The sequence below is a fragment of the Citrobacter sp. KTE151 genome (assembly GCF_000398845.1).
In the GTDB taxonomy this organism is placed as follows: domain Bacteria; phylum Pseudomonadota; class Gammaproteobacteria; order Enterobacterales; family Enterobacteriaceae; genus Citrobacter; species Citrobacter braakii.
Genome location: NZ_KB976059.1, coordinates 287,458 through 402,800, shown reverse-complemented (window position 1 = coordinate 402,800; position 115,343 = coordinate 287,458). Strand labels below are relative to the sequence as shown.

The following is a 115,343-nucleotide window of genomic DNA, read 5'->3' as shown; positions in this document are numbered from 1 at the left end:
GGTCATATGATGGGAGATCAGGCACTGATCCGCGTCTCTGCCGCGATTCGTGACTCCGTGCGCTCCCGGGACGTGGTGGCGCGCTTTGGTGGGGAAGAGTTTATGGTTTTGCTGACCGCGGTCGATCCCCAGCAGGCCCAGGCTGCCGCCGAACGTATTCGCCAGAAGGTGTACGACCTTAAAATTCCTCACATGTTTAACGAGAGCGTGGCAACCAACGTAACCGTGAGTATTGGTATTGCGCCTCTGGTCGAGCAGGATATTGATGCCGCTGTTGCCCGAGCGGATAAAGCCCTTTATGAGGCCAAGAGCCTTGGGCGCAACAGTACGCTGGTCAGCGATGACCTGCGGGTAAACTGCCCTTCTGCCTGAGCTATCTGTGCGGTGTCTCCCGGGATGGCGACAAAGATCTTGCCATCGCTCAATGTCAATTATAGGATTAGCAATCATTATCATTAAGATTAACATCCTTATATCGACATGGCTTATCGTTCCGCACCGATCGTTGAAGATATCATCTGGCGTGGCCCTCTGCCTGCAAAGATGCCCTCGCTGGCTGCTGCCGTACGCGCAACGATAGCCAACACCCGTGAGCACCTGCTGGACTTCATTCGTCTTGACGAAACGCCCGTGCCAGGTGCGATGACGCTACATGAATGGACGCAATCAACGACGCTAAGTTCATTGCTGGCTGTCTATTCGGACCATATTTATCGCAATCAGCCCACGCTGCCACGCGAAAATAAGCCGTTGATTTCTCTCTGGGCGCAGTGGTATATCGGCCTGATGATGCCTCCGCTCATGGTGGCCCTGCTGACGCAAAAAGAGGCCATCGACGTCTCTCCTGAACACATGCACGTAGAATTCCACGAAACAGGCCGTGCTGCCTGCTTCTGGATCGACGTGCATCAGGATCACCAGGTCACGGCCCAGTCTCCTCAGCAACGCATGGAAACGCTGATTCTCTCGGCGCTGACGCCGGTTATGCAGGCGCTGGAAGCGACAGGCGAGATCAATGCGAAGCTTATCTGGAGCAACACCGGATATTTAATTCACTGGTATTTAACGGAAATGAAGCCGTTATTAGGTGAAGAACTGCTGACCACACTGCGCCAAACCTGTTTTTTTGAGAAGCAACTCTCCTGCGGTCAGGATAATCCCCTGTGGCGTACCGTTGTTCCGCGCGAGGGACTGTTAGTACGCAGAACCTGCTGCCAGCGCTATCGCCTGCCCGATGTCCAGCAATGCGGTGACTGCACGCTGAAGTAAGCGAGGAGCCGTAGCCCCTCGCCCGTCAGTTATGCAACCTGCTGATTTTCCTCTTCTATACGCTGTGCTTCTTCTTTTTCCTGCGCTAATAGCTGTTTTTCGTAAACCTTAAAGAATGGGAAGTAGATGACGGCAGACACCAGTGCCAGCAGGACAACCAGAATGGCCGCACGATAATCCCAGCCTAACGCCCATGCCGCGCCAACCGGGGCCGGGGCCGTCCAGGGAACCACTGAAATCACCCGCCCAATTAAATCCAGCTTCATCGCCGCCCAGGCCAGCACTGCGTTCACCATCGGGGCCAGCAGGAAGGGAATAAAGAACACTGGGTTCATGACAATCGGCGTACCAAAAATCACCGGTTCGTTAATATTAAAAATGCTCGGGACAACGCTCAAACGCCCGATCGATCGTAGATGGGCCGAACGGCTACGCAGATAGCAAATCACCAGCCCCATCGTCGCGCCGGAACCTCCAACCACAATAAAGAACGTCCAGAACGCTTCCATAAAGATATGCGGTAAAGGCGCGCCCTGCGCCAGCGCCGACTGGTTCATCCCGAGATTGGTGAGCCAGAACATTTGCAGCATTCCCGACACAATTGCCGCGCCATGAATACCCGCAAACCACAGCAGATGGCCGATCAGCACCGCCAGCAGTATCGCTGGCAGAGAATCCGCTGCAGACACCAGTGGTTTAAAGATGGCCATGATGGCCTGCGGGATCAGCATGTCAAACTGCGACTGAATCACCAGACTCAGCGGGTACAGGGTCAGTACCACCACCAGCACAGGGATCAGCAGATCGAAGGAGTTTTTGATCATCGGCGGCACCTGATCGGGTAAACGAATGCCGATGTTGTGCGCCTTCAGGAAGCGCATCATTTCAACGCAGTAAATAGCCACCAGGATGGCAGTGAAAATCCCCGTACCGCCCAGGCTATCAACCGGCATAGTGCCTTTGGTTTTCGGTGCAGCAATCAGCAAAAAAGCCATGATCGATAGCATCGCGCACATGAAGGGATCTAGCTGATGCGACTTCACATAGTGCTTGCCCAGGTTATAAGCGATAGCCGCACATATGTAGACTGACATGATCCCCATCGTCATATCAAACGGTGTGAGGATTTGGCCTTCAAACTGTTTCGCCATATCCAGCCACGCACGTGCAAACCCCCAAGTGGTATCCGGAGAAAAAGGTGGATAGGCGAAAACCAGCAGAAACGAGCCTACGATCATAAAGGGCATCGCCGAAATAAACCCATCACGGATAGCCATCACATGACGTTGTGAAGAGATGCGCCCGGCAACAGGGCTGACGTAATTTTCAACGAAGCGGAAAATCACATTAAACACAGCATGATTAGTAGACATAGCCGTTCTCCCGTTGTGCAAAACCCTGCAACCGTGCTGGTATCAACACCACCACGTAAAGCCCATTACTACTTTTCGCAACCGTGCCGGGAGGAACGCCAGCGCTACTGCATTTTGAGTTCAGTTTCATAGATGGCTCTTATTATGTAATACAGAGGAAGTGACAACTTCAGTATTAATCGCCATTTGAGCATTCTGCAACCGGTTACTGTAACCGGTTTCTTTGATTGTGAAGACGATCGAAAAACTGCCAATGTTGCCATGTTGTTACATTAAAATATTTACAGCGAGCTTGCCCCTATGACAAATTACGCCATGCGGTTTTCTGCTGGATGGAGCTGCCTGTAGGCGATTTGGAGAGAAGAATGAGTTTGCAATCTGTACGCCAATTTTTAGCGCAATATGCACCAGATATTGAGATTATCGAATTAGATCAGAGCACAGCTACCGTCGATCTGGCAGCGAAAGCCCATAACGTCGAACCTGGCCAGATCGCGAAAACGCTTTCGCTGAAGGTCAAGAACGACATTATTCTGGTCGTCGCCAAAGGTGATGCCCGACTGGATAACAAAAAGCTAAAGAGCACTTTCGGTGCCAAAGCCCGTATGTTGAGTAGCGATGAAGTTGTGAATGCGACGGGCCATCCCGTTGGCGGCGTTTGCCCTTTCGGACTGGAAACGCCGATTTCGGTGTACTGCGATGTTTCGTTGAAGCATTACGCTGAAGTGCTTCCCGCCGCAGGCGCCATCCACAGCGCCGTTCGTATCACGCCAGAAAGGATGGCTGAGCTGACTTCCGCCACCTGGGTGGATGTGTGTCAGGGATGATTCACGTTCCGTGCCGATAACGAAACCCGGCACGAAACGATCTAACATTACCCGTTAAGAAGCCGCCTGTAGAAAAGGTGCAGGTTCACCTGCACGCAGGTACAGCAGGATATCTGCAGCATCCAGCAGTCCGGCATCTGAGCTCACGCCCAGCTTGGACATCACATTAAATTTATGTGCCCGAATGGTTTTAATATTCCTCTCTAACTGAGCAGCGATCTGCGGCATTGAATAGCCATTCGACATAAAGCGCAGTATTTCTCGTTCTGTTGGACTGAGCATACGGCTTTGATTGATATACCAATGGTTTTTAAAACCTTCGGTTCCCCGGTTGGGACCGTTCAATACTGTAAATAACGCGTCCTGTAGTACCGTTAATGAAGAAGATTTGCTCACAACGCCATCTAACGGCAAAGGTGACAAAGAGCCGATTAATCGTGCTTCAGCGTCATCATCAGCAATCACCACCCGGCGAATACGCGGAAAATTTACCGCCAGTTCCGTCAGATAAGCTAACCCGGCCCTGCGATCGGTTCTGATTGCCGAGAGGGAGAAAATAACCGCCGAAAACGACGTTTTTAACATCGCCTGACTAAATGCAGGCTGGCTCGAAAAGATATGAAGTTCGTATTGGTTATCCGGCATGGTATTAAACAGGCTCTTAATACCGACGCTACTCATCGCGCACTTCTCTACCAGCGCAACGTTTCTTTTGATGCTTCGGCTTTCCATTCCGTGGTTTCTCCATAAACTGAAGGTAAATTCAATTCTCGCGATCCTTGAGAACTGTTTATCCAGGCGTACATTTCTGCATTGCTATGTATCGACAAGCGGCGCATAGCACTGTTCTTTTGGGCGCTGATTGTTTTATTGCTTTTCTTCAGCAATGTCGCAATCTGATTAATTCCCCAACCTTTTCCCAGGAGTCTCAGCACTTTCCTCTCCGAGAGGGTAAGTACAATTGAGCGGGCGCTATGGTCTGCTAATTCTGGCATCACGGGCGGAGAGAGCAGCGACTTGCTAATTCTCTCGGCACGGCTATTTCCTGCGTGAATAACATTCACCAAACTTTCAATCGTCTCGGCATCAGATAACAGCGAACTGACAGGACACATCAGCAATTCAATGGCTAGCGGATAAAAAACACGAGAAACGAGAAATACCCAGTGAATATCGCGGTATTGAGATAATAAAGAATAATACTGTTCGCAGACTGAACGTGGATGATTACAGTCTCCGGATAAATCAGCAATCACCAAATCAGCACAACGCAGCTGCAGCAACGTCAATTCTTCGACGGAGCGACAATAGGTAAGTTCATAATCAGCGAACTGCCCCTGCATTACACCTTTAAGTCCGGTTTGTACGATCGGTAATTTACTAATAATAATTGCGTTTTTGCAGCGTCCTGGCAACATATCTTCTCCACATTCACCAGTCCGTATTCGCACTTATTAAAAATCCCCTGATAAATTAAAAATATTAATTAACAGGAAACCCTAAACAATAGACGAGGTGAATTGTTTATCCTTGGCTTTTATTTATAAACAAAGTTATACCGCTACAATCCCAGTAGCATCAAACTATTGAACCATCATGCCAATAATTACTCATGAATACACTCTTTGTACAATTAAAAGAACTACAATAGATCGTTAGCGTTGCTTACGTATTTTCCATCCTGATAAATAACACTACATTTTCATAAGCGCTGTCTTTATTGATAAGCAAGTGAGGTGTGCAAACGCATCAGACGTAAGATCTGCATCTTTTTTCGACGCAAAGATTGATCTTAGCCAGAGCCAACAGGATCATGCTTCATGATAAAAAGAAGACATCCGCCACGCAAAGAGATCCTTTTCAGTCAGAGCGAGTCATGCAAACAGAGCAGTCGTCACAGCGAACGGTTACACGGTTATGTATTCAATGCGGTCTTTTTTTACTTCAGCATGGGGCAGAAAGTGCGCTGGTTGACGAGCTATCCACCCGCCTCGGGCTGGCGCTTGGCATGGATAGCGTAGAAAGCGCTATCTCCTCTCACGCCATCGTCCTGACCACCATTAAAGACGGGCAGTGCCTGACTTCAACGCGAAAAAATCAGGATCGCGGAATTAACATGCACGTCGTGACGGAGGTGCAGCACATCGTTATTCTGGCGGAACACAAACTGCTGGATGTTAAAGGCGTTGAGAAACGCTTTAGCCAGATTAAGCCGCTGCGCTATCCAAGATGGTTGGTCGCCTTTATGGTCGGCTTGTCCTGCGCCTGCTTTTGTAAACTCAATAATGGCGGATGGGATGGCGCGGTGATCACCTTTTTCGCCAGTATGGTGGCAATGTATATTCGCCAGATTCTGGCGTCCCGGCATTTGCACCCGCAAATCAACTTCTGCATTACTGCGTTTGTGGCAACCTCGATTTCTGGTCTGCTGCTAACGTTGCCGACGTTTAACCACACTCCAACCATCGCCATGGCCGCCAGCGTGCTGCTGTTGGTTCCGGGTTTTCCGTTGATCAACTCCGTCGCGGATATGTTTAAGGGACACATTAATACTGGGCTCGCTCGCTGGGCTATTGCCAGTCTGCTGACGCTGGCGACCTGCATTGGCGTAGTCATGTCGATGACCTTATGGGGGCTGCGCGGATGGGCGTGATCGATTTCATTTTGGCGCTAATGCAGGACATGATCCTGTCGGCGATTCCGGCGCTTGGTTTTGCCATGGTATTTAACGTACCACATCGGGCGCTCCCCTGGTGCGCGTTACTCGGCGCTCTCGGCCATGGTTCACGAATGGTGATGATGAGCGCAGGGTTTAATATCGAATGGTCAACCTTTATGGCGTCGCTACTGGTGGGCTGCATTGGGATCCAGTGGTCACGCTGGTATCTGGCGCATCCGAAAGTCTTCACCGTTGCGGCAGTAATCCCCATGTTCCCTGGGATCTCTGCCTATACCGCCATGATCTCAGCGGTAAAAATCGGCCATTTTGGTTACAGCGAAGCGCTGATGATCACGCTGTTGACCAATTTCCTGAAAGCCTCATCGATTGTCGGAGCGCTCTCCATCGGGCTATCCGTACCGGGATTATGGCTGTATCGCAAACGCCCGCGCGTTTAGCGGCACGCTTTGTTAGCTCCTCGCAGAGAGGGGAATCGCCCCCTCTTCTGCTGCTCTCCTTCTTCTCTGTGTTACTATAAAAGCAGTCCCCTTCTCGGTTGTTGTTCAGTATTGAGAAACATTATGCCCAGCAAAATTTTGACACCGGACGTCACTAGCATTGACGCCTTACTACACGATCACCATACGGTGCTGGCCAGGTCTGCGGGCGGCGCCGTAGCCGTATTCGCCAATAACGCGCCAGCATTTTACGCGGTGACGCCTGCACGACTGGCCGAGTTGTTGGCGCTTGAAGAGAAGCTGTCACGCCCGGGAAGCGATGTGACGCTGGATGCACAATTTTATGAAGAGCCGCAAACCGCTCCTGTTGTCGTGCCAATGGGGAAATTTGCGATGTACGCTGACTGGCAGCCCGATGCCGACTTTCAGCGCCAGGCCGCCCTGTGGGGCGTGGCGTTAAGAGAACCGGTCACCGCCGAGGAACTGGCCTCATTTGTCGCCTACTGGCAGGCCGAAGGCAAAGTCTTTCACCATATTCAGTGGCAGCAAAAACTGGCACGCAGCATCCAGATTGGCCGGGCCAGCAATGGCGGAATGCCGAAGCGCGATGTGAACAGTGTCAGCGAGCCTGACAACCATATTCCACCGGGTTTTAGAGGATAACGATGAAAAACGTTGGCGACCTGATGAAACGTCTGCAAAAAATGATGCCGGCTAATGTCGAGCCAGCCTTTAAAACGGGCGAGGAGCTGCTGGCATGGCAAAAAGAGCAAGGTGAAATTCGCGCCGCAGCGCTGGCCCGTGAAAACCGGGCCATGAAAATGCAGCGCACATTCAACCGTTCCGGTATTCGTCCACTGCATCAGAACTGTTCGTTCGATAACTATCGGGTGGAATGCGAAGGTCAGATGAACGCCCTGAGCAAAGCTCGCCAGTACGTTGAAGAGTTTGACGGCAACATCGCCAGCTTTATTTTCTCTGGCAAGCCCGGCACCGGCAAAAACCATCTGGCCGCCGCTATCTGCAACGAACTGCTGCTGCGCGGCAAGTCGGTGCTGATTATCACCGTTGCGGACATTATGTCAGCCATGAAAGATACCTTCAGCAACCGTGAAACCAGCGAAGAACAGCTACTCAACGATCTCAGCAATGTCGATTTGCTGGTGATCGACGAAATCGGCGTGCAGACCGAATCCCGCTATGAAAAAGTGATCATCAACCAGATCGTCGATCGCCGCTCGTCTTCAAAACGCCCGACCGGTATGTTGACCAACAGCAATATGGATGAAATGAACAAACTACTGGGCGAGCGGGTAATGGACCGTATGCGCCTTGGCAACAGCCTGTGGGTGATTTTTAACTGGGAAAGCTACCGTTGTCGGGTAACCGGTAAAGAGTATTAACGTATTAGGACCACTCCTAAGACTGCCGGCGCTATACTGCGCTGAAAAGGCATAACACGAGTTGCATATAATGATGAAAACAACCAAACGTCTGCTGTGCTGTGCGCTTGCCGCCAGCACGCTCATCTCGACCAGCGTTTTCGCCGCCTCCTGGCAGGATTCGCTCTCCAGCGCGGCCAGCGAACTGAGCAAACAAAGCTCCGGCTCGCAGGGCGGCTCGTCGCTCTCTTCCCTGACCAGTCTACTGAATGGCAGCAATCAGTCGCTGACCTCCAGCAGCATGAATAACGCCGCTGGGATCCTGGAATATTGCGCAAAACAGAAACTGGCCTCGGTCACCGACACGCAGAACGTCAAAAACCAGGTGCTGGATAAACTGGGCCTCAGCGCTCCGGAGCAGAAACAAGACACCAACTATATGGACGGCATTCAGGGTCTACTCAACGCCAAAGATGGTCAACAACTGGACCTGAACACAATTGGCAACAGCTCGCTGGCGAAGCAGGTAAAAACCAAGGCCTGCGATCTGGTGTTAAAACAGGGAATGAACTTCATTTCCTGACGTACGACATGCCGCGTATACCCTGCGCGGCATCAACCTGCGCCCCATAAAATTCACACGTCAAATAATCAGTAAATCCCCCGCAAAAAACACGCATATCTAAACCAATTCTGAATAACAACGTAATTTAATGTCACTACAATTGCAGCAATGCAACATCGCTATTACATTGTGCTTTCCCAAAATCATTAGCCTGCCTGGCGTTTGCCCGGTTTACTGAGGATCGATCGTTGTCAGAACTCATCTCCATCACTCTGTTTCTCGCTTCAGTGCTGATTTACGCCTGGAAAGCGGGTCGCAATACCTGGTGGTTTGCTGCCACGTTAACGGTGCTGGGGATTTTTATTGTCTTGAATATCACGCTGTATGCCAGTGACTATTTCACCGGCGACGGTATCAATGACGCGGTTCTGTACACGCTGACCAACAGCCTGACCGGCGCGGGAATTGGAAAATATATCTTACCTGGCGTCGGGATTGCGCTGGCGCTGACGACCGTTTTTGTCGCTCTCGGCTGGATTCTGCGCCGCCGTCGCCATCATCCGCATCATGTGGGTTACAGCCTGCTGGCCCTGCTGCTGGCGCTGGCCTCCGTAGATGCCAGCCCGGCGTTTCACCAGATAACCGAACTGGTAAAGTCGCAGTCGCGCGATGGCGATCCGGATTTCCCAACCTATTATAAAGAGCCGTCAAAAACGATTCCCAACCCGAAGCTGAACCTGGTTTATATCTATGGCGAAAGCCTCGAGCGCACCTATTTTAACAACGACGCGTTCCCGGATCTGACCCCGGAACTCGGTGCGTTGAAAAACGAAGGTCTGGATTTCAGCAATACCATGCAACTGCCGGGTACCGATTACACCATCGCTGGCATGGTCGCCTCCCAGTGCGGTATTCCGCTGTTTGCGCCGTTTGAAGGCAACGCCTCGGCGTCGGTCTCCAGCTTCTTCCCCAACAATATCTGTCTGGGCGATATCCTGAAAAACTCCGGCTATCAAAACTACTTTGTGCAGGGAGCCAACCTGCGCTTTGCCGGCAAAGACGTGTTCCTGAAATCTCACGGTTTTGATCATCTCTACGGTGCGGAAGAGTTAAAAAGCGTGGTTGCGGACCCAGCCTATCGCAACGACTGGGGCTTCTACGACGATACCGTGCTGGATGAAGCATGGAAAAAATTCGAAGAGCTTTCACGTTCGGGCCAGCGCTTTTCACTGTTTACGCTGACTGTGGATACCCATCATCCAGATGGATTTATCTCACGTAGCTGCAACCGTAAACGTTATGACATCGACGGGAAGGCCAACCAATCCTTCAGCGCGGTCAGCTGCAGCCAGGAAAACATTGCCGAATTTATCAATAAGATCAAAGCCTCACCGTGGTTCAAAGATACCGTTATCGTGGTTTCTTCCGATCATCTGGCGATGAACAACACCGCATGGAAGTATCTGAACAAGCAGGATCGCAACAACCTGTTCTTCGTGCTGCGCGGCGACCAGCCACAGCAGGACACGCTGGCGGTGAAGCGTAACACGATGGATAACGGGGCAACGGTACTGGATATTCTCGGTGGCGATAACTTTATCGGTCTTGGCCGCAGCAGTTTGTCGAGCGAATCCGTGTCTGAAGTGTTCCTGAACATCAAAGAAAAAATGCTGGCGTGGAAGCCCGATATCATCCGCCTGTGGAATTTCCCGAAAGAGATGAAAGAGTTCACCGTCGACCAGAACAAAAACATGATCTCTTTCTCCGGCAGCCATTTCCGCCTGCCGTTGTTGCTGCGCGTATCGGACAAACGCGTCGAGCCGCTGCCGGAAAGCGAATACTCGGCCCCGCTGCGCTTCCAACTGGCAGATTTCGCGCCGCGAGATAACTTTGTCTGGGTTGATCGCTGCTACAAAATGGCGCAGCTATGGGCCCCGGAGCTGGCGCTCTCCACCGACTGGTGCGTATCGCAAGGCCAGTTAGGCGGACAGCAAATCGTGCAGCACGTCGACAAAGCCAAATGGAAAAGTAAAACCGTGTTTAAAGACACGGTGATCGACATGGAGCGCTACAAAGGTAACGTTGATACGCTGAAAATTGTCGATAACGACATTCGCTACAAAGCCGACAGCTTCGTCTTCAACGTGGCGGGCGCGCCGGAAGAGGTTAAACAGTTTAGCGGCATTTCACGCCCCGAATCCTGGGGACGCTGGTCCAATGCGCAGCTCAGCAAAGAGGTGACCATCGAGTACAAGGCCCCGCTGCCGAAGAAATTCGATCTGGTCATTACAGCGAAAGCCTTCGGCGACAACGCCAATCGCCCTATTCCCGTGCGCGTTGGCCACGAGGAACAGACGCTGGTGTTAGGCCATGATGTCACCACCACTACCTTGCATTTTGATAACCCGGCGGATGCCGATACGCTGGTGATTGTCCCACCCGATCCGGTCGCCACTAACGAGGGCAATATTCTCGGCCACTCGCCGCGTAAGCTGGGGATCGGGATGGTTGAAATCAAAGTGGTCGCTCAGGGCTCGTAACATGAAATGGCTGCTGGCGCTTCGCTTATCAGCCTTACAGCCAGCCGCATTTATTGTCTGAAAAAAAACAGCGCCCAACACCACACCGGGCGCTGCATGGCAACTTTATTCCAGACTTTTCACTGCCTGGCGCATACCCTGCACCAGAATCATTTCCAGGTTTGCCGTCACCTGCCCGGCAAGCCCGGGCAGCAACGTCAAATCTTTACCCCAGTGCGCCGCATCGCCGAGCACAGTATCCACCAGTTCACGCAGCGTTAAATCTTTGCCAACTCGCGGCCACAGACTGGCATACAGGCTAACCCACTGCTCATCATCCTGTATCGGATAGCGTTCTCCCTCCCGCTCTGCGCGATAAAACGCCAGCAGCGCCGCGAGGGCGAACGTTAACCGCACGGGCCAGCGCCCATTTTGCTGGCCCGCCAGCAGTTGCGGCAAAATTCGGGTACGGAATTTGGTCATCCCGTTAAGCGCAATGGAAAGCAACTGGTGACGGATGTAGGGGTTTTGAAAACGCCCGCTCACCGCGTCGGCAAATTCACGCAGTTCATCCGCCGGGAGATCCAATACCGGTATAATTTCCTCGCTAATCGCCCGCTCGACAAAATGGCGGACATCGGCATCCTGCATCGCTTCGCCGACGGTCTCCAGGCCACACAGCCAGGCCACCGGCACCAACGCCGTATGCGCGCCATTGAGAATGGCGACCTTACGCTCTTTGTACGGTTTGATATCGCTCACTACCCGAATGTTCAGCGGGCACTGCGCCAGCTTCAGCTCCTCGGCCAGCCACTGCGGCCCCTGAATCACAAACAGGTAAAAATGCTCCGCGGTATCGAGAAACGCATCGTGATAGCCAAGCGTAGCTTCCAGCGCGGCGGCTTCTTCTCGCGGGTAGCCGGTGACAATGCGGTCGACCAGCGTGGAACAGAAGGTGTTTGCCGTCGCCACCCAGTCGGTAAACGCCGGGGGAAGCTGCCACTCCTGCGCATACTGCAGTACCAGCGTTTTGAGCGCCTCGCCGTTATAGTCGATAAGCTCGCACGGGATAATGACCCACCCCTTATCCACTGCTCCCTCAAAATGATTAAAACGCTCCAGCAGCAGACGTGTCAGTTTAGCCGGAAAGCTTACCGGCGGCGCATCATCGACCCGGTCTGCCGCGTGATAGCTAATTCCGGCTTCGGTGGTATTCGAAAACACAAAGCGAATATCCGCATTGTGGGCCAGCGCCAGATACGCCGCGAAGTCCTGATACGGATTGATTTCGTTATTCACCGAACGGATCAGCCGCGCCTCGCTCACCGCTTCGCCCTGCGCGTTTAGCCCGCGAATAAGCGTGGTATACAGCCCGTCCTGGGTATTCAGCGACGGTGGAAAATCGCTATTGATCGGGCGAACGATGGTCACGCCAGCGTTCAAAAAGGTTTGCTCGTTGAGGATATCCAGTTGCCAGTCGACAAACGCCCGCAGGAAATTCCCTTCACCAAACTGGATCACGCGCGTTGGGTAACTGGCTCCCGGAAAATCACGTCGATTCAATGTCTTCATCGCATTTCCCCTCTCAGAACGTGATCACGCCTTTAATCAGCTCACGGTTGTTAATCACATCCCGTTCGTAGATTTCTGCCAGTGTGGCAAACGCGTAACGGTGCGTGAGCATCATGTCGGCGGTCAGTTTGCCTTCCGACATCAGGCGGCCCACTTTGGCAAAATCTTCCGGTGTGGCGTTGCGACTGCCCATCATGGTGGTCTCTTTCTTGTGGAACTCCGGATCGGAGAACTGCAAATCGCCTTTGAATAACCCAACGAAAACAATGCTGCCGCCATGGCGAATCAAATTCACCGTGTTGTTCATCGCATGCTGATTGCCCGTGGCATCAATGACCTTTTGCGCCAGCGAACCGCCAAACTGGTCACGCAGTTGCGCATCAAAATCTTCAGCAGACGGATCGATAACCGGGAGCCCCAACCGGGAAACCACATGCTCCCGGCGAGCCGGACTGGTATCGGCGACCACCACCTGTGCGCCATCGGCTTTGGCAATCGCCGCCGCGCCCAGACCAATCGGACCGGCACCGACCACCAGCACCTGCTCACCCGGAGCCACCGCCGCCCGGCGTACCGCATGCGCGCTAATGGCATAAGGCTCAATCAGCGCCGCCGCCTGCGGATCAATTCCCTGCGCATCCAACAGGTTGGTGACCGGTACGGACAGGTATTCGCTGAAGCCGCCATCCTGATGCACGCCAATCACCGAAATCTTCTCGCAGCAGTTAGTGCGCCCGCTCAGACAGGCCGGACACTGCTGGCAGGCCACGTAAGGAATAACCGCCACCTGCTGACCATTTTTCAAATTCTGTATATTTTTGCCCAGCCCAACAATTTCCCCACATATTTCATGACCCAGCACACGTGGATAGCTGAAAAATGGCTGATTGCCGCCCCAGGCATGAATATCGGTACCGCAAATCCCGACTGATTTAATTTTTATTAATGCTTCACCCTCACCCGGAATAGGTATTTCACACTCTTTCCAGACTAATTTTTTAGGTTCCTGGCAAATCAACGTATTCATCGTAGACATGATTCTGCTCTCCTGTTTTTTTGTTGCCTCAGATATCAACGAAAATAAAAAAGCCGGAGAAAGCAGAAACACAATCTGTGAATCCCAGCGCATAAAAATGTTTTAAATCGGGTTTTAATACGCAAAAAGGAGAAGCCATGAGCCGTTCACAGAACTTACGCCACAATGTGATTAACCAGATAATCGATGATATGGCGCGTGGTCATATCCCTTCCCCCCTCCCGTCGCAAAGCGCGCTGGCGGAGATGTACAACATCAGCCGCACCACCGTGCGCCATATGCTGAGCCACTTAGGCGAGTGCGGCGTGCTGACCCAGGTCGGCAGCCACTATGTCATCGTACGTAAACCCGACCATGACGACGGTTTTGCCTGTACCACCGCCTCCATGACTGAGCAAAACCGGATTTTTGAGCAGGCTTTTTTCACCATGATCAACCAGCGTCAGCTACGCGCAGGCGAGAGTTTCTCCGAACTACAGCTTGCCAGAGCTGCAGGGGTCAGCCCGGTGGTGGTGAGAGAATATCTTTTAAAATTCGAACGTTACAATCTGATCAAAAACGAAAAACGCGGCCATTGGAGCATGAAGCAGTTCGATCAGGCCTATGCGGAACAGCTGTTTGAACTCAGAGAGATGCTGGAAACCCATTCCCTGCAGCATTTTCTCAATCTGCCCGACGATGACCCGCGCTGGCTGCAGGCTAAAACACTGCTGGAGCGCCACCGGGTCCTGCGCGACAGCATCGGCAGCAGCTTTCGTATGTTCTCGCAGTTAGACCGTGAGTTTCATGCTTTACTCCTCTCCGCAGCAGATAATATATTTTTTAATCAATCACTTGAAATCATCTCCGTGATTTTCCACTTTCATTATCAGTGGGATGAAAGCGACCTCAAGCAGCGCAATATCATTGCCATTGATGAGCATATGACCATCCTCAGCGCACTGATTTGCCGCAGCGACCTGGATGCCACCCTGGCGCTCTGTAACCATTTGAATTCAGCCAAACAATCGATGATTCGCTCCATCAACCAAAGCCATAGCGCCGCTCATTAAGTACCGATAAAAAACAGCAAACCATTACCGGGAGCACGATTTTATAAAAATAAAAACGCCGGAAAAATACCGCTTGCCTATGCTCACGCTAAGTCGACTGCATTAAAAACTTTTGTGAGCGGTGATGAGCAAATTGATTCATCACTGGTATTTTTTCAATACTGCACAGCCCGGCTGTGTGAAAATAAATTATTGAGGTTCAGGAGTCCGGCGTGGAAAAAAATAATATTACCCTCGACCCGAGTTCTTCGTTTGGCGCGTCGTCATCTGCGGATATTAACGTTCCGCCTGAGGGCATGGTGCAACGCAGTAGCCGAATAAAACGTATTCAGACCACAGCAATGATTTTATTATTTTTTGCTGCGGTGATTAATTATCTCGACCGCAGTTCACTGTCGGTCGCCAACTTAACGATTCGTGAAGAACTGGGGCTGAGCGCCACGCAAATCGGCGTACTGCTGTCAGTGTTTTCTCTCGCTTACGGTATTGCACAGCTGCCCTGCGGCCCGCTGCTGGATCGCAAAGGTCCGCGCATTATGCTGGGGCTGGGGATGTTCTTCTGGTCGCTGTTTCAGGCGATGTCTGGCATGGTTCACAGCTTCACTCAGTTTGTTCTCGTGCGTATCGGGATGGGGATCGGCGAAGCGCCCATGAACCCGTGCGGCGTAAAGGTCATCAACGACTGGTTTAACATCAAAGAGCGCGGTCGCCCAATGGGGTTATTCAACGCCGCTTCCACCATCGGTGTTGCCATTAGCCCGCCGATTCTGGCTGCCATGATGCTGGTGATGGGCTGGCGTTGGATGTTTATTACCATCGGCGTGCTGGGTATTTTCCTCGCCATCGGCTGGTACATGTTGTATCGCAACCGCGAGCAGATTGCGCTGAGCGCTACTGAACAAGCGTATCTGAACGCCGGTAGCGTCAATGCCCGCCGCGATCCGCTGAGCTTTGCCGAATGGCGCAGCCTGTTCCGCAACCGCACTATGTGGGGCATGATGCTGGGCTTTAGCGGCATCAACTACACCGCATGGTTATATCTGGCATGGCTGCCAGGCTACCTGCAAACCTCCTACAACCTGGATTTAAAAAGCACCGGATTAATGGCGGCGATCCCATTCCTGTTTGGCGCAGCCGGCATGTTAATTAACGGTTTTGTTACCGACTGGCTGGTGAAAGGCGGTATGGCACCGATTAAGAGCCGTAAGATTTGTATTATCGCCGGGATGTTCTGTTCTGCGGCCTTCACTTTCATCGTGCCGCAGGCCACAACGTCGATGGCCGCCGTCTTACTGATCGGTATGGCGCTGTTCTGTATCCACTTCGCCGGCACCTCGTGCTGGGGCCTGATCCACGTAGCCGTCGCCTCACGCATGACCGCCTCCGTGGGCAGTATCCAGAACTTTGCCAGCTTTATCTGCGCGTCGTTTGCACCAATCGTCACCGGATTTATTGTTGATACCACCAACTCTTTCCGTCTGGCGCTGATCATTTGTGGCTGCGTCACCATGGTGGGAGCCCTCGCCTACATCTTCCTGGTGCGCCAACCCATCAGCGATCCGCGTAAAGATTAATCCTCATGATGCCCGATAACACCGCGCTTATCGGGCATGTTATGCTCGACAAATGAACATCACCTTACGCTCCACCACTCTGGCAGAAACTGCCGCTCTTCCCGCCATCGAACGATCTGCGGGGCAACGTTTTTTACTCATCCCCGAACTGGCGTGGATTGCTGACGACCAGACTATATCGGCTGACCAGCATCGGGCATTTGTCGCCGCTGGCATGAGCTGGCTGGCGCAGGTCGACGAGCATCCGGTCGGTTTTTTAGTTGCCGAAACGCTGGGGTCATCGCTGTATATTGCTGAACTTTCACTGCATCTGGAGTGGCAGGGAAAAGGTATTGGTCGCAGATTGATTGGCTATGTTGCCGAACAGGCGCGCGAGAAAGGTTATACATCGCTCACGCTGACCACCTTTCGCGATGTGCCGTGGAATGCGCCATTGTACGCACGATTGGGGTTTGAAATGCTGGCTGACGAGACGCTTCCTGCACTGCTGCGCCAGAAAAGAGAAGACGAAGCGGCGCACGGGCAGACGTACGAACTACGCTGCGCCATGCGCCTGATGCTGCGTTAATTGCCCGCGGGCGGCTACGCCTTATCGGGCATTACCAACTTAGAACGTTTCCCAGTTATCCCCAGCATCCGTTACCGCAGCTTTACGCGGCTGGACCGTTGAAACTGGTTTAGCGGCAGCAACGTCACGCGCGCGCTGTTGGTCATGCTGAATACGGAACACGGCAACGGCCTGGGTCAGACGGCTGGCCTGCTCTTCCAGCGCCGCAGCGGCGGCGGCGGATTCTTCCACCAGCGAGGCGTTCTGCTGCGTCACACGATCCATCTCAGCAACGGCCAGACCGACCTGGTCGATACCGCGGCTCTGTTCATCAGAAGCAGAGGCGATTTCACCCATGATATCGGTCACGCGGGTTACCGCATTGACGATCTCATCCATGGTTTCACCAGCACTTTCTACCAGCGTTGAACCCACATCCACACGGCTGACCGAATCTTCAATCAGGCTCTTGATCTCGCGCGCGGCCTGCGCACTACGCTGGGCCAGGTTACGAACTTCACCCGCAACCACCGCAAAACCACGGCCCTGCTCGCCCGCACGCGCAGCTTCTACCGCGGCGTTGAGTGCCAGAATGTTGGTCTGGAAGGCTATGCCGTCGATGACGCTGATAATGTCGGCGATTTTCTGCGAACTGGAAGCGATGTCGCGCATGGTTTGCACCACGTTATCCACCACTTTGCCGCCTTTCTGCGCGGTTTCAGAAGCGCTCAGGGCCAGATGGCTGGCCTGACGCGCGTTTTCGGCGTTCTGCTTCACGGTCGCCGTCAGCTGTTCCATGCTGGCTGCGGTTTCTTCCAGAGATGCAGCCTGCTGCTCGGTACGCGAGGAGAGATCGTTGTTGCCCATCGCAATCTCGCTGGCCCCGCTATAAATCGCGTTGGCACCGTTACGCACATCACCCACGGTGTTCATCAGCTCACCCTGCATATGACGCAGACTTTCCGCCAGTTGGCCAATCTCGTTGGAGCCTTCCACCTCAATACGCTTCACCAGGTCGCCGCTGGCGATATGACGAATGCTGTCGATCAGACGGTTCATTGGGGAGATAAGAGTCAGTTTGATGCCGAACCAGACCGCAATAATTGCCGCCAGTACGGTAATCAGTACACAGACCAGTACCCACATAGCCTGACTGTAAGAGCTGTTGTTATCTGCTACCGCAATGTCATACAGGTGATCGTTCTGCTGCATGTAGTTGATGTATGTCTTCTCAAAACCATCCTGATAGCTCTGCGTGGGTTGATCAAAGAAAGCATTGATCTTCCCGTCACCCAGTAACTGGATCAGCTCCGCCAGCGCGCCGTGATAGATGTCATAGGTGCGGTTGATCTCCTGGAACGCGGCTTCACTTTGACGCGGATCGCGCGGGAGCGATTCGTAAATCGCCCAGTTTTTTTCCGTCAATTTCAGCGCCGTGCTGGCTACCTGCATCAGCTCAGCAACGGTCGCACCGCTGCCGATATTGCTCTGATCCATCATGTAGCGAATACCCGCCCGGTTCAGGGTATTACGCGTTTGCAGCAGCTCAACCCAGGTGGCGTTAAGCGCAGACTGCTGCTGGCGAATGGTTTGCAGAACGGTAAAGTTCTCTTTGTCATTCTTAAGTGAGTTAAAAAACAAGCCGCCGGAGGCGAGCTGTAAAAGGCCAAATAGCGCCAATACCAGCAGTAAGCTGGTAACAATCTTCATTCGTTTTAACATGTTTTCTCTTTCCGCTAGACAGATACTCTGGTTTTCGGCCTGGAAAGAGAAAACTTTATGGTGTCAGCAATTGCCACAGAATTATCGTTTTCACATTAAATCCCGTTCCCTATGACAAATTACGCAAAAAATTTGTCGTTCTGTTGCGCCTTAGGTGTAGGATTCCCGTTTTTTAAGAAAAGGATGCTTCTATGTTGAATCGCGATTTTGATCACCTATCCACTCTCGCACACCACTTTTTTGAACGTGAAGATGTTCGTCAAAAGCTCAATATCATCGATCAGTACAACATCTCCGGTTGGGAAGTGTGGATGCAAATAGAATTTGCCAATCTGTTGGCTTCGACGGGTCATGAATGGTGGCGTGAACAGACCCTCGCTTGCGATCTGCGGAAAAATCCACAGCGTTTGTCTGTGCGTGCAGATTTCTTATTGCGGAAAAAAGGATGGACGCAGGACAGCTACATTGCGCTTGAGCTCAAGCAGAACCAGGATCCGACAAGCTGCGTCAGAAATATGATTGCGGATTTGGTTAAAAGCGCAAAAATCAAACGTTCGGAATTAGAGCTGCGTAGCTTCTGGACGCTAGGGGTAACACCCCGCATAGACAAAGAGCGCCTCGATGAACTGATTGACTATTATCTGGATGAAAAATATTACCTGACTAAATCACGTAAGAAACATGTGTTGCTTAAAGACATCGAACAAACGCCTTACTGTTATATCGTGATCTAAGTATCTCAGTGAGATGCTTCGTCAGTTGGAAAACACGGCATGTAGATGGGCGAACGCTATAATGCCGTGATCTCAATCACATAAATTCCCCCACTCACCCCCATTGCTTACCGCTCACTGACACTTGGGACCGCTTAAGCTGACATACAACCGCTCACTTATTTACCTTACTTTACGCGCGTATTTCTCTGGCAAGATCCCCCCAACATAGCAGTCAATTTACCTCCTCAAACACAAGATCAAACCCACGCGGCTTCGGCCAATTATTAATTAGATACCAGGTTTTACTATGGATACGAAAAAGATATTCAAGCACATACCCTGGGTGATTCTCGGAATCATCGGTGCATTCTGCCTCTCGGTAGTGGCATTACGTCGGGGTGAGCACATCAGTGCCCTGTGGATCGTGGTCGCCTCAGTTTCTGTTTATCTGGTGGCCTATCGTTACTACAGTCTGTACATCGCCCAAAAGGTGATGAAACTTGACCCGACGCGTGCCACGCCGGCGGTCATCAACAATGACGGTCTGAACTACGTTCCAACCAACCGTAACGTCTTGTTTGGCCACCACTTTGCCGCTATCGCAGGTGCGGGTCCGCTGGTTGGGCCGGTACTGGCCGCGCAGATGGGCTACCTGCCCGGTACGCTGTGGCTGCTGGCGGGTGTCGTGCTGGCCGGTGCGGTGCAGGACTTCATGGTGCTGTTTATCTCTTCACGCCGTAACGGCGCATCGCTGGGTGAGATGATCAAAGAAGAGATGGGCCCGATCCCGGGAACCATTGCGCTGTTCGGCTGCTTCTTAATCATGATCATCATCCTTGCGGTACTGGCGCTGATCGTGGTGAAAGCGCTGGCTGAAAGCCCGTGGGGTGTGTTCACCGTCTGCTCAACCGTACCTATCGCGCTATTCATGGGGATCTACATGCGATTCCTGCGACCGGGTCGTGTGGGCGAAGTGTCGGTGATTGGTATTGTGCTTCTGGTTGCGTCTATCTACTTCGGCGGCGTGATTGCTCACGACCCGTACTGGGGCCCGGCGCTGACCTTTAAAGACACCACCATTACCTTTACCCTGATCGGCTACGCGTTTATCTCTGCGCTGCTGCCAGTATGGCTGATCCTCGCGCCGCGCGACTATCTGGCTACCTTCCTGAAAATCGGCGTTATCGTCGGTCTGGCGGTGGGGATTGTTATCCTCAACCCGGAACTGAAAATGCCGGCGATGACTCAGTACGTTGATGGTACTGGCCCGCTGTGGAAAGGCGCTCTGTTCCCGTTCCTGTTCATCACCATCGCGTGTGGTGCGGTCTCTGGCTTCCACGCGCTGATCGCTTCTGGTACCACACCGAAGCTGCTGGCCTGTGAAACCGACGCGCGCTTTATCGGTTACGGCGCCATGCTGATGGAATCCTTCGTGGCGATTATGGCGCTGGTTGCTGCATCTATCATCGAACCGGGTCTGTACTTCGCAATGAACACCCCGCCTGCGGGCCTTGGCATCACCATGCCGAACCTGCATGAAATGAGCGGCGAGAACGCCCCGCTGATTATGGCGCAGTTGAAAGACGTAACCGCACATGCGGCGGCGACCGTCAGCTCCTGGGGCTTCGTCATTTCGCCTGAGCAGATCCTACAGACCGCGAAAGACATCGGTGAACCGTCCGTTCTGAACCGCGCAGGTGGCGCGCCGACGCTGGCCGTTGGTATCGCTCACGTGTTCCACAAAGTGCTGCCGATGGCTGATATGGGCTTCTGGTACCACTTCGGTATTCTGTTTGAAGCACTGTTCATCCTGACCGCACTGGATGCCGGTACCCGTTCTGGCCGCTTTATGCTGCAGGATTTACTGGGGAACTTCGTTCCGTTCCTGAAAAAAACCGACTCTCTGGTTGCGGGCATCATCGGTACTGCGGGCTGCGTAGGCCTGTGGGGTTACCTGCTGTATCAAGGTGTTGTTGACCCGCTGGGCGGCGTTAAGAGCCTGTGGCCGCTGTTCGGTATCTCTAACCAGATGCTGGCTGCCGTGGCACTGGTTCTGGGCACCGTGGTACTGGTTAAAATGCAGCGCACCAAATACATCTGGGTTACTGTTGTTCCGGCAGTATGGCTGCTTATCTGCACCACCTGGGCGCTGGGTCTGAAACTGTTCAGCACCAACCCGCAGATGGAAGGCTTCTTCTTCATGGCGAATCAGTACAAAGAGAAGATTGCTAACGGCGGCGAACTGACCGCTCAGCAGATTGCCAACATGAACCACATCGTTGTCAACAACTACACCAACGCAGGCCTGAGTATTCTGTTCCTGGTGGTGGTGTACAGCATCATTTTCTACGGGTTCCGTACCTGGCAGAAAGCCCGCGCCATCAACGGTCGCTCTGATAAAGAGACGCCGTATGTACCGGTGCCGGAAGGCGGCGTGAAGACCTCTTCACATCACTAACCGTATTCAGCCCCGCTTCGGCGGGGCTTTTCGCTTATCAGGATTGTTTATGTTTGGTACTTTAGGTCAGGCAAAAAAATACCTCGGTCAGGCGGCAAAGATGCTGATTGGCATTCCGGACTACGACAACTACGTCGAGCACATGAAGACCAACCATCCCGATAAGCCGTACATGACCTACGAAGAATTCTTCCGCGAGCGCCAGGAAGCCCGCTACGGTAGCGGCGGAAGCAGTTGCTGTTAGAAGGAGAAATGAATGACCCCGATTGCAGTTACCCTACTCACCGGTTTTCTTGGCGCGGGTAAAACCACCCTGCTGCGCCATATTCTCAACGAGCAGCACGGCTATAAGATTGCCGTTATCGAAAACGAATTCGGCGAAGTCTCGGTGGACGATCAGCTGATTGGCGACCGCGCCACGCAGATCAAAACCCTGACCAACGGCTGCATTTGCTGTACACGCTCCAGTGAGCTGGAAGACGCACTGTTAGATCTGCTCGACAACCTCGACAAAGGCGCCATCCATTTCGACCGTTTGGTGATCGAGTGCACCGGCATGGCCGACCCCGGCCCGATTATCCAGACCTTTTTCTCCCATGAAGTGATTTGCGAACGCTACCTGTTGGACGGTGTGATTGCGCTGGTTGACGCGGTACATGCCGACGAGCAGATGAACCAGTTCACCATCGCCCAGTCGCAGGTAGGCTACGCTGACCGCATCCTGCTGACCAAAACCGACGTGGCGGGTGAAAGCGAGAAACTGCGCGAGCGCCTGGCGCGCATCAACGCCCGCGCCCCGGTGTATACCGTCACGCATGGTGATATCGACCTCTCCCTGCTGTTCGATACCAACGGTTTCATGCTCGAGGAGAACGTGGTCAGCGCCAAACCACGCTTCCACTTTATCGCCGACAAGCAAAATGATATCTCCTCGATCGTCGTCGAGCTGGATTACCCGGTAAACATCAGTGACGTGTCGCGGGTAATGGAAAACCTGCTGCTGGAATCCGCCGAGAAGCTGCTGCGCTACAAAGGCATGCTGTGGATTGACGGCGAGCCGAACCGCCTGCTGTTCCAGGGCGTTCAGCGTCTGTACAGCGCCGACTGGGATCGCCCGTGGGACGACGAACAACCCCACAGCCTGCTGGTGTTTATCGGCATTAATCTTCCGGAAGACGAGATCAGAGCCGCGTTTGCGGGATTGAAGAAGTAACCCTCATTCTGGATTGCCCGATGGCGCACAGCTTTCGGGCCTACAATTCCCCACCATGTCTCAAAACCTACGCCCACAGGCCGGACGAGATCCTCAGCGCGTTCCAGCCTTATTACCAGACGGCGGAACTGACCGACGTCAGCGATCCGCAGCAGGTGTTCGATTTGTTTGAAAAACTGCGGGCCACGCAGATTTTCCAGTGGAATGAAGTGGAGCAATTCTGCATAGCATTCTTCAGCAAAAATAAATCCAACGCGGCAATCAGCAATATTTGCAAACCGGCGGTCGAACGCTGGAAAAAGCGTTACGCCCTGGCAATCGATGCTTACCTGATGGCAAAAGAGATGTTTGAGCGCACCAAAAAAACAAGCGATACGGTATTAATTACCAATGCGGAAAATAGCTTTAACGCCTGCAAGCAGGAAAAAGATCGTCTGGAGATTTTCAAGAAAGATCTTGGCAGTTTTGTTCGCTTCTACGAGTTTATGTCGCAGATCGTCGAGTACGATGACAAAGATCTGGAGAAACTAAGCCTGTTTGCCCGCCATCTGCGCCCGCTGTTGCATGAGCAACATCTGGAAGAGGACGAGATTGATCTCAGTAACGTGGAGATGAGCCACTATCGCTTATCAAAGATCCGCGAACAACATCTGAAACTACAAGAAGATGATGCGAAATATACACTTGATCCCAGTAACGACGTGGGTACGGCAAAACCAAAAGACAAGAAAGAGGAATTTCTGTCGCATATTTTATCGCGAATGAATGAACTGTTTATCACCGACCATCTGACGGATAAAGATATGCTCAGCAGCGCAATGACCGTGTTTAATAAAATCACTGAGAATGAAACGGTGATGAAACAAATCAGGAATAACAGTCCCGAGCAGGCAATATTAGGCGGTTTTTTCAAGGCGGTAGACGACGCGGTGATGGACAGTGACGAAGCGCGACAAGAATTTATGCTGCAGTATTTATCGAACCCGCAGTGCGCTAAGGGCTTTGCCCGCCTGATGTTTGATATGGCGACGGGGCATTTCGCGTTGCCTGCTTAAGGTTTTGATCATTGCCGGATGGCTTATCCGGCCTGATTTATATTTCTTATCAATAGTGACTTATGCGAGTCGTTATCCGGATTACACGCATGTTCCGGCAATTATTATGAAAGGCCAGTGGCTGGAGGCAGCCGGTTTCGCCAGTGGCTGGAGGCAGCCGGTTTCGCCACCGGCTGCAAATTCGATGTCAGAGTGATGCCCGGCTGCATTGTGCTGACGGCCAAGCTGCCGGAAGAACCGGCGTTACTGCAGTCGCTGCGTCGGGTGTGCAAGCTGTCCGCGCGTAAGCAACAGCAAGTGCAGGAGTTTATCGACGTGATTTCGGCGAAGCCTGTCAGGCAGAAATAACCGCCCGGATGCCAGACGGCGCTCATGAGTATAAGCGCCGTGTATTGATTGCATTACAGCTCTGGGTAACATCATTTTATCCGGAGCCGTTTACTCAAGACCCTAAGCGATAATCCCAATCATCATAGTGGACTATATTCCCATCATGATAGTGCCAGGTAATCTTCTTGTAACGGAGCTGAGCAAGTTCAAGATGGGTCTGTTTTTCGTAATAAGGATCTTTAACATCGTGCATCAGTGAAAAAAGCGTAACGACTTTCACATTTTCCAGGGTTATCGTAAAATAGACCTCTTCCTGACCAGCATAATTTATTCGATAGAGGTCAATAACCGCTTTCCTTAATGTTTCTCCGGTACTTAATGATTTGTACAAAAGCACACTAGAAGCATCAATTTCCTTTTCAATTAAAAATGGACGATGTTGGCGTTTATTCAACACCCTCCCATTATGCAAATCAGAGTTGTAGCTCACATTATGATACAGACCTAAAATCTCGATCTGATTTTCACGGTCTTTTACCATTACACTACCTTTGATAATATTACCAGCATCATCGATTAATGACATATACCCGGGGATAGCCATTTATAAATCCTTGTTAAATGGAATAGAATTCTCAACATTATTGATCATAACCGCAATACACCGCTTCCCTTCTGTCGTTTTGACCTTATACATTTCCCTGATGGAATTAACAAATAGCTTATTCATTTCTTCTTCTGACTCAGGGTAAGAGGTAAATGCGCATATCTTCTCAATATTCAGCAATGGTCTGTTATCGTTGAGGATAGCCAGAACACCGACTGGGTTATGTGGAATGGCTTCAGAGACCGCCCCCTGTAAATCTTCCGCCGTACTGGCATCAACTCCGGATTCAAGAGCACTTGCTACCGTTAACCAGTCATTATTACCTTTGCTAATTTCAGGAATAATATGGTTCCACCATTCTGATTCACTGCCATCATAAAGTTCGTGTACAACGGTATTTGCTCCTTTTTCATTTATCATCTGCAGAAGCTGTGCTGCAGTATGCACTGCAGCACAGGGAGCACCCGAAAGAATAAATAGAAAGGAGATAAAAATAAATTTCATTATCTTACCACCAAAATTGTGTCACCCGAATCGTAAATGGTTTGGCGCTTATCTTGTCCATTCATAATGATACATCCTGCAGATGCCGTTCCCGGTGGCTGCCCTTTTTTATCACCATGAATTTCGAAATGATCTCTGCCAAAAGTATTTGTCCCTGCAATAGGTTCGAGGATAATAGCGGCGGGACTTTTATGATTATTCCATCCAGCAATAAAATAAACGCCTCGTGGAATGGGGCCCTTGTTACGTATGTGTTCACAGTTCGGTTTATCCTTTGATTCACCAGCACCACTGTAGCAATAAGCAATTAATTTACCGTTATGGCTTAGTATACCTGTCGATACTTTATATTCCCATGTCATATGATTTACATCCTTTAAAATATAATAATTATGCTTATCATATTTAATTGTAAAATTAAATATGTTCATAAAGTCACAATTATTAAAATTCAAAATATTTATAATTCATACATCTTTATTTATCGAACAAATAAATCGTATTCTGAATAATTAGATAACGGGGAAGCAGCAGGCAATCTGAAAACACCCGGTGTACCAGAAATACCATCGTTAGCGTTGCCACCAGCGCGACGTAACCGGATACGCGTGAGGAAACGGGCGTTACCACGCGCATCACCGTGGAGTCCGGCGTCAGCGGGATCCAGATATCGGCAACAATAAACCAGGCGAATATTACCAGGAAAGCGGCAATACTCACCCTTACCCAACGGGCAAATTTTTGTTCTGGGGTCCTCATAGTTTTTAGTGTTGATTGTCTTCTTCGCGGATTGTCCGCAAATTGCAGGCGAGTTGATTTAAGGTCGCGCTGAAGGAGGCAAGCTCCGCTTCAGGAATGGTGCAGGTGACGCGATGTTGATATGTCTCAATCACCCGATTAAGTTCTTCAAGCCTTGAGCGGCCTTGCGCGGTCAGCGTTAGCAGACGGATGCGTTTGTCATAAGGCGATGTGGAACGCAGCAGATAGCCCTGCTTTTCCAACTGCGAAAGGGTGCGCATCAGCGGCGGCAGTTCAATGCCCTGTATTTGTGCCAGTTCACTGACCGAGACGTTGTCTCCCAGTTGATACAGTTGCATCAGTACCGTCCAGCTTGACTGCGTCAGGCCAGTATCGGTGATGGCAGCATCAATAATGGCCCGCCACTGGCGCACCACCATTGCTATGCGCATCCCCATCGGACGGCGGGCAAACAGTTCATCTTCCGTCATCTTACTTTCCCCTCATCGCTGAGAAGAAAATAATACTTATCAGGGTAACTATCAAGAAACAGGCTATCCAGAAGCATGAATTGATAAATAATGTGAATACAAAAGAGGCCGGGGTGATAACCCTCCAGCCTCTGTCGATGGAAGAAAATCACTCTATCTGATCGCGTCGCAGCCCGACGTCCCGCAGCCGCTCATTACTCATCTGTTGCAATACGCGCCGCGTTTGCGCCCGTAACATCCACGCCTTATATGCCCGCCAGATCAGAACAAACCCAATAAATGGCTGCTTTGCTTTATTCTCATGAAATTCCATACCTTGCCTCCCCGCCTTGTCTGAGGCTTTATCTTCACGGATTTGGCCCTAAGCAATACAGACTCACAAAGTACTTTTATTTAACATACAGATTGGTTAAAAAGAGTTCTGCATCGCTTTTTTCACGCCAATCTGTACTGGTTTTTTAATCTGTATGGTACCCATGAGGGATACAGCATGACGCGTTATCAACATCTGGCCAATCTGCTGGCCGAACGCATTGAGCAGGGGTTGTATCGCCATGGCGAAAAACTGCCTTCGGTACGTAACCTGAGTCAGGAGCACGGGGTCAGTATCAGCACCGTCCAGCAGGCGTATCAGATGCTGGAACAGCGGCAACTGATCACCCCGCAGCCACGCTCCGGTTATTTTGTCGCGCCGCAAAAAGCGCTGCCGCCCGTACCGCCGATGTCACGCCCGGTGCAGCGTCCGGTCGAGATAACGCAGTGGGATCTGGTGCTGGATATGCTAAAAGGGCATAGCGATAAATCTGTGATCCCCTTCAGCAGCGGCGCACCAGATGTCAGTCAACCGAGCCTGAAACCGCTCTGGCGCGAACTCAGCCGCGTAGTGCAGCATAACCTGAAGGCAGTGCTGGGGTACGACAAGCTTCCCGGCAGCCAGGATCTGCGCCAGCAGATCGCCCGTCTGATGCTGGACAGCGGTTCAGTCCTCAACGCCGATGATATTGTGATAACCAACGGGAGCCAGAGCGGAATGTCGCTGGCGCTGCTGGCGGTTTGTCAGCCAGGAGACATTGTCGCCGTTGAATCCCCCACCTACTACGGCACAATGCAGCTACTGCGCGGCCTGGGGATCAAGGTGATTGAGATCCCAACCGATCCGGATACCAGGATCAGCATTGAAGCGCTGGAGCTGGCGCTGGATCAGTGGCCGATCAAAGGCGTGCTGCTGGTTCCCAACTGCAACAACCCTCTCGGGTTCATTATGCCGGATGCGCGTAAGCGGGCGGTGCTCGCCCTCGCCCAGCGTCACGACATCGTCATTTTTGAAGATGATGTGTATGGCGAACTGGCCACAGAGTATCCGCGCCCGCGTACGATCCACTCCTGGGACAGTGACGGCCGGGTAATACTCTGCAGTTCGTTTACCAAATCCGTAGCCCCAGGACTGCGCGTGGGTTGGGTGGTTCCCGGTCGCTATTACAACAAACTGCTACACATGAAGTACGCCGTCATTGGTACTAACGTTCCCGCTACGCAGCTGGCAGCAGCCTCCTTTGTGCGCGAAGGTCATTACCATCGCCATATCCGGCGTATGCGCCAGATTTATCAGCGTAATATGGAGATCTACACCTGCTGGGTACGGGAATATTTTCCCTGCGGGATCTGCGTCACCCGACCGAAAGGCGGCTTTATGCTGTGGGTCGAGCTGCCGCTCCAGGTCGATATGGTCTGCGTCGCTAAGCAGCTCTGTCGCCTGAAAATCCAGGTCGCACCGGGATCGCTGTTCTCCGCATCCGGAAAGTATCGCAACTGCGTACGCATCAACTGCGCGTTAACGCCAAACGAGAAGCATCAGCAAGTGATGAAAAAGCTCGGCGAGGCGGTAAAGATGGCGATAGAGTAAACCGGACCGCCCGGTGATTTCGGCTAGACGATTATGCGATGTAACTCATATCTAATGACTTAAACCCTGAATATCTTCTGCGGAAAGCCGGGTAATTTTTTGTACCGTGCAGATATCAATACCGTCTGCCAGCATGGTGCGGGCAATACGGAGCGCCTCATCACGTCGTCCTTCTATAAGCCCTTCTTGTCGTCCTTCCTGTAACCCCTCTTGTAACCCTTCCAGCCTGCCTTTTTGTAGCCCTGCCTCATGCAATCTGTCGGCGATCGTCATCAAGTGCTCCTTATGCTGCGGTGAACGTTCGGCTACCTCACGAATAAACTCACTGAATCGAGGTGCATCGCCAGTTCGTAAAATATAATTAAACAGCGTCTTTATCTGGCTGTCATTAGTCAGTCCGGTAAGTAGCAGGGAAACAATTTGCTCGACCAGCCCCATAAGGTCGCGCAGCGAAGCGGGAAGATGTATATGTAGAAAATCCCGAGCTGTCTCAGGGTGACGCAAAAACGTTTTAAAGGCCGCATCATGCGGGGTGGAAGTCGGCGCTTTGTTCATGGCGATTCATCACCTGGAAATAAGATGCCGTGACTGTAGCGCTGGTAAACCACACCCTCACCTGTAACTTTCTCTCTTTGCGAGACAATTTCCGGAATAAAAACGCCCCTTTGTAACGTCTACATTTGCATGGAACGCATCACGCAGAATCACGACCTCAATGCACATTCCCGCTTTTTCACTGCAGGGCCTGTGCTATAACAAGTCATCACTTTCATGGAGGACACAATGTGACGCATACCCGGGATATTCCACAATCGTTCTGGCGTGATGAGCAACTGCCGTGGCTGGAGCTGCGCAGCACCTGGCAAAGTCAGCAGGCCTATAAGCGCCATCACCACTCTCAGCTCTCGATTGGGGCAATTCTCGAGGGAGGAACCTGCTGCCTGTGCGATGACAAGGAATACCATCTGAAGGTGGGCGATCTCATTGTGATCCCACCACTGGCACCTCACAGCTGTAATCCCGTCAACGGGCAATTTCGCAGCTATCACATGCTTTATCTTGATGCCCGGTGGTGTCTTGCCCATCTGCCTGCGCTGAACAGCAATCAACGGCTTTGTACGCGCACTCCTGTTATCCGCGATCCGCAATTATTCCAGTGCTACATGCACCTTGTGGCGCTCATGCCGCAACGGCAAACGACGCAGATAACTGATGCTGCACAAGCATTGCTGCGCTCGCTGCCATTGCAGTCGGTAACACCGGAAAACCTAAGCGTCACCAGCCAGTATCTGCGCGAGCGGTTGCAGTCCAGTCTGCTCTCCCCACCCTCGCTGGATGAGCTGGCAGATGAGTGTCACATGCGTAAAGAGACGCTGATTCGGACCTTTAAGCAGGACACCGGGCTGACGCCGGGAAATTATCTGAACATGATGCGGATTGACTATGCCCGTCAGCGGCTACGGGCCGGGGACGAGATTGTCGATGTCGGCTATCAGAGCGGGTTTGCCGACCAGAGCCATTTCCATCGCACCTTTGTTCGCTACACAGCAGCCACACCGCGCCAGTACGCATTGGGACGATCAATATCAGACAATAATTAGCGTTGCGTCAGGCGTACGCTGATCTCTGTTTCATTTTCTGAGGTCGCTATGTCGCTGCTTGCTGAACTTTTTCCGTCTGCTTTTCCCGCGCTGGCGCTGGCGCATTTTGTTGCACTACTCAGCCCAGGGCCGGACTTCTTTTTACTGGTCGGTTACGCCGTACGTTACCGAATGCGCGGCAGCGCCGGGCTGTGCGTAGGGATCGCTATCGGCAACGGGCTGTATATCCTGCTGGCGATTATTGGTTGGGGGATCCTGCGCCAGCTTCCCCTGCTGTTTACGGTTATTGAGCTGCTGGGCGCGCTCTATTTATTATGGATTGGCAGCCTACTGATACGCAGCCGCCCGCAACCCCTGACCGGAGCAGACGCCCAGTCTACCTGTCCAGGATTTGGCAAACAGCTGCTGCTGGGATTAGGTTCGTCGCTGCTCAACCCAAAAAATGCGCTGTTCTATCTGGCGCTAATGACCGCCCTGCTCGGCCCGTCGGTGACGCTGCTGCAACAAACCATGAGCGGGATCTGGATGACCAGCGTGGTGTTATTCTGGGATCTGCTGATCGTGATGTTCATCGGCTTACCGCAGATCCAGCGGCGGTTAACCCGAGGGATCGTGTGGATCGAGCGTATCGCCGGCTGCGTGCTGATCATCTTCGGTTGTGCGATCGCGCTGCGTTTTCTGCAGAGTGTCACTTTCTGATAAGCGTGACGATTTTCTGCAAATAAAGCGGATAAACTCGTTTAATTAATATCCAATCCGCATTACACTTTGGGTGGCTATTATCCATTCAACCAATTCTTCCCGAGGTGCGATGTGCTGATTGTTACCTGTAATCGTTACGTTTTCTGACCCGAGTCTGAAAACGTTTCTCCTGTTTGCGCCTCGCGCAGGCAGCGTTTTTGATTACATGAAATTCAGTACATTTGCAGTCTGCTTTTTTTTGTCATCGGTCTGACGTCTCAAAGACGGTATTGAATTTCGCTATTCCCGTTGAGGGTTTTCTCCCGAAAAGGAGCTGTTTTATGCAACGGATTCTCGCGTTTTTCTCCCAACGCACCACGACGCTATTTTTTCCTGTCGCGTTGATTTTATATGACTTCGCCGCTTATCTGTCGACGGACCTGATCCAGCCAGGCATCATCAATGTGGTGCGTGATTTCAACGCCGACGTCAGCCTGGCCCCCGCTGCGGTGAGCCTCTATCTGGCTGGCGGCATGGCGCTGCAATGGCTGCTGGGACCGCTCTCCGACCGGATTGGCCGTCGACCGGTTCTGATTGCGGGGGCGTTAATTTTTACGCTCGCCTGCGCTGCCACGCTATTGACCACCTCAATGACGCAATTTCTGGTCGCCCGATTTGTACAGGGCACCAGCATCTGCTTTATCGCTACCGTTGGCTATGTCACGGTGCAGGAAGCGTTTGGGCAAACGAAGGCCATAAAGTTAATGGCGATAATCACCTCCATTGTGCTGGTTGCGCCGGTTATCGGCCCGCTCTCCGGCGCAGCGCTGATGCACTTTGTACACTGGAAGGTCCTGTTTGCCATTATCGCCGCCATGGGGCTTATCGCCCTGATAGGGCTAGCGTTAGCAATGCCGGAAACCGTTAAGCGCGGCGCGGTGCCGTTCAGTGCACGCGGCGTACTGCGTGATTTCCGCGACGTTTTCCGTAACCGGGTGTTCTTGTTTGGCGCAGCCACGCTGTCGTTAAGCTATATCCCGATGATGAGCTGGGTGGCGGTCTCGCCGGTGATCCTGATCGACGCTGGCGGTATGAGCACATCAGAGTTCGCCTGGGCGCAGGCACCGGTGTTTGGCGCGGTGATCGTCGCCAATATGGTGGTTGTTCGTTTTGTGAAGGATCCAACCCAGCCACGTTTTATCTGGCGGGCGGCACCCATTCAACTGAGCGGACTGGCGGTGCTGATTGCCGGCAATTTGCTGTGGCCGCACGTCTGGCTGTGGTCGGTGCTGGGAACCAGCCTGTATGCGTTTGGCATTGGTATGATCTTTCCGACGCTGTTCCGCTTTACGCTGTTTTCCAACAACTTACCGAAGGGTACGGTCTCGGCGTCGCTGAATATGGTCATCCTGACGGTAATGGCGGTTTCTGTCGAAATCGGACGTTGGCTGTGGTTTAACGGCGGCAGGATTTCGTTTCATCTGCTGGCGGTTGCGGCGGGTATTGCTGTCGTCTTTACCCTGGCAGGCTTACTGAAGCGGGTTCGCCAGCATGAAACAACAACGTTAGCCACTGAAAACTAACCTGCCGGATGGCACTGACGCTTATCCGGCCTATGTCGTAGTGATAGGCCGGATAAGCGTCAGTGCCATCCGGCAACCATCACATTGTCTTAAGCAATGCGCGCAAACCCTGCTTCCAGATCGGCAATCAGGTCGCCAATATCCTCAAGGCCAATATGCACCCTGACCAGGGTGCCGCTGAAATCCACCTCTCCGGCTGGGCGAATGCTGTTCAGCTCTTCCGGCTGATTCGCCAGAATAAGCGACTCAAATCCGCCCCACGAATAGGCCATATGGAACAGCGAGAAGTTATCGAGGAAATTCGCCATCTGCTCGTCGGTCAGTCTCTTTTTCAGCACAAACGAGAACAAGCCTGAGCTTCCGGCAAAGTCACGCTGAAAATACTCGTGCCCCGGGCATTCCGGTAATGCCGGATGATTCACCCGCGCCACTTCCGGCCTTGCCGACAGCCAGCGGGCAATATGGATGCTGCTCTCCTGATGCTGCTTAAGACGTACCGCCAGGGTGCGCAATCCACGGCTGCCGTTGTAGGCCGTATCGGCATCCAGCGTTTGCCCCATCAAATAGGAGTTCTCGCGCAGACGATCCCAACAACGCGCGTTGGACACCGCCGTGCCCAGCATGCCGTCCGAATGACCGATGGTGTACTTCGTTCCCGCCTGAATGGAAATATCCACGCCATATTCCAGCGCTTTGAACAGCACGCCCGCCGCCCAGGTGTTGTCGATCATAATGACAATCTCCGGATTAACCGCGCGGATAGCTTTCACCATCCCCGGTACATCCTGGACTTCCATGGTGATCGAACTTGGCGATTCGAGGAATACAACTTTCGTTTCCGGACGCAGAAGATCAACGATGCCAGCACCAATCAACGGATCGTAATACGTTGTTTCCACATTGAATTTACTCAGGATCTTATTGCAAAAATCCTGAGTTGGCTCGTAGGCCGCGCCCGTCATCAAAATATGATCGCCACCCTGAACAAACGCCAGAATCGCATTGGTCACCGCCGCAGCGCCGCACGGGTAAAGCGCGCAGCCAACGCCGCCTTCCAGTTCGCTCATTGCCTCCTGGAAGGCAAAGTGGGTGTAGGTTCCGCGGCGACCATAAAACAGCTCGCCATTTGCGCGATTGGCGGTGGCGAATTTTTTGTCTTTCACGGTATCAAACACCAGCGAAGAGGCGCGCTGGATAACCGGATTCACCGCTCCCTGGGTGTAGCGTTTGTCGCGACCCGCAACAACTAATTGCGTCTCAAGCTTCATTGCGTCTTTCATAACATCTCCTGTTCTTAATCCGTGTGAAACCTATACCACCGCAGCAGTAGAGTTTATTTCAGTGTTGGTCTGCTTTTTTCCAGCGAACCGTTCAACAATCTGCGCCGCATTCAAATCATGGATAACGTTAATCAGTGTGGCAGGCGCATCGGTAATCGTGCCCAGCACTACTAACATCGGGATCGCTTCCATTGGCAGGCCCAGCGTAGTGACGATAAAGATTTCACCGAGGAATGCCCCGCCCGGTACGCCGCCGACGATAATGGCGGAGAGCACCGCAATCAGCATGGTCAGGAAGAAGGTCTCGGTGGTGAACTCCATGCCCAGCACGGAATAGATAAAGACAATTTTCAGCGCGGCAATCATCGCCACGCCACCTTTGTTCAGGTTAACCAGTAGCGGAATGGAGACATCAACGATTTCCGGGTTAATCCCCATCGCCTTACCGGCACGCAGCGTCACCGGGAGAGTCCCCAGCGAAGAGCAAGTCCCCAGCGCAGTCGCAGACGGTTCAATCGCATTACGCCAGAAGGCTTTGACCGCCGGAATACCGCCGCCAATATACGAATAGAGAATTGAGCCAAAAACAAAGTAGACCAGCGTGGCCACCATGAACAGGCCGATGGCGCGAGCAAAGGTTAACAGCAGTGCAGAGTCCTGACTGGCCATAGTGGCAGCGAAATAGCAGCCCAGCCCAATCGGTGCGACCTTCATAATGATTGAGACGATCTTCATGATCACGGTATTGGCATCTTCCAGCAGCGACGCAATGCGCTTACCGGCCTGATCCGATTGACCAATCGCCACACCAGCAATAATCGCCATCACAATCAGCGCCAAAATATTGGACTTAGAAAACAGTCCGATAAAGTCGCTGGTCGTGATCATGCTGACAAAATCCATCTTACCGCTGCCCGCCTGCACCGACTGCGAAAGATCGATAGTGACGCCCTGCGCCGGGTTATACCATAGCGCCAGCGCGACGATCCCGGCAGCCGGAATAAAGGCCATTGCGATCGAAACAATAAAGATAATCGCCATAATGCGCCCCAGCCTTTTCAGGTCGGTCATACTGGCGATCGAAGACATGACGCTGATCCCCACCAGCGGCACAATAATCATAAATAGCAGATTTAAGAATATCTGGCCGATTGGCTGGAGTTTACTTGCAAACGAGGGGGCATAAATACCTAATAAGCCGCCAATCACCAGAGCAACTAATAAAATAATCGACGATCTGTAGGGCTCGAGTCGTGACCACATAATCGGTACCTTTAGAATAATATTTAATGAGATTAAATTCACAATGTGATGAGTTTCCGTTTCGCCTCCTTTTATTTTGTGACGTAACTCACCTAAGTTGTTATTTTTTCATTTTGCCAGCAAGTTGTTTCCTGTGATTCAATAGTTGCATGTTTAAAACGCGAATGTAACGGCCTATTCGTACCGTTTTTGCAAATCACTTGTGAATAAAAGGAAACTATGAGTACGCCGATTTCACTCAAGCATCTGGAGTTTTTCATTAAAATCGTCGACTGCGGAGGATTGTCAGAAGCCGCGGCGCAGCTCAACGTCTCGCCATCTGCGGTCAGCAAAAGCCTGGCGGCAATGGAAGATACGTTAGGCACGACATTAATTAAACGTACCACCCGCAGTATTACCCTGACCGATGCCGGGCAATATCTCTTTAACCGCGCCAATAAGCTTTTGAAAGAATTCGATGAAACGCTGAATACCACCTCCGGTTATTACCACAGCCCGCAAGGTGAATTACGCATAACCTGCTCAATTGCGTTTGGTTATTCCCGGCTGGTGAACCTGGTGGATAAATATCGTTCCCAGTTCCCAGATGTGAATCTGTATATCGATCTCAACGATAACTTCGTGAATCTGAACGAAACAGATTTCGACATCGCCCTGCGAATCTCCACCGCACCACCGCAGAACTACGCAATGCGCAAGCTGGTGCCTGTCCGCTGGGCGTACTGCGCCTCACCCGGCTACCTTGCCAAAAAAGGCATGCCCCAGCGTCGTAGCGATCTGGTCAATCATGATTGCCTGGTTTACCCAGGTCTTACGCCGGTGCTGAAGGTGGCGGATGAACAGGATCGTCTGCATCAGTTAAAACTGCATATGCCTATCCAGGCCAACAGCAGTCTGGTATTGCTGAAATCAGTGTTAGAAGATCAGGGAGTGGCGTATTTGCCCACCTATCTGATTGGCGATCATATTCAAAAAGAAGAGATAACGCCGCTGATGCTCGACGGCACCATCACCTGCGAAACCCACGCCCTGTATGCGCTCTATTTTCCCAGTAAGTACAGCAATCCGAAGGTGCGATCGTTTATTGATTTTCTGGTGGCGGAACTCGGCCCCTTACCCGCCTGGGACAACTGGATCCCAGAGTAAGCTTTGCACGTCTGAAAATGGGAGGCGCTCCACATTTTTTGCGCGATCCCCCCGTCTGGCTCTATCCTTAAGCCTATGAATAAAATTGCTGAACTCAAACGCGCCAAGCGACTGGCGCTCTCATTGCTGCTGATTGCCGCCGCTACCTTCGTCATCACGCTGTTTCTGCCGCCTAACTTCTGGGTGCTCGGGATCAAAGCGATCGCCGAAGCGGCGATGGTCGGTGCGCTGGCGGACTGGTTCGCCGTGGTGGCGCTTTTTCGACGGGTACCAATCCCGTTTATCTCGCAACATACGGCGATTATCCCACGCAATAAGGATCGGATCGGGGAGAATCTCGGTCAGTTTGTGCAGGAAAAATTTCTCGACACCCAGTCCCTGATCGCCCTGATCCGCCGCCATGAACCGGCATTGTTGATCGGTAACTGGTTCAGCCAGCCGGAAAACGCCCAGCGAATTGGCCAGCATCTGCTGCAAATCATGAGCGGTTTTCTCGAACTCACCGACGACGCCCGCATTCAGCGGCTGATCAAGCGGGCGGTGCACAAAGCCATCGACAAGGTCGATCTCTCCGGTACCAGCGCGCTGATGCTGGAAAGCATGACCAAAAACAATCGCCATCAGGTGTTGCTCGACACATTGATCGCCCAACTTATCGCCCTGCTCCAGCGCGACAGCTCGCGGGCGTTTATCGCCCGACAGATCGTGCACTGGCTGGAGACCGAGCATCCGCTGAAAGCGAAGATCCTGCCGACTGAATGGCTGGGCGAGCACAGCGCCGAACTGGTGTCTGATGCCGTTAATTCCTTACTGGATGACATCAGCCACGATCGGGCGCATCAGATCCGCCACGCCTTCGATCGCGCCACGTTTAAGCTAATCGATAAGCTCAAACACGATCCGGAGATGGCCGTGCGGGCCGAAAGCATGAAAAACTATCTGAAGGAAGACGAAGCCTTCAACCGTTATCTTGGCGAACTGTGGGCAGACCTGCGCCAGTGGGTGAAAACCGACATTAACGCTGACGATTCGCGCGTGAAGCAGCGCATCGCCAGCGCCGGACAGTGGTTCGGCGAAACACTGGTTGCCGACAGCGCCCTGCGCGCCTCACTGAATGGGCATCTGGAGCAGGCCGCGTATAAAGTTGCGCCGGAGTTCGCCACCTTCCTGACGCGCCACATCAGCGACACGGTGAAAAGCTGGGATGCGCGCGATATGTCGCAGCAAATTGAGCTAAACATCGGCAAAGATTTACAGTTTATCCGCATCAACGGCACGCTGGTCGGCGGTTCTATTGGGCTGGTGTTATATCTGTTGTCGCAAATTCCTTCCCTGCTGACGCTGGCGAATTTTTAAGGAGAAAGTAAAACGCCCATTTTTATTTTACTTTTCATTATCATTTGCACATGTAATATAACAATTATCAACCTAACAGCGTGAAATGAGAGTCCGTATGTCCCAGGGAAGCCCCGATTCAAATCGCCATGCCATCAGCGTCGCGCTCTTTGGCATGCTGGTCTTAACGCTGGGCATGGGAATTGGACGCTTTCTGTATACGCCGATGCTCCCGGTACTGCTGTCGGAAGGTCAGTTTACGTTTGACCAGCTCTCCTGGATTGCCAGCGCCAACTACGCCGGATATCTGGCGGGAAGCCTGCTCTTCTCCTTCGGGCTCTTCCATCTTCCCTCACGTTTACGCCCGATGTTGTTAACTTCTGCGCTCGCTACCGCAGGGTTGATTCTGGCAATGGCAAGCGTTAAGCAACCCGCGCTGGTGATGCTGATCCGTTTTCTGGCAGGCGTCGCCAGTGCCGGTATGATGATTTTTGGTTCGATGATCGTCCTGCATCATACCCGGCATCCCTTCGTGATCGCCGCATTGTTCTCCGGCGTTGGCGCAGGCATTTTGCTGGGCAATGAATATGTCATCAGCGGTCTGCATTTTGCGCTGTCATCGCACACGCTCTGGCTGGGGGCAGCGGCAGCTTCCGCTGTATTCTTTGTGCTACTCGTTATGCTCCTGCCATCTCGCGACCATGCGCTCCCCGCCGCAGCACCGGTAAAAACAGAGCATCAGCCTATGTCCTGGTGGCTGCTGGCGCTACTGTATGGGTTAGCCGGATTTGGCTACATCATTGTCGCTACATACCTGCCACTGATGGCGAAAAGTGCCGGGTCGCCGCTGCTGACGGCCCATCTCTGGTCGTTGGTCGGCATATCGATTATTCCGGGTTGTTTCGCCTGGCTGTGGGCAGCCCGACGCTGGGGGGTGTTGCAATGCCTGACGGCGAATTTACTGATCCAAAGCGCCTGCGTGGTCATGACGCTCGCCAGCGACTCCTTGCCGCTGCTGGTGATAAGCAGCGTGGGTTTTGGCGCAACGTTTATGGGGACCACTTCGCTGGTCATGCCGCTCGCCCGTCAACTTAGCGTACCGCGCAATATTAATCTGCTGGGCCTGGTCACCCTGACTTACGGCATTGGTCAAATACTCGGGCCGCTCTTAACCAGCCTGCTGGGAAGCGGCGCTCAAGCGATCGTTAATGCCACGCTATGCGGTGCCGTCGCCTTGTTTATTGCGGCACTGATTAGCCTCACACAATTATACAAACAGCGTTTCGCCTCCCCCAAAAGGGTATAATCGACAACCTTATAAACAGGTATCTTAGGATTAGTCCGCAATCAAATGTCAACATTTAATAAACCACAAATAATCAGCAATTACCCGCCAGACAATTTATAATTCCCGGCTGTTCATTTATAAACTCAATTTAAAATGCGTAAAAATGGACATATTAACTCAGCATCAACACTATCTTCGGGAAAAGTACATGTCATGGTTTAAAAAAATACTACTGGGGTTAATTATTTTGCTAGGTTTAATTGGCACGCTAAAGGATTACAAAGACTTTGGCCTGTTTGGCGCGTTAGGATTGTTTCTTATATTCTTGTTAACAACAACATTTTTATGGCAATGGGCCTCTGGCAGGTTACCAGAGATAACCCAGCTTCAGGCCGTATTTATTTTACTGGCCAGCGCGGTAGCCTCAATTTTTGTTATCAATATGGCAATTGCCGGAAATTTGCATGTGGATTTAATGGAGGTCATGTACGTTACCATTACGCATAATCCACTTTTTTACCTGATTCTCTGCGTGGTCGCATGGGTAAAAGTGGGCATCTGGCAATGGTTGTTTAGCGGTGTTCAGGTGAAAGAGAGTCAGCCAGTTTAAACACGGCAGAGCTAAAAAAGGCGTCTTAACTAAGACGCCTTTTGCATATCAGAACAAAAACTTAGAACTGATAGGTCAGACCCGCAACAACCTGGTTGTCGTCGTCTTTGCCATCGAGCAGGTTAATTTTGTAACCCACATCAGCCACGATGTTTTTGTTGAAGTAGTAATCCGTGCCCAACGCTACGTATTCAGTCAGGTCATTATTGTTGTTGTCACGCGCGTGAACGTAACCCACGTTCGGACGCAGACCAAAATCAAACACATACGCAGCCATTGCTTCAAAGTGCTCAGCTTTATCCGCATCCTGAATCAGGTTGTGGGACTCGCCGTACATGGTCGCGACGTAGATGGCATTAGCATCATATTTCAGACCCGCGCCCCAGAACTCTGCGTTTTCGCCATCCCATTTACCGTCTTTATTGCCTTTCTTTTGGGCTGCTGTGATTGAACTATTTGTGTAGGTCGCAATAGCAGACACGCCGGAATCCGCAATGTTGTCATAGCCCAGGGAGAAGCCGTAGCCGTTACCGTGCTGCTTAGTCAAATTAGGTTTTGTCGGGTCTTCCGAGTTGGCATCACCTTTACCCTGGTATTGCGCACCAATGTTCAGACCATCAACGGCTCCAAAGAGATTTTTGGTGCGGAGTGTTGCAACGCCAGAAGTACGTGAAGTAAGGAAGCGGTCAGCATCTTCAAAGGAGTCGCCGCCGAACTCTGAAAGAGTGTCAGTGTAAGCTCCCACGTCGTAAGCGATACCGTAGTTACGACCGTAGTCAAAGCTAACGTCATGGCCATAATCCAGGCCAGCAAACGCCAGACGTGTATTGACGCCATTCTGAGAACCTTCTGCTTTAGAGGCATCAAACTGACTTTCAAATTGGCCATAACCGGTCAGTTGATCGTTGATTTGTGTCTCACCGCGAAAACCCAGACGCGCGTATGTACCGTCGGCATCGGTGCCGCCAGTCCAAGAATGGACCGCTTTTACTTTGCCGTACAGATCCAGTTTGTTGCCATCTTTATTATAAATTTCCGCTGCATGAACGGAGGTTACCCCTAATACCATTACAGCTAATGCCACTGCTGACTTTTTCATGTTATTACTCACTTTTAATTGTGAATTTTGCTATCAACTTTGTTATGAAGGCAGAATACCCGCATAAAAAAGCCCCCTATGGAAAAGGGGAAAACCTCTAACACACCAATGAAGGTAATAATAAAGTGGCAAGACACATATCATTTTGGGTTAAATAAAACCCGAACAGAGAGTAATTACTTGGATTCTTCGTTTACGCTCTCATTAACAGAGCGATATAACATTATTGCTTCGGCAATAATATCTTGTTTACTTTTACGGGTTTCAAATGCCAGCGTACGAACATATTCCCACAGAGAGGTATCGACACGGGCACTTAAAAGAACCATATCTTTTGAACGGGTACCCCTGGCCTTTCTAATATCGGGGTAATCTCGAGAGGGCATTATCATCTCCTGAACGCAAACACGCTTATGGCGATGAAATATGCAGTCAGTGTAAAAACATGTCAACGGCAAAATACAGTGACAATAGTAATGAAACTGTTAATAACGGACAAAAAACTGGAACAGCATTTCAAATGAAAGATAACTTGATTATAGAATAATGTGTAATTTTAACTTTACATATATTCACTTTTATTCATTTGATTAAAAAAGCCAGAACTATTGACAATAAACATGACCTCAAATCAAAACATCATTACAGCCAATAAGTTACGTGCCGTTATTAATGTCTACATTTCCGTGAAGCGCCTGTTTTTATGCACTGTTATTCCAGGCTGCCTCGCTCTGACCACCGCGTAAATCAGTTTGATTCTCACTTAACACAGGCCCATTTTGTCTAAAAATAAGCACGGAAAGGTAAAAATAAGGTAAACGATGCATTTTTTCGCATGCAAAAATAAGTTGTTTTTAATTGATATAAATCAATTTTCACCGCGTAACGACGGCGGAAAAATCATCATCTGAGGTGATGGAAACCTTTTTTTACGTGACGTTCATGACGAGAAAAAAGCGTTGTTATGCAATAAGCTTTTGTGCTGAAAAGTGTCGCGCGGGCTGCAACAGCCCGCATAGGAGAGGAAGGAAAATCAGGCGTTAACTTTATCCAGCGGCCAGGAATCAAACAGATAACCATCAAAGTCGATGTCATCAACATTTGAAAACTCCAGCAGGCGCTGTTTGACGTTTTCCAGATGCTGCCACATTGCCAGCTTGGCTGCGCGGGCATCCTTTTTGATTAATGCCGCCAGGATCTGTTTGTGGTCACCCATCCACTCTTTACGGTAATGGGTATCGTCAAGGTGGCTATGGAGCTGGATCCACATCGGGTTGTTTTCACGCCACTGCCATGACTGGCGAAACAGCTCCACCAGCATGCTGTTATGCGTGGCTTCGGCTATGGCGAGATGGAACTGCATGTCGCCGCTTTCAGAACCGTTCGCTTCGCTGGAGGCCAGCTCCCGCTCTTCCAGCTGTAACGCCTGGCGCATTTTAACGATATCTTCACGGGTAGCCTGCAGCGCGGCGAATTCGGCGATATTGCTTTCCAACAGCTGTCGCGCCTGCAGCAGCTCAAACGGACCCGCGTCATTGCAATGATTGACATCCGTACTGTCGATGGTCTGCGCATCTGCATTGTCGAGTACGTAGATCCCGGCGCCGCGACGCACGTCCACCAGACCTTTAATTTCCAGCATAATTAACGCTTCGCGAACCACCGTGCGAGTGACATTGAGCATCTCAGCAATTTCACGTTCCGGCGGCAAACGCTCCCCGGGCTGGTACGGCGTCTGGACAATCAGATCGCGGATCATTGCACCCACTTCCTGGTAGGGTCTTTGTTGAGAAGTGTTCGATTTCATCGTGTTATGTCCGTCAGATGCGTCAATTCAGATCCGTAGGCCGGATAAGGCACATGCGCTGCCAACCGGCACCTGTGCCATTGGCTGATGGCGACGCTGACGCATCTTATCAAGCCTACAAAAAACGTTTTTTCGCCTGAACTATAGCATTTGCGGGAAGCCAAAAACAGAAAACGGGTCAACCAAATCAGCATTTTGATTGACCCGTCATACTTCGGGGATTATGCGTCAGCGCCTAACGCCGCAACGCACTCGCGTGCACCGTGTTCACACAGCTGTTGATACGTCGCGATAATTGTCTCCACAAAATCAGCGTTTTCCGCCAGATCATGGCCAAAAATGCCGCTCAGCCCCAGCAGCGCCGTCACGCGTTCGGCCCCCTGGAACTGTTGGTTAATGCGCTGGAACTCAGCCAGCAAGGGGTCGACAACATCAATGGCCTGCCCCTGTTCATCCACGCCACGGGTGTAGCGCATCCAGCCCGCCACGCCCAGCGCCAGGTGACGCCAGTCGCTGGCGTTTTGCAGATGCAGACGCACCGGATCCAGCAGGCGCTGCGGCAATTTCTGGCTGCCGTCCATCGCAATCTGCCAGGTGCGGTGACGCAGTGATGGGTTGCTGAAACGCTCAATGAGCAGCGTCGCATAGGCGTTAAGATCGGTGCCTTCCGGCATCGACAGCGTCGGCGCTTGCTCCTGCATCATCAGCGCGAACGCCGCTTTGCGGTACGCCGGATTGGTCATGGTATCAGCGATAGTTTCATAGCCGCCGAGATAGCCCAAATACGCGAGGAAAGAGTGGCTGCCGTTGAGCATACGCAGTTTCATCATTTCAAACGGCACCACATCGGCAACGAACTGCGCACCAACGTTGTCCCAGTCAGGGCGACCGTTGACAAAGTTATCTTCGATAACCCACTGACGGAATGGCTCACAGGCGATAGCACACGGATCGTACACGCCCAACTGGTCGGCAATCTCTTGCAACGTTTCTGGCGTCGCCGCCGGAACAATGCGGTCTACCATGGTGCACGGGAAAGTGGCGTTAGCCTCAATCCACTGCGCCAGCTGCGGGTCGCGCGCCTGCGCCAGACCCAGCACCGCGACTTTCGCCACATGACCATTTTCACGCACGTTATCGCAAGACATCACGGTAAAGGCCGCAAGCCCTTGCTCACGACGCAGATGCAGCGCCTGTACGATGTAACCAATCGCCGATTTCGGCGCGCCTGGATTCGCCAGATCGTGTTTAATCAGCGGGTTATTGAGATCTAACTGTCCGCTGGCAGCATCGGTGCAGTAGCCTTTTTCCGTGACCGTCAGCGAAACAATTGCCGTCTGCGGGCGCGCCATAGCCTGTAAAATACCATCACAGCCGTCAAGCTCCGGGTGCAACGCTTCTTTCATCGAGCCAATCACTTTCAGCACGGTGTTGTCCGCGCCTTTTTCCGCCACGGTATACAGCAGTTGCTGTTTGCGCAGGTTTTCAATCAGCACGCGGTCGTTACCCGGCATCAGGTTAACTTCACAGATCCCCCAGTCGCTATCGGTGGTTTCCAGCAGATGATGGGTGTACAGCGCCTGATGCGCGCGGTGAAATGCGCCGCATCCCAGGTGAACAATGCGGGATTGTAGGCGCGAGCTGTCCCATGCAGGGCGAGCAACCGGCAGGTTGCTATTGGCAATTGTCGTTGTCATCGTGAACTCCAGAACCCGTTGAATGACCAACGGAAGAGAAAAGAAAAAGCCGGCCAGACAGGTGACCGGCAACTCGCTTTAGCGGCTAAAGAAAGCGCGCTGGATAGCCATCTCAACACCACGCACTTCCGCCAGCCCTTTCAGTCGACCAATCGCGGAGTAGCCTGGGTTGGTTTTCTTTTTCAGATCGTCAAGCATCTGATGGCCGTGGTCCGGACGCATTGGGATCAGGTCCTCTTTACCCTCGGCTTTACGGCGCTGCTCTTCCTCAACGATCGCTTTCACGACTTCGTACATATCGACGTCGCCGTTAAGATGCGCCGCTTCATGGAAGGTTTTCGGGTTATCTTCACGCAGCGTGGAGCGCAGGTGGGTGAAGTAAATACGCGGGCCAAACTGTTTGATCATGTCGACCAGATCGTTGTCCGCCCGGACGCCGTAGGAGCCGGTGCACATGGTAAAACCGTTCGCCATGCTGTTAACCGTATCGACCATCCATTGCATATCTTCCACGGTGGAAACAATGCGCGGCAGGCCGAGGATTGGGCGCGGCGGATCGTCCGGGTGTACCGCCATCCGCACGCCTGCTTCTTCCGCCACAGGAATAATTGCTTTCAGGAAGACGGCAAAGTTCTCGCGCAGTGCGGCTTTATCGATATCTTTATAACGCGCAAGATGCTGGCGGAACTGGTCAAGCGTATAGCCCTCTTCCGCGCCCGGCAGACCGGCGATGATATTGCGGGTCAGACGCGCTTTGTCTTCATCGCTCATGGTGGCGAAGCGTTCATTCGCCTGAGCAATCTCTTCGGCGGTGTAATCCGCTTCCGCGCCCGAACGTTTGAGGATGTGCAGCTCAAAGGCGGCGAATTCAATCTGGTCAAAACGCAGCGCTTTGGAGCCGTCCGGCAGGACGTATTCCAGGTCGGTACGGGTCCAGTCGAGAACCGGCATGAAGTTGTAGCACACGGTACGAATGCCGCACTGGGCCAGGTTACGCAGGCTTTGCTGGTAGTTGGCGATCCACTGCTGATAGTTACCAGAACGGGTTTTAATGTCTTCGTGGATCGGTACGCTTTCGACGACCGACCAGACCAGGCCCGCCTGCTCAATAATGGCTTTGCGTTTTAGGATCTCATCAACCGTCCACACTTCCCCGTTCGGGATATGGTGCAAGGCGGTGACCACGCCCGTGGCACCCGCCTGACGTACATCCGCTAAGGTGACCGGATCGTTAGGACCATACCAGCGCCATGTCTGTTCCATCTTTTATTCCTCATTTACGTTATGGACTCGACGATATGGCACATAAATTCCTCCTTTTGGTATGACATGTCAACCTGAAGGAACGAATTGGTTAACCAAATCACGATTTTTGCTGATTAGATCGCCATTTTGCGGCCAGGAAGCGCAGTAAAGATGTAAACATGTAACGCAATGTGACATTCATCGCATCAATGGTTAACCAATACGGATAACATCTCAACCAAAATCATAATAGTTCAACCAATAAAGGTAGACGTTATATGCATGTTCTCAATATTCTGTGGGTCGTATTCGGCATCGGTCTGATGCTGGTGCTCAATCTAAGATTCAAAATAAACTCGATGGTCGCCCTGCTGCTGGCGGCGCTCTCGGTCGGCATGCTGGCGGGTATGGACTTAATGGCGCTGCTACACACCATGAAATCCGGCTTTGGCAGCACGCTGGGTGAGTTGGCGATTATCGTGGTATTCGGGGCAGTCATCGGTAAGCTGATGGTCGATTCCGGAGCGGCGCATCAGATTGCTCATACGCTGCTGGCTCGACTTGGGCTGCGCTATGTGCAGCTGTCGGTGATCATTATTGGTCTGATTTTTGGCCTGGCGATGTTCTATGAAGTGGCGTTTATTATGCTGGCGCCGCTGGTGATCGTCATTGCCGCGGAAGCGAAGATCCCGTTCCTCAAGCTGGCGATTCCTGCCGTTGCCGCCGCCACCACCGCCCACTCTCTGTTCCCGCCGCAGCCAGGTCCGGTCGCGCTGGTTAACGCCTACGGCGCTGACATGGGTATGGTCTACATCTACGGTATTCTGGTGACTATTCCGAGCGTGATCTGCGCCGGGCTTATCCTGCCGAAGTTCCTCGGCAACCTCGATCGCCCGACGCCGTCATTCATGAAGGCCGACGTACCGGTTGACCAGAACAATCTACCGTCTTTCGGCATCTCTATTCTGGTTCCGCTGATCCCGGCGATCATCATGATCTCCACCACCATCGCCAACATCTGGCTGGTGAAAGGAACGCAGGCGTGGGAAGTGGTCAACTTCTTAGGCTCCTCGCCAATTGCGATGTTTATCGCCATGATTGTCGCCTTCGTGCTGTTTGGTACCGCGCGTGGTCACGACATGCAGTGGGTGATGAACGCCTTTGAAAACGCGGTGAAAAGCATCGCCATGGTGATCCTGATCATCGGCGCGGGCGGCGTACTGAAGCAGACCATTATCGATACCGGCATCGGCGATACCATCGGCATGCTGATGTCGCACGGCAATATTTCTCCATACATCATGGCGTGGTTGATAACCGTGCTTATTCGTCTGGCAACCGGTCAGGGCGTGGTCTCAGCCATGACGGCGGCGGGGATTATCAGCGCAGCCATTCTCGACCCGGCAACCGGTCAACTGGTGGGCGTCGATCCGGCGTTGCTGGTACTGGCGACGGCGGCTGGCTCCAACACCCTGACCCATATCAACGATGCATCGTTCTGGCTGTTCAAAGGCTACTTCGACCTGTCGGTGAAGGATACGCTGAAAACCTGGGGTCTGCTGGAGCTGGTGAACTCCGTGGTTGGCCTGGTAATCGTGTTGATCATCAGCATGATTGCATAACGTCGATACCGCTCTGGCCGCAGCGCCAGAGCGGTTCTTCTCCTGCCTTAACAATCCTCAATAATCAGATACACCGCTTTCACCGGGCCATGCACCCCAACCACCTTGATAAGCTCAATATCCGCCGTCGAGCTGGGTCCACTGATAATGTTAATGCACGACGGCATACGCTCACCGGCCTGCGCTTTCTGATGCAGTTTTTCTGCCAGTTGCGCCACGCGCGGCAGGATGGTGCTTTTACGCAGCACGAAAATCGAGGACTCCGGCAACAGGCTCAAAGAACGCCCGCGCTCCGGCGCGGAAAACAGCACCACGCCGCCGGACTCGGTCAGGCCATACTCGGCATACACTACGCCGACTTTCGCCTGCTCGGCCTCGGTAATATTTTCGCTGCCTCGCGCCGGATCCCAGACCACGGCGTTGCATTCCTGCTGCAAGCGTTCGGTGATGCCCAGCGCCACCAGTCGGCTGTCGCCGCTCAGCACTACCGGCTGACCCAATTCTTCACACAGGCGTAGCGCTGCTTCTGCGGCCTGGTCCTCGCGAGTCAGTTCACAGCGGGCCAGCATCACTTCGCTGGCGAACTGGATAAACGCATCGCAGCGCTGCTGCGGGCTAAGTTCGGTCAGGCGCTCGTTGGCATAATTGTTAACCGGCGCGGCATCCGCTTGCGGTTCGAAACGCGGCGGGCGACCCAGCGCCTGGGCGATGGTGTTTAAAAACGCGGTACGGTTATCCATTCTTTTTCTCCTGCGCCTGATGTTTCTTAAACCAGCTGCGGAAGCTCTCGCCGTCAGCATCAGGCAGATCGCGCGCCTCCATCCAGTCACCAATCGCGCCAACCTTGAGCGGGGTTTTCCCGCCATTGATAAACCAGCTTGCCGCATGCGCGCCCGCCATCATCCCCACTTTCCACAGCCCCGGATGGCTATTGGCATAAGCGAACATTTTGATCGCCCGTCGCTCAGCTTTCGGGGTAATGCCCTCCTCGGCCATCACCCGGCGATGACGCAGGATCAGTTTTGACAGCGGAATACGCACCGGGCAGACGCTGTCGCAGGCCGTGCATAAGGAACAGGCGTACGGCAGGTCTTTAAAATCTTTATAGCCGCCGAGCAGTGGAGAAATCACCGCGCCAATAGGGCCGGGATAGATAGAGCCATAGCCGTGCCCGCCGATGTGGCGGTACGCCGGACAGGTGTTCATACAGGCTCCGCAGCGGATGCAGCGCAGCACATCGCGAAACTCAGAGCCCAGCACCTGCGAGCGACCGTTATCGACAATCACCAGATGGAACTCTTCCGGTCCGTCCACGTTATCCGCCTCACGCGGGCCGGTCAGCCAGGTGTTGTAGCCCGTCAGACGTGCGCCCACGGCGCTGCGCGCCAGCATGGTGATCAGCACATCCACATCAGCAAAGGTTGGCGCGATACGCTCCATGCCCATCACCGCAATGTGCGTTTTCGGCAGCGTGGTACACATGCGCGCGTTGCCTTCGTTGGTCACCAGGCATACTGAACCGGTTTCCGCCACGGCAAAGTTACAGCCGGTAATACCGATTTCGGCACTCAGGAAATCCTCGCGGATCTTCTGGCGAATGAACAAGGTCATGGCTTCCGGGGTTTCCGGGCCGTCATACCCCAGACGCTCGTTCAGCACGCGGCGGATCTGATAGCGATCTTTATGAATAGCCGGCACCACGACGTGCGAAGGCGGATCCTGATCCAATTGCAGGATGTATTCCCCGAGATCGGTTTCGATCACCTGGATTCCCGCATCCTGCAGGACATGGTTGACGCCGATCTCCTCGGTCACCATCGACTTGGACTTCACCACCTTCTTCGCGTTTTTGCTGCGCGCGACCTGCAGAATATAGGCGGTGGCCTCTTCTTTGGTTTTGGCGAAATAGACGTGGCCGCCGTTTTGCGTCACTTTCTCGGAGAGTTGATACAGATAAGCGTCGAGGTTGCTCAGCACGTGATCGCGGATCTGGCTGGCACGATCGCGCCAGTCTTCCCAGTGGCCTAACTCATCGACCATTTTTTGTCGATTTGCGCCAATACGTTCCTGCGCATTGGCCACGGCTTTGCGCATGATCGGATCTTCTATCTGCTGACGAATACGCAGTTTAAATTCTACATCGCTGGTTTTTATCGACATCTCTTTCCCCTCAGCGGCTCATCAGCACTTCAGCAATATGCATCACTTTGACCGGCTGGCCTTCCCGTTGCAGTCGACCGCCAATGTTCAGCAGGCAACTGACGTCTGCGCCAATCAAATATTCCGGCTGCGCATCCATCAAATGTAAGACTTTCTCTTTCACCATCTCGCCGGATATCTCGGCCATTTTGACCGAGAACGTCCCGCCAAAGCCGCAGCAGGTATCCTGATCGGCAAACGTCAACAGCTCCAGCCCGCGCACGTTTTTCAGCAGCGCGAGCGGCTCTTCCTTAACTCCCAGCTTCCGAGTCAGGCTACAAGAGGGATGATAGACAGCGCGGCCCTGCAGGCTGGCGCCGACGTCCACCACGCCCAGCTTGTTAACGATAAAGGAGGTGAGATCCTGCATACGCGCGGCAACCTTTTCGGCACGCAGCGCCCATTCCGGTTCATCGGCCAGATACGTCGGATAGCTTTTTACCGCGTAGGTACAGGAGCCTGCTGGCGAGATAATCGGATCGTCGTTATCTTCCAGGGCGGCGATCAGGTTTTTCATCCCAGGGATCGCCTCTTTGATGTAACCGCTGTTGATGGCTGGCTGACCGCAACACCCTTGCTTCTCGGGGAAATTAACGCGACAACCCAGTTTTTCCAGCAGCAATACGGAGTCTCGTGCCATCCGTGATTTCAGTGCGTCACCAATGCAGGTAACAAAGAAATTTACATTCACAATAACTACTCCATTGCTTCATTTCTGTTTATTGCGCTTGATATCGCGATATCAAGCAAAGGCTCAGCCGTATTTCACGCCCAGTTTTTCTGTTTGCTGTTTTTACTAATGCCTGGGTTCATGGTGATGCTCGGGTCGTTTTCCTTTGATGCCGACTCTCCGCTTCTTAAGTCAGGACAGTCGCATATGTCTGTATTTTCATTTGTATGACAAAACCAAATAATCCCCTAATCAACCCCCATATGCAACAACCAGGTTTATTTCTTTCGGTCTCGCTCACATTTTTATATTTAAAACCACAGCGTTATGAACACCTTAATAACAGTTTCAGGTGCTTACTATTCTCATCACCAGCATTATTAAAAAGGTTATCATATAACTATTTATAGGTATTCAACTTACTCTTAAGTATATTTACCTGGCATTGGATTTTAATTAAAAGATTACAATAGTTACAAAACTACAAATCATAATTACTTTATTCACTGAAGCGATTCAGTTTACATACTTTATTAACCCAGCAATGTAGCCTCCCCACCATAAATATAAATCAGGTTTAATGAACCAATCAGGAATAGCAATGAACGAATATTTTATGTTTGCCCTGGCACTCTCTCCTTTACTACTGATGGTATTTTTAATATTGAAATTGAAAATGCCCATCCATTATTCCGTGTTGATCTCTTTGGTATTCACTGCCGCGCTGTCGGCCATATTCTGGGAAATGCCCGTACAGAATCTGAAAGCCGCGATAGGCTATGGCGCCCTGAAGGGTTTATGGCCGATTGTGATTGTGATCCTCGGCGCCATCTTCAGTTATAACGTCATGCAGGCAACCAAGGCGCTGGATATTCTGCGCGATATTCTCGCCAGCATTAGCGAAGATAAGCGTATTCAGGTGCTACTGATTTCATGGTGTTTCGGCGGATTCCTTGAAGCCGCGGCAGGTTATGGCACGGCGGTCGCCATTCCGATCGGCATTCTTATTGCGCTGGGATTCAACCCGCTGAAGGCGGCGATCGCTTCTCTCGTGGCGAATACCGTTCCCACCGCGTTCGGCGCGGTCGGGATCCCGGTTTCTATTCTGGCGGAACAGGTTAATCTGCCGGTGTATACCTTAGGTGGAACCATTATTCTGCAGCTCGCACTGTTTAATATCCTGCTGCCGTTTGTCATTGTCTGCATTATTGGCGGCGGCCTGAAAGCCATTCGTGGCGTATTTCTGATCACGCTGATTTGCGGCATCACCACGCTGGTTCCGCAATATTTTGTCGCCATCCATCTTGGCGCGGAATTGCCCGCCTTTGCCGGTAGCCTGGTCAGCTTGTTTGCCGTGGCGATGGTCAGCCGCCTGCGCAAAGGGAAAACCGATCCCGAGTGGCGCATTGAGGTCAGCCATACCCGCGAAACCACGCCGCGCTCGGCAAAAGTGTTGTTCCGCGTAGGCTCTATCTATCTGTTTATTTTTGTTTTTATCCTGCTGTGCTCACCGCTGTTCCCGACGATCAAAGGCGCGGCGTCCCAACTGGCCTCGGTGCTGCATTTCACGCTCGCCGACGGCAACACGCTGGCGCTGAAAGTTGAATGGGTGACCACGCCGGGGATGCTGATCATCTTTGCGACCCTTATCGGCGGTTTTATTCAGGGAGCGTCCGCACGCGGGATGCTGGAAGTGTTTATCAAAACCATTTTCCAGCTTAAAAATTCCATTGTGGCGATTATGGCGATTGTCGCGCTGGCCACGGTGATGGATCTCAGCGGGATTATCTCCACGCTGGCCCAGTCGATTGTCGATCTGACCGGCAGTTCCTACGTCTTCCTCGCCCCGGTGATTGGCGCGCTGGGCACGTTTGTTACCGGCAGCGATACCAACTCGAATATTTTGTTCGGCAAACTGCAAACCATTGCCGCCAGTAAACTGCATATCGATCCCAACTGGCTCGCGGCGGCGAATACTTCTGGTGCAACGGGGGGGAAAATGATTTCGCCGCAGAGTATCGCCATTGCGGTTTCAGCCACCAAAATGGACGGACAGGCCAACCAGATAATGTCTGGCACCATGAAATACTGCTGCGCCTACATTGTGATCCTCGGCCTGAAAGTCGGTCTCTTTTATTACTGGTTTATGGCGTAATCCATTGTCAACCCCGTCAAATTCACGGCAACCGTATTTGACGACGCGGTGACCAAAAAGGTTTACACCGCTTCAGGATCGAAACGAAGCGACTGGCTTTACGATTTGTCGGCGCTGACTAAAATAGCGCCGATGTTTCAAATCGAGGATTGTTGTTATGTTGTTCTGGAAAAAGATGGTGAAGAAGTTCGACGCCTTTTCCGCGTTGATCCCACCACGCTACTTCCGCGTGTAATGCCTGGCGCTAATGCCTGATGGCGCTTCGCTTATCGGGCCTACGTTTCACGCTCATTTGTAGGCCGGATAAGGCGCAAGCGCCGCATCCGGCAGCAGAGAAAAATGTTCTCCCCTTTCACTTACGCAGCCCGCACGCTCTTAACACCCTGACCCACAGACGAAGCCATGCAAAACGGTAGATCAGCGGATGCTGAAATCGTAGCAGTGTCAGAAACATAGAGCCTCCTTGCGGCGCTACAGCACCGTTGCCTGATAGCGAATTTGCGGCTCCATTATCTGGTGACGCGCGTCTATCAGCCGCAGTTCATACGAGTCGTGCTCTTTCGTCAGCCGCATCACCGCGTCGACGACACTGGTGGTCCGCTCCAGCGCCTGCTTGTCCTCATAACCGTTGAGTAGTGAAGCCAGCATCACGCTGCAAATCAGATCCCCAACGCCCACCGGCATTTTGGCAAAGGTATACAGCGGCCGGGCGATGTGTAATGTCTGTTCCGCCGTCACCAGCAGCATTTCAAACGCCTGTTTGTCGCGCGAGCAGTCGCCGAGATGTTTCACCAGCACCTTCTTCACGCCCCACGCCACCAACTGCTGCGCCGCTTCCACCACCTCGTCAAAACTACGTAGTTGTCTGCCCGTCAGCACGCCCAGTTCATAGAGATTCGGCCCCATCACATCGGCCAGTTGAATGGCGTCATCGACAAAAAAGGACTCCACGCCCTGCGCGACGATGCAGCCTTTTTGCGGGTCGCCCATCACCGGATCGCAAAAATAGAGCGCCTGGGGATTACGCTGGCGAATGGTGGTGACCGCGAGCTTCACCTCTTCGCAATGGCGTTTGTCCCCGAGATACCCGGACAGCACGGCATCGCATTGCGCCAGTTTTTGCAGATCATCCAGCCCGCTGATGATGGCGCTCAGCTCGCCGTGCGGCATCGCCATGCCCTGCCACATCCCGTACTGGGTGTGGTTGGAAAACTGTACGGTGTAAAACGGCCAGACATCGATCCCCGAAAGCTGCATCGGCAACACGGCGGCTTTATTTCCGGCATAGCCATAAACGACTGACGACTGAACAGACAACACGTTTTTCATTTTGACTCCGTCTAGCGAAACGTTGGCAGCAGACCAAATACGTCCAGAACAACCGTCAGATAGACAACCGCCCCACAGACAATAACCAGATTGAGCACGGTGTTATTACACGGCGCGGTATAGCTGGCGGTCGGAAAACGTTTCCGCGCCGCTTTCACCAGGAACGGCGGCAGGATCACGCTCCAGATGGTAAAGGCCAGACCGGCGTAACCAATGGCGTGGACAAACCCGTTCGGGAAGAAGAAGCACACGGCGGCTGGCGGGAAGTAGGTCACCAGCGCGGTTTTCAGGCGACCCATGCCGTCATCCGGGAAGTGAAACAGGTCGGCGATGTAATCGAACAGGCCAAGCGTCGCCGCCAGCAGGGAACTGGCTACCGCAAAGTTGCCGAAGAAGGTCAGGATCAGATCCATATAACGGCTGGTGAACAGCCCGCTGATAGCCTCGACAAACACGTCGATATTGCCGCCTTTGGCGATAATTGGCGGGAATGAGGAACGGCTGATGTTGCCCATCGTGACGCCCAGCCAGAAGATATACAGCAGCAGGGCAAACAGCGTGCCGATGATAATCGAACGCGTAATATTTGAGATCCCGCTCGTGCCATACAGCTTCACCAGGCTCGGCACGTTACCGTGAAAACCAAACGAGATAATGCAGAACGGCAGCGTCATCAGGATATACGGCAGGTACTGCGAATTGGGCAGCGCCACCGCCACGCTGTCGACGAGTTTCGCCACTTCGATATGACCCACCAGGCCAGAGAAGGTGGCAAAGAACGCGATAAACTTACCGATGATCAACACGGTAGTAATACGTCCAACCAACAAGGAGCTGTACCAGGCAATCGCCCCGACCAGCATACTGACGATCACCACCGAGATATTCGCCGGAAAGCGCACGCCGCTGTATTTGAACACGGTTTGCGCCATCACCGCCGACGAACCAGAGATATAGGCATAGGTCAGAATATACAGCACAAAGCCGAAAGCGATACCGACCACAATATTCCACTTTCGGCCTAATAAATCCTGAGTAAAGGTATTAAAACTGGCACCGGCGCCATAATGCAGGTTAACTTCGACCAGCATCAGACCGGTTAATAACATCATGATGGCGATAAACAGAAGAATAACTGACGCACCGGGGAACCATACGCCAGCCATCGCAATCGGCAGGGAAAACATCCCTCCACCCACTACGGTCGCGATAACCAACATGGTTCCGCTAATCAGTCCGGGGGTACTACTCTGTCGCTCAATGGCATTAATATCCATGATAAATGTTCCTGTAGACTATTCGTTATAATTACAGCTGTCATTTGTACATCATGCGGATAATAAAAATGTCGGAGTCAGGGTTTACTTTTGTAGTTATGTCACGGTAACGGGCACCGCAAAGGCTTCCTGTTCATGGAAAAGAAATACAAAAAAGCCCCATCCTGAGATGGGGCCATAATTATTATTTAGATATAGTCAAAGCGTGCAGTAAAGAAACGGAGCTGCTTCGGCTCGTAAATAAACTTCAGCCCGCGAATATCTTCTTTGTGCTGGTAAAGTTTAATAATACCGTCAGCCACTACATCCATATGCGCGTAAGTATAAACGCGGCGTGGAATAGTCAGACGCACGGTTTCCAGTTTCGGCCTGTGGTGTTCACCAGTCACGTTATTACGGCCCGCAGAGATAATTCCGCGCTCCATACTACGTACGCCGGTTTCCACATAGATACTGGCAGCCAGGCTTTGCGCCGGGAACTCGTCCTGCGTCAGATGCTCGCAGAAGCGACGCGCATCAAGGAATACCGCGTGACCACCCACCGGTTCAACAATCGGTACACCAGCGGCTTTCAGCTTGTCGCCCAGATAGCGAACCTGCTTCACGCGGTGCTCGATGTACTCATACTGCATGGCTTCGCGCAGACCAATCGCCATAGCTTCCATGTCGCGTCCGGCCAGGCCGCCGTAAGATGGCATGCCTTCGTAGACAACGACTAACTCTTTGGCAGCAGAGAACATTTCATCATCGTTCATGCACAGGAAGCCGCCGATATTCACCAGACAGTCTTTTTTACCACTCATGGTGCAACCGTCGGCGTAGCTGAACATCTCATGCACGATCTCTGCGATGCTCTTGTTCTCAAAGCCCTGCTCTTGCTCTTTGATAAAGTAGGCGTTTTCTACGCAGCGGGTAGCGTCGTAGAACACTTTAATGCCATGTGCTGCAGTCAGTTCACGCACCGCGCGCATGTTAGCCATGGAGACCGGCTGCCCGCCTGCGAGGTTAACCGTGACTGCCAGGCAAATATAGGCAATATTCTCGGCGCCTTTTTCATCAATCAGCTTTTGTAATTTTTTAAGATCGATATCACCTTTAAAAGCAATATTCAGACCGGCATCGTGCGCTTCATCACGAACGATATCGACAAACACCGCACCATTTTTTTCCTGGTGATAACGGGTGGTAGTGAAATACATATTCCCGGCAACATATTGCCCCGGTTTAATTGCCAGCTGCGATAACAGGTTTTCTGCGCCGCGCCCCTGGTGAGTAGGAACAATATGTTTAAAGCCAAACAGTTCCTGCACGGTTCTTTCCAGGTGATAGAAGTTTTCGCTGCCCGCGTAGGCTTCATCACCCATCATCATTCCGGCCCACTGCTTGTCGCTCATTGCGTTAGTGCCACTGTCTGTCAGCAGGTCAATATAAATATCTTTCGAATTTAACAGGAAAGTATTGTATCCCGCTTCCTGCATTTTCTTAAGGCGTTCATCACGCGGGATCATAGATACAGTTTCAACGCTTTTAATACGGAAGGGTTCTGCCGGATAATTCATTTTGTTTCTCCAGTAACAGTGGTCATGTACGTATTAATGTGAAGTAAAGCATACCTGGTTCATCAATAAAGTCTGATGAAATATAACTATTCGCCTCCTGAGTCAGGGGGAGAAATAATGTGGAGGCACTATGCAAGATTTAATTGATTATGGAAATAGCCTGGTCAACATTAATCACTGGCAATAATTTAAAAAGCTGTAAATGTAGGTGATGCAAATCACACGTCATTTTTTTACCCGTTCATATTCAACAAGTTTTTTTTTGCGTGTTGATTTGCCATTTGCGATGGTGCCCCCGTGGAGAGGGGAAATACTGAAAACTTAACTTTCCAGGCTGTGCTCATACTGTATTGCTGAATGAGTACACCCCATTTTGTGAGAGTCGGATCACTTCACGGGTTTATATTTGTGATTCACATCACTAAAAGTGTAAAGCAAAGTGTACAAAACGGCGTTGTTTCAGAGTTTTCTATTTGCTTCAGTGAGTTAGATCGCATTTTTGGCCTGATACAGATGGGCGTTATTTTCTGGAAATGGCAGGTATCAGGAGGATGGGACAGGAATGAATTTATACGGTGAATAATACTATGTTTATTGGGATAGAGAGGATTTCTATTTATTCCGAAAGCGTGCTAATCGCGCTTATTTCATCTTATTTACATCTGGACTTCCCGCCAATTACTGGGGTAATTTACAGGGGTTTTATTAGCGCGATGCGAAGGTGCGCCAACACCTCCGCATCGCTAATCGCAGTAACTATTATCGGAGAATAGTCACCATGACTGATACGCATTGTATTGCAGTTTCATTTGATCCAGAAGTGTACGTCGCAGATAACCGTTGCCTGAAGGTGGGTTATGCGAGCGGTTATCCTGATTACAGCCGTTTGCCAGTGAAGTATGTCCAGTTTCCGTCCATCGTGATGAAGGGCCAGTGGCTTAAAGCCGCCGGATTCGACACCGGCACCCGCGTCGATGTGCGCGTCATGCAAGGCTGCATTGTGTTAACCGCCCGCGCGCCCGAACCCGAAGGGTCAGAACTGATGAAATCCCTGCGCGCCGTGGAAAAGCTCTCCGCGCGTAAGCAAAAGCAGGTGCTGGAGTTTATCGGGGTGATTGCGGGGAAAGCGGTGAAGGGGTAACGGTCTTGCTAAAGGCGCCTGTGGGCGCCTTTATTAGGATGTATTGCGTCATCTTTGTTATGCCGTAGTACGTTCGTTCCAGGCGTCGGTATATTGAATATTGCCATCTACAATACACCAGGTGATTTTTTCATAGCGCAGTTGTACGCTTTCCAAATGCCCGGTTCCCGTTACCGTACGTGTGTCATGCACGATTGGTGTCACTGATACAACTTTTACACCTTCAAGCAGGGTATTAAAGTATTCCACTTCCTGGCCTGCGTCGTTTATGTGATAGAACTTTAGTTCCGCACTTTGAAGTGTCTGACCTGTCGCAACTGCTTTGTAAAGGTATGGGCTGGAGGAATCGATCTCTTTGTCAAAAAGAAATGGGCCATGTTGGCGTGTGCCGGTTAGCTTTCCAGTGGCACCATCGGTTGGAATGCTAAGGTTATGTGTTAAACCACGTAACTCAATACTGCCTTCACGTCCCTGGACATCCGAGCCTCCACGAATCATCGCGCCACCATCGTCTTTTAAAAATAAATGAACGGGTACAGCCATTTTCAACACTCCTTGTAATCAATCATATAACCAGCGGCCTGCTCTGGCTGATTCTGCGAACATACGCACAGTAAGCGGTTTTGACACTTGTTTGATGGGTTCGTTGGTAAACCATTTTCTATAGACCGATTCTCTTTCCCACGGGTAATAGGCATCGAAATCAATCACAGAAACATCAACGTTATATTTCTCTCCAAAATCATCAATGGCATACGGTAATTCATCCCATTCAGCGTAACCTTGCAGCGGCGTATCAAGTTCAATCGGGATAGGCTTGAAAGTAAACGTTACCGCGAGAGATAACTCTCCCCGAAAAAATTCTAATACCTCGTTATCCGTCACCATACGCGATCTTCCTCTCTGGCAATGGTGTTGTAGGTATTCACCGTTTTATAGACAATTTGGGCGACATCACTTGCGAGTAATGCCCAACCAATCACAGGAATTGTTCGTCCAACGAATGCCCCCAGATTGTTAGTCATCATTGGTTTTAAATATTTGATACTGGCATTGGTGATGGTAGGAAGCCTGACGGACAATGTTACGTTAAGAAACTCACGAGAATATTTGGAGGCAATTGATGTGCCTTGTGTTGCCCCATATGGTTTACCCCGTGTTTTCAGCAATGGTAACCCAAGAATGATACATGACATTGTTACCACATCTTGAATTCCCCCAAATTGTTCATCAATTTTGTCGAGAAAAATCCAGAAAAATAGCTCACCTGCAGAAATGTTACAGACCCCTTTATAAAAGTATGTTCCGTTAAGTTCCTCTACTGTGTCCATCAGAGATCCTTCGATATGCAATAATTTGCATACTTATCGTACTCCTGCGTACCCTGGTGGGGGAACGGTAACTGCCGTGGCGTATGTGTTTTTCAGAAAACATAAAAGTGATGTCGTTGATGTCAGACAACATGCCACGCATAGTGCTTTATCAAATTGATACCAATAAGTGACGTCGATAGCGCATCAACCCGTCTTTGCTTGATCAGGTGATATTTTGCGAGCATCATCGCAATTATTTACCTGATAATGAAATCAATGACTTCCAGTAAAACCCTGCAGCAGGCAATTGCCGACATCACCATCTGGCGTAAAGGCGGGCAGCGTGCGCCGCACAAACCTTTGCTGCTGCTTCATGTGCTGGCGGGTTATCAGCAGGGTCACGGTCGCCTGTTTGACTACGGTTCGGAAGTTCGCGACCCATTGCATAGCCTGCTGGAACGATTTGGACCACAGCGCGCGCAGTACCGCCCGGATATGCCCTTCTGGCGCTTACAGGGCGATGGGTTCTGGGAGCTACAAAACGCCGAGCAGTGCTCAACATCCGGCAGCAGTAAACAGCCCCCTGCCGGAGAACTGGTGACGCATAACGTTGCCGGAGGCTTTGATGAACAACATTTTACTCTGCTGAAAAAGAGCAAAAACCTCATCAACACCCTGGCACAGCAAATCCTCGAGGCGCACTTCACCGAAAGCATTCAGGAAGAAATCGCGGATGAACTGGGGTTTGATATCCTGCAAATCCGCAAACAGCGGGACCCGTTGTTCCGCCAGCAGGTTCTGCGTGCTTATAACTATGAATGCGCCATTTGTGGCTTCAATATGCGCCACGACAGCACTTCAGTTGCGCTTGAAGCGGCCCATATCAAATGGAAACAGCATGGTGGCCCGTGCGAGATTTCAAACGGACTGGCGCTGTGTGCAATCCACCATAAAGCCTTTGATAAAGGTTCGATTGGGCTGGATGAGAGTATGCGGGTTCAGGTGTCACCCGCAGTGAATGGCAGCGGCATGGTGGGCAGACTGTTCTGGGATTTCGACGGTAAATCGATAGCGCTGCCAATGATGCGCGAGAATTATCCAAAAGAAGGGTTTGTAGAGTGGCACAGGAAGGAGGTGTTTAGAGGGTGATTTGCATACCTTCTTTTTCCCTGATAAATATCAATAATACGTTATTTTAATATGGGAAATTATTACAATTTTAAAAAAATACAATAAACATGCATATTTATTACCAAAATAAATTTTAAGGACAAAATGAGTATGACAACCTTTAAAAATAAAAGAAGCAAAACAGAACAACAAAAAATAAAGGAATTACTAAAATCAGTACTACCGCATCTGCCTCATCTTAGTTTATTATCAGCCGTCATAGGATTTATTAACATCTGGATATATCTTTCCCGCATTGGGAAATTAAACCTTCTTCCTTCATTCCTTGCTAGTCCATCCACGCTCCTAGCTATTTTTGCATCAATGTGTTTGATTTTAATACTATTTCTATTCTTTATTTTAATGCCTACAATTATTTTTTATTGGCTTTGTGCAATATCTAAAGACAAAGATTCAAAAATAACGATCTATCAAACAATAACGATTGGTCTTTTACTGTCAATCATAGGCTCCACTGACGTATTATATACTACAGGTTTTTTTATCTTCATCACTGCATTTTATATTTGTTACTTTCTTTATACGGCCCTACATAATAAACTTAAAATTAATATATTTGCACTCATCAAAGGTTTTATAATAAACATACCCACATTTATAATTATATCAATAATTTATAATAATACCGCTTTATCTGGCATAGATCGACTAGCTAAGATTTTAATTTTGTTTGTTTATCTTATCATAATATATATGCCATTAATTGCATGTGATGGGATCTTAAATAAACAAAAAGGGAGAAAAAAGGAAAGTGCTGCACGAATAATAACAACAATCATCATAATCAGCATATATTTCATTGGTGTAATGACACCTGGAATACTTATTAAGTTAAACAACTACACTATATCATTCTCAGGTCTACGTAGTGATATTATGTTTTGGTATAAAATCAATAAAAATAACTTCCCATCAGAATGGTTGAAAAATAACTGGGGAATCAAAGAAACAAGTCAAAACGAAATTTGGATTCAAGGATACCCTGTAGTGCAAAACAATAATTTTACATTTGTTTGCCCCGAAAGAACACATCAGTTAATGAATGAGTATGTTAATACAAGATTAAACTCATTTGTGAAAGAAAAATCTGGCTCTATGGACACAGGTAATTGCATATTAATCCAGAATAACCTTGAGACATCAATGAAAGTCACAGATGTAAAGAATAATAGATGAGCACCTCAGGGATAGAGATGTAGCAACCTACCTATGGTGGGTTGCTATATTATCACCAGTGTACCAATATCGAGTGTTCGGCCACTTTCCGCACCATCGAGTCGGTTGACGGTGTGATACGTGCTGCGCCGGAGCCCTCCCGCGCCGGTGATGCCACCGCCGCCGCGTAAAGTACAGGGCTGCTACAGCTCGCCGTTCCGGCATTAATCAGGAGAGAGACACGTGACCACTGTGACATTACAGCAGGCCTTTGAGGCCTGTCAGACGAACAAAAACACATGGCTGAAACGTAAAGCCGAACTGGCAGACCTTGTGTAAATAGACCCGTTTTAGTTCCATGCATTTTTTGAGATCCCGGCCAAATAATAGTGTTGTCGGTATTCCTCCGGCGTCATATTGTTCAGTGATTCATGCGGCCGTTCACAGTTATATTCTGATAACCATTTCTCCGTGATTTCCCGCACTTCATTCAGCGTTCTGAACAGATAAAAATCGAGTATTTCTGTACGGTATGTCCGGTTAAAGCGCTCAATGAAAGCGTTCTGCGCCGGCTTACCTGGCTGGATAAATTCCAGTTTTACTGCATGTTTCTCTGCCCATTCAGCCAGTGCCAGAGAGATAAATTCCGGACCATTATCCATGCGCAGCATGACCGGATACCCGCGATTTGCCGCGATCCTGTCGAGTACACGGACCACTCGCTGAGCTGGCAGATTCAGATCGATTTCAATCGACAACGCCTCACGGTTAAAGTCATCAACGACATTGAACGTGCGAAAACGACGGCCACAGATCAGGGCATCATGCATAAAGTCGACAGACCAGCTCTGGTTCAGCGCTTCAGGTGTGGCCAGTGGCGAGGGATTACGCACCGGCAACCGCTGTTTGCCCTTACGACGAAAGTTCAGCTTCAGCAGACAGTAAATACGGTGGATCCTTTTGTGATTCCACGGGTGTCCCTGCCGCCTCAGAACCTGAAAAAGTTTCGGAAAACCGTATCGTGGATATCGCTCTGCCACTGCCTGCAACGTGACAATAACGGGTTCGTCACGCGTGGTGTCCGGACGGTAATGGTAAACCGTTCTGCTCAGGTTCAGACTCCGGCAGGCCTGACGGATACTGAGTCCGAACGTCGTTATCAGATGAGTGACCAGCGCACGCTTACAGGCTGGTTTTAAAGCTTTTTTTCGATAACGTCTTTCAGCGCCCGGTTCTCAAGGCTCAGGTCGGCAAACATCTGTTTGAGACGCCGATTCTCGTCCTCAAGATCCTTGATCTTTTTAATATCAGAAGCCTCCATGCCGCCGTATCTGGACTTCCAGTTATAGTAGGTGGCTTCAGAGATACCGGCCTCCCGGCAGACATCTTTAACGGTTCGTCCAGCTTCAACCGACTTAATCACAGCGATGATCTGATGCTCAGTAAAACGGGCTTTACGCATAGCGATCTCCTTCGTTGGCAGATTGATTATGCCGGAGGATCTCTAAATGTGAATGGCTCGATTATGCGGGATACTTGCAATAGCATTGCGCGCTAAGATAGTTATCGATATTTTGATTTTTCATCGATCACGATTGCACTAACTTAAAAATGAAAATAATCTCATCACTTATCAGATGACTAACATGGATTGATTTATGTCAAATAATAGTAAAATCATACCCCTCCTTAAAAATATAGCTTCTCGATTGTGGGAAGGACATGCAGCTGTGTTGGTTGGAGCCGGTTTCAGCCGCAATGCGCAGCCTTTAAGTGGTGCATCCAGGCCATTCCCTATGTGGAATGATTTAGGAGATATATTTTATGAAAAAGTCTACTGTGATCAAAATATTAATAAATATTCAAATGTTTTGAAGTTAGGTGATGAAGTTCAAGCAGCTTTTGGTCGCGCAACTTTAGATAAGTTAATATTAGAGAATGTACCTGATAAAGAGTACGAACCATCTAAGTTGCATTCGTCACTTTTATCCTTGCCTTGGGTTGATGTTTTCACAACAAACTATGATTCATTATTGGAAAGAGCGTGTGTGTTTGTTGATTCCAGGAAATATGATTTTGTCTTCAACAAAAATGATCTAATAAATGCAGAAAGACCAAGAATCATAAAACTTCATGGCAGCTTCCCTTCTGAACGTCCATTTATTATAACCGAAGAAGATTATAGACGATACCCTATAGATAACTCGCCATTCGTAAATACAGTGCAGCAATCTTTAATTGAAAATACTTTATGTCTCATCGGATTCTCTGGAGATGATCCTAACTTTTTAAACTGGATTGGTTGGATTAGAGATAACCTAGGAACTGAAAACTCCCCCAAAATATTTATGATTGGATTATTTTCTTTCAACGAGGCGCAGAGAAAGCTTTTAGAAAAAAGAAACATAGTTATAGTAGATTTAAGTTTGCTTGACGACTTTGAAGGTAATCATTATGCAGCACATGAGCGTTTTATTGATTTTTTAATTCAATGTAAAGGTTCTGACAACCAGTTTGATTGGCCAGTCAATGATTATAATGAAAGAATTAACCACAATGATTCAGACGAGGTAATTAAGAATAAATTATCCGATTGTATTTCAGCTTGGACGCAAACCAGAATAAATTATCCACAATGGATAATAGCACCTGAAGATAATAGGAGAAAACTTTGGAGTAACACTATAGACTGGCTTCACATATGTTCAAAAGATAAAATCTGGGAAGAACACCTTGATTTGAACTTTTCTTTTGAACTGTTATGGCGAATTAATAAATGTTTATTTCCAATCTTCGATGATGTTGCAAACCTCTTTTTTAATATAGTTAATAGATATAAACCCCTTTTATTTTCGAAGGAAAAAACGGCAGTTCATGAGGAAAAGGATGTCAATGCCAAATTACCTTATATAATCATAGGTCTTTTGAAATATTGCAGACAAGAATCATTAGATAGCAAATGGAATGAGCTAAGCCTCATTATAAATACTCATATTAAAAATCTAACACCAGAAACACGTGCTGAGTATGAATATGAGAACATCCTTCAATCATACTATCTTTTGAATTTCGATGAGGCCAGAGCGAAAATAAACAATTGGGAAGCGAGTAAACAGTTACCTTATCACGAAGTAAAGCGAGCAGGTTTATTAGCTGAATTTGGCATGCTTGAAGAAGCTATAACAATTCTTGAAGAATCGCTTTCTATCATTAGACGGAATAGCTTATCCCCCTCTAAAAACAATAACTATTCAAGTGCTTCACAGGAAGCATATGTTATTTTTATACTCAGAATGTTTAAGCACTCGTGGTCTTTTTCTGAAAATAACGAAGAGGAGGATCTATCAAAAAAATATCGTTCTCGCCTAGCTTATCTTTCCCAATATCGTTGCGATCCCGATAATGAATTTAAATACCTCGAAATCAGACTTGAATCTAGTTTAGAATACGACACCTCAAAGTCCAACTCTGACTTTGATCTAGGTCGAAGGACAAAAACAACTCATTTTGGTACCGGGGCCATTGATACCACAGCTCTTAGTGCTTTCAATTTTTTACTATTAGCTGAGAGCATAGGATTGCCATTCCACATTCCCCAAATGACCATATTTGGAAAATCAGCAGTAAATGCTGCAAAAAATATCTATAAGCATTGCCCGCACTGGTCAATATTTACTGTGCTACGCGTATTTAGTGAAAAGAATTTTGAGGCGATATTAAATAGAACCAACTTGTCAATAATGGGAAGAACTAACGCAGAACTTCAATTCGACAAATATATTTTAAAATATGAAAACATAGCAGCAAAACAATTAAACGATAAATTAGCCAATTCTTTAGATATTGAAGTTTCTATGCTAAAAATGACACCTGAAATACTTTCTCGATTAGTAACAAAAGTCTCATTCAATAGAAAAGAGAAGGTAATATCTTTATTATGCACATTATATAATGCGAAAGAATTTTCCGGGTATGATTATACAAAAAACCTTTTAACACGAACAATAAACAACCTGAGCCTTGAGCAAAAACTACAGTTAATTCCTGCCTTTGTAGAGTTCCCGTCCAAACCCTTAAACGAAAATATCAGGCACTTTCAGAAATATAATTTCATAAATCCATTCGGATTAATAATTAGCATTACAAATGTCAAAAAATCAAATAGTATTGAAAGCAAGAAAATACCGTCTATAAAAATTGCAAGAAATATTGCCGAGATAAACAGCGATGACGAACAGGTCAGACGTATCTCTTCAACAAAATTAATTACTTTATATAAACTCGGCATGTTGAATAAATCCGATGAGAAAAGACTAATCAAAGCACTATGGTCTAAACAAGATGAATATGGCTTCCCTAAAGAATCAGGATATTATTGTTTTTTCTTTATTGATGATTTAAAACCTGATGGAGAAGACGTTACTGAAAAAATAATGCATTTAATCAAGCAGTTTTCATTCCCTAGACAAATTGAGAATGGCGTATCTTTAACAGGTGGCATTTCACATTACTGTAATGAATTAGTAGGGGCACTTTCTCATATAACTTTCTCAAAGAATGAGATACAGACAATCATTTCAAAATTAATTGAATGGTATTATTCCGAAAAACACTGGCTTGATAAAAAAGATGAAGTACTTAAAGAATTTGTGAAGCGATTTAAAAACATTACAAATATAGTCACCGTGATTCTAAAAGAACATAATCAGTTAATAAATGAAGACACAAAAAGAGAAGTTGGCTCACTAATGTTGGATATGCAAAGCAGAGGAGTGCCCGTTGGCAGAGCACTCACTACCCTATCTATAATTAATAACACACCTTTGCCAGAACTTTTTTCTGGCTTAAAGAAACAGTTCTATCAATTAAATGAAGAACCTGTGATTGATGCGATAGAATCAATGTATATTTTATTAGACCAAGATATTGACATTACCCAATTTCTATCGCTAATTAGCCAAAAAATATGTTGGAATCGTGGCCCATGTGTTCAAGAAACTTTAATCATTGCCCTTGATATAATTAAACGTAAAAAAATTAATTTAGACAATTGTTTTATCGACGACATGCTCGCCGGACTCAATAACATACTTAAGTCGGATAGTGAACTCGGAGATAGCAACGAATCATTCTTGGATCATCTGGAAAAGAAAGTAAGCGCAGCTAAACTTGCATCATATTTATATAGCGAGAGCATGAATCTAGGAAAAGAAATCCCGCTCATCCTTAGAGAATGGAGAGATCATTGCACGTCATCAGATGAATTCGAAGAGATTAGAAACGCTTGGATCTCTAATATTTATTAATATAACTGGCTGCATATATATGCAGCCAAATTTTTAAATCTATAAGTTTTCATCTGCTTTATTTACAGATTTTGCAAAATCATAAGGTCCTATATAACGCACTTGATTTGCATCAAGATAATCAGCCCACCACTGCACCATCAACCTGCGCTCATCTAAATGCTCTGAAGTGTGAATATAAGCTGCACGTACATTATTACGCTCTGAATGGCTCAGCTGTCGCTCTATCGCGTCGTCACTCCATAACCCTGACTCACCGAGCGCGCCACGCGCCATCGTCCTAAACCCATGCCCGCAGACCTCAGTTTTCGTGTCATATCCCATCGAGCGCAATGCACTGTTTACTGTGTTCTCACTCATAACTTTAGTTGCATCATGATCACCCGGAAAAAGCAGCTCTTTATCACCACTAATCTGCTTAAGCTGCTCTAACAAAATCATCGCCTGTCGACTGAGAGGAACGATATGCTCCTCTTTCATCTTCATGCCCCGGTACGAGTAACGCACACCCTTAATTTCTTCTCGCTTTGCCGGTATACGCCAAAGAGATTTATCGAGGTCGAACTCATCCCAGCGCGCGAAACGTAATTTACTGGAACGCACAAAAGTTAGTAAGGAAAGCTCGACAGCGATCCGTGTCATTACACGACCACGATATGCCGCAAGGCGTGCCAGAAATTCAGGGAAACGGCTGGGAGGTAGAGTTGGATAGTGTCGTGCTTTGGTTGTCGATAACGCACCAGCCATATCGCTAGCCGGGTTCGAGTCGATGTAATCGTTCTGTACGGCATAACGCATAATGGCCGTGACACGCTGCTGAAGACGCTGCGCGACATCATGCTTACCACTGGCATCAACTTTTTTAATCGGGGCTAACAGCTGGCTGGTTTTGAGCTGGCGAATGTCGGACGAGCCGATGTGGGGGAAGATATAAAGCTCAAGATAGCGAAGAACGCGCGATCGATGGTCTTCACTCCAACGCTTATTACTAGCATGCCATTCACGAGCGATAGTTTCGAAAGTATATGCCCCCGAGTTCTCGGCCTGAGCCTCTTTCTGTTCGGCTTTTGGATCAATGCCCTGCACTAACAGCTTTTTGGCTTCATCGCGCTTTGCTCTCGCCTGAGCAAGCGTCACAGTAGGCCAAACACCAAAAGCGAGGCGATCCTCTTTTTTGTCTGAGGGGCGTCTGTATTTCATGCGCCAGTATTTAGAACCCTTAGCCGAAACCTCCAGATACAAACCGCCGCCATCGGCCATTTTGTAGGTTTTGTCTTTTGGCTTTGCGGTCTCGACCTGTCTGGCGTTGAGCTTCATTTGGGGGTACATTTCTAATCGAAGTTAAGATGCCCCCAATGACATCCGGATTTCAACGGACAACCTCGGACGACTCAGGACGTAAAAATCGCTGCAAGCATTGATTTTAAAGGGATAATTGGACTTTCTCGGATGGCCTTGGAAGTACTAATGGTGCGAAGGCCGGACTCGCCTTTCAAAGTTAATCAACTGAATTACAAGTGATTAATTGTTAATGAACTGACGATATATACTCAGTTATATACTCAGCTATTTTCTTTCAAAAATCAGCGCTTAATGCGCACATGAACCAACTCAAAGATGGCGTTGTGATTATACCCGATAGCACCATTTCAGCCAGGGGCGCTTTTATGATCGGAAGGTAGCATTTCCGGATAATGTTTCGGTCGGTTAAAACTTCAGCTTCAGTTTGCATGGTATTTTTTCCGTATAAAAGCAAACGTACCCAATACCGGCAGGTGCATTGTGTAATGAATAAACAAGGAACAAAGATCGGCTGTGTAAATCGGGAAGAAAGTTCGCAATATTCACAATGCAGAGTTATTACAGCTTCTTTGTAGCAAGCCAGTTGCCTGTCGTGCCCGCAGGATATCGACAGCCCGAAGATAAGGGGATTGTTCCTGCCAGCTAAATCCTTTGCGATCGATACGAACCAGCTCATACTTTTCCACCAAAAAGTTGACCGCATCAGCCAAGGTGATACCGGCATCGATATGTTCCTTAATAACTGTTTCATCACTGAATGGCGTGTCGTTTAGTGTCAGGCCATAGTGCTGTTCCAGCAGGCGCGTCAGTAACATTTGCCAGACAGACACGGGCGACAGACAGGGCTTCGCCGCCTGCGGAGTCGTTGCAGGTAGAGTTTTCATGTTTGCTCTCGGGAAATTAGTTAGCGTTGAGTGGAGTAGACGACGATGTATACGTAGCCGCAACTGCCAAGGGTATCGGCTTCGCAGGTGAAACCATTGTGGTACAGGGTGACGCAGTGGGCGTGGCGAGGATTCATTTCACCAGTGGTAAGCATCGATTCCATCTGACTGATAAAATGCGAAAATGCCTCATCCAGCTTCAGGCATTCGACGCCACTGAACTTACCGGTAATACTGGACCGGTCAGCCAGATAGTGCAGCTGGTTGCCCTCCTGTACCAGACGAGCTCCCAGACGCGGCGTGATATCCCGCAGCAGTCCCCATGTAACATTACTTCTCATCCGGTTTCTCCTTTATTGTCAGTTCAGGGTGATACTCATCAGACAGGCATAAGGTCCGTTGCGGTCCTGGCGGCGTTCGGCGTATACCGCCAGCACACCGGGAATGTCAGGGACTACCTGACCGGTGTAATGACAGACACTGCCGTGCCACTGGTATCTGCCGGTGCAGTATCGAAAAATGCGTGAGGCCGGATGCTGACGGTAAATCGTCATCGCCCGCCGTTTACTGATAATTTTCATGTAATGCCTCAAAGTAGACCGTGTTCAGCGAAAGACAATATCTTCGTACCACCGACGATAAGGTGGTCAGGCACACGGATATCAACGAGCTGGAGCGCCTGCATCAGACGCTGCGTGATGGCTTTATCTGCCTGGCTGGGTGCGATGTCGCCCGAGGGGTGGTTATGCGCCAGTATCACTGCTGCTGCATTGAAATACAGGGCGCGTTTGACTACCTCACGGGGATGTACCTCGGTGCTGCTGATGGAACCGGCAAACAGGGTTTCGTGGGCAATCAACTGGTTCTGCTGATTCAGATACATCACCATAAATTCTTCACGCTCCAGCCCCGCCATTTTCAGCTTCAGCCAGTCACGGGCAGCCTGGGTGGAGGTGAATGCCACGCCTGTTTCGCGCAGGTGTCGGTCAAGCAGCGTTAATGCGCGTTTTACCGTGCGTTGTGCGGCAAGTGGAAGTGCCGATCCAAGTGGAATAAGGGACTGTTCCATCATGAGTATCCTTAATCAATAATGCGCAGAATGGCGCTGGATTCAGGGTGCTGCAGAGCGTAATCCCGCAAGCGGTAATAGTGCTCCGTCATGGCATCGCATTCGGTGCGACAGGCGTGATGACTGTATTCAATCAGGCAGACAGCGATACCTGCAGCTTCCGCGCTCATCACAGCACCATTGCCGTTCATGCTGTTGAACAGATGCCATTTATCGTCACTGTCAGCATCGGGGGCCATAAACGCTCCACCATTGCTGAGCGTGTAAAAGGACCAGATACCACCGCTGTACTCATCACAGAAGCGGTCCATCCAGGTGAAAATCCGTGGCTCCAGCGTTATCCACTGCGGGATAGCGCCAAAGTACAGCGACCAAAAATCGAGACGCTGCTCGTCAGGTACTGGTGTTGCAGTAAGGTCAAATTGAGGTTCATTAGCGGGCATCAATTCGCATTGAGTTTGTGTCGTCATGGATGTTCTCCGTCAATAAAAACGCCAGCGGCGATGGCTGGCGTATGAGATGGGGTAATCTGGGGCTGAAATGTATGCCGGTAAATGACTGCAGTCAGTCGGTGGATAATGCTCTGCAAATGCCATCCTGCCCGATATACCGGTTGAGGGCCGTACCGGCATCCGGTTCAAAGTTCCACGCCCGCCAGACCATCCGGCCTTCGGGGTCGCGAACCACCAGACGGAAGTGACTGCCCTGGTCGTCTTCAATGGCGATGTTGTGATACCGGCGGGTAACAGCTTCGGCCTGCTGGCGAGTGAATGAACCCGACGGAAGTAATTGAGATTCAGGCATTCGGTGTACCTTAAAAGCAAAAGCCCCTGACGCAGACGCGTCAGGGGCTGTGGGAGTATGCGGGTGTGGGGAGATTGTCAGTAACCGGTTTGTACCTTATACAGTCGCAGGGTTTTGCTGCCCCGGACAATCTTCACATACAGAGCATTATCTTTCGAGCCACGCACAAAACCAGCCTTCACATCCCCCTTACAGTCGCCGCCGTCATAAGGAACGTTAACACCGGTCTGGCGCACCAGGTCGATAACCCCGAAGCTTAAGTCCTCACAGGCCGGACCCGGCAGGTCCTGAATCAGGGCAAACTTACGGTCATCACTGACTCCTGTCAGTGAGCACATGGAGGTGTTGATGTCGTTCCCCTGGCACCAGTACTCCTCGCCGGGATTGTCTTTGTCCATCAGGCTAGCCGGAAGCTGCGCGGCACCGGTACTGAAGGTGGCGAGTGACAGAATGAGAGCGGGTATGGCTGAGGTGATAATTCTTAACATGGCATTCTTCCTGAATTAATGGGTGTCCTATACACCCGATATATTTGCCAGGCATCTGATGTAATTTAGAACGCCTGTAACCAGATTCTCAGCAGTTACCAGTACGGCGGCACAGTTCAGCCATGCTTTGCTTTGCCACCCACTGCTGCAGTTCGCGGTCTTTTTGAGAACGCTTAGCCGCCAGCGCGGCCTGTTGTTTTGGATTGACGCAATTATCAGGCACGACCAGCAGGGCTTTCGGAACGTAGGTAGACCGGGCATGGTTCAACGCTTCTGTCGGATTATCTGTACCACCTGATCTCTGTTGCGCCTCGTCCAGCAGCGAGGCCTGGGTATCAATCAGAGTGAACCCACACGCCTTACCCTCACCCTGGTACACGGATGTCAAATCGGCGGGGGAACCACTGGCCGTTTTGAGTGTAAGTTTGCGTACCGTTTTGGTGTTTTTGTCAGCGAGAAAATAGCCTCCGTTGTATCCCATCCGCAGCAGAAACTGCCGGGTCCAGGGGTAATTATCAATGACTCTGGCACCGTAGAGCGCATTGCTGAGGGTGTGATTGTCCAGACCATCGGCTGATTTCCAGCCGTCAGCTTGCATGTATTGCCAGGCCTTAACCGTCCCTACGACATTTTCAGCGGCTACTGGTAAAACGGTACCCGCGCACAGACTGAGCGCCAGCGCCGTGGTAGTAAGTAATTTCATATCTGTTCCTTTTGAGGTGAAAACCCGTCGTCACTGACAACGAGCAGTGAGTGGAAAGTCTGAAAGTGAGGTAATACGCGAAGAAAATCGGGATGTGACAGCAGGTTACGCACCCGTGCATCCGGCACGAACAGTGCCGGGTGGAAGGTAACCGTATGAATATCACCCAGCGGGAAAACCGTTATATGCCCCCCGAGTTCACCTGTCAGGTACCAGCAGCCGTCGCTGCAAACCAGGCGGTAAGGAGCCAGCCCGGAGTAACGACCACCCTCAACCAACAGCGTCACCCGACGGTGTTCGGTGATAGCGCGAACCAGTCGTGTAAACACTTCAGGCCGTGCCAGTACCCGGGAGGTAGCGCTATGCCAGATAAGGCAGGGAGATTCACTGGCACTCAACAGGGAGGTAACCAGCTGGTTGTCGATATCCGGAAAGAGCGCCTCCACGCCGGAGTGGCGCACGAAGGTCTGCACTGCCAACTCCCGCTGGCGACTACCGGACAGTAGGCGGCACTGTCCGTCACGGAACTCCAGGTCGAGATAGGCCAGCCGCTCGCGAAAATCCCTACGCAGCGTGCGAACTGACACGCCAAACTCGACGGCCAGCTTCTGCATAATCAGCGTTTCTCCCGCCACAAGGCGGCTGATAATCAGCGACAAGCGGACCGCAAGGCGCTCATGGCGGCGCTCAGTCTGAGACATGAGAGGCATTCTCCATCCTGTTAATGGACTGAAAATTAAGTGATTAGTGTAACGAGAGGGATGGACAGGATATGGACAGCAGAAGCTGTATTTTTTTAGCCGGCCGAATGCAATCAGAATGCGGCTTCGTGTCCAGTCAGAGGAAAAGTTGCCTGTGAATTGAGCAGTGAACGGACAGGTGATGTCCGCATTAATCCGGAGCTAGTATTTGTTTGTCTGAAACCCGCTGAGCATCGTTTCTACCATCACCCACAGCGCACGGTTAAGCTTCACGTCGCCATCGATACCGCGCACTGCACGGGTATGCGTTCGCCCGCCTTTTGCACTACGTCCGCTAAGCCCACCTTTAATCAGGTTCTCCTGAATACGCTGGTATGTGGTCCACAGGTCATTGCTCTCATCCTGCCAGCGGCGTGGGGAAAGTATCTGTGTCGGGGTAACAGGCTGGTGGTCCTCACCAAAGCGGTACGTCAGCGCGGCCTGTGCCAGGGCCTGCTGTGCATGTGGTGGTAGCATCAGCGACTGCATGGCATCCCGCTTTTCCTCCACACGGTCAAAAATCCCCAGCACCTCATACGCCCCTTCAATCACCTGACTCACCACATCTCCTTTATGCGGCACCCGCACCTCGCCAAACGACTCACCACAGACGAGCCCATTCGCACAGACCGCACGAAATAACCCCGGCAGCATCTGGTACGAACTTGTACCATCATGAGAGTTGAGCAGAATGATTTCCGGTACCTGTTTGCCGGTGATTTGTCCCTCCCGGCGCAGGCGTAACATATGCTTTGTATGCTCACGGCGATCGGGGTCACGAACGCGAGTCTGACAGGCAAAGAACGGCTGAAAGCCTTCGCGTTGCAGGCTGTCGAGCAGGGTGATGGTGGGAATGTAGGTATACCGCTCACTGCGGGACGCGTGTTTGTCCTCACTGAACACACTGGGCACCACCCGAAACAACTCTTCACGGGTTAACGGACGGTCACGACGAATAAGGTTTGCTGCGCCAAAGCGCGAAGCCAGACGGGTCATATGCAGACTCCTCATAACGGGAAAATAATAAAAGAAAGCCCTGTCGCACAGGCGACAGAGCTCAGGAAATAACGGGTTAAGTTACTAAGAATTCAGAAGAAGAAATTCCAGACGGCACGGGCGACCGATACCACGGTATCGCGTACAGCCTGAATGATGGTCCGAACCGGGGACGGTATCATGGGCAGGGAACTTATTGTGTCCAGTACCGAGCCTACCGTTTCCCCAAAATCGTCACAGGCTTTTTTATTAACGGCATCGGTACGAAGTGAAGCACTGAGCTGTACCGCTACCGGACTGCTGGCCTCGCGTGGCAGGCAACGGATCATCCGTTCAGCCATTACCCGAAGCCCCCATTGCAGACGAACCGACACTGAGCACACCGGATGCACGGGCTGGAACAGCTCATGCAGCAGACAGATTTTTCGGCTGATATTTTGTTTCTGCTCTGTGGACAGGGGATTTCCACCGTTGACGGGCTCGACTTTATCCGACTGACTGATAACAAACAGCACCTTATGCCGGTATGCCTCACCAATCACCTGCCGGTAAAAATGTTCATCCACCACCAGCGCCCGGTCATCAGCCTTAATCAGCCACAGTACCAGGTCGAGCCGGGGAAGCTGTTGCCGGTACAGCGTGGCATATTCCGCATCACGACTTTCGCTTTCACCTACACCAGGCAAGTCAACAATAGTCATAAAGCGCTCGCCAACCTGCAAACGAAAGCGCAGGGGGTCACGGGTACAGGCCGCCACATCGCTGACCGGCGACACCTCACCAGCAAACAGGGCATTGCACAGGCTGCTCTTTCCCGCCCCAGTTTTACCCATAATGCCGATCACTGGTTCGTAGTGAGTAAGCTGGTTTATCTGCTGCAGAATACGCTCCGACGCCCACTGTGGCAGGCCAGAAAGCGATTGCTGCAGGGGCTGCAGGCCTTCCTGATTTTTCATGACATCTCCTGAGATAAAGAAAACAAAAAACGGCAGAATCGTTAGGTTCTGCCGTTAATGAGGTATGTTCAGGGAGATGATATATATTTGAATTCTTTTTAAATAAACAAAAGCATTTTACTTTCTACAGGTCATTCCTGACACACTCACTTTCAATAAGCAGGGCCATCATATCCAACTCAGAAATCTCGTATTTCTCTGAAAGCCTCGTGAGTTTCTTTTTTATTTTAGCCGGGAGTTTCAGAACTGCCTGATGTTCTTTTTTCTTTTTGCGAAATAGTTTCAGTGCCCATGCTTTTTCCAGTTCGTCCATCAAGACTGCCTTATGCTTCCCTGGAGGGCAAAGTGATGACTTTAACTCAAGGCGTTGAGGACTTATTTTTTTATGACCTCTCGTTAGTTCATCCAGCTGTTCATTCGTCCATCCCTGCCATAAATCGAAGGTTGCGCAGATAAAGTGCCAGCGCTGAAAATTATTAAGTGGATTAATTGGAGGGCAAACACCCTTATCCTTCATGGTATTCCAAACCCAAAAGCACTGTTGTTCATTTTTAATATCCACCCATGAAAAAGCCTGTTGAAATTCCTCCTGAACGCTTACCCATGCGTCTTTAGTTTCTTTTATAAAAATAATAACTTTCTCTATATCGAAGCGAGAAAGAGTCTTTATGATATAATCAGGAATATCTTCTACGCCTGTAAAATATTGGGCAAAGTGAGGGAAGGAAACCCCATTGGCAGGTTTATTATCCAATCTGGAAGCATTCAATTTTTTAATGATTTCATTTATATCTTCTTTCAGATTTTCTTGAGTGCTGGGTGTTGTCTTCATCAAACTGTTCTTTTCTGATGTTTCTTGTACCTCCAGTATCTCATGTGCATCTGATTCAGATTTGTCCTGGTGAAAATTAAAATCGAAATCCGGAGTGATCCCACCAATCGTAGCCCTTTCTTCTGGTTGCCGAACCGGTGTTTTATCAATAGCCATTTTAAGTGATTTGGTTCCGAGAGCCTCTGCTGATAATGGATCAGCATAGTTTTCAGCCTTCGGCACAACGCTGTCACTTCTGGATTTTTGGAAATTAATCCCCAGGGAAAAAAAGAAAAAAAATGCAGCCCTTGGTTCTTTATTTAACCACTTCAGCTTGTTTTTCAACCATGCGTACTTTTCTGAAGATTGCTTTTCGAGCCTGATGCGCTCTTTTTCGGCACGCTCTTTTTCCCATGCTCGGCTTTCTTCAACGCACTCCTTTCTGTATTCGTTCATTTTTTCACCAATTATTGTGATTTAGTTTGATTATTTTACGTATTGAAATCGTAAAAAAACAATAGAAATAATGACTAATAATTGATTTAAAATCACATAAAAAACAAAATAAAAACGTAGTAAAATCGTAGGTTAAATTTAGATGGTAAAAATAAAAAATCAATGAGTTACAAGCAACTTATGTGATAAATAGACAGAGTAATGCTATATCAATGCAGGCATTAATACTGTTAGGCAAAAAAACGTTACAAGTAATCGTCTTTCTCACGTAGTGCAGGCTACAGGTCACTGAATCTGACATGTAATGGAGCGGCTTCATCTGATCCTACCCACGTAATGTGGACACGGCCCTAAGCGAGGTTCTGGTTTTCAAACTGTTCCGGGCTGAGACCGCCACACGCACTGTGACGACGCCACCGATTGTAATCACACTCGATATAATTAAACACCGTCGTCCGCATGATTTCCCGGCTGATAAAGCGTTCCCCGTGGATACATTCCACCTTCAGCGAGTGGAAGAAGCTTTCCGCGCAGGCATTGTCGTAACAACATCCTTTGGCACTCATGCTACCGTGCAGATTATGCCGCTTCAGCAGCGCCTGATAGTCCGCCGAACAGTATTGCCCGCCGCGATCTGTATGGACAATGACATTTCCCGGTCGCTTACGTCGCCAGAGTGCCATCTGTAGCGCATCGCAGGCCAGCTGCGCTGTCATCCGCGACGACATCGACCAACCGATGACAGCCCGCGACCACAGGTCAATCACCACCGCGAGGTACAGCCAGCCCTCGTCGGTGCGAAGATACGTGATGTCTCCTGCCCACTTCTGATTCGGGCCACTCGCGTAAAAATCCTGTTTCAGCAGATTTTCAGACACTGGAAGGCCATGTTCTCTGTAGCTGACCGGGCTGAACTTCCGGGCAGCCTTTGCTCGAAGTCCCTGACGTCGCAGGCTGGCGGCAATGGTTTTGACGTTGTACTCAGGCAGTTCGTCAGCGAGACGAGGTGCACCATAACGCTGTTTTGCCTCAGTGAATGCCTTACGGACAGCAGTATCACAGACGAGTCGGAACTGCTGACGTGGTGTTATCTGCTGACGACGCAGACGCCACGCATACCAGCCGCTGCGGGCGACCCGCAGTACCCGGCACATGGCTTTGACGCTGAACTCAGCCCGATGATTTTCGATGAAGACATACTTCATTTCAGGCGCTTCGCGAAGTATGTCGCGGCCTTTTGGAGGATAGCCAGCTCCTCGTCCCGTTCAGCCAGTTGGCGTTTGAGGCGGGCAATTTCAACGGACATTTCCTGCTCACGTTCGGAAGAGCTGCGGGCATTGTTAATCTTACTGCGCCATGCGTAGAGCTGGGATTCGTACAGGCTGAGTTCCCGGGCAGCGGCAGCAACACCGATACGTTCCGCAAGCTTCAGGGCTTCGTTACGGAATTCAGGCGTGTGCTGTTTGCGGGGCTTCTTATTGGTTGATGCTGATTTTGTCATGAGTCACCTCTGGTTGAGAGTTTACTCACTTAGTCGTGTGTCCACTATTCGTGGGTAGGATCAATCAACTCGCCTAGCCAAACAAAGCTACAAATGATCTCTACCGCTTTTTTACAACTGCACCGGTACCTATGCCGGAGAGAACAGCAGCAATTCACAACCCGTCACGGGTGCCGGTCATCGCTGTGATACACCATGCTTTGCTCCGATTATTTCACGGTAGTCAACCACTGCTCATCTCTGTTGGCAGAACGGTGGGTATTTTCAACTGACAGAGGTAAACGTATACCGGGTAGTGACATAACCACCATTACCCGCAGTTTCACCGGAAACACTCGGCGTCACCTGTGGAATAACCTTCCGATATGGGGTTCTGGTTAAATGGAGCCATCAGAGAATCGTGTTGGCGATATTGATGTGGGAGCCCCAATATTGCTCTCGCTTCAGTCTGGCCGGTACGTGCAAACTGAATGATGTTGAGCCAGAGCTCCGCCTTCAGCATGTGCTTTATGTGGTCGATAAGTTGGAGCGTCGAATTGCTACAGTGGTGCTTCACATTGCTTGCGGAATAACCTCCCTCGTCAATATGGTTTCCGACATCCGCTTATCACAAGAGCGCCAGTCATACCTTACGAACTGGCCCCCCTTTCGATAACGTTAAACTCTTCATATCCCGGTTATAAATCGTTGCAGTATTCTAGTTCTTAAACGCATTTTTGATAATTAAGGTTAATTGGTATTATAGGGAAGTAGATCTCAGCATATAACAACTATCCCACCAGGGGATAGCACATTGCTGATAGTAATGAACTGGATTAGCCAGGTAGGTAACATTCCCGGTTGTATTACAAAAAAAACAGTTCCTGCTGTTCCTTTGTACTCATTCAAAGGAATAAAACAATGCAAAGACATTACCCACATTTTAAAAAAATCACCCCAAATGATTTCCTCCTGAATATGATCAATCACCATCTTAATCAGATTCTGATGCGTCACTCTAAAATACTGGCGTTTCGAATGGATTTTGATTATCAGCGAGGTACCAACCGATTCATTCGTAATTCTTCATTTGAGATACAGGATGACCTCCGGGAGTTAACCCTGGCTGTAATGCAAATGCCTCAACTCTGTGGTTGTTTCTGGGTGTTGGAATGGACAAAGACAAATGCTATCCATGCTCATGCCATTTTTTATCTTAAAGGGCAGAAGCATCAGAAGTCATTTCCGTTTATTCAACAGACTGGTGAATTGTGGCTGAAGATAACTAACGGCGAAGGGAAATACGAACGTTGCAAACCGAAGGACTACTACCAGGACGATATCAATAACGTAGTTGGTTATGACAACGACGAAGGCGTTAATAGCCTGAGACGTATTGCCAGCTATCTGACGAAAGAATCCCAGAAGAACGGAAATCTGATTTGGGGATGTAATGAGGTTCCTGAACCAGCCAGACAAGGCCGCCCCAGAAAGGGCAAATAATATAACGACTTTTTTACAGCACCACCGGTTGCTATGCCGGAGAGGGCAGCAGTAATTCTTAACCCATCTCCGGTTCCCACTTAGCTACCGGAGAATCAAATCATGACCGTTAAACCTTCCCTGCTTGAAGAACAGTTTATCGATATGGTGTTTATCACCAGCCTGTTGGGGGTTAGTGACAAATGGATATATCGACTCATCAAGGAGGGGCTTTTCCCTAAACAGATAAAGCTGGGACGTAGCTCTCGCTGGCGGAAAAGTGAAGTCGAAGCCTGGCTACAGGCGAGAATCGACGAATCACGCAGCTAAATACCTCTCCTTACATATCACTTTCCTGACAGGCAAACTCTTTATCCTCTCATTGCGGAGGTTTGCGGCTGCCTGTCATTCAGTATTCAGGGATAACCCACCATGAAAGAGACGAAGACGCGATATAACAGTTTGCTGGACAGCTATCAACGCTGGCTAAACGGGTTCACAAAACTGGCCATTATAAATGGCATGTGTCATCCCAATATTCAGGCCAGCCACCATCTGATGGTGGGCAGTCTGTACTTTCCCGATGCGGGGCAGATGACTGCAGTGGTACCACAATGCCTTTACCGACTGATTTATGGAAGTCAGCATCCAGAGCCAATGTCGGTATTGACTGATATGCAAATCAGCCTTGAGACAAGGCAAAAAACTTTACTGCACCACCCAATGCTGGAAGGGATATTGCTGAGTGAATGTATCCGCCTGAAACAACGCCCGCTAGCAAACAGGCTGATTAGCCTGTTACGACAATTCAGCTCACCGGAGCATCGCCACAAACTGGTCTGGCTATGTTGGTACGATTTGATGATGGGGGCGACGCTGGAAGACTGGCTGGATAACCTGAAACGTAAGGCACCTGAAGATCTAGGCTTGTGGCTGGTTGGACGGCAGGAGGAAAACATATCCCTCACGCAAATGATGGATGAATACCTGCTGTTTACCGGCAATTGATATCAGTTCCGATTTGTTCCCAAACCGCTTTTTCACTATGATAAGAGCAGAACTTCTCCTTGCTACTACCTCATTATTTTCCAATGACATCACCCCCTTCATCGGTTCACACCCACGAAATAGTAATGCCTGTCATTCAGAAACAAGGATATCGAGATGAACTCAAGCATACTTACGTCCTACTGCTAGGTATGTTGGGATCCTAAAAAGAAGATCCAGCATTTAGCTGTCGTGGAAAATGGCAGAATCAGACTTCAACGTTAGCTTTCTTATTATCCATTTACTGCAGAAAGTGTCCCCTATCCATAGAGGCCATATTTAAAAACCCCGCTCAGGTTTCCCTGAGCAGGGTTGCTGTCAGTTCTCCTGCCGCTGAAAACGCAAACGCAAAGATCCATGCCCCACAACGCTGAAGTGATTGCGTGTTTTATCGCCCATCGGGTTTGGTAATTCGATAACGCACCATCTATCCGGCGAAAGCACATAAGGGACGTAGAGGATTCGGTAACGTCGGCTTGCGTCTTTAGCCGCCGCACTTGCCACACGAAGTTCATTGGCAGTCAGTTCAAACTCCTGACCATCTTCGAGGGTGGATTTGACTTCGAAAAGCCATTCCACTTTCGGCGTCTTCACTATGAAATCATACCCGGCCGAATCATCTCCTTCCTCGCCCCCGCAAAACGAAGCCCGATTACCAGATACCCAGCAAGTTTCATCCGTATAATCCGGAAAGCGATCGCGCAGATACTGAAAAGCCAGCCACTCGCTCGCCAGCCCCATGGCTTGCTGCTGTGCAGGTGTCAATCGAGGCTCCCGATACGCACGCCCGGTTCTTTTTCCGCAACCTCCGCCGCTCGCCTGACGCATTGTCACCACGCCAAAATCCATCAAGGCCTGCGTCTTGTGCTGGCTGCGCACCTGCCAACTACTATCGGTACTCGCCAGTTCCCGAAGTTGATCGGCAAATAGCGGGCTGGCTGTATCAAGCGACTGCCCGGAAAAAAAGATACTGCGACGCTCAAGTTCCTGTTGCCGTTTTGCCTGCTCAGCGCGTTCTTTTTCCTGGGAAACTTTCCTCATGTCGATATTCAGCACATCCTGATCTAGGCTGGGCGGCATCGTTGGTGGCCATAGCCCGGCGCGCAGGCAGTAATCCGGTAGTGAATCCGGCTCAAAGAGCCGGAAATCAAGAAAGCCCTTATTTTCGAGCTGTCGGCAAAACGCCTGAGGATCGTTGTACTGCCAGTGAGCATTCACCGGGACATCATTTTGTCTGCACCAGGCGGAAACTCGCGGCTGAGCCTGCATGGCAAATTCGCGCACATTTTTACGATTCGCGTCTAATAACGTATTAAGTGCAGACAGCTCTTCACCATTGTCCGGTCCTAACGCACTCAAAAGTTGCGTGTCAACCTGCGAGTCCACCATCTCCTTTTCCAAGGTTTCATGTGTCAAAATCCATTCAGAGTTGAAGGAAATGAAGCCCAAAGATTTATGCTGAACGTATTGTGACAAATCTCCGCCGGTATCAAAGGTCGCCAGATAGTGTCGGCGTAACCGATCGATAATATGTGAACGCCTCTGCCCGACAAAGGCCGTAAAAAATCTGCGCAGAGCATCCTCATTGGACAGCGGTGTTTCCCCTAACGCTTCCAGAGCCAGGTTAAATTGCTGAAAATCAAACGACAGCATTTTACGGAGTTCAACCCGATCGGTTGCTGTTTCACACACGTCCAGCAGCTTTTCAGCAGGTATATCACTATCAGATAGATGTGATGAAATCCAACTACGCACATCAAATACTGACCTAGATAAGGCATATTCCCGCTTGAGAACCTGAGCAAGCTCAATACCGTTGAGATACGTCACCACAGGAAGTAGCATGTCTATCACATGAGTGATGTCTGTTGTGGTCAACTAAAACTGGCCACCGCGTTAGAGTTTTTCCAGTATCGGTTTTCTGATTCGTTTGGTGGTAACCCACCATTATATTCGTGCGGTCTTAGTGCGCTGTAATATCCAACGATATAGTCCGTTATTGCGTGAGCTGCATCGCTGAAGCTTACATAGCCCGTCGCTGGCACCCATTCGTTCTTCAGACTCCTGAAGAAGCGCTCCATTGGGCTGTTATCCCAGCAGTTTCCACGCCGACTCATACTCTGCCTGATCCGGTATCGCCACAGTAACTGCCGGAACTGCCTGCTCGTATAATGACTGCCTTGATCGCTGTGGAACATCACCCCGACGGGCTTACCACGGGTTTCCCATGCCATTTCCAGTGCTTTCATGGTAAGCCTGCTGTCCGGCGAGAACGACATGGCCCAGCCCACTGGTTTTCTTGCGAACAGGTCGAGAACAACGGCGAGGTACGCCCAGCGCTTACCCGTCCAGATATAGGTCACATCACCGCACCACACCTGATTTGGTTCCGTTACGGCGAACTGTCGCTCAAGATGATTCGGGATAGCAACGTGCTCATGACCGCCACGCTTATACCGGTGAGTCGGCTGCTGGCAACTGACCAGCCCCAGCTCTTTCATGAGTCTGCCAGCAAGCCAGCGCCCCATCTGGTAGCCTCTCTGGGTTGCCATTGTGGCGATGCTTCTTGCTCCGGCAGAGCCGTGGCTGATGTCATGCAGTTCAAGTACCTGGCTGCGTAATACAGCCCGTCTGCCGTCTGGCTTTTCAGGACGGTTTTTCCAGTATTTGTAGCTGCTGCGATGGACCCCGAACACATGGCAGAGAGTGGCCACAGGATAACGCGCCCTGAGTTTCCCGATTATCGAGAACTGTTCAGGGAGTCTGACATCAAGAGCGCGGTAGCCTTTTTTAATATTTCATTTTCCATTTCAATACGTTGTAGCTTTTTCCTGAGCTCACGGATTTCAATTTGTTCCGGGGTAATGGGGGAGGCTTTTGGTGTTTTTCCCTGCCGCTCATCACGTAATTGTTTCACCCATCGCGTCATTGTGGAAAGGCCGACATCCATAGCGCTGGCTGCATCTGCCACGGTGTAATTCTGGTCAACGACCAGTTGAGCGGATTCGCGTTTAAACTCTGCGCTGAAATTTCTTTTTTTCATTATGGCACCTGTGTTGTTCTGAGGTGAGCATATCACCTCTGTTCAGGTGGCCAAATTCAGTAAACCACTTCAGTCCGTGCGCAGTCGGGCGTAATGATCACGGATCGTTTGAACATCGCAATTCATCTCCCAAGCCAGGGTAACGTCATCCGGTTTACTCAACGAGCCATTATCGCGACCAACTGCGAGGCGCAAAAGTAAGGTTTCAATGAAACGTAACCGGTTATCCACCAGCCGTGAGAGGTTGCGGGAAATCTTCGCTAAGGTCTGCCAGTTAAACACCAGCCCCTCTTCAATAATCAGCGTCGGCATCGTTTCATGGGGCCAGGAATAGCTGACGAACGACTCCGTTGGGGTGGCATCATCGCCCTGCACGGCAAAAGAGAGGGTCTTACAACGGCGTACCCTGATTGCGCGCAGCTGCTTATCAACCTTGGTGGCGTGAACGCCCCGCTCTAAGTTTTCCCCGAGTAACGCCAGACCAATAACCAGGATTTCCGGTAACCAGTTCATGTCGAAGGAGATAAGCAACGGATCGCTCTCATCGGGATAAAACGGCTTACCATCGAGGTAAAGTTGCACTCCGCCGTCATTAATCTTACGGGGTGAAAATCGTCCCGTATCACCGAGGCAGGAGACGAGTGTATCGGTCTCATCCAGGCCAATACCGAGTATTGCGTAGCCTGCAGAAGCAAGCATTTGTGCTTCAATTTTTTGTGCAATACTGGTGACAATCACCGCAGGAGGCAGATCGCTGTTGCCGCGCAGCACTTCATGCTGCCCACGGCGAAAAACAATCAGGTCCAATCCGTCGGGAAGAGCTTCGTCGCTGTCGAGGATATCACGCCAGCTTCGTTGATATTCCCGCTGTAAATCCGCCTTATCGCCAGCGTTCAACTGCGGAACAATGTAGACCAGTTCTTTAATGCGATCCAACGCCGTCCCGGTATGATTCCAATCACGTAGGCCAATTTTCGCAGAAAACAAGCGCTCCGCTAGTTGACTCTCTTCAATAATATCAACGTTGTGCTCAATCAAATGGTCTAGGAAACGCGGAGGTTTATTGCGCCGCTCCCGCGAAGCCCAGCACGCATCTGGACGGCTAAAATGCAATCCTTCAGATAGTGAGCTAGTGCTGGCAAGCCAAGCTTTAGTGCGTAAAAAAGTGCCAAGCGGCGTTGGCAGCGTACGGGAGTCTGTTTGCGAATTCTGTCGCTCAAAACGACCGACCTCAAAGGTAAAAAACTCCGTAGTCTGCGACTTCAGAAAGGCGAAAATCAGCGTACACAACAGCTCCCTCAGATCGTCTGGCAATGTTGCGTGCTCAAGTTGCCCGGGCAATCGCCATGTTTTTCCTTCCGAGGTATAGACCGTCTGAGGATGGTAGAAACTTATATGTGCCCGCTTTACTTCTGCCCTCCAGTCGCTATCAAACCCCTCATGCTCGTCGCCATTGCGTAAAAAGCTATTCCAACTATCGCCATATGCTCGCGCTCTTACCTTAGATTCAACCGGCTGTAATCCATCTGCAACGCCAAGCACGCGGAGGAATTTAATCCAGTCGGTTTTGCTGTTTTGCACGACGCCCGGCCAGTCTTGCAGCTCAATCAATAACAAACCCGCTGCCAGACGGCAGTCAGGCGAGATCCCCATCGCGCCGGTTAAATAGCTTTCCACAACCTTCCCTGTTGGCGTCCAGGAGGATGAAAACATAGCCTTGCTTGCCGCACACCAACCCGACTGCACGGGAATATGGAGATCGGCTTTTTTCAGCTCCACATCGACAACGACACTACTGCTGCGCCAGACCTCAAATGCCCACAATAGTGCATCCTGGCGCTGTCTGACTGTCGCCTTATTACTCAGGGCCGTATTCAGCCCTGACAGGGCTTTGATCGGATCGTACTCTCTTATCAGGTCGGCGACGGTAAACGCATTGAACGTCGCCGCACTAAGCACGATTTTTTCATCCAGAAACCGGTAGCGCCGAGAAACAATCGCTGGCGGCAACGGAATCCCGGTACGCTTATCTTTCTTTTTGTCGCCTCTGGATACATGCCGACGTACAAAAACGCCATTGTGTTCATTACTGTTATGCCCGCCTGCGGGCCGGAGTTTGCCCTGGCGGTCATACAGGATCAGGCAGTTCTCAAGTGTGTTGAGTTTCACTTTTACCGCAGCAAACAAGGTGACCAAATCATCATAGAATTTGGTCCAACTGGCAGGGGAGAATTTCCGTTCCACCAGCGAAAGGGCAAAGGCTTCTGCCCATTTCACCAGTGTCTGCGCCGAAGGATCTAATGACTGATACATATAGGGAAATTTTGTTATCTCCCTCAAACGCACTATGCGCGGCGTATTCAATTCGCTAGAAACCAACTGCGCGCCACTGTATCTGGCAACGTCTTTCGGCTTCAGGATGGCAAATTTCACCTCCGGCCAGATACTGACTTCTTCAAGACTCGACCATTGCTGTTTTCCTGGCGGAGCCATCACCGGAATCAGGCGGGCTTTGCTGAGCGAAGTATCTTTCCGTTCCAGTGCTGTTTGCATCATGCGACGATGTTCCCCCGTCCAGGCAAACAGATCAAAAACCGCAGATGCACCTATATCCAGCTCACGGGATACGACGGACAAAGCAGCAGCGGCACAGGTTTCCGCAGCCACTTCCATTAACAGCCGGTTCAGCTGCAAACTCATGTTCGTGTTACGCCTGTCAATATCGGTAAAAAATGGTGCATCGATATAGCCGCAAATCGGTGAAGCGGCCTCAGTGCCCATTGGCAAAAAGTTGTAGAGTCTTCCAGAAGTTACTGTTGATTTGTTCAGGCCAACGGCGACAGAAACAACCGGTATCCCTTGCCAGTTCAGCCAACGCTTTAGCTGAGGTGCAGTCAATAAGCTATCGCTCACCGCTTGCTGCACGCGCGCTTTATCGACATTGCTTCTGGCCACTAAAAAGCGTTTCCGCTGACCTATATCGACTTCGTAGAGACTGACATCAGGCGCGTCAGGAATACTTCCCAGCGCCTTTTCCTGCCGTTGCATGGTGCGCTTTTCGGCTTTCTCATCCGGGGATAAAATTTCGATACTGATTTCGGTAATACGATCGAGGAAAAGCATCAGTGGAACATCGCGATTGGTCAGCTCCTTCACCTGCGTTCTGGCAAGCGTAACTGCCGCTTCAGTTTCTAACGGTGCCACGATAACGGTGGAGAAACCGTTGCGGGCAAAAGTGCGGACATCCTCCGGTTGATCATCTAGAGGAACAGGCACAAGATAGCGGGGAAGCGTTTTGGCAACTTCGTTGCTGATCGCGTCATCAACACCGAGATCGCGAATATTATGCGCGATTTCGTCAGTATCTGCGAAACGGAAACAGTAACCCTCAAATCGGTCCTTGCCGTTCGTATTTGAGCGAGAATAGATCCTCACGGATTGCGTCAGCGCCTCGATACTGCGAAATCCAAGCCCCTTATTGCCAATACCTTCGCCAATCTCTTTGGAGCTGATCGCCAGGTTTTTGACCGCTTCAACATCCTGATGGCGAAACCCTCGCCCATCATTAGCGATGTAGAGCGTTCCCCGTGAAAGGTTTTCAAGCACCAGGCTGACAGCTATCCGCCCACGTTCTTCGGACGTATGCGCATCATGCGCATTTTGAATCAACTCATAAATGACCCGATTACCGTACTCCGTGCCAATCACCTCGTTGAGATTTTGCAGGCTTTGATAAACCTTTAACCCATCCCCGTACGCCTGAACGGCATGCCTGAGAACGCGTTTGACACCTTGCAGGAGGTCATCACCCGCTGGCTGAGTTTCCAATTGCTGTTGATCTGCTACTTCGCTCATGCCCACTTCCGCGCTATTGGTACGGTTAACCATAAAACGTTGATGGTAATACGTGACATATAGAATTCCTACTTTTGGTATAAATCCGTAGCTGGTCGTAGCGTTCACACAGAACAGGGTGGGCATGCATCTTATTTTTGTAACGATTCATTGGATAAAAATACACCACGGCTATTTACATGTGCTGTATAAGATATTAATTTCAATGAATTATCTCCGTAAGGGACTATGACATGGCAACCACTGTAAATTTATCCAATACAGATGATCTCATGAACCATTTGCATTGGTTTGAACAAAAAATTCAAAAACCTGCAGCAAAATCGCATCGTGGCGTAGCCATCAATTATTTGGATTTGAGCGAGCGAAGAGATTCTTTTATTCGAGAATTAAAAAGCACAGCATCCAGCTGGGTCTATTCCAAGAATAGATATAATGCAATTCTTAACAGAGAATTGACATCTAGGAATCAAGATTTCCAAAATGCAATAAGCTACCTTCATGAAATCATGTCATTAAAATTCAGGAAAGGCTGTCCTCAAGGGCAATATGGCGAACTGTTATTATTTAATTTTATACAGCATTTTTTTCAAGCAGCTCCATTATTGAGAAAAATGCCCATAACGACAAACCCAGGATTAGAAAGACATGGCGCTGATGCTATACACTATCTAGATAATGGTGATAAGCAAATATTTTTTTTGGGTGAGTCAAAATGCTATGAATCAAAATACAAATTTAACGAAGCACTATCTTCATCCGTAAGCAGTATATTTAATTCAATTCAAAATATCGAAAATGAATTACTGCTTTATAGATATGATGATTTTATTGAACCAGAACTACAGGCTATTGCAGATAACTTATTGAAAGGTAAGCTAAAAGACCCCATCTTTGAATTTATTTGTTTGATTGTTTATGAAGAAAATAAAAACACACAAGCTCCTAGCGCCCCGGAGATAAGAAAAAAAATTGAAGAATGCGTTGAAGACAGATGGAATAAAACACATTCAAACTTATATGATAGTTTTAATTTAGCATATATTAGTAGAATACATTACATCGTGTTTCCGTCATGGTCACTATCTAATTTATTAAATAATTTCGAAGGGTGAGTTATGAATGATAGAAGTATAATTTTAAGTTTACTATCTTTCGAATTAGACGATTTCGCAATTCGTCTTAACTTAATTACTGGAGAAAGAAAAAAATTAAATAGAGACTTATTGATAAATGCACTAAATTTATTAAACAAGATAGCCAACAGCACTAACAACGATGACAACAGACAATTGGCAATGATAACCATTGCTTTGATTTGGACGCATTGTAATGAGAATGATAAAGATACTTTAAGGCAGATACTATCCCCAACATTATCTTATATCGGCTTTTCACCCAGCAATAAGATGATGGATGAATCGTTAAAAAACGATGGTGTTTATTCCTATTATGGAAGCTATTTTGATAAATTAAAAATTATCGCAGATGAATTAAAAAACAAAATAACGATAAACCAAAAAGATTATATTTTAACAGAATTTCAGCATGATCTTTGGGAAGCCATAGATAATAACAAAATAATTGGAATTTCAGCACCCACATCGGCGGGAAAATCATTCCTACTATATTTAAAAACAATTCAATTATTAGGAAAAGGCGCAACAAAAATTGTTTATGTCGTGCCCACGCTAAGCTTAATAAGCCAAGTCACTACAGATCTATCTAATCTTTTTAAAGATCACAATATTAGAGGAGTAGATATACTTAACTCATTTGAGGAGGGTAAGGAAAATTTTGTCTATGTATTAACACAAGAAAGAGCAATCTCAGTATTCTCACAAGAAAGCATTGACAGCCTAGATTTATTAATAGTGGATGAAATTCAAAATATAGAGCGAGCTGACAGCGAGAATAATGATAGAGCAAAAATACTATACGATGTCCTAATGGATGTTAGAACTGATGTAGAAGTGAGTAAAATAATCCTCAGTGGGCCACGCTTGAAAAACATTGGAGGCTTGAGCTTTGACATTTTTGGTGAGATTTCTGAAGAGAAAAAAACAGATGTCCCTCCTGTATTAAGTCTCACATACTCAGTATCAAAAAAAAGTGATATCTATTACATCAATCAGTATTCACCATTTTCATCGCTGCCCATTTCCACTCCAATACAAAATGTCGATTTGATAAAAGGTATAGGGGCATCACAGTACAATTCAGCATTCAACTCTTATTTGCATAGCATACTTAAAAAATTAAATGATGATAGTAATATAATTTTCTCTCCAACAACGAGACAAGCTAGAAAATCAGCAAAAGAATACTGCGAAGTATTCCCCATGATTGCCACTACTAAATTAGAAAGCCTTTCCTTATATCTTAAAAACTCTGTCCATAAGCACTATGAACTTGCCGAGTTTGTTAATTATGGTGTAGCTTACCATACCAGTAGAATTCCAATGCATGTACGTAAAAGTATTGAATATGCGGTATCGCAGAGCTACATAAAAAATCTCTTCTGTACTACAACTTTAATGCAGGGGGTAAATCTACCTGCGAAAAATATAATCATAAGAAACCCTAATTTATTTGTACGCAAAGTCGAAACTTCAGTGATGCTATCCCCTTATGAGTTTGCAAACCTACGAGGAAGGGCAGGACGGCTACTTACAGACTTTGTTGGCAGAACAATTGTGCTGGATGAAAATTCATTTGAATCACATAGAGAAGAAAATGAAACATTATTCTCGAATGAATATAAGGAAATCAAAACAGGCTATCACGATCTATACTTGCGGGATATTGACTACATTAATGAAAAATTGGATGACTCTTCTTTAGTATTTACAAGCAATTCAAAAAGCATTATTACTTACATCCGGCAAATGTTCTTCAGGCATGGTCATGAGGGGATTTCAAGATTAAATAATGTTGGCATATTTTTAGACGAATTCTATATAAAAAAAATAATATCAGGACTTGAAGATATTTCAGTGCCACGGCAAATAGTTATGCAAAATAGATACTGGGATCCTTTTGATTTAAATGAATTGTATTTATTTATAACAAAAACTAACATGCACATTCCTTCAGCCATATTTAAGGCTGACCTTTGCGATGTTTTTCTGTCATGGCTTAAAATAATGAGAGACAATTTTAATTATTACTTCACGCGCTATATTGGTCAAGTTCATGACGAAAAATTTTTGTTCGGAATAGCAAAAAGCGCTGAGGGATGGGTAAGAGAAAACTCACTATGCGAAATATTAGAGAACAGGTTTCCAACTTACAATAATGAATTACATGAAAATTTAGATAAGGAAATTGATAAATTAACGAAACATGTTAGTTTTGGCTTACCTATGTTATTAAAACCCGCTGCCGATATAAGTGATAGTAGCAGTGTTATATCGCAAATAGAATTAGGTTTGTATAGCGAGATATCTCGATACTTGAGTGACAGAGGCGTTCCTAGGGAAACCGCAATTAAGATCAGAAAATATCATTCAGAAAACAAGTTACAAGCTTTAGATCTTAAAAGGGCTGTAATTGAATTAAATGAATGGGAACTTCAACATATTTCTCATTTATTGTAGAACAGCTATCTAACTATATTTGATATTGTAATCCCTAAGGGGAGCCAAGATATCCTTGCTCCCTTACATTTAAAATAATCAATCTGTTTTACACTAAAATTAATTATTCAATAAATGAAATATCCGTACCACAGCATCATCTATCTTCTTCCTTACCGATATTTAGCAGAGTTCTGTCCTACCAATGATAGTAATTATTAACACAGGCAGTTATGGCTCAATCCAGACCTAGTTAAACCCCTGCTCATACAAAATAGCACTCATCGTGTGGCGGAATCTTTGACCTGTAACTCGCCCTGAGCATCCCATGTACCTTTTCAACAGTGACAATGTTGAGTGTTATCAGTAAATGTGCAGCTTCGACATCGAAACTTCATCACATCCCATTGAAAACTGACATCCAGGATGCAGAAACACCATGAATTAATTGACATAAATTGCTACTCACTGAGATCATATCGCACACAGCTCCTGAATGAGGAATGAGCAATGGCAGTGAGTATCGCGGAATATTTAGGCCAAAGAACAGACGTGGAACAACAGATTGTCCCCGTTTCAAAAGGGACGCTGGCGCAATGCCCTTTTATGGATCGTACGTGTGACAAAGTAAGTAAAAATAATCATCCTGTTTGCTCTGTCCGTAAACCAGACGGCACTATTTGGATCGTTTGTGAGCATAGACTTTGTTCTACTCGCCAAAAAAAGACAATCATCTCAGGTGAGCGTACACAACAAGTTGACAATGTCTTAGTTGAACATCAGAGAGACATTTTGCGGAAAGTAGCAAAACTGATTTATCAGGATCCTGAACTGCAAGATTCAGAGATTGGCGTAAAAAGAGAAGTCAATATTCCTTTACCAGATTCAGATAATAGCTACCACGCAGACTACGTAATGAGAAACTTTTCCGGTAGAGGAAGAGCTGACGAAGTCCTCCTCGAAATGCAAGGCGGCGGAGAAACGAGCAGCACAGGAGCCATTACTCGCCACATTGCCGCTTGGGCTGACCTCGAATACCCAACAAATGAAATTCTAAGAAGACCTGTAGCAGCAAATACTATCGAAACCAACGCATGGAGACGACAACAAGAACAATTTCTTGTGAAAGGGAATGTTGTTGATCAAACTGGTGGAAAAATCGTTTTTGCTGTTGGTAGCTTACTCTATGACTATCTACACAGACGTTTTAGGAATGCAAATCTTAGGGATCTAAAAGCCCATAACTGGACATTATGTATTTTAGCTTTCAAGGAAGATACATCGGATGAACCACATCCAGGTCCGATTCCGTTGATCATTGATGACTCAAAAACATTATTCACCAACTATTCAACATTTGTAAGATTTCTAACAGATCAGGGCGCACCACGCCCTGAACTATTCGAAGGATCATTTTTACGTTTAGATAATAGTACTGTTACGATAATGCCTCGTTGAGCATCTGCTGATCTACAAGGACAATTCTTTTTCCTATCCATTCAACAATAGGGACCGCGACAGCGTTCCCTACTGCTCTGAATCGATTAGAGTCCAGTTCTCTGGAAATCCCTGCAGACGCTCGTACTCGGAAGGCAGCATCCGGCGCACATACAGCATCTGAACTTCCTCTTGAGTCAAGAGTGTAGGTTTCTCCGTCGTTCCTGTATCCTTTTGCTTGAGGTCCTGCGGTTGCTTTTCGTCCAATACTTGCATGCTGGATAGAATAGATATCTGCTTTTGATAGGCCTGTATCAGAGGCTCCGGAAGCATTTGCCCTCTCTCCTTGGCCCTGTTTATCAACGATTCTAGTTGCTCCGGGTTCAAAAAGGACTCGAGCGGAGCGCATGTTTCCAAGACTTGCGACAATGTACACTCTTCTTCTACGCTGGGGTGTTCCAAAGTATTTTGCATCCAATACTCTCCACGAAACGCCATACCCGAGTTCGACCAACGTATCGATGACAACTTTGAAGTCTTGTCCATTGTGGCTGTTGAGCAGTCCGGGAACATTTTCAATAACAAGCCATTCAGGCTTTCTTTCTTCGATGAGTTTTGCATATGTATAAAATAAGCCGCTTCGGGCCCCCTCTAGACCTTTCCGTTTTCCTTGGTTAGCTGACGACACATCCTGGCAAGGAAAACCACCACACCAAACACTACTTTCTGGGATCTCATCAGCATTCAGTTGTGTAATATCAGTATGTAATGGAACTTTTGGCCAATTTTTTCTAAGTACTTTCTGGCAAAACTTGTTGATTTCGCATTGGAAAACAACTTCCATCCCCGCTTTCTCAAGACCAAGATCGAATCCACCAATCCCTGCGAAAAACGAGGATACCTTGTACTGCTTCAGTGGTTTCTTTTTCATATCGACTTTTTCATCACTTTTTGATCCGAAGATCCTAACGGAAACCAGTCCCGATGGCCACCTTTTTTTCTAACTAAGGCCAGTTCCGTGGTATCCAAGCATTGATTATGAAACAAACTAACTGTAATTATATACAGTGCATTTTAAATTCCAACAAGAGTGTGCATCTTTGCGAAAAGTCTTCCAATTTGACTACACTTTCGCATAGTCAAACGGACTAATCCCCTTCTCCCGATTTACATCCAGATAATCCGCCCACCACTGCAACATCAATCGACGCTCATCAAGATGCTCCGCCTTGTGAATGTAAGCCGCCCGCACAGAATTACGCTCCATATGGCTCATCTGTCGTTCGACCGCATCCCTCGACCACAGGCCTGACTCAATCAATGAACTACAAGCCATCGTCCTGAAACCATGGCCACAAACCTCAACCTTCGTGTCATAACCCATAACCCGCAGCGCCTTGTTCACCGTGTTTTCACTCATTGGTTTACGAGGGTCATGATCGCCAATGAAAACAAAATCACGAGCGCCACTAAGCTTGTGAACCTGCTTCAGGATTGCTAATGCTTGACGGGACAGCGGCACCAAATGAGGGGTGCGCATTTTCGAGCCACGCTGTGAATGCTTAACCCCTTCGATAAATTCTCGCTCCGCCGGTATCGTCCACATTGCCTTTTCAAAATCGATTTCAGACCAGCGGGCAAAGCGCAATTCACTCGAACGAATGAAAATTAATAACGTGAGTTCGACGGCCAAACGAGTCATAGGACGGCCTGTATAACCATCAATTCTGCGGAGTAGTTCTGGTAAGCGTTTCAGCTCAAGCGCTGGACGATGGACACGATTACTTGAAGCTACGGCCCCAGCCATTTCCTGGGCCGGATTGTAATCGATCAAACCACTTTGCACTGCATAACGCATAATCGCATATGTACGCTGCTGAAGACGTGAAGCCACCTCAAGTCGCCCTGTCGCCTCAACTACTTTTATAGGAACAAGAAGATCGCGCGTGCTGAAACTATCAATACTGCGCTTGCCTAAAGTAGGGAAGAGATTTTTCTCCAGACTTTTAAGCACCCGTAGGCTATGGTCTTTCGACCATTTCTTATTAGCGCCATGCCACTCTCTGGCAACTGACTCAAAGGTGATAGCTTCTTTCGTCTGTTCTTCTTTCACAGCACGTTTGTGTTCGCGAGGATCGATTCCAGCAGCAACAAGCCTTCTGGCCTCTTCCCTCTTTTGACGAGCATCAGCGAGGGATGTTTCAGGGTAAACCCCAAACGCCATAAGGTGCTGATTACCCCCAAAGCGAAAACGGAACCGCCAGTATTTTGAGCCGTTAGGATGTATGAGCAAAAACATGCCATCCCCATCGACAAGGGTGTATTCCTTTTCCTGTGGTTTTGCAGAACGCACTTTGATATCTGTCAGAGCCATAAAAGTTCTCCTTCCATGTGCCGCTGTGAGTATACAACCATTATCGAACCAGCATATATACTCGGTTCTATACTCACAAGCATGTTGATGTGGGGTAACTCAGATTGACGTCGGTTGACTGAAAAGCGGGGTAAAGCCTTGCGGGGACTGGATTTTAGGCATAAAAAAAGACCTCAGTTGAGGTCTATTTACATACTGTTGGTGCCGAAGGCCGGACTCGAACCGGCACGTATTTCTACGGTTGATTTTGAATCAACTGCGTCTACCGATTTCGCCACTCCGGCACGGAAGGGATGCGGAAAACGTTGTGGATTATACCTGTCATGCGCCACCATGCAAGCACCAGCGTGTGCCTGACTCGCTAAGTGTTGAAAATTTCAGCATTCCCTTTCTCACCTGCAACCATCGTCACAGTTTGCCCCCTTATTAATCCCCCCTTCTGCGAAGCGTCCCGTTTCCCCATGCTCTACACTTCCAGTTCAACACCACACTGAGGGAAACACGATGTCGATGATAAAAAGCTACGCCGCAAAAGCGGCGGGCAGCGAACTAGAACTCTATGAATATGATGCGGGCGAGCTTAAGCCGGAAGATGTCGAAGTCCAGGTCGATTACTGCGGTATCTGCCATTCCGATTTGTCGATGATCGACAACGAATGGGGGTTCTCTCAGTATCCACTGGTTGCCGGGCATGAGGTGATTGGTCGCGTGGCGGCGCTCGGCAGCGCGGCGCAAGATAAAGGTCTGAAGGTTGGTCAGCGCGTCGGCATTGGCTGGACGGCGCGCAGCTGCGGGCATTGCGACGCCTGTATCAGCGGCAATCAGATTAACTGCCTGGAAGGTTCCGTTCCCACTATTCTCAATCGCGGTGGCTTTGCCGAGAAGCTGCGGGCCGACTGGCAGTGGGTGATCCCGCTGCCGGAGAGCATCGATCTGGCGGCGGCGGGTCCCTTGTTGTGCGGCGGTATCACGGTGTTCAAACCGCTGCTGATGCACCATATCACCGCCACCAGCCGCGTTGGGGTGATCGGCATCGGAGGCCTGGGGCATATCGCCATTAAGCTGTTACACGCGATGGGGTGCGAAGTGACCGCGTTCAGCTCCAATCCGGCGAAAGAGCAGGAAGTGCTGGCGATGGGGGCGGATAAGGTGGTTAACAGCCGCGATCCGGATGCGCTAAAAGCGCTGGCGGGCCAGTTCGATCTCATTATTAACACGGTTAACGTCGATCTCGACTGGCAGCCTTATTTTGAAGCACTGGCCTACGGCGGTAACTTCCATACCGTCGGCGCGGTGCTGAAGCCGCTGCCGGTGCCAGCGTTCACCTTAATTGCCGGCGATCGCAGCATCTCCGGTTCGGCAACCGGTACGCCGTTCGAACTGCGCAAGCTGATGAAGTTTGCCGGGCGCAGCAAGGTGTCGCCCACCACCGAACTGTACCCGATGTCGCGAATTAACGAAGCTATCCAGCACGTGCGTGACGGCAAAGCCCGCTACCGCGTGGTGCTGAAAGCCGACTTCTGATGCAAGGCTCAGTCCCGCAAGGGGCTGAGCTTATTGCCTGTTACGAAACGCGAGCACCGCCTGGCGGCACTGTTCCGTCACATGCTCAATGTCATGGTTCACGTCGATGCGGGTAATATCACGTTCGTCCTCCTGCGGGCACTCCAGCGCATCGAACTGGCTTTTGAGTAATCCCACCGGCATAAAATGCCCTGCCCGACGCTGCATGCGAGCCAGAATGGTCTCGTAATCGCCGTCCAGCCACAAAAAATGCACATTCGGACTGCCCTGCCGCAATATATCGCGATACTGTTTTTTTAATGACGAGCAGACAATAAACCCGGTCTCATTCTTTTTATATAAACTGTATGAAGCGTCATTTAATCGCGCTAACCACGGTAATCGGTCTTCATCGGTTAATGGAATACCTTCAGACATTTTATCAATATTTTTGGCCGGATGGAGATCGTCACCATCAATGAATTTAGCCGATAATACTGCAGCAATTTTGCTGCCAATTAAAGATTTACCGCTACCCGAAACGCCCATCAAAATATAACTTTCCCCGGCCATTGAAAAAACTCCAGATTCATATTCCATGGCGCGATACTACGCCTTCCACATTGCAGAATTCACCTTTTTTCGGCGTGGCTGAGCAGATTTACAAGGCGCATCACGTTATGCGTAACATTGTAGTGTAACAATTTTCCAGCGTGATCTTTATCACAAATAATAACAATCAAAACCGTTTAAATGCTGCCGAGGTTACTACCTGACCAGTGAGGCATTTATGCAAGTCAAAACACAATCCTGCGTTGTCGCGGGTAAGAAAACTGTTGCCATTACCGACCAAAATATTGAATGGGATAATAAAGGAACGCTGGTGCAAATTACCCGCGGCGGAATTTGTGGTTCCGACTTACATTATTATCAGGAAGGAAAAGTCGGTAATTTTACCGTTAAAGCACCGATGATTTTAGGCCATGAAGTTATTGGTAAAGTAGTGCACAGCGACTCAAAAGAATTACATGAAGGTCAGTCGGTGGCTATTAATCCGTCGAAGCCCTGTGGCCACTGTAAATACTGTCTGCAGCACGAAGAAAACCAGTGCACGGAAATGCGCTTTTTTGGCAGCGCCATGTATTTTCCCCACGTTGACGGCGGCTTTACCCGATTTAAAACCGTCGATACCGCGCAGTGCATCCCCTACCCCCAGCACGCCGATGAAAAAGTCATGGCCTTTGCCGAACCGCTGGCAGTCGCAATCCACGCCGCGCATGAAGCAGGAGACCTGCAGGGCAAACGCGTGTTTATCTCCGGCGTGGGGCCTATCGGCTGCCTGATCGTCAGCGCGGTGAAAACGCTCGGCGCAGCAGAAATTGTCTGTGCTGATATCAGCCCGCGCTCGCTGTCGCTGGCCCAGCAGATGGGTGCTGACACGCTGATCAACCCGCAGCAGGACTCGCTCGATGAGTGGAAAAAAGAAAAAGGCTACTTCGACGTCAGCTTCGAAGTCTCTGGTCATCCGTCCTCAATCACCACCTGCCTGGAGGTCACCCGCGCGAAAGGCGTGATGGTGCAGGTCGGCATGGGCGGTGCGGTGCCGGACTTCCCGATGATGATGCTGATCGGCAAAGAGATCGCGCTCAAAGGCTCGTTCCGCTTTACCACCGAGTTCAACACCGCGGTGTCGTGGCTGGCGAATAACGTTATCGATCCACTGCCGTTACTCAGCGCTGAATATCCATTTACCGAGCTTGAACAGGCGCTGATCTTTGCCGGGGATAAAACCCAGGCAGCGAAAGTCCAGCTCGTTTTTGCTGAAACAAAATAAGGAAGAACATAATGAACGATCTTTTTTCACTGGATGGCAAAAATATTCTGATCACCGGTTCGGCCCAGGGTATTGGTTATTTACTGGCGACCGGGCTGGGTAAATATGGCGCGCAGATTATCGTCAATGATATTACGCCGGAGCGCGCGGAGGCCGCCGTCGCCAAACTGCAACAGGAAGGGATCCGCGCCGTTGCCGCGCCCTTCAATGTTACGCAGAAACAGGACATTGATGCCGCCATCGACCATATCGAAAAAGACATTGGCCCAATCGATGTACTGGTGAATAACGCCGGTATTCAGCGCCGCCATCCGTTTACCGAGTTCCCGGAGCAGGACTGGAACGATGTGATTGCCGTTAACCAGACGGCGGTGTTCCTGGTCTCGCAAGCTGTAACGCGTCGCATGGTGGAACGTCAGGCCGGGAAGGTCATCAACATCTGCTCCATGCAGAGCGAACTGGGCCGCGATACCATCACGCCGTATGCCGCCTCGAAAGGCGCGGTGAAAATGCTCACCCGCGGTATGTGCGTTGAGCTGGCGCGCCACAATATCCAGGTCAACGGTATCGCACCGGGCTACTTTAAAACCGAGATGACCAAAGCGCTGGTCGAGGATGAAGCCTTCACCGCCTGGCTGTGCAAACGTACGCCAGCCGCGCGCTGGGGCGATCCGCAGGAGCTGATTGGCGCGGCGGTATTCCTCTCTTCCAAAGCATCCGATTTTGTTAACGGGCACCTGTTGTTTGTCGATGGCGGCATGCTGGTCGCCGTCTGATACAACACAACGCAACATCACGCAGCGCCCAGGCGCTGCATTTTTGGCCCCCCCTAAATAATTCGAGTTGCAGGACGGCGGCAAGTGAATGAACCCGATGAGCTTACTTGAGTAAGTGATTCGGGTGAGTGAGCGTAGCCAACACACCTGCAACTTGCAGTATGACGGGGATATAAGAGAAACGATTATGCCATTAATAATAATTGCGGCAGGCGTCGCGCTGCTCCTGGTCCTGATGATTGGTTTTAAAGTTAACGGCTTTATTGCTCTGGTCCTGGTGGCGGCGGTCGTCGGTTTTGCCGAAGGGATGGATGCCCAGGCCGTTTTGCACTCAATACAAAATGGGATCGGCGGGACCCTCGGCGGTCTGGCGATGATCCTTGGCTTCGGCGCAATGCTCGGTAAGCTGATTTCCGATACCGGCGCGGCTCAGCGCATCGCCACCACGCTGATTGGCACGTTTGGTAAGAAACGCGTGCAGTGGGCGCTGGTGATCACCGGTCTGGTGGTGGGTTTGGCGATGTTTTTCGAAGTCGGCTTTGTTCTGCTGCTGCCGCTGGTGTTTACGGTGGTGGCCTCTTCCGGCCTGCCGCTGCTGTATGTTGGCGTCCCGATGGTAGCTGCGCTGTCCGTGACCCACTGTTTTCTGCCGCCGCATCCGGGGCCGACCGCGATTGCCACCATTTTCGAGGCTAATCTCGGCACCACCCTGCTGTACGGCTTTATTATTACTATCCCGACGGTGATTGTTGCCGGGCCGCTGTTTTCTAAGCTGCTGACCCGCTTTGAGAAAGCGCCGCCGGAAGGGTTATTCAACCCGCATCTGTTCACCGAAGAAGAGATGCCGTCATTCTGGAACAGTATCTTTGCCGCGGTAATCCCGGTCATACTGATGGCGGTCGCCGCAGTGTGCGAAATCACGCTGCCGAAAACCAACAGCGTACGGGTGTTCTTTGAGTTTATCGGTAACCCTGCCGTCGCGTTGTTTATCGCTATCGTGCTCGCCATTTTTACCCTTGGCCGACGTAACGGACGTACGATCGAGCAAATTATGGATATCATTGGCGACTCTATCGGTGCGATTGCGATGATTGTGTTTATCATCGCCGGGGGCGGCGCGTTTAAGCAGGTTCTGGTCGACAGCGGCGTCGGGCAATATATCTCGCACCTGATGACCGGCACGTCGCTTTCTCCGTTGCTGATGTGCTGGACGGTCGCCGCCTTGCTGCGTACCGCGCTCGGTTCAGCCACCGTGGCGGCGATCACCACCGCAGGCGTGGTGCTGCCGATTATCAACGTCACTCATGCCGACCCGGCGCTGATGGTGCTGGCTACCGGCGCGGGCAGCGTGATTGCCTCCCACGTTAACGATCCGGGATTCTGGCTGTTTAAAGGCTATTTTAATCTCAGCGTCGGGGAAACGTTGCGTACCTGGACGGTAATGGAGACGCTGATTTCCATTATGGGGCTGCTGGGGGTTCTGGCGCTGAACGCCATTCTGCATTAAGACAGTCATCACCGGGGAGCACAGATCCGCGCTCCCCGGCACTGGAGAGAAAATGAGGAACCACAGAATTTCTTTGCAAGACATCGCCACGCTGGCGGGCGTGACCAAAATGACGGTGAGCCGCTACATTCGCTCGCCAAAAAAGGTCGCAAAGGAAACCGGCGAACGCATCGCGCAGATTATGGAGGAGATTAATTACATCCCCAACCGCGCGCCCGCGATGCTGCTGAATGCGCAAAGCTATACGCTTGGCGTGCTGATCCCCTCGTTTCAAAACCAGCTGTTCGCTGACATTCTGGCCGGCATTGAGTCGGTCACCTCGGACCATAACTATCAGACGCTGATCGCCAACTACAATTACGACCGGGAATCCGAGGAAGAGTCGGTGATCAATCTGCTGTCGTATAATATCGACGGCATTATCCTGTCCGAGAAATATCACACCCTGCGCACGGTGAAGTTTCTGCGTTCAGCCAACATTCCGGTGGTGGAGCTGATGGATATTCAGGGCGATCGTCTGGACATGGAAGTAGGCTTCGATAACCGTCAGGCGGCGTTTGATATGGTCAGCACCATGCTGGATAAACGCCAGCGGCGCAAAATCCTCTATCTCGGTTCGAAAGACGACGTCCGCGATGAACAGCGCTATCGCGGCTATTGCGATGCCATGACGCGCCGGGATCTGGTGCCGCTGCGCGTCAATCCGCGTTCTATTTCGTCCATCCATCTCGGCACCCAGATGATGCGGGACGCGCTCGCCGCGCATCCGGATTTAGACGGCGTTTTTTGCACCAACGACGATATTGCGATGGGCGCGCTGCTGCTGTGCCGCGAGCGCGATCTGGCCGTTCCGGAACAGATCTCGATTGCCGGTTTTCACGGGCTGGAAATGGGCAGGCAGATGATCCCAAGCCTCGCCAGCGTGATCACCCCGCGTTTTGACATTGGCCGCATGGCAGCGCAGATGTTGCTGAGCAAAATCAAGAACAACGACCATAACCACAACACCGTGGATTTGGGGTACCAGATTTATCACGGCAATACGCTTTAAGTCATTTTCTCTGGCCATCGCATACTCTCTTTGATGGACATTGCCTATACTCCAGGCAAGATAAATGGAGGAAATCTCAATGAGCGCACCCCTGCTAATTGCCCGCACGCCGGATACCGAACTGTTTTTACTGCCAGGCATGGCCAACCGTCACGGACTGATTACCGGCGCGACCGGGACCGGTAAAACCGTCACGCTACAGAAGCTGGCCGAATCGCTGTCTGAAATTGGCGTACCGGTATTTATGGCCGATGTGAAAGGCGACTTAACCGGCGTGGCCGAGGAAGGGCAAGCCTCTGAAAAGCTGCTCGCCCGCCTGAAAAATATCGGCATTACCGACTGGCAACCGCATGCTAATCCGGTCACGGTGTGGGATATCTTCGGCGAAAAAGGTCACCCCGTGCGGGCCACGGTATCTGACCTCGGCCCGCTGCTGCTGGCCCGTTTGCTGAACCTCAACGACGTACAGTCCGGCGTGCTGGATATTATCTTCCGCATTGCCGATGACCAGGGCCTGCTGCTGCTCGATTTCAAAGACCTGCGAGCCATTACCCAGTACATCGGCGATAACGCCAAATCCTTCCAGAATCAGTATGGCAATATCAGCAGCGCCTCGGTCGGGGCAATCCAGCGTGGACTGCTGTCGCTGGAGCAACAGGGGGCGGCGCACTTCTTTGGCGAACCGATGCTGGACATCAAAGACTGGATGCGAACTGACGCCAGCGGCAAAGGGATGATCAACATCCTCAGCGCAGAGAAGCTCTACCAGATGCCCAAACTGTACGCCGCCAGCCTGCTGTGGATGCTCTCCGAACTGTACGAACAGCTGCCGGAAGCAGGCGATCTGGAGAAGCCAAAACTGGTGTTCTTCTTCGATGAAGCTCACCTGCTGTTCAACGACGCTCCGCAGGTGCTGCTGGATAAAATCGAACAGGTGATCCGCCTGATTCGCTCGAAAGGGGTCGGCGTGTGGTTCGTCTCGCAAAACCCGTCAGATATTCCAGACAACGTGCTCGGTCAGTTGGGGAACCGCGTGCAGCACGCCCTGCGCGCGTTCACACCGAAGGATCAGAAAGCGGTGAAAACCGCCGCGCAAACCATGCGCGCCAACCCGGCATTTGATACCGAAAAAGCCATTCAGGAACTGGGAACCGGCGAAGCGTTGGTGTCGTTTCTGGACGCCAAAGGCAGCCCGTCGGTGGTTGAACGAGCAATGGTGATTGCGCCGTGCTCGCGGATGGGACCGGTGACGGATGACGAGCGCAACGGGCTGATTAATCACTCCTCGCTGTACGGTAAATATGAAGAACAGATCGACCGCGAGTCCGCCTATGAGCGTTTACAGCAAGGCGTGCAGGCCAGCACCGAGCAGCAAAATACACCTCCCGCCAACGGTAAAGCGATCGATGTGGACGGCGGTATTCTCGGTGGATTGAAGGATATTCTGTTTGGCAGCACCGGACCGCGCGGCGGCAAGCGCGATGGCGTGGTACAGAGCGTGGCGAAAAGCGCGGCGCGGCAGGTCACCAATCAGATAATCCGCGGCATGTTGGGGAGTTTGATGGGGGGGAGAAAACGCTAGCAAGAAGGCGCCCCTCCCGCACAGCGGGAGGGGCGAATATCAGGACTTACGCAGCATCAGCCACAGGCTTATCAGGAAGAAGCTGGCGCTTGGCAGCAACGCGCCGATAATCGGCGGAATGCCGTACACCAGCGTCAGCGGGCCAAAGATTTGGTCCAGCACATAGAACACAAAGCCGAAGCTAATCCCTGTCACCACGCGCACGCCCATCGGGACGCTACGCAGCGGACCAAAGATAAACGACAGCGCCATCAGCATCATTACCGCCACAGACAGCGGCTGGAAGACTTTGCTCCACATATTGAGCTGGTAGCGTCCGGCGTCCTGGCCGCTCGACTTCAGGTACTTCACGTAGTTATGCAGACCACTAATCGAGAGCGCATCAGGATCCAACGCCACGACGCCGAGCTTGTCGGGTGTAAGGTTGGTTTTCCAGGTGCCGCTCACCGTCTGCGAGCCGGTGATTTGCTTCGGATCGGTCAGGTTGGATTCATCCACCTGCGACAAACGCCAGACCTTCTGCTCCGGGTCAAACGTCGCACTTGCGGCATAGCGGACGGACTGCAAACGGCGCTTGTCGTTAAAGGAGTAGATGCTAATTCCGCCTAACTCGGCGTCACCTTTCACCCGCTCAATGTAGACAAAGCTGTCGCCATCTTTCGCCCACAAACCTTGCTGGGTCGAGAGCAGCGAGCCGCCGTACATCTGCTGCGCACGGTAGTTACGCGCCATCTGTTCGCCCTGCGGCGCCACCCATTCGCCGATGGCCATCGTCAGCAGCACCAGCGGAATCGCGGTTTTCATCACCGACAACGCCACCTGCATACGGGTAAAGCCAGAAGCCTGCATGACCACCAGTTCACTGCGCTGCGCTAGCATGCCCAGCCCCAGCAAAGCACCCAGCAGCGCCGCCATCGGGAAGAAGATCTGGATATCTTTCGGCGCGCTGAGCAGGGTATACAGCCCGGCGCCCATCGCATCGTAGCTTCCCTGCCCGGCTTTTTTCAACTGGTCGACAAACTTGATGATCCCGGAGAGCGACACCAGCATGAACAACGTCATCATGATGGTGGTGAAAATGGTTTTACCGATATAGCGGTCAAGTACACCAAAAGGCTGCATTATACCGCTCCTTTACGCATAAAACGGGCACGTAAGCGGCGCATCGGCACCGTATCCCAGAGGTTAAGCACAATCGCCAGCGCCAGATACGCCAGGTTAACCGTCCACATCCAGAACACCGGATCCAGCTTGCCTTTGCCGCCATTCGACTTCAGCGATGTCTGAACCAGGAAGAACAGCAAATAAAGCAGCATTGCTGGCAGCATGGACAGTACGCGACCCTGACGCGGGTTAACCACGCTCAGCGGTACAACCATCAGCGCCATCATAAATACGGTGAATACTAACGTGATACGCCAGGTCAGCTCCGCACGGGCGCGATCGGTGTCGGTCGTCCATAGCGTACGCATGGTCATCTGGTCGGTATCGTTTGGATCCAGCGCCACGGCCTGATGACCGATAATCGCCTGATAATTCTGGAAGTCGGTAATGCGGAAATCGCGCAGCAGCGCGGTCCCTTCAAAACGCGTCCCCTGGTTCAGCGTCACGACCTGAGAGCCATCGCGCAATTGGGTAAGATGACCGGAGTCCGCTACCACCACCGAAGGACGGGCGTTACCTTTCGGGCGGATTTGCGCGAGGAACACATCATTGAAGTTACTGCCGTCAACGCTTTCGATAAACAGCACCGAACCGCCGTTAGTCGCCTGCTGGAATTGCCCCTGAGCAAGCGCCGCCATACCGGGATTTGCTTTCGCCTCCGCCAGGACTTCGTCCTGATGTCTGGAGGACCACGGTCCGGCCCACATCACGTTGACCGCCGCAATAATACTGGTAAACAGCGCCAGCACCATCGCCGCTTTTACTAAGACAGCCTTGCTCAGCCCGCAGGCGTGCATGACCGTAATTTCACTTTCGGTATACAGTTTGCCCAGCGTCATCAGCAGCCCGAGGAACAGGCTTAATGGCAAGATAAGTTGCGCCATTTCTGGCACGCCCAGCCCCAGCAGCGAGAGCACCAGATTCGCCGGGATATCACCGTCAACCGCCGCACCAAGGATCCTGACTAACTTTTGACAAAAGAAGATCAAAAGCAGGATGAATAGGATCGCAAGTTGGCTTTTGAGCGTTTCCCGAACCAGATATCTTATGATTATCACTTTAAATACGCCCGTAAAAACCCGTCTTTTGCCGGAATTTAGCTTGTTTCATGGCTTAAACGTCATTTATTCTCTTGAGTCGTCGAAATCGTCGCTAAGATCATTATACTCAACGGATCCACCTCTCAGAAATTGTTCTGACGTGCCAATGCCGTAATAACGTTAAGATTAACACGAAGTCACCGCAACAGCGGGTATGAGTTACGAAAGCTTGCAATTCTATCCGTAGCCACCGCCGTTGTCTTTAAGATTCAGGAGCGTAGTGCATGGAGTTCAGTGTAAAAAGCGGTAGCCCGGAGAAACAGCGGAGTGCGTGCATCGTCGTGGGTGTCTTTGAACCACGCCGTCTCTCTCCGATTGCAGAGCAGCTCGACAAGATCAGCGACGGGTACATCAGCGCACTGCTGCGTCGTGGCGAACTGGAAGGCAAACCAGGTCAAACCCTGTTGCTGCACCATGTTCCTAACGTTCTGTCTGAGCGAATTCTCCTCATTGGTTGTGGCAAAGAGCGCGAGCTTGATGAGCGCCAGTACAAGCAGGTCATTCAGAAAACCATCAATACGCTGAATGATACTGGCTCAATGGAAGCCGTCTGCTTCCTGACTGAGCTGCACGTCAAAGGGCGCAATAACTACTGGAAAGTGCGTCAGGCCGTTGAGACAGCACAGGAAACGCTGTACAGCTTTGATCAACTGAAGACCAACAAAAGCGAGCCGCGTCGTCCGCTGCGTAAAATGGTCTTCAACGTACCGACCCGCCGGGAACTGACCAGCGGTGAACGTGCGATCCAGCACGGTCTGGCGATCGCCGCCGGCATTAAAGCGGCAAAAGATCTCGGCAACATGCCGCCGAACATCTGTAACGCCGCCTACCTTGCCTCTCAGGCGCGCCAGCTGGCAGACAGCTACAGCAAAAATGTTGTAACCCGCGTGATCGGCGAGCAGCAGATGAAAGAGCTGGGCATGCACTCTTATCTGGCCGTCGGTCACGGCTCGCAGAATGAGTCGCTGATGTCGGTCATCGAGTACAAAGGCAATCCATCCGAAGACGCGCGTCCGATCGTGCTGGTCGGTAAAGGGTTAACCTTTGACTCCGGCGGTATCTCCATCAAACCTGCCGAAGGCATGGATGAGATGAAATACGACATGTGCGGCGCGGCAGCGGTATATGGCGTGATGCGCATGGTGGCCGAGCTTCAGCTGCCAATCAATGTCGTCGGCGTGCTGGCAGGCTGCGAAAACATGCCGGGTGGCCGTGCGTATCGTCCAGGCGACGTGCTGACCACCATGTCTGGTCAGACCGTTGAAGTTCTCAATACCGATGCCGAAGGCCGTCTGGTCCTGTGCGACGTATTAACCTACGTCGAGCGCTTTGAGCCAGAAGCGGTGATTGACGTCGCAACCCTGACCGGCGCGTGCGTGATTGCGCTGGGCCATCACATCACTGGCCTGATGTCGAACCACAACCCGCTGGCGCATGAGCTGATCGGTGCGTCCGAACAGGCTGGCGACCGCGCGTGGCGTTTACCGCTGGGTGATGAATACCAAGAGCAGCTAGAGTCCAACTTTGCGGATATGGCGAACATCGGCGGACGTCCTGGCGGTGCCATTACCGCGGGCTGCTTCCTGTCACGCTTTACCCGTAAGTACAACTGGGCTCACCTCGATATCGCCGGTACCGCATGGCGTTCAGGGAAAGCCAAAGGCGCAACCGGTCGTCCGGTGGCGCTGCTGTCGCAGTTCCTGCTCAATCGTGCCGGTTTTAACGGCGAAGAGTAAGGCGGTAAGCACAAGCAATAAGACCCGTAGGCCGGATAAGCGCAACGCCATCCGGCCTACGGTTGTGCATCATGGCAACGCATTTAAATTCACCAGAAGAAGCCCCATATATGAGAAACGCAACTTTCTATCTTCTGGACAATGACACGCAACACGATGGCTTAAGCGCCGTCGAGCAGTTGGTGTGTGAAATTGCCGCAGAACGTTGGCGTGCTGGCAAGCGCGTGCTGATCGCCTGCGAAAACGAAAAGCAGGCTCTTCGACTGGATGAAGCCCTGTGGGCAAGACCGGCAGAAAGCTTTGTTCCGCATAATCTGGCAGGTGAAGGCCCCAGAGGCGGCGCACCGGTAGAGATTGCCTGGCCGGAGAAACGCAACAGCAGCCCGCGCGACCTGCTTATCAGTTTGCGCGTTGGCTTTGCAGATTTTGCCACCGCTTTCACAGAAGTGATAGACTTCGTTCCTTACGAAGATTCTTTGAAACAATCGGCACGCGATCGCTACAAAGCTTACCGCGTGGCTGGTTTTAACCTGAATACGGCAACCTGGAAATAATGGAAAAGACATACAACCCACAAGATATCGAACAGCCGCTTTACGAGCACTGGGAAAAGCAGGGCTATTTCAAACCTAACGGCGATGAAAGCAAAGAGTCCTTCTGCATCATGATCCCGCCGCCGAACGTCACCGGCAGTTTGCATATGGGTCATGCTTTCCAGCAAACCATCATGGATACCATGATCCGCTACCAGCGCATGCAGGGTAAAAACACCCTGTGGCAGGCCGGTACCGATCACGCGGGTATCGCAACCCAGATGGTGGTTGAGCGTAAGATTGCCGCTGAAGAAGGTAAAACCCGCCACGACTACGGTCGCGAAGCGTTTATCGACAAAATCTGGCAGTGGAAAGCGGAATCCGGCGGCACCATCACCCGCCAGATGCGCCGTCTCGGCAACTCCGTTGACTGGGAGCGCGAGCGCTTCACTATGGACGAAGGTCTTTCCAATGCCGTGAAAGAAGTCTTCGTTCGCCTGTACAAAGAAGACCTGATTTATCGTGGCAAGCGCCTGGTGAACTGGGACCCGAAACTGCGCACCGCGATTTCCGACCTGGAAGTGGAAAACCGCGAGTCGAAAGGCTCAATGTGGCACATCCGCTATCCGCTGGCTGACGGCGCGAAAACCGCTGATGGTAAAGATTACCTGGTCGTCGCCACCACCCGTCCGGAAACCGTACTGGGCGATACCGGCGTGGCCGTCAACCCGGAAGATCCGCGTTATAAAGATCTGATTGGCAAGTTTGTTGTTCTGCCGCTGGTTAACCGCCGCATTCCCATCGTCGGCGATGAACACGCTGATATGGAAAAAGGCACCGGCTGCGTGAAGATCACCCCGGCGCACGACTTTAACGACTACGAAGTCGGGAAACGTCACGGCCTGCCGATGATCAATATTCTGACCTTTGACGGCGACATCCGTGAAACCGCGGAAGTGTACGACACCAAAGGCGAAGAGTCCGACGTTTATTCCAATGAAATCCCGGCTGAGTTCCAGAAGCTGGAGCGCTTTGCCGCGCGTAAAGCGGTGGTTGCCGCTGTTGATGCGCTGGGCCTGCTGGAAGAAATTAAACCGCACGACCTGACCGTACCTTACGGCGACCGTGGCGGCGTGGTTATTGAACCGATGCTGACCGACCAGTGGTACGTCCGTGCCGACGTGCTGGCGAAACCGGCGGTTGAAGCGGTTGAAAACGGCGACATTCAGTTCGTACCGAAGCAGTACGAAAACATGTACTTCTCCTGGATGCGCGATATTCAGGACTGGTGTATTTCCCGTCAGCTGTGGTGGGGTCACCGTATCCCGGCATGGTATGACAACGACGGCAACGTCTACGTTGGCCGTACCGAAGACGAAGTACGTCAGGAAAACAACCTCGGTGCCGACGTTCAGCTTCGCCAGGACGAAGACGTTCTCGATACCTGGTTCTCCTCCGCACTGTGGACCTTCTCTACCCTGGGCTGGCCGGAAAACACCGACGCGCTGCGTCAGTTCCACCCAACCAGCGTGATGGTTTCCGGTTTCGACATCATCTTCTTCTGGATTGCCCGCATGATCATGATGACCATGCACTTCATCAAAGATGAAAACGGCAAGCCGCAGGTGCCGTTTAAGACCGTCTACATGACCGGTCTGATCCGCGACGACGAAGGCCAGAAGATGTCCAAATCCAAGGGCAACGTCATTGACCCGCTGGATATGGTCGACGGTATCTCCCTGGCAGAACTGCTGGAGAAACGTACCGGCAACATGATGCAGCCGCAACTGGCCGAGAAGATTGCCAAGCGTACCGAGAAGCAGTTCCCGGACGGCATCGAGCCGCACGGCACCGACGCACTGCGCTTCACCCTGGCGGCGCTGGCCTCTACCGGTCGCGACATCAACTGGGATATGAAGCGTCTGGAAGGTTACCGTAACTTCTGTAACAAGCTGTGGAACGCCAGCCGCTTCGTGCTGATGAACACCGAAGACCAGGATTGCGGCTTCAACGGCGGCGAAATGACCCTGTCGCTGGCGGATCGCTGGATCCTTGCTGAATTCAACCAGACCATCAAAGCGTACCGCGAAGCGCTGGACAACTTCCGCTTCGACATCGCCGCGGGCATTCTGTACGAATTCACCTGGAACCAGTTCTGCGACTGGTATCTGGAGCTGACCAAGCCGGTAATGAACGGCGGTTCCGAGTCTGAACTGCGCGGTACCCGCAATACGCTGGTCACCGTTCTGGAAGGTCTGCTGCGCCTGGCACATCCGATCATTCCGTTCATCACCGAGACCATCTGGCAGCGCGTGAAGGTGATTTCCGGTATTACCGCAGACACCATCATGCTGCAGCCGTTCCCGGAATATAACGCCGCACAGGTTGATGAAGCCGCGCTGGCTGATACCGAATGGCTGAAGCAGGCGATCGTTGCCGTACGTAACATCCGTGCGGAAATGAACATCGCCCCAGGTAAACCGCTCGAACTGCTGCTGCGCGGTTGCAGCGCTGATGCGATGCGCCGTGTGAACGATAACCGCAGCTTCCTGCTGAACCTGGCGCGTCTGGAAAGCATCACCGTGCTGCCAGCCGATGACAAAGGTCCGGTCTCCGTGACCAAAATCATCGACGGCGCCGAGTTGCTGATCCCGATGGCTGGCCTCATCAATAAAGAAGATGAGCTGGCGCGTCTGGCGAAAGAAGTGGCGAAAATCGAAGGTGAGATTGCCCGTATCGAAGGCAAACTTTCCAACGAAGGTTTCGTTGCTCGCGCACCAGAAGCAGTTATCGCCAAAGAGCGTGAGAAGCTGGACGGTTATGCGGAAGCGAAAGCGAAGCTGATTGAGCAGCAGGCGGTCATCGCCGCGCTGTAAAGCTGTTTGTCGGATAAGCGTATCGCATCCAACACCGCAGACGATAAAAGCCTCTGACGCATATGCTCAGAGGCTTTTTGTTGAATTATCCTCGCTTGCGCTTCCCCTTACCGCAGTGGTATTAACTGCATATGTCTCACTTTTATGTCATGAGTTCGCTATGAGTGCCATTACCTCCGTCGCGGCGACGCTGCGTCGAATTTCTGCCGATGATAACGCCGCAATTGCCCGCGTGATCCGCAAAGTTTCCGCTGAATACGGGCTTACTGCCGATAAAGGCTATACCGTTGCCGACCCTAATCTGGATGAACTATTCCAGGTTTACAGCCAGCCGGGCGCGGCCTACTGGGTGGTTGAGCAAAACGGTGAAGTCGTGGGCGGCGGCGGCGTTGCGCCGTTAGGATGTAGCGAACCGGACATTTGCGAACTGCAAAAGATGTACTTCCTGTCGAGCGCACGCGGTCAGGGGCTGGCGAAAAAGCTGGCGCTGATGGCCCTCGAACATGCCCGTGAGCAGGGTTTCAAACAGTGCTATCTGGAGACCACGGCGTTTCTGACCGAGGCAATCCGCCTGTATGAACATTTAGGGTTTGAGCATATCAGCGAAGCGCTGGGCTGTACCGGACACGTGGATTGCGAAGTGCGGATGTTAAAGCCCCTCTGACTTCAGCATGAGGGGCAATGGTTGCGTTACTGCATTTCGGCGGAGAGCATCAGCCGAATGACGCCAGCCGCGCGAGCGGTTGGCAGCTTCAGCACCTGTGACCATAAATCCTGCACCATTTCACAAGCGACTTTCTCTTTGCCCACGCCTTTACTCGGATCAGCCATAATCTGGATATCCGGTCCAAAGCGTTGTACCAATCCCGGGCTGATGGATTGCAGATCCTGAAGCGCCAGCTGTTTCTCTTGCGCCGTAACCGTATGTTTGTTTGGGCCATAAGCCGCGTGCATCATACTCATGTCGCTGGCCATACGACGATTCATCAGCTCCCGAGGAATAATACGCACCGGGTTAATCCCGCCTTTCACCGCCGGGAACAGAAAGCGAAAACACTCGTCATCGCCCACTTTTGCCACCGCAGCAATCTGCTCGAGGTTAATTTTCATATACTCAATCACATTGGCATCGGGTGCCTGCTGCAAACGCGCCATCTGTACCTGCAGGATTTGCGGCTGAATAGCGTCGATAATCTGTTGTTCGCTTTTCCCAGCTTCTTTCAGTTGCGTTGCCTGGTTGAGGATGTTCTGCCATAACGCGGGTTCTTGCTCTTTAAGTACCTGATAAACAGGCATTGCCAGCATCGCATTTTCAAATTTCTGCGCGTCCGTCAACCCATAATCAGGGCTTTCGCGCGGGATCAGGTAGTGCACATCAAACAGATTCCACGCGACAATCGCCACCACAAAAACCACCGCGCCGGAGATCTTTCCCAGCCAGCCTTTTTTGCGAAACATGCCAACGACGATAGCAATCACCGCCCCGATATATCCCGCCAACAATACGTGTGCCCAGTTCATTAACCATCCTTATGCAAAACAGTCTCTGTTGCGGGGATATATTTCCCCTTCGTGTGTTTTGATTATTACGGCAGCAGCGAGCGATTTCCAGCCACCAGATTTTGCTAATGGAAACAGGAAAGGTAAAACCGCGCGACGATTAGCGCCGCGCGTCAGAGAAGAGAGTCAGGCTGGCACGCCGCTGTGGAAGCGGAATTCATCGTCGGGAGAAGTAATCAATGCGGCTTCTACTTCGCCAAAGAACCGCACCCGACTACTGATATCGTCGGCAGAAACCTGCTGTGCCAGCGCCAGATAGTCCTGATAGTGCCGCGCCTCGGATCGCAGCAGAGAAAGATAAAATGCCTGTAAATCGTCATCCAAATACGGCGCCAGCGCGGCGAACCGTTCACAAGAACGCGCCTCAATGTAAGCCCCGCAAATCAGTTTGTCGATTAGCGTTAATGGCTCGTGGGTTCGCACCTCTTTGAGCATGCCTTTGGCATAACGGCTGGCGGTAATTTTGACATAGGGAATGTTGCGGCTCATCATCGCCTCACGCACCTGCCAGAAGTGGTGCAGCTCTTCTTTGATCAGCAAAACCATGCTGTCGATCAGCTTGCGCCCCCACGGGTCGTCAGTTTGCGGCATTACGCTTTTGCTTATCTGTTTATTCAGCGCGATAAAATCCGGTTCATCCCCTTCTCTGAAAGCATACGCTTCATAGGGTTTCAGCCAGTCCAGTAGCGCCTGCGATCCCTGTTTATCTGCAACATACTTACGCACCAGCAGCATGGCCGTTTGCGCCGCTTTCAGCTCGCAGACGAGATGATCCGTCAGTAACAGAGGGAGATTCGTCGGGGCTCGCGCTTTATCAAGCCAGGCCTGGGGCGTTTTACAGTGCAGGAAGTTGTGGATCGGGGAGAGTATTTGCAGGTAATCCATACGTTATCCTTGGCCTACGGCAGCAGACGCTACCGTAGGTCAGCAGATGACTTAGTGACGCACGCCGTCATCATCTTCGTCGACGAGGTCTTCATCGTCGCCGTCTTCACCTTCTTCGCCGTTCGGGTCTTCAAAATAGGTGCCCCAACCGTCGTATTCCACATCAAATTTTTCAGCCAGGTTCATCAGTTGCTCAACCTGAGCGTCGATCAACTCGGCATTCAGAGCACATTCGCTCAGGATGTCACAGCAAATAACCGTGTCGCCCTCTTCCACCTCCAGCTCTTCCGGCTCGGTCACTTCATAACCCAGCTTGAAGGCTTCTACTGCCGCTTTTTCCAGGGTTTCAAAGTCGTCCGCGGAAAGGTGATGCTCGATGGTGTACAGCGCGTCTGGATCGCTGCCATCTTCGAGTAACTCTTCAATAATCAAGCGCGTTTCTTCACGCTGTTCTTCCAGTAGTTCCGGGTTTGCCATGGCTCATTCCTCATAATGTCCTGCCGATACTCCTATTGTCACATACCGCTGTCATTGCCTCCACCTTTCCAGGAAAGATTTGTTAAACAAGGTTGCAAATGAATAAACATCCATATAAATTGAATTTTAATTCAATAAATGGCCTAAACCATGTGAGGGAACTATGTCTGCGTTTTATCAGAAACATTTTTTGAAACTGCTTGATTTCACCTCTGCTGAACTCACGTCACTGCTCCAGCTCGCCGCGCAGCTCAAGACGGATAAGAAAAACGGTACCGAGGTCGCTAAACTCACCGGTAAAAACATCGCGCTCATCTTCGAAAAAGACTCAACCCGCACCCGTTGCTCTTTCGAAGTTGCCGCATACGATCAGGGCGCGCGCGTGACGTATCTCGGGCCGAGCGGCAGCCAGATTGGTCATAAAGAGTCGATCAAAGACACCGCCCGCGTACTCGGTCGTATGTACGACGGTATTCAGTATCGGGGCCACGGTCAGGAAATTGTCGAGACGCTGGCGGAATATGCCGGAGTTCCGGTTTGGAACGGATTAACCAACGAATTTCACCCTACCCAACTGCTGGCGGATTTACTCACGATGCAGGAACACCTGCCGGGTAAAGCGTTTAATGAGATGGTGCTGGTCTACACCGGCGATGCCCGCAACAATATGGGCAATTCCATGCTGGAAGCCGCTGCGTTAACCGGACTGGATCTGCGCCTGGTCGCGCCCCAGGCCTGCTGGCCGGAGGAAAGCCTCGTTGCAGAGTGCAAAGCGCTGGCACAGAAAAACGGCGGCAATATAACGCTAACCGAAGATGTCGCCACGGGCGTGAAAGGCGCGGACTTCATCTATACCGACGTCTGGGTATCGATGGGCGAAGCGAAAGAGAAATGGGCCGAACGTATTACGCAACTGCGTAAGTACCAGGTTAATAGCGCGATGATGGCGTTGACCGGCAATCCACAGGTGAAATTCCTGCACTGCCTGCCTGCGTTCCATGACGATCAAACCACGCTTGGCAAACAAATGGCGCAGGAATATGGTCTGCACGGCGGCATGGAAGTGACCGACGAGGTGTTTGAGTCACCCGCCAGTATCGTATTTGATCAGGCGGAAAACCGAATGCACACCATCAAAGCGGTGATGGTCGCGACGCTTTCCAAATCATAGCATTGCGTGATTGAATTGCCGGATGGCGATGCTGACGCACCTTATCCGGCCTACCATCGTGCTTCCGTAGGCCGGGTAAGTCGCACCCGGCAAACCGGTTTATGCTACCCGCATTTTCACCACGGCTTTGCGTACCAGCGCCGGAGCGCCGACCGCGCACAGCGGTTTATGCACTTCGCCCGGATAAAAGACGACGAAGTCACCTTCGTTCAGCACCACCGTTTTCTCCTGTTCGCCTTCCGGCAGAAAGGCGATATCTTTATCCGCCAGCCAGTCAGTTTCCGGTGCGCCCGCAGGCTGCGTGCTGAAAGTCATGCCTTCCTGACCTTTGAGCAGGATCTGAATATCCAGATAGCGAGCGTGATATTCGGCGCGGCGCTGCGCAAACGGCTCCGTCATATCTTCAGCAATCAGATAGAACAGACGTTCGCCGTCGATGTCGTGCTTACCCTTTTCCGTCGCATCCGTCACGTGCGCTTTAATGTGCTCAATCGCCTGACGCAGCTCTTCCGGCAGCCAGGCATCCAGGTTGTGAATATTGCCGACAATCATTTCAAACCCCTTAATTAAAACATCGTTTCATTTTGGTTGTTATACGAAAAAACGGTCTGCCATACCACTGCTATTTACCGATATTTTGCGTCAACGCATGTTTATCGCTGATGATGTTAAATAATTGCTAATAGCCAGCAACAGGTTATGCATAAACTCTGCATAACTTTCGTCTCATACTTTTCAACTCAGTCACTAACTCACTGTTATAGAAAGCTTTGTTAGAAAAACCAGCAATCGATCACAGTTTACGTCTCCTTCGTTATCTTTCTTCATCGTCATATTTATTTTGAAATAAACCTTACAGCACAAATAATAAAATAATAGATTCGCATAAAAATTCATTAAATATATAAAAACATATAAAAATCAACGCACTATTTAATTTATTAAATATTTAGATATGTACATAAAATTAACACAGTTAAATAACAAGACATCTTCCTGCGTAGTAATTCAATTATTCATGTTTTTATTTTTTAAATTCTCAGAGCCATCTCATAAATTAAACAACAAATGCCAAACATTGACCTGACTGTGAAATGAATCACGTTTCTCTATCAGATAAGATCTAAATATAGATTCTGAAATCAGCTGAAAAACCATGACTGCAATAAACATTATTTGCAGGCACCTCCTCTTTATTTTTAAAATTGTATTAAAGGAATAATGATGGAAAAGCATTATGTCGGATCTGAAATCGGTCAATTACGTAGCGTAATGCTACATCGCCCTAACCTCAGCTTAAAAAGGCTGACACCGTCAAATTGCCAGGAATTGCTTTTTGATGATGTTCTTTCGGTAGAACGTGCAGGAGAAGAGCATGACATTTTCGCCAACACGTTACGTCAACAGGGAATTGAGGTTCTGTTACTCACTGATTTATTGACACAAACTCTGGATATCCCCGATGCCAAAAGCTGGCTACTGGATACACAAATTTCTGATTATCGCCTTGGCCCCGCTTTCGCCACGGATATTCGCGCCTGGCTTGCAGATATGCAGCACCGGGAGCTCGCCCGACATTTAAGCGGTGGGCTGACATACGGAGAAATTCCTGCCTCAATCAAAAATATGGTGGTCGATACTCACGATATTAATGACTTTATTATGAAGCCATTACCAAACCACTTATTTACCCGCGACACCTCATGCTGGATATATAACGGCGTATCCATTAATCCGATGGCAAAAACTGCACGTCAACGAGAAACTAATAACTTGCGGGCGATTTACCGTTGGCATCCACAATTTGCCGATGGTGATTTTATTAAATATTTCGGCGATGAAAATATTAATTACGACCACGCCACATTAGAAGGTGGAGATGTACTGGTCATTGGTCGCGGCGCAGTTCTCATCGGTATGTCGGAACGTACCACGCCGCAGGGCATTGAGTTCCTTGCCCA

Annotated in this window: 104 protein-coding genes, 1 tRNA gene and 5 pseudogenes (2 of these 110 only partly in view); 52 read left to right on the top strand and 58 right to left on the bottom strand. The window is 50.3% G+C overall.

Going from position 1 to position 115,343, the window contains the following annotated elements:
- Together WC7_RS22340 and fhuF are read left to right on the top strand one after the other, a co-directional pair.
- Positions 1-372 carry the 3' portion of a GGDEF domain-containing protein gene (locus tag WC7_RS22340; RefSeq protein WP_016151597.1) on the top strand. It extends 705 nt beyond the left edge of the window, so 372 of the gene's 1,077 nt are visible here — the last part of the coding sequence; its start codon lies off the left edge, out of view; it ends in the stop codon at positions 370-372.
- A 108-nt stretch (positions 373-480) separates the two neighbouring features.
- Positions 481-1,269, top strand: coding sequence for a siderophore-iron reductase FhuF (gene fhuF, locus WC7_RS22345; RefSeq protein WP_016151596.1), 789 nt, complete (start codon positions 481-483; stop codon positions 1,267-1,269).
- A gap of 29 nt (positions 1,270-1,298) precedes the next feature.
- Here the strand turns inward: fhuF and WC7_RS22350 are convergent, their stop codons facing one another.
- Positions 1,299-2,642, bottom strand: a complete 1,344-nt coding sequence (locus WC7_RS22350) for a PTS sugar transporter subunit IIC (RefSeq protein ID WP_016151595.1) — start codon at positions 2,640-2,642, stop codon at positions 1,299-1,301.
- Positions 2,643-3,007: 365 nt separating this feature from the next.
- On the opposite strand from WC7_RS22350, the gene WC7_RS22355 reads away from it, so the two are divergent.
- Positions 3,008-3,469, top strand: a complete 462-nt coding sequence (locus WC7_RS22355; protein ID WP_016151593.1) for a YbaK/EbsC family protein — start codon at positions 3,008-3,010, stop codon at positions 3,467-3,469.
- Between the two features lie 54 nt (positions 3,470-3,523).
- Here the strand turns inward: WC7_RS22355 and bglJ are convergent, their stop codons facing one another.
- Both bglJ and WC7_RS22365 read right to left on the bottom strand, forming a co-directional pair.
- Complete coding sequence (gene bglJ, locus WC7_RS22360; protein WP_016151592.1) at positions 3,524-4,201, bottom strand: DNA-binding transcriptional activator BglJ; 678 nt, start codon at positions 4,199-4,201, stop codon at positions 3,524-3,526.
- Positions 4,162-4,887, bottom strand: coding sequence for a helix-turn-helix transcriptional regulator (locus tag WC7_RS22365; protein ID WP_016151591.1), 726 nt, complete (start codon positions 4,885-4,887; stop codon positions 4,162-4,164). Before WC7_RS22365 ends, bglJ begins: the two co-directional genes overlap by 40 nt.
- A 458-nt stretch (positions 4,888-5,345) precedes the next feature.
- Here WC7_RS22365 and WC7_RS22370 point away from each other — a divergent pair, with 458 nt between their 5' ends.
- The 6 genes from WC7_RS22370 (at position 5,346) to opgB (ending at position 11,073) form a co-directional block, all read left to right on the top strand.
- Positions 5,346-6,122: a threonine/serine exporter family protein gene (locus WC7_RS22370; RefSeq protein ID WP_016151590.1), complete on the top strand. Its 777-nt coding sequence runs from the start codon at positions 5,346-5,348 to the stop codon at positions 6,120-6,122.
- Positions 6,113-6,586 carry a threonine/serine exporter gene (locus WC7_RS22375; protein WP_016151589.1) on the top strand — a complete coding sequence of 158 codons (474 nt, stop codon included), beginning with the start codon at positions 6,113-6,115 and terminating at the stop codon, positions 6,584-6,586. The genes WC7_RS22370 and WC7_RS22375 overlap by 10 nt, the downstream gene beginning before the upstream one ends.
- 123 nt (positions 6,587-6,709) lie before the next feature.
- Positions 6,710-7,249, top strand: coding sequence for a primosomal protein DnaT (dnaT, locus tag WC7_RS22380; RefSeq protein WP_016151588.1), 540 nt, complete (start codon positions 6,710-6,712; stop codon positions 7,247-7,249).
- A gap of 2 nt (positions 7,250-7,251) precedes the next feature.
- On the top strand, positions 7,252-7,989 hold the full coding sequence (gene dnaC, locus WC7_RS22385) for a replicative helicase loader DnaC (protein WP_016151587.1): 738 nt from the start codon (positions 7,252-7,254) through the stop codon (positions 7,987-7,989).
- A gap of 70 nt (positions 7,990-8,059) precedes the next feature.
- On the top strand, positions 8,060-8,551 hold the full coding sequence (locus WC7_RS22390; RefSeq protein WP_016151586.1) for a YjjA family protein: 492 nt from the start codon (positions 8,060-8,062) through the stop codon (positions 8,549-8,551).
- A 230-nt stretch (positions 8,552-8,781) separates the two neighbouring features.
- Entirely contained in the window at positions 8,782-11,073 is a 2,292-nt protein-coding gene (opgB, locus tag WC7_RS22395; RefSeq protein ID WP_016151585.1) for a phosphatidylglycerol--membrane-oligosaccharide glycerophosphotransferase, read from the top strand.
- A gap of 105 nt (positions 11,074-11,178) precedes the next feature.
- On the opposite strand, the gene WC7_RS22400 is transcribed toward opgB, so the two are convergent.
- Together WC7_RS22400 and WC7_RS22405 are read right to left on the bottom strand one after the other, a co-directional pair.
- On the bottom strand, positions 11,179-12,624 hold the full coding sequence (locus tag WC7_RS22400) for a tagaturonate reductase (protein ID WP_016151584.1): 1,446 nt from the start codon (positions 12,622-12,624) through the stop codon (positions 11,179-11,181).
- Between the two features lie 13 nt (positions 12,625-12,637).
- On the bottom strand, positions 12,638-13,660 hold the full coding sequence (locus tag WC7_RS22405; protein WP_016151583.1) for a zinc-binding alcohol dehydrogenase family protein: 1,023 nt from the start codon (positions 13,658-13,660) through the stop codon (positions 12,638-12,640).
- Between the two features lie 137 nt (positions 13,661-13,797).
- Between WC7_RS22405 and WC7_RS22410 the strand changes: the two genes are divergently transcribed.
- The 3 genes from WC7_RS22410 (at position 13,798) to WC7_RS22420 (ending at position 16,854) form a co-directional block, all read left to right on the top strand.
- A complete protein-coding gene (locus tag WC7_RS22410) occupies positions 13,798-14,712 on the top strand; it encodes a GntR family transcriptional regulator (RefSeq protein WP_016151582.1) in 915 nt (304 codons plus the stop codon).
- Between the two features lie 212 nt (positions 14,713-14,924).
- Positions 14,925-16,286, top strand: coding sequence for an MFS transporter (locus WC7_RS22415; RefSeq protein WP_016151581.1), 1,362 nt, complete (start codon positions 14,925-14,927; stop codon positions 16,284-16,286).
- A 52-nt stretch (positions 16,287-16,338) separates the two neighbouring features.
- Positions 16,339-16,854 carry a GNAT family N-acetyltransferase gene (locus WC7_RS22420; protein ID WP_016151580.1) on the top strand — a complete coding sequence of 172 codons (516 nt, stop codon included), beginning with the start codon at positions 16,339-16,341 and terminating at the stop codon, positions 16,852-16,854.
- A gap of 39 nt (positions 16,855-16,893) precedes the next feature.
- Here the strand turns inward: WC7_RS22420 and tsr are convergent, their stop codons facing one another.
- Positions 16,894-18,555, bottom strand: a complete 1,662-nt coding sequence (gene tsr / locus WC7_RS22425; RefSeq protein ID WP_016151579.1) for a methyl-accepting chemotaxis protein — start codon at positions 18,553-18,555, stop codon at positions 16,894-16,896.
- A gap of 191 nt (positions 18,556-18,746) precedes the next feature.
- Here tsr and WC7_RS22430 point away from each other — a divergent pair, with 191 nt between their 5' ends.
- The 6 genes and pseudogenes from WC7_RS22430 to symE (WC7_RS0124295) all read left to right on the top strand — a co-directional run.
- Positions 18,747-19,289, top strand: a complete 543-nt coding sequence (locus tag WC7_RS22430) for a hypothetical protein (RefSeq protein ID WP_016151578.1) — start codon at positions 18,747-18,749, stop codon at positions 19,287-19,289.
- 289 nt (positions 19,290-19,578) lie between these two features.
- A complete protein-coding gene (gene btsT / locus WC7_RS22435) occupies positions 19,579-21,729 on the top strand; it encodes a pyruvate/proton symporter BtsT (protein WP_003830033.1) in 2,151 nt (716 codons plus the stop codon).
- 49 nt (positions 21,730-21,778) lie between these two features.
- Complete coding sequence (locus tag WC7_RS22440) at positions 21,779-21,973, top strand: YbdD/YjiX family protein (RefSeq protein ID WP_003830038.1); 195 nt, start codon at positions 21,779-21,781, stop codon at positions 21,971-21,973.
- Between the two features lie 12 nt (positions 21,974-21,985).
- Positions 21,986-22,942, top strand: a complete 957-nt coding sequence (gene yjiA / locus WC7_RS22445) for a GTPase (RefSeq protein ID WP_016151577.1) — start codon at positions 21,986-21,988, stop codon at positions 22,940-22,942.
- 74 nt (positions 22,943-23,016) lie between these two features.
- Positions 23,017-23,997, top strand: a pseudogene (locus WC7_RS22450) (type I restriction endonuclease subunit R); the annotation flags it as partial.
- Between the two features lie 55 nt (positions 23,998-24,052).
- Positions 24,053-24,345: pseudogene (symE, locus tag WC7_RS0124295) on the top strand (endoribonuclease SymE); the annotation flags it as partial.
- Positions 24,346-24,439: 94 nt separating this feature from the next.
- On the opposite strand, the gene tssD reads toward symE (WC7_RS0124295), so the two are convergent.
- From tssD to WC7_RS25035, 6 genes and pseudogenes are all read right to left on the bottom strand, one after another.
- Complete coding sequence (gene tssD, locus WC7_RS22455; protein ID WP_016151575.1) at positions 24,440-24,931, bottom strand: type VI secretion system tube protein TssD; 492 nt, start codon at positions 24,929-24,931, stop codon at positions 24,440-24,442.
- A complete protein-coding gene (locus WC7_RS22460; RefSeq protein WP_016151574.1) occupies positions 24,932-25,438 on the bottom strand; it encodes a hypothetical protein in 507 nt (168 codons plus the stop codon).
- Positions 25,438-25,869: a tlde1 domain-containing protein gene (locus WC7_RS22465; protein WP_223870143.1), complete on the bottom strand. Its 432-nt coding sequence runs from the start codon at positions 25,867-25,869 to the stop codon at positions 25,438-25,440. The genes WC7_RS22460 and WC7_RS22465 overlap by 1 nt, the downstream gene beginning before the upstream one ends.
- Positions 25,870-26,020: 151 nt before the next feature.
- Positions 26,021-26,197: pseudogene (locus WC7_RS27060) on the bottom strand (hypothetical protein); the annotation flags it as partial.
- Between the two features lie 5 nt (positions 26,198-26,202).
- On the bottom strand, positions 26,203-26,667 hold the full coding sequence (locus WC7_RS22475) for a MarR family winged helix-turn-helix transcriptional regulator (protein ID WP_016151571.1): 465 nt from the start codon (positions 26,665-26,667) through the stop codon (positions 26,203-26,205).
- A gap of 148 nt (positions 26,668-26,815) precedes the next feature.
- Complete coding sequence (locus WC7_RS25035; protein WP_016151570.1) at positions 26,816-26,980, bottom strand: DUF1127 domain-containing protein; 165 nt, start codon at positions 26,978-26,980, stop codon at positions 26,816-26,818.
- Positions 26,981-27,157: 177 nt separating this feature from the next.
- On the opposite strand from WC7_RS25035, the gene WC7_RS22480 reads away from it, so the two are divergent.
- Positions 27,158-28,570, top strand: coding sequence for an aminotransferase-like domain-containing protein (locus WC7_RS22480; protein ID WP_016151569.1), 1,413 nt, complete (start codon positions 27,158-27,160; stop codon positions 28,568-28,570).
- Positions 28,571-28,621: 51 nt separating this feature from the next.
- Here WC7_RS22480 and WC7_RS22485 read toward each other — a convergent pair whose 3' ends face one another.
- A complete protein-coding gene (locus WC7_RS22485; RefSeq protein WP_016151568.1) occupies positions 28,622-29,125 on the bottom strand; it encodes an Rpn family recombination-promoting nuclease/putative transposase in 504 nt (167 codons plus the stop codon).
- Between the two features lie 230 nt (positions 29,126-29,355).
- Between WC7_RS22485 and WC7_RS22490 the strand changes: the two genes are divergently transcribed.
- The 3 genes from WC7_RS22490 to mdtM all read left to right on the top strand — a co-directional run bounded on the left by WC7_RS22490 (position 29,356) and on the right by mdtM (position 32,435).
- Complete coding sequence (locus tag WC7_RS22490; RefSeq protein ID WP_016151567.1) at positions 29,356-30,171, top strand: helix-turn-helix transcriptional regulator; 816 nt, start codon at positions 29,356-29,358, stop codon at positions 30,169-30,171.
- 48 nt (positions 30,172-30,219) lie between these two features.
- Entirely contained in the window at positions 30,220-30,870 is a 651-nt protein-coding gene (locus WC7_RS22495; RefSeq protein ID WP_016151566.1) for a LysE family translocator, read from the top strand.
- Positions 30,871-31,193: 323 nt separating this feature from the next.
- Positions 31,194-32,435, top strand: coding sequence for a multidrug efflux MFS transporter MdtM (gene mdtM, locus WC7_RS22500; RefSeq protein WP_016151565.1), 1,242 nt, complete (start codon positions 31,194-31,196; stop codon positions 32,433-32,435).
- 89 nt (positions 32,436-32,524) lie between these two features.
- On the opposite strand, the gene metC is transcribed toward mdtM, so the two are convergent.
- Together metC and WC7_RS22510 are read right to left on the bottom strand one after the other, a co-directional pair.
- The gene (gene metC / locus WC7_RS22505; protein WP_016151564.1) at positions 32,525-33,715 is read right to left on the bottom strand and encodes a cystathionine beta-lyase; all 1,191 of its coding nucleotides are present in this window, start codon (positions 33,713-33,715) and stop codon (positions 32,525-32,527) included.
- 30 nt (positions 33,716-33,745) lie between these two features.
- Positions 33,746-34,978, bottom strand: a complete 1,233-nt coding sequence (locus tag WC7_RS22510) for a dicarboxylate/amino acid:cation symporter (protein ID WP_003019196.1) — start codon at positions 34,976-34,978, stop codon at positions 33,746-33,748.
- A 219-nt stretch (positions 34,979-35,197) separates the two neighbouring features.
- Here WC7_RS22510 and WC7_RS22515 point away from each other — a divergent pair, with 219 nt between their 5' ends.
- The 4 genes from WC7_RS22515 (at position 35,198) to WC7_RS22530 (ending at position 39,357) form a co-directional block, all read left to right on the top strand.
- The gene (locus WC7_RS22515) at positions 35,198-36,124 is read left to right on the top strand and encodes a LysR family transcriptional regulator (protein ID WP_016151563.1); all 927 of its coding nucleotides are present in this window, start codon (positions 35,198-35,200) and stop codon (positions 36,122-36,124) included.
- A gap of 75 nt (positions 36,125-36,199) precedes the next feature.
- A complete protein-coding gene (locus WC7_RS22520; protein ID WP_016151562.1) occupies positions 36,200-37,480 on the top strand; it encodes a DUF445 domain-containing protein in 1,281 nt (426 codons plus the stop codon).
- A 97-nt stretch (positions 37,481-37,577) separates the two neighbouring features.
- Entirely contained in the window at positions 37,578-38,765 is a 1,188-nt protein-coding gene (locus tag WC7_RS22525) for an MFS transporter (protein ID WP_016151561.1), read from the top strand.
- A 190-nt stretch (positions 38,766-38,955) separates the two neighbouring features.
- Positions 38,956-39,357, top strand: coding sequence for a hypothetical protein (locus tag WC7_RS22530; RefSeq protein ID WP_016151560.1), 402 nt, complete (start codon positions 38,956-38,958; stop codon positions 39,355-39,357).
- Positions 39,358-39,418: 61 nt separating this feature from the next.
- On the opposite strand, the gene WC7_RS22535 is transcribed toward WC7_RS22530, so the two are convergent.
- The 5 genes from WC7_RS22535 to uxuA form a co-directional block, all read right to left on the bottom strand.
- Complete coding sequence (locus WC7_RS22535; protein WP_016151559.1) at positions 39,419-40,456, bottom strand: porin; 1,038 nt, start codon at positions 40,454-40,456, stop codon at positions 39,419-39,421.
- Positions 40,457-40,632: 176 nt separating this feature from the next.
- Positions 40,633-40,842 (bottom strand): hypothetical protein, encoded by a 210-nt coding sequence (locus WC7_RS22540; protein ID WP_016151558.1) that lies wholly within the window; start codon positions 40,840-40,842, stop codon positions 40,633-40,635.
- 647 nt (positions 40,843-41,489) lie between these two features.
- A complete protein-coding gene (uxuR, locus tag WC7_RS22545; protein WP_029139754.1) occupies positions 41,490-42,263 on the bottom strand; it encodes a Uxu operon transcriptional regulator in 774 nt (257 codons plus the stop codon).
- Between the two features lie 221 nt (positions 42,264-42,484).
- Positions 42,485-43,960: a fructuronate reductase gene (locus WC7_RS22550; protein WP_016151556.1), complete on the bottom strand. Its 1,476-nt coding sequence runs from the start codon at positions 43,958-43,960 to the stop codon at positions 42,485-42,487.
- A gap of 78 nt (positions 43,961-44,038) precedes the next feature.
- Entirely contained in the window at positions 44,039-45,223 is a 1,185-nt protein-coding gene (uxuA, locus tag WC7_RS22555) for a mannonate dehydratase (RefSeq protein ID WP_016151555.1), read from the bottom strand.
- A 260-nt stretch (positions 45,224-45,483) separates the two neighbouring features.
- On the opposite strand from uxuA, the gene gntP reads away from it, so the two are divergent.
- Entirely contained in the window at positions 45,484-46,827 is a 1,344-nt protein-coding gene (gene gntP, locus WC7_RS22560) for a gluconate permease GntP (protein WP_016151554.1), read from the top strand.
- 47 nt (positions 46,828-46,874) lie between these two features.
- Here gntP and WC7_RS22565 read toward each other — a convergent pair whose 3' ends face one another.
- Genes WC7_RS22565 through WC7_RS22575 form a run of 3 tightly spaced genes read right to left on the bottom strand, consistent with a single transcriptional unit; the run spans position 46,875 to position 49,717 of the window.
- Entirely contained in the window at positions 46,875-47,567 is a 693-nt protein-coding gene (locus WC7_RS22565; RefSeq protein WP_016151553.1) for a LutC/YkgG family protein, read from the bottom strand.
- Entirely contained in the window at positions 47,560-48,987 is a 1,428-nt protein-coding gene (locus WC7_RS22570) for a LutB/LldF family L-lactate oxidation iron-sulfur protein (protein ID WP_016151552.1), read from the bottom strand. Before WC7_RS22570 ends, WC7_RS22565 begins: the two co-directional genes overlap by 8 nt.
- 10 nt (positions 48,988-48,997) lie before the next feature.
- Positions 48,998-49,717 (bottom strand): (Fe-S)-binding protein, encoded by a 720-nt coding sequence (locus tag WC7_RS22575; RefSeq protein ID WP_016151551.1) that lies wholly within the window; start codon positions 49,715-49,717, stop codon positions 48,998-49,000.
- Between the two features lie 580 nt (positions 49,718-50,297).
- Between WC7_RS22575 and WC7_RS22580 the strand changes: the two genes are divergently transcribed.
- Positions 50,298-51,851: an L-lactate permease gene (locus WC7_RS22580; protein WP_016151550.1), complete on the top strand. Its 1,554-nt coding sequence runs from the start codon at positions 50,298-50,300 to the stop codon at positions 51,849-51,851.
- Positions 51,852-52,322: 471 nt separating this feature from the next.
- Here WC7_RS22580 and pdxY read toward each other — a convergent pair whose 3' ends face one another.
- The 3 genes from pdxY to WC7_RS22595 form a co-directional block, all read right to left on the bottom strand.
- Positions 52,323-53,180 (bottom strand): pyridoxal kinase PdxY, encoded by an 858-nt coding sequence (gene pdxY / locus WC7_RS22585; protein ID WP_016151549.1) that lies wholly within the window; start codon positions 53,178-53,180, stop codon positions 52,323-52,325.
- Between the two features lie 11 nt (positions 53,181-53,191).
- The gene (locus WC7_RS22590; RefSeq protein ID WP_016151548.1) at positions 53,192-54,457 is read right to left on the bottom strand and encodes an aromatic amino acid transporter; all 1,266 of its coding nucleotides are present in this window, start codon (positions 54,455-54,457) and stop codon (positions 53,192-53,194) included.
- Between the two features lie 188 nt (positions 54,458-54,645).
- Entirely contained in the window at positions 54,646-56,016 is a 1,371-nt protein-coding gene (locus WC7_RS22595) for a tyrosine phenol-lyase (RefSeq protein ID WP_016151547.1), read from the bottom strand.
- Positions 56,017-56,794: 778 nt separating this feature from the next.
- Between WC7_RS22595 and symE (WC7_RS22600) the strand changes: the two genes are divergently transcribed.
- A complete protein-coding gene (gene symE / locus WC7_RS22600; RefSeq protein WP_016151546.1) occupies positions 56,795-57,157 on the top strand; it encodes an endoribonuclease SymE in 363 nt (120 codons plus the stop codon).
- A gap of 57 nt (positions 57,158-57,214) precedes the next feature.
- Here the strand turns inward: symE (WC7_RS22600) and WC7_RS22605 are convergent, their stop codons facing one another.
- Genes WC7_RS22605 through WC7_RS22615 form a run of 3 tightly spaced genes read right to left on the bottom strand, consistent with a single transcriptional unit; the run spans position 57,215 to position 58,488 of the window.
- A complete protein-coding gene (locus WC7_RS22605) occupies positions 57,215-57,700 on the bottom strand; it encodes an Hcp family type VI secretion system effector (RefSeq protein WP_016151545.1) in 486 nt (161 codons plus the stop codon).
- Between the two features lie 18 nt (positions 57,701-57,718).
- On the bottom strand, positions 57,719-58,045 hold the full coding sequence (locus WC7_RS22610; protein ID WP_016151544.1) for a DUF1493 family protein: 327 nt from the start codon (positions 58,043-58,045) through the stop codon (positions 57,719-57,721).
- Positions 58,039-58,488, bottom strand: a complete 450-nt coding sequence (locus WC7_RS22615; RefSeq protein ID WP_016151543.1) for an STM2901 family protein — start codon at positions 58,486-58,488, stop codon at positions 58,039-58,041. The genes WC7_RS22610 and WC7_RS22615 overlap by 7 nt, the downstream gene beginning before the upstream one ends.
- 258 nt (positions 58,489-58,746) lie before the next feature.
- Between WC7_RS22615 and WC7_RS22620 the strand changes: the two genes are divergently transcribed.
- The 4 genes and pseudogenes from WC7_RS22620 to WC7_RS25025 form a co-directional block, all read left to right on the top strand.
- Positions 58,747-59,619: a phosphorothioated DNA-binding restriction endonuclease gene (locus tag WC7_RS22620; protein ID WP_032946835.1), complete on the top strand. Its 873-nt coding sequence runs from the start codon at positions 58,747-58,749 to the stop codon at positions 59,617-59,619.
- Positions 59,620-59,745: 126 nt separating this feature from the next.
- Complete coding sequence (locus WC7_RS22625; protein WP_155849770.1) at positions 59,746-60,837, top strand: hypothetical protein; 1,092 nt, start codon at positions 59,746-59,748, stop codon at positions 60,835-60,837.
- Between the two features lie 41 nt (positions 60,838-60,878).
- Positions 60,879-61,044 (top strand): annotated as a pseudogene (locus WC7_RS25030) (ogr/Delta-like zinc finger family protein).
- A gap of 15 nt (positions 61,045-61,059) precedes the next feature.
- Positions 61,060-61,143: pseudogene (locus WC7_RS25025) on the top strand (phage polarity suppression protein); the annotation flags it as partial.
- A gap of 23 nt (positions 61,144-61,166) precedes the next feature.
- Here the strand turns inward: WC7_RS25025 and WC7_RS26285 are convergent.
- A protein-coding gene (locus WC7_RS26285) for an IS3 family transposase (RefSeq protein ID WP_155849769.1) occupies positions 61,167-62,278 on the bottom strand; the annotation gives its coding sequence in 2 pieces (ribosomal slippage) (positions 61,167-62,017 and positions 62,017-62,278; 1,113 coding nt in all).
- Between the two features lie 196 nt (positions 62,279-62,474).
- On the opposite strand from WC7_RS26285, the gene dsr2 reads away from it, so the two are divergent.
- Positions 62,475-66,122, top strand: coding sequence for an anti-phage defense-associated sirtuin Dsr2 (dsr2, locus tag WC7_RS22635; RefSeq protein WP_016151539.1), 3,648 nt, complete (start codon positions 62,475-62,477; stop codon positions 66,120-66,122).
- 39 nt (positions 66,123-66,161) lie between these two features.
- Here the strand turns inward: dsr2 and WC7_RS22640 are convergent, their stop codons facing one another.
- The 14 genes from WC7_RS22640 to WC7_RS22705 all read right to left on the bottom strand — a co-directional run bounded on the left by WC7_RS22640 (position 66,162) and on the right by WC7_RS22705 (position 76,832).
- Positions 66,162-67,439: a tyrosine-type recombinase/integrase gene (locus WC7_RS22640; protein ID WP_016151538.1), complete on the bottom strand. Its 1,278-nt coding sequence runs from the start codon at positions 67,437-67,439 to the stop codon at positions 66,162-66,164.
- A 527-nt stretch (positions 67,440-67,966) separates the two neighbouring features.
- Positions 67,967-68,308 carry a TA system toxin CbtA family protein gene (locus WC7_RS22645; protein WP_016151537.1) on the bottom strand — a complete coding sequence of 114 codons (342 nt, stop codon included), beginning with the start codon at positions 68,306-68,308 and terminating at the stop codon, positions 67,967-67,969.
- A 20-nt stretch (positions 68,309-68,328) separates the two neighbouring features.
- Entirely contained in the window at positions 68,329-68,649 is a 321-nt protein-coding gene (locus WC7_RS22650; protein WP_016151536.1) for a type IV toxin-antitoxin system YeeU family antitoxin, read from the bottom strand.
- Positions 68,650-68,667: 18 nt separating this feature from the next.
- Positions 68,668-68,889, bottom strand: a complete 222-nt coding sequence (locus WC7_RS22655; protein WP_016151535.1) for a DUF987 domain-containing protein — start codon at positions 68,887-68,889, stop codon at positions 68,668-68,670.
- An 8-nt stretch (positions 68,890-68,897) separates the two neighbouring features.
- Positions 68,898-69,380, bottom strand: a complete 483-nt coding sequence (radC, locus tag WC7_RS22660) for a RadC family protein (RefSeq protein WP_016151534.1) — start codon at positions 69,378-69,380, stop codon at positions 68,898-68,900.
- Positions 69,381-69,388: 8 nt separating this feature from the next.
- Positions 69,389-69,847 (bottom strand): antirestriction protein, encoded by a 459-nt coding sequence (locus tag WC7_RS22665; RefSeq protein WP_016151533.1) that lies wholly within the window; start codon positions 69,845-69,847, stop codon positions 69,389-69,391.
- Between the two features lie 94 nt (positions 69,848-69,941).
- Entirely contained in the window at positions 69,942-70,181 is a 240-nt protein-coding gene (locus WC7_RS22670; RefSeq protein WP_016151532.1) for a DUF905 domain-containing protein, read from the bottom strand.
- Between the two features lie 77 nt (positions 70,182-70,258).
- Positions 70,259-70,669, bottom strand: coding sequence for a hypothetical protein (locus tag WC7_RS22675; RefSeq protein WP_016151531.1), 411 nt, complete (start codon positions 70,667-70,669; stop codon positions 70,259-70,261).
- 88 nt (positions 70,670-70,757) lie between these two features.
- Positions 70,758-71,372, bottom strand: a complete 615-nt coding sequence (locus WC7_RS22680; RefSeq protein ID WP_016151530.1) for a hypothetical protein — start codon at positions 71,370-71,372, stop codon at positions 70,758-70,760.
- On the bottom strand, positions 71,369-72,073 hold the full coding sequence (locus WC7_RS22685) for a WYL domain-containing protein (protein ID WP_016151529.1): 705 nt from the start codon (positions 72,071-72,073) through the stop codon (positions 71,369-71,371). The genes WC7_RS22680 and WC7_RS22685 overlap by 4 nt, the downstream gene beginning before the upstream one ends.
- Positions 72,074-72,274: 201 nt before the next feature.
- Positions 72,275-73,108, bottom strand: a complete 834-nt coding sequence (locus WC7_RS22690; protein ID WP_016151528.1) for a DUF932 domain-containing protein — start codon at positions 73,106-73,108, stop codon at positions 72,275-72,277.
- Between the two features lie 92 nt (positions 73,109-73,200).
- Entirely contained in the window at positions 73,201-74,064 is an 864-nt protein-coding gene (locus WC7_RS22695; protein ID WP_016151527.1) for a GTPase family protein, read from the bottom strand.
- Between the two features lie 124 nt (positions 74,065-74,188).
- Positions 74,189-75,331, bottom strand: a complete 1,143-nt coding sequence (locus WC7_RS22700) for a hypothetical protein (RefSeq protein WP_016151526.1) — start codon at positions 75,329-75,331, stop codon at positions 74,189-74,191.
- A 350-nt stretch (positions 75,332-75,681) separates the two neighbouring features.
- A protein-coding gene (locus tag WC7_RS22705; RefSeq protein WP_112150150.1) for an IS3 family transposase occupies positions 75,682-76,832 on the bottom strand; the annotation gives its coding sequence in 2 pieces (ribosomal slippage) (positions 75,682-76,574 and positions 76,574-76,832; 1,152 coding nt in all).
- Positions 76,833-77,732: 900 nt separating this feature from the next.
- Between WC7_RS22705 and WC7_RS22715 the strand changes: the two genes are divergently transcribed.
- From WC7_RS22715 to WC7_RS22725, 3 genes are all read left to right on the top strand, one after another.
- A complete protein-coding gene (locus WC7_RS22715) occupies positions 77,733-78,314 on the top strand; it encodes an inovirus-type Gp2 protein (RefSeq protein ID WP_016151523.1) in 582 nt (193 codons plus the stop codon).
- Between the two features lie 102 nt (positions 78,315-78,416).
- A complete protein-coding gene (locus WC7_RS22720; protein ID WP_016151522.1) occupies positions 78,417-78,623 on the top strand; it encodes a helix-turn-helix transcriptional regulator in 207 nt (68 codons plus the stop codon).
- Positions 78,624-78,725: 102 nt separating this feature from the next.
- Positions 78,726-79,301, top strand: a complete 576-nt coding sequence (locus WC7_RS22725; protein WP_016151521.1) for a hypothetical protein — start codon at positions 78,726-78,728, stop codon at positions 79,299-79,301.
- Between the two features lie 357 nt (positions 79,302-79,658).
- Here the strand turns inward: WC7_RS22725 and WC7_RS22730 are convergent, their stop codons facing one another.
- The 3 genes from WC7_RS22730 to WC7_RS22740 form a co-directional block, all read right to left on the bottom strand.
- Entirely contained in the window at positions 79,659-81,185 is a 1,527-nt protein-coding gene (locus tag WC7_RS22730; RefSeq protein WP_016151520.1) for a protein NO VEIN domain-containing protein, read from the bottom strand.
- A 29-nt stretch (positions 81,186-81,214) separates the two neighbouring features.
- Positions 81,215-82,383, bottom strand: a protein-coding gene (locus tag WC7_RS0124280; RefSeq protein ID WP_155849768.1) for an IS3-like element ISEc52 family transposase whose coding sequence is annotated in 2 segments (ribosomal slippage) — positions 81,215-82,134 and positions 82,134-82,383 — 1,170 coding nt in all. Because the reading frame shifts where the segments join, the coding sequence is not laid out codon by codon here.
- A 69-nt stretch (positions 82,384-82,452) separates the two neighbouring features.
- Positions 82,453-86,364, bottom strand: a complete 3,912-nt coding sequence (locus WC7_RS22740) for a sacsin N-terminal ATP-binding-like domain-containing protein (RefSeq protein WP_016151519.1) — start codon at positions 86,362-86,364, stop codon at positions 82,453-82,455.
- A 107-nt stretch (positions 86,365-86,471) separates the two neighbouring features.
- On the opposite strand from WC7_RS22740, the gene WC7_RS0124275 reads away from it, so the two are divergent.
- From WC7_RS0124275 to WC7_RS22750, 3 genes are all read left to right on the top strand, one after another.
- Positions 86,472-87,353 (top strand): HamA C-terminal domain-containing protein, encoded by an 882-nt coding sequence (locus tag WC7_RS0124275; RefSeq protein ID WP_016151518.1) that lies wholly within the window; start codon positions 86,472-86,474, stop codon positions 87,351-87,353.
- 3 nt (positions 87,354-87,356) lie between these two features.
- Positions 87,357-89,837, top strand: a complete 2,481-nt coding sequence (locus tag WC7_RS22745; RefSeq protein WP_016151517.1) for a DEAD/DEAH box helicase — start codon at positions 87,357-87,359, stop codon at positions 89,835-89,837.
- 489 nt (positions 89,838-90,326) lie between these two features.
- A complete protein-coding gene (locus WC7_RS22750) occupies positions 90,327-91,274 on the top strand; it encodes a hypothetical protein (RefSeq protein ID WP_016151516.1) in 948 nt (315 codons plus the stop codon).
- Here WC7_RS22750 and WC7_RS25015 read toward each other — a convergent pair.
- The 3 genes from WC7_RS25015 to WC7_RS22760 all read right to left on the bottom strand — a co-directional run bounded on the left by WC7_RS25015 (position 91,255) and on the right by WC7_RS22760 (position 93,911).
- Positions 91,255-92,184, bottom strand: coding sequence for a DNA cytosine methyltransferase (locus WC7_RS25015; RefSeq protein ID WP_032946823.1), 930 nt, complete (start codon positions 92,182-92,184; stop codon positions 91,255-91,257). The two genes, WC7_RS22750 and WC7_RS25015, sit on opposite strands and share 20 nt — an antisense overlap.
- Positions 92,185-92,376: 192 nt before the next feature.
- Positions 92,377-93,627, bottom strand: a complete 1,251-nt coding sequence (locus WC7_RS22755) for a tyrosine-type recombinase/integrase (protein WP_016151514.1) — start codon at positions 93,625-93,627, stop codon at positions 92,377-92,379.
- 199 nt (positions 93,628-93,826) lie between these two features.
- Positions 93,827-93,911, bottom strand: a tRNA-Leu gene (locus WC7_RS22760).
- A gap of 220 nt (positions 93,912-94,131) precedes the next feature.
- On the opposite strand from WC7_RS22760, the gene WC7_RS22765 reads away from it, so the two are divergent.
- Entirely contained in the window at positions 94,132-95,151 is a 1,020-nt protein-coding gene (locus tag WC7_RS22765; protein WP_016151513.1) for an NADPH-dependent aldehyde reductase Ahr, read from the top strand.
- A gap of 30 nt (positions 95,152-95,181) precedes the next feature.
- Here WC7_RS22765 and idnK read toward each other — a convergent pair whose 3' ends face one another.
- Positions 95,182-95,703, bottom strand: coding sequence for a gluconokinase (idnK, locus tag WC7_RS22770; protein ID WP_016151512.1), 522 nt, complete (start codon positions 95,701-95,703; stop codon positions 95,182-95,184).
- 217 nt (positions 95,704-95,920) lie between these two features.
- On the opposite strand from idnK, the gene idnD reads away from it, so the two are divergent.
- The 5 genes from idnD (at position 95,921) to WC7_RS22795 (ending at position 101,880) form a co-directional block, all read left to right on the top strand.
- The gene (idnD, locus tag WC7_RS22775; RefSeq protein ID WP_016151511.1) at positions 95,921-96,964 is read left to right on the top strand and encodes an L-idonate 5-dehydrogenase; all 1,044 of its coding nucleotides are present in this window, start codon (positions 95,921-95,923) and stop codon (positions 96,962-96,964) included.
- Between the two features lie 11 nt (positions 96,965-96,975).
- The gene (gene idnO, locus WC7_RS22780) at positions 96,976-97,740 is read left to right on the top strand and encodes a gluconate 5-dehydrogenase (protein ID WP_016151510.1); all 765 of its coding nucleotides are present in this window, start codon (positions 96,976-96,978) and stop codon (positions 97,738-97,740) included.
- 187 nt (positions 97,741-97,927) lie between these two features.
- Complete coding sequence (gene idnT / locus WC7_RS22785; RefSeq protein WP_016151509.1) at positions 97,928-99,247, top strand: gnt-II system L-idonate transporter; 1,320 nt, start codon at positions 97,928-97,930, stop codon at positions 99,245-99,247.
- 52 nt (positions 99,248-99,299) lie between these two features.
- Positions 99,300-100,298 carry a DNA-binding transcriptional regulator IdnR gene (locus WC7_RS22790; RefSeq protein WP_016151508.1) on the top strand — a complete coding sequence of 333 codons (999 nt, stop codon included), beginning with the start codon at positions 99,300-99,302 and terminating at the stop codon, positions 100,296-100,298.
- A gap of 79 nt (positions 100,299-100,377) precedes the next feature.
- Positions 100,378-101,880: a helicase HerA-like C-terminal domain-containing protein gene (locus WC7_RS22795; protein WP_016151507.1), complete on the top strand. Its 1,503-nt coding sequence runs from the start codon at positions 100,378-100,380 to the stop codon at positions 101,878-101,880.
- A gap of 39 nt (positions 101,881-101,919) precedes the next feature.
- Here the strand turns inward: WC7_RS22795 and lptG are convergent, their stop codons facing one another.
- The 3 genes from lptG to WC7_RS27055 all read right to left on the bottom strand — a co-directional run bounded on the left by lptG (position 101,920) and on the right by WC7_RS27055 (position 104,215).
- Positions 101,920-103,002 carry an LPS export ABC transporter permease LptG gene (lptG, locus tag WC7_RS22800; protein ID WP_008786067.1) on the bottom strand — a complete coding sequence of 361 codons (1,083 nt, stop codon included), beginning with the start codon at positions 103,000-103,002 and terminating at the stop codon, positions 101,920-101,922.
- A complete protein-coding gene (gene lptF / locus WC7_RS22805) occupies positions 103,002-104,102 on the bottom strand; it encodes an LPS export ABC transporter permease LptF (protein ID WP_016151506.1) in 1,101 nt (366 codons plus the stop codon). The genes lptG and lptF overlap by 1 nt, the downstream gene beginning before the upstream one ends.
- Positions 104,103-104,164: 62 nt before the next feature.
- Positions 104,165-104,215, bottom strand: a complete 51-nt coding sequence (locus WC7_RS27055; RefSeq protein ID WP_212723231.1) for a hypothetical protein — start codon at positions 104,213-104,215, stop codon at positions 104,165-104,167.
- 153 nt (positions 104,216-104,368) lie between these two features.
- Between WC7_RS27055 and pepA the strand changes: the two genes are divergently transcribed.
- From pepA to WC7_RS22825, 4 genes are all read left to right on the top strand, one after another.
- A complete protein-coding gene (gene pepA, locus WC7_RS22810; protein ID WP_003025870.1) occupies positions 104,369-105,880 on the top strand; it encodes a leucyl aminopeptidase in 1,512 nt (503 codons plus the stop codon).
- A gap of 110 nt (positions 105,881-105,990) precedes the next feature.
- Positions 105,991-106,434 carry a DNA polymerase III subunit chi gene (gene holC / locus WC7_RS22815; protein ID WP_016151505.1) on the top strand — a complete coding sequence of 148 codons (444 nt, stop codon included), beginning with the start codon at positions 105,991-105,993 and terminating at the stop codon, positions 106,432-106,434.
- Positions 106,434-109,289 (top strand): valine--tRNA ligase, encoded by a 2,856-nt coding sequence (locus WC7_RS22820; RefSeq protein ID WP_016151504.1) that lies wholly within the window; start codon positions 106,434-106,436, stop codon positions 109,287-109,289. Before holC ends, WC7_RS22820 begins: the two co-directional genes overlap by 1 nt.
- Before the next feature lie 160 nt (positions 109,290-109,449).
- A complete protein-coding gene (locus WC7_RS22825; RefSeq protein ID WP_003025856.1) occupies positions 109,450-109,953 on the top strand; it encodes a GNAT family N-acetyltransferase in 504 nt (167 codons plus the stop codon).
- A 26-nt stretch (positions 109,954-109,979) separates the two neighbouring features.
- On the opposite strand, the gene WC7_RS22830 is transcribed toward WC7_RS22825, so the two are convergent.
- From WC7_RS22830 to rraB, 3 genes are all read right to left on the bottom strand, one after another.
- Positions 109,980-110,810, bottom strand: a complete 831-nt coding sequence (locus tag WC7_RS22830; RefSeq protein WP_016151503.1) for a hypothetical protein — start codon at positions 110,808-110,810, stop codon at positions 109,980-109,982.
- Positions 110,811-110,975: 165 nt separating this feature from the next.
- Positions 110,976-111,734: a tRNA isopentenyl-2-thiomethyl-A-37 hydroxylase MiaE gene (gene miaE, locus WC7_RS22835; protein ID WP_016151502.1), complete on the bottom strand. Its 759-nt coding sequence runs from the start codon at positions 111,732-111,734 to the stop codon at positions 110,976-110,978.
- Positions 111,735-111,785: 51 nt separating this feature from the next.
- Complete coding sequence (gene rraB / locus WC7_RS22840) at positions 111,786-112,211, bottom strand: ribonuclease E inhibitor RraB (protein ID WP_016151501.1); 426 nt, start codon at positions 112,209-112,211, stop codon at positions 111,786-111,788.
- Between the two features lie 163 nt (positions 112,212-112,374).
- Between rraB and argF the strand changes: the two genes are divergently transcribed.
- A complete protein-coding gene (argF, locus tag WC7_RS22845) occupies positions 112,375-113,382 on the top strand; it encodes an ornithine carbamoyltransferase (protein ID WP_016151500.1) in 1,008 nt (335 codons plus the stop codon).
- Between the two features lie 99 nt (positions 113,383-113,481).
- Here the strand turns inward: argF and WC7_RS22850 are convergent, their stop codons facing one another.
- A complete protein-coding gene (locus WC7_RS22850) occupies positions 113,482-113,934 on the bottom strand; it encodes a YhcH/YjgK/YiaL family protein (RefSeq protein ID WP_016151499.1) in 453 nt (150 codons plus the stop codon).
- A gap of 672 nt (positions 113,935-114,606) precedes the next feature.
- On the opposite strand from WC7_RS22850, the gene arcA reads away from it, so the two are divergent.
- Positions 114,607-115,343 carry the 5' portion of an arginine deiminase gene (arcA, locus tag WC7_RS22855; RefSeq protein WP_016151497.1) on the top strand. 484 nt of this gene lie beyond the right edge of the window, so only the first 737 of its 1,221 coding nucleotides appear in the window; it begins with the start codon at positions 114,607-114,609; its stop codon lies beyond the right edge, outside the window.

Coding starts and splice junctions, on each gene's coding strand:
- WC7_RS22400 (WP_016151584.1), bottom strand. CDS start 12,624: ATGAAGACATTGAATCGACGTGATTTTCCGGGAGCCAGTTACCCAACG.
- WC7_RS0124275 (WP_016151518.1), top strand. CDS start 86,472: ATGGCAACCACTGTAAATTTATCCAATACAGATGATCTCATGAACCAT.
- WC7_RS22685 (WP_016151529.1), bottom strand. CDS start 72,073: ATGTCTCAGACTGAGCGCCGCCATGAGCGCCTTGCGGTCCGCTTGTCG.
- WC7_RS22460 (WP_016151574.1), bottom strand. CDS start 25,438: ATGAAATTTATTTTTATCTCCTTTCTATTTATTCTTTCGGGTGCTCCC.
- symE (WP_016151546.1), top strand. CDS start 56,795: ATGACTGATACGCATTGTATTGCAGTTTCATTTGATCCAGAAGTGTAC.
- WC7_RS22640 (WP_016151538.1), bottom strand. CDS start 67,439: ATGAAGCTCAACGCCAGACAGGTCGAGACCGCAAAGCCAAAAGACAAA.
- miaE (WP_016151502.1), bottom strand. CDS start 111,734: ATGGATTACCTGCAAATACTCTCCCCGATCCACAACTTCCTGCACTGT.
- mdtM (WP_016151565.1), top strand. CDS start 31,194: ATGCAACGGATTCTCGCGTTTTTCTCCCAACGCACCACGACGCTATTT.
- WC7_RS22350 (WP_016151595.1), bottom strand. CDS start 2,642: ATGTCTACTAATCATGCTGTGTTTAATGTGATTTTCCGCTTCGTTGAA.
- WC7_RS22645 (WP_016151537.1), bottom strand. CDS start 68,308: ATGAAAACTCTACCTGCAACGACTCCGCAGGCGGCGAAGCCCTGTCTG.
- WC7_RS22375 (WP_016151589.1), top strand. CDS start 6,113: ATGGGCGTGATCGATTTCATTTTGGCGCTAATGCAGGACATGATCCTG.
- WC7_RS22665 (WP_016151533.1), bottom strand. CDS start 69,847: ATGACGACACAAACTCAATGCGAATTGATGCCCGCTAATGAACCTCAA.
- WC7_RS22795 (WP_016151507.1), top strand. CDS start 100,378: ATGAGCGCACCCCTGCTAATTGCCCGCACGCCGGATACCGAACTGTTT.
- WC7_RS22525 (WP_016151561.1), top strand. CDS start 37,578: ATGTCCCAGGGAAGCCCCGATTCAAATCGCCATGCCATCAGCGTCGCG.
- fhuF (WP_016151596.1), top strand. CDS start 481: ATGGCTTATCGTTCCGCACCGATCGTTGAAGATATCATCTGGCGTGGC.
- WC7_RS25035 (WP_016151570.1), bottom strand. CDS start 26,980: ATGGAATTTCATGAGAATAAAGCAAAGCAGCCATTTATTGGGTTTGTT.
- WC7_RS22355 (WP_016151593.1), top strand. CDS start 3,008: ATGAGTTTGCAATCTGTACGCCAATTTTTAGCGCAATATGCACCAGAT.
- WC7_RS22570 (WP_016151552.1), bottom strand. CDS start 48,987: ATGTCGATAAAAACCAGCGATGTAGAATTTAAACTGCGTATTCGTCAG.
- metC (WP_016151564.1), bottom strand. CDS start 33,715: ATGAAAGACGCAATGAAGCTTGAGACGCAATTAGTTGTTGCGGGTCGC.
- WC7_RS22670 (WP_016151532.1), bottom strand. CDS start 70,181: ATGCCTGAATCTCAATTACTTCCGTCGGGTTCATTCACTCGCCAGCAG.
- WC7_RS22655 (WP_016151535.1), bottom strand. CDS start 68,889: ATGAAAATTATCAGTAAACGGCGGGCGATGACGATTTACCGTCAGCAT.
- WC7_RS22590 (WP_016151548.1), bottom strand. CDS start 54,457: ATGGATATTAATGCCATTGAGCGACAGAGTAGTACCCCCGGACTGATT.
- WC7_RS22825 (WP_003025856.1), top strand. CDS start 109,450: ATGAGTGCCATTACCTCCGTCGCGGCGACGCTGCGTCGAATTTCTGCC.
- WC7_RS22695 (WP_016151527.1), bottom strand. CDS start 74,064: ATGAAAAATCAGGAAGGCCTGCAGCCCCTGCAGCAATCGCTTTCTGGC.
- WC7_RS22610 (WP_016151544.1), bottom strand. CDS start 58,045: ATGGTGACGGATAACGAGGTATTAGAATTTTTTCGGGGAGAGTTATCT.
- WC7_RS22440 (WP_003830038.1), top strand. CDS start 21,779: ATGTTTGGTACTTTAGGTCAGGCAAAAAAATACCTCGGTCAGGCGGCA.
- WC7_RS22725 (WP_016151521.1), top strand. CDS start 78,726: ATGAAAGAGACGAAGACGCGATATAACAGTTTGCTGGACAGCTATCAA.
- uxuA (WP_016151555.1), bottom strand. CDS start 45,223: ATGGAACAGACATGGCGCTGGTATGGTCCTAACGATCCGGTCACCTTA.
- btsT (WP_003830033.1), top strand. CDS start 19,579: ATGGATACGAAAAAGATATTCAAGCACATACCCTGGGTGATTCTCGGA.
- uxuR (WP_029139754.1), bottom strand. CDS start 42,263: ATGAAATCGAACACTTCTCAACAAAGACCCTACCAGGAAGTGGGTGCA.
- WC7_RS22675 (WP_016151531.1), bottom strand. CDS start 70,669: ATGTTAAGAATTATCACCTCAGCCATACCCGCTCTCATTCTGTCACTC.
- WC7_RS22535 (WP_016151559.1), bottom strand. CDS start 40,456: ATGAAAAAGTCAGCAGTGGCATTAGCTGTAATGGTATTAGGGGTAACC.
- WC7_RS22700 (WP_016151526.1), bottom strand. CDS start 75,331: ATGAACGAATACAGAAAGGAGTGCGTTGAAGAAAGCCGAGCATGGGAA.
- WC7_RS22620 (WP_032946835.1), top strand. CDS start 58,747: ATGACTTCCAGTAAAACCCTGCAGCAGGCAATTGCCGACATCACCATC.
- WC7_RS22690 (WP_016151528.1), bottom strand. CDS start 73,108: ATGACCCGTCTGGCTTCGCGCTTTGGCGCAGCAAACCTTATTCGTCGT.
- WC7_RS22625 (WP_155849770.1), top strand. CDS start 59,746: ATGAGTATGACAACCTTTAAAAATAAAAGAAGCAAAACAGAACAACAA.
- WC7_RS25015 (WP_032946823.1), bottom strand. CDS start 92,184: ATGAAAAAGAAACCACTGAAGCAGTACAAGGTATCCTCGTTTTTCGCA.
- tsr (WP_016151579.1), bottom strand. CDS start 18,555: ATGTTAAAACGAATGAAGATTGTTACCAGCTTACTGCTGGTATTGGCG.
- WC7_RS22605 (WP_016151545.1), bottom strand. CDS start 57,700: ATGGCTGTACCCGTTCATTTATTTTTAAAAGACGATGGTGGCGCGATG.
- WC7_RS22830 (WP_016151503.1), bottom strand. CDS start 110,810: ATGAACTGGGCACACGTATTGTTGGCGGGATATATCGGGGCGGTGATT.
- WC7_RS22430 (WP_016151578.1), top strand. CDS start 18,747: ATGTTGAATCGCGATTTTGATCACCTATCCACTCTCGCACACCACTTT.
- WC7_RS22565 (WP_016151553.1), bottom strand. CDS start 47,567: ATGGATAACCGTACCGCGTTTTTAAACACCATCGCCCAGGCGCTGGGT.
- WC7_RS22410 (WP_016151582.1), top strand. CDS start 13,798: ATGAGCCGTTCACAGAACTTACGCCACAATGTGATTAACCAGATAATC.
- WC7_RS22720 (WP_016151522.1), top strand. CDS start 78,417: ATGACCGTTAAACCTTCCCTGCTTGAAGAACAGTTTATCGATATGGTG.
- WC7_RS22405 (WP_016151583.1), bottom strand. CDS start 13,660: ATGTCTACGATGAATACGTTGATTTGCCAGGAACCTAAAAAATTAGTC.
- WC7_RS22745 (WP_016151517.1), top strand. CDS start 87,357: ATGAATGATAGAAGTATAATTTTAAGTTTACTATCTTTCGAATTAGAC.
- dsr2 (WP_016151539.1), top strand. CDS start 62,475: ATGTCAAATAATAGTAAAATCATACCCCTCCTTAAAAATATAGCTTCT.
- WC7_RS22530 (WP_016151560.1), top strand. CDS start 38,956: ATGTCATGGTTTAAAAAAATACTACTGGGGTTAATTATTTTGCTAGGT.
- WC7_RS22765 (WP_016151513.1), top strand. CDS start 94,132: ATGTCGATGATAAAAAGCTACGCCGCAAAAGCGGCGGGCAGCGAACTA.
- idnK (WP_016151512.1), bottom strand. CDS start 95,703: ATGGCCGGGGAAAGTTATATTTTGATGGGCGTTTCGGGTAGCGGTAAA.
- WC7_RS22850 (WP_016151499.1), bottom strand. CDS start 113,934: ATGATTGTCGGCAATATTCACAACCTGGATGCCTGGCTGCCGGAAGAG.
- yjiA (WP_016151577.1), top strand. CDS start 21,986: ATGACCCCGATTGCAGTTACCCTACTCACCGGTTTTCTTGGCGCGGGT.
- argF (WP_016151500.1), top strand. CDS start 112,375: ATGTCTGCGTTTTATCAGAAACATTTTTTGAAACTGCTTGATTTCACC.
- tssD (WP_016151575.1), bottom strand. CDS start 24,931: ATGGCTATCCCCGGGTATATGTCATTAATCGATGATGCTGGTAATATT.
- idnT (WP_016151509.1), top strand. CDS start 97,928: ATGCCATTAATAATAATTGCGGCAGGCGTCGCGCTGCTCCTGGTCCTG.
- WC7_RS22820 (WP_016151504.1), top strand. CDS start 106,434: ATGGAAAAGACATACAACCCACAAGATATCGAACAGCCGCTTTACGAG.
- WC7_RS22740 (WP_016151519.1), bottom strand. CDS start 86,364: ATGCCCACCCTGTTCTGTGTGAACGCTACGACCAGCTACGGATTTATA.
- WC7_RS22595 (WP_016151547.1), bottom strand. CDS start 56,016: ATGAATTATCCGGCAGAACCCTTCCGTATTAAAAGCGTTGAAACTGTA.
- WC7_RS22580 (WP_016151550.1), top strand. CDS start 50,298: ATGAACGAATATTTTATGTTTGCCCTGGCACTCTCTCCTTTACTACTG.
- WC7_RS22750 (WP_016151516.1), top strand. CDS start 90,327: ATGGCAGTGAGTATCGCGGAATATTTAGGCCAAAGAACAGACGTGGAA.
- WC7_RS22495 (WP_016151566.1), top strand. CDS start 30,220: ATGTCGCTGCTTGCTGAACTTTTTCCGTCTGCTTTTCCCGCGCTGGCG.
- WC7_RS22510 (WP_003019196.1), bottom strand. CDS start 34,978: ATGTGGTCACGACTCGAGCCCTACAGATCGTCGATTATTTTATTAGTT.
- WC7_RS22370 (WP_016151590.1), top strand. CDS start 5,346: ATGCAAACAGAGCAGTCGTCACAGCGAACGGTTACACGGTTATGTATT.
- WC7_RS22540 (WP_016151558.1), bottom strand. CDS start 40,842: ATGCCCTCTCGAGATTACCCCGATATTAGAAAGGCCAGGGGTACCCGT.
- gntP (WP_016151554.1), top strand. CDS start 45,484: ATGCATGTTCTCAATATTCTGTGGGTCGTATTCGGCATCGGTCTGATG.
- WC7_RS22465 (WP_223870143.1), bottom strand. CDS start 25,869: ATGAACATATTTAATTTTACAATTAAATATGATAAGCATAATTATTAT.
- pdxY (WP_016151549.1), bottom strand. CDS start 53,180: ATGAAAAACGTGTTGTCTGTTCAGTCGTCAGTCGTTTATGGCTATGCC.
- WC7_RS22475 (WP_016151571.1), bottom strand. CDS start 26,667: ATGACGGAAGATGAACTGTTTGCCCGCCGTCCGATGGGGATGCGCATA.
- idnD (WP_016151511.1), top strand. CDS start 95,921: ATGCAAGTCAAAACACAATCCTGCGTTGTCGCGGGTAAGAAAACTGTT.
- WC7_RS22550 (WP_016151556.1), bottom strand. CDS start 43,960: ATGACAACGACAATTGCCAATAGCAACCTGCCGGTTGCTCGCCCTGCA.
- WC7_RS22515 (WP_016151563.1), top strand. CDS start 35,198: ATGAGTACGCCGATTTCACTCAAGCATCTGGAGTTTTTCATTAAAATC.
- WC7_RS22520 (WP_016151562.1), top strand. CDS start 36,200: ATGAATAAAATTGCTGAACTCAAACGCGCCAAGCGACTGGCGCTCTCA.
- WC7_RS22790 (WP_016151508.1), top strand. CDS start 99,300: ATGAGGAACCACAGAATTTCTTTGCAAGACATCGCCACGCTGGCGGGC.
- dnaT (WP_016151588.1), top strand. CDS start 6,710: ATGCCCAGCAAAATTTTGACACCGGACGTCACTAGCATTGACGCCTTA.
- WC7_RS22480 (WP_016151569.1), top strand. CDS start 27,158: ATGACGCGTTATCAACATCTGGCCAATCTGCTGGCCGAACGCATTGAG.
- WC7_RS22485 (WP_016151568.1), bottom strand. CDS start 29,125: ATGAACAAAGCGCCGACTTCCACCCCGCATGATGCGGCCTTTAAAACG.
- WC7_RS22650 (WP_016151536.1), bottom strand. CDS start 68,649: ATGAGAAGTAATGTTACATGGGGACTGCTGCGGGATATCACGCCGCGT.
- holC (WP_016151505.1), top strand. CDS start 105,991: ATGAGAAACGCAACTTTCTATCTTCTGGACAATGACACGCAACACGAT.
- WC7_RS22715 (WP_016151523.1), top strand. CDS start 77,733: ATGCAAAGACATTACCCACATTTTAAAAAAATCACCCCAAATGATTTC.
- lptG (WP_008786067.1), bottom strand. CDS start 103,002: ATGCAGCCTTTTGGTGTACTTGACCGCTATATCGGTAAAACCATTTTC.
- radC (WP_016151534.1), bottom strand. CDS start 69,380: ATGATGGAACAGTCCCTTATTCCACTTGGATCGGCACTTCCACTTGCC.
- rraB (WP_016151501.1), bottom strand. CDS start 112,211: ATGGCAAACCCGGAACTACTGGAAGAACAGCGTGAAGAAACGCGCTTG.
- idnO (WP_016151510.1), top strand. CDS start 96,976: ATGAACGATCTTTTTTCACTGGATGGCAAAAATATTCTGATCACCGGT.
- WC7_RS22420 (WP_016151580.1), top strand. CDS start 16,339: ATGAACATCACCTTACGCTCCACCACTCTGGCAGAAACTGCCGCTCTT.
- WC7_RS22730 (WP_016151520.1), bottom strand. CDS start 81,185: ATGCTACTTCCTGTGGTGACGTATCTCAACGGTATTGAGCTTGCTCAG.
- dnaC (WP_016151587.1), top strand. CDS start 7,252: ATGAAAAACGTTGGCGACCTGATGAAACGTCTGCAAAAAATGATGCCG.
- bglJ (WP_016151592.1), bottom strand. CDS start 4,201: ATGGAAAGCCGAAGCATCAAAAGAAACGTTGCGCTGGTAGAGAAGTGC.
- pepA (WP_003025870.1), top strand. CDS start 104,369: ATGGAGTTCAGTGTAAAAAGCGGTAGCCCGGAGAAACAGCGGAGTGCG.
- WC7_RS22680 (WP_016151530.1), bottom strand. CDS start 71,372: ATGAAATTACTTACTACCACGGCGCTGGCGCTCAGTCTGTGCGCGGGT.
- WC7_RS22365 (WP_016151591.1), bottom strand. CDS start 4,887: ATGTTGCCAGGACGCTGCAAAAACGCAATTATTATTAGTAAATTACCG.
- WC7_RS22755 (WP_016151514.1), bottom strand. CDS start 93,627: ATGGCTCTGACAGATATCAAAGTGCGTTCTGCAAAACCACAGGAAAAG.
- WC7_RS22615 (WP_016151543.1), bottom strand. CDS start 58,488: ATGGACACAGTAGAGGAACTTAACGGAACATACTTTTATAAAGGGGTC.
- WC7_RS22390 (WP_016151586.1), top strand. CDS start 8,060: ATGATGAAAACAACCAAACGTCTGCTGTGCTGTGCGCTTGCCGCCAGC.